We start from the raw sequence: 113068 nt of genomic DNA on the forward strand, positions 1-113068 counted from the left end.
CGATTCGAACAGCACGATGCCTCTGTCGCGGTCTTCGAGGACCGGAATGCGACCGTGCGGATTGAGCCGCAGGAAGTCGGGATGGCGATGTTCACCCTGCTCGATGCGCACATGGTGCAAGCGATAGGGCAGGCCCAGCTCCTCCAGCGCGATGGTGGCCTTGTAGCCATTGGGTGAGCTGTCGGTATGCAGGTGCAGCGAAGGTTCGGTCACGGAGACGTCCTGGAGGCAGAAATCGGGTGCACACGCGCTGCCCCCCACAGCATGGGCAGGGCGAAGCGATGTGGAAAAAGGCGCTGCAGCGACCGTGCAGCCAGTCTAGGAACCGGGCATGCAGGTGGGAAACGATGTCTGCTGCGATTGCAGTTGAGCCCAGCTCAACATCGCGCGTGCCAGCGCGACAGCCATCGACCCGGCCGATATGCTGTGCCCTGCGCTGGCCGGTGAACGTGCCGACGGCTCGCCAGCATCGTCACGGGAGAATGGAAGATGGGTGCAGTACTGCCCTTGCTGGCCCTGCGGGCCTTCGTTGAAACCAGCCGCCACGGCAGCCTGACAGCGGCCGCCGAAGTGATGGGCGTGACACCAGGTGCCGTCAGCCAGCAACTGCGGCAGCTGCAGGAACGGCTCGGCGTCAGCCTGTTCGATCGAACCCGTCATGGCGTGGTGCTCAGTGCTGCCGGCGGCCGCGTCTACCCGGAACTGCGTCAGGCCTTCGATCAGATCGCCAGCAGCCTGCACGCACTGGAAGCGTGGCAAGGCAGGTCATCGTTGCGGATCAGCGCCGCGCCCAGTTTCGCCGCGCACTGGCTGGCGCCGCGACTGGCCGATTTCAGTGCACGGCATCCAGGAATCGACGTGCAGTTGGATGCCAGCCCCGCGCTGGTGGACCTGCGCCGTGATGGCGTGGACATCGCGATCCGGCATGGCCTGGGCCAGTATCCGGGGCTGCATGCAGAGTACCTGTTGGCACCGGCGTTGCTGCCGGTGGCAAGCCCCGCGCTGCTGGCAACCGTGCCAGCGATCACCCGCGTGCAGCACTGCCTGCGGCTGCCGCTGCTGCAGGACAGCGAACGCAGTGACTGGCGTCTGTGGTTCCAGGCCCTGGGCCTGCCACAGGATGCGCGCCTGCAGCGCGGCCCCGCCTTCGACGACGATCTGTTGTTGATACGTGCGGCGGCAGCCGGCCAGGGCATCGCGCTGGTGCGCGACATCCACGTGGCCGACGAAGTGGCCAGCGGTCGCCTGCAGGTGGTCCTGCAGCAGCCGTGGCCGCAGTCCTTCGCCTACTACGCCGTGACCCGGCCTGGCAGCGATGGCAGCGACCGACCGATGGTGGCAGCGTTCCTGGCGTGGCTGCAGGACAACATGCCGGCAGCACGCGCAGCGTAGCGACGGGTAATCCCGCACCGCGCCCGTAGATCCACCCCATGCGTGGATGCAGCCCACAAAAAAACCCCGCCTTGCGGCGGGGTTTTTCATTGCAGCAGGGAAGCGTGCCGACCTGGGTCGGCCGCTACCGGTGCAGCGGGACTTAGAAGTCCATGCCGCCCATGCCACCCATGCCGCCCATGCCACCAGCGCCACCCATGGCCGGCTCGTCCTTCTTCGGAGCGTCGGCAACCATGGCTTCGGTGGTGATCATCAGGCCAGCGATCGAGGCTGCGTTCTGCAGCGCCGAACGGGTCACCTTGGTCGGGTCCAGGATGCCGAACTGCAGCATGTCACCGAACTCGCCGGTGGCGGCGTTGTAGCCGAAGCTGCCGGTGCCTTCCTTGACCTTGTTGACGATGACCGACGGCTCTTCGCCGGCGTTGGCGACGATTTCGCGCAGCGGGGCTTCCATCGCGCGCAGGGCGATCTGGATGCCGTGGTTCTGGTCTTCGTTGGCACCCTTCAGGCCAGCCAGCGCGGACACCGCACGGACCAGGGCAACGCCGCCGCCCGGAACCACGCCTTCTTCAACGGCCGCACGGGTAGCGTGCAGGGCGTCGTCGACGCGATCCTTCTTTTCCTTCATTTCGATTTCGGTCGAAGCGCCGACCTTGATCACTGCAACGCCACCGGCCAGCTTGGCCACGCGCTCCTGCAGCTTCTCGCGGTCGTAGTCCGAGGAGGTGTCTTCGATCTGGGTCTTGATCTGCGCAACGCGCGAATCGACCGCAGCCTTGTCACCCACGCCATCGATGATGGTGGTGTTTTCCTTGGAAACCTGCACCTTCTTGGCGCGGCCCAGGTCCTTGATGGTGGCCTTTTCCAGCGACAGGCCGACTTCCTCGGAGATCACGGTGCCGCCGGTCAGCACGGCCATGTCTTCCAGCATCGCCTTGCGACGGTCGCCAAAGCCCGGCGCCTTGACGGCCACGACCTTGACGATGCCGCGGATGGTGTTGACCACCAGGGTCGCCAGCGCTTCGCCTTCGACTTCCTCGGCAACGATCAGCAGCGGCTTGCCGGCCTTGGCGACGCCTTCCAGCACCGGCAGCAGGTCACGGACGTTGGAGATCTTCTTGTCGTGCAGCAGGATGTACGGGTCATCCAGGTCAGCGGTCTGCGACTGCTGGTTGTTGATGAAGTACGGGGACAGGTAGCCGCGGTCGAACTGCATGCCCTTGACCACGTCCAGCTCGTTGTCCAGGCCCGAGCCTTCTTCAACGGTGATCACGCCTTCCTTGCCGACTTCCTTCATCGCGTTGGCGATGATCTGGCCGATCGACTCGTCCGAGTTGGCCGAGATCGTGCCGACCTGGGCAATGGCCTTGTCGTCAGCGGTCGGCTTGGAGATGTTCTTCAGCTCGGCGACGGCAGCCACGACGGCCTTGTCGATACCGCGCTTGAGGTCCATCGGGTTCATGCCGGCAGCAACGGCCTTGGCGCCTTCGCGGATCAGGGCCTGGGCCAGCACGGTGGCGGTGGTGGTGCCGTCGCCGGCGTCGTCGTTGGTACGCGACGCGACTTCCTTCACCATCTGCGCGCCCATGTTCTCGAACTTGTCAGCCAGTTCGATTTCCTTGGCGACGGACACGCCGTCCTTGGTGATGGTCGGGGCGCCGAAGCTCTTCTCGAGCACGACGTTGCGGCCCTTCGGGCCCAGGGTGGCCTTAACGGCATTGGCGAGAACGTTGACGCCGCGCACCATGCGCGAACGGGCGTCTTCACCGAAACGAATATCCTTGGCAGCCATTGCAGTTACCTCATTGGTAGCGCCGGGCCATGCCCGGCGGCTGGGTGTTTGGAATCAGGGTATGAAGCAGGTCGCGCCGATGCTCAGCCGATGACGGCGAGCACGTCGTCTTCGCGCAGGACCTTGTATTCGACGCCTTCGCTCTTGTACGAGCTGCCGGCGTACTGGCCGTAGATGACCTTGTCACCGACCTTCAGCGACGGGGCGCGCACGGTGCCGTTGTCCAGCGGCTTGCCCGGGCCCACGGCCACGACTTCACCCTTGGTGGACTTTTCCTTGGCGGAGTCCGGGATCAGGATGCCACCGGCGGAAACTTCGTCGGCTTCGATCGGCTTGACCACAACGCGGTCGTGCAGCGGCTTGATGCTCATGTGGGACCTCTTAAGTTATTGATTGGTCTGAAAAAGTCCGGCGATGTTAGCACTCACACCAGGTGACTGCCAGCAACGCGCGTGAAAAAGCCCGACAGGTCGGGAGCAGAACAGAGATGGAGACCCCCGGGGACCTTTCAAGGCCCGGCCGGCAAATTTTTATCGGCGCGCCGCGACAGCTCGATGTCCGCGGATCCGGTATTTTGGTGATGGGCGTCTCACTGTCAGATATCTGGCGTTCATTTACGACAAAGTGTCACCAGATCGGCTTTAGGGTGGCCCGGCATTCCCAATCACAAGGAGTAGTCGATGCGATTGCTGTCCCCGCTCGCCGCCGCCTGCCTGTTGGCACTGGCCGCCGCGCCGGCCCAGGCCGAGGTCTTCATCAACGAACTGCACTACGACGACAGCACCGCTGCCGGTGACGTCGGCGAAGCCATCGAAGTGGTCGCCACCGCCGGCGAGGACCTGTCCGGTTACCGCCTGTACCTCTACAACGGCAGCAATCCGTCGGCCGCCACGGTCTACGCCAACAACGCGGTACCGGCGGGAACCGCCGCCAGCTGCGGCAGCGCCACCCTGGCCGTGGTCACCTACCCCACCAACGGCCTGCAGAACGGCCCCAATGACGGCATCGCCCTGGTCGACGCCAGTGGCAAGGTGGTCCAGTTCCTCAGCTACGAGGGCGCGATCACCGCCTCCGGTGGCCCCGCCGCCGGCATGACCAGCCAGAACATTCCGGTTGCCGAAACCAACAGCACCGCGGCGGGCACCTCGCTGCAGCTGACCGGCAGCGGCAGCCAGTACGCGCACTTCACCTGGGCCGAATCGGCCAAGCAGACCTTCGGCAGCTGCAACAACAACCAGACCTTCAGCGGCGGTGGCACCCCGGGCCCGAACACGCCGCCTTCGGTGTCCACCACCACGCCGGCACAGGGCAGCAGCACCTTCCCTGCCGCCGCCGACCTGGAAGTGGTGTTCAGCGAGACGGTCAACCTCGCCAGCGGCGCCTTCGCACTGACCTGCGGCACCTCCGGCAGCGTCCCGCTGACCTGGCCGGCCAGCGGCAAGAGCGTGAAGCTGTCGACCAATACCGCGCTGGTCGCCGGTGAAGCCTGCCGCTTCGACATCCGTGCCGCACGCATCACCGACGCGCAGGGTGCCCGCCCGGCGACCGACAGCCGTATCGCCTTCACCGTGGCCACCACCACCGGCAACCCGGACCCGGGCAATCCCGGCGGCCCGGCGGGCTATTACTCGAAGGTCAACACCAGCAGCCCCAGCCAGCTGCGCTGCTCGCTGCACGCCACCATCAAGGGCCACACCGCGTATCCGTACAGCGGCTCGGGCACCAGCACCTGGACCATCCTGGAGATCGCCGACGAAGATCCCAACAACAGCGGCAAGATCCTCGATGCCTACCGCAACCGCAGCTACACCAAGGTGAGCGGCCGCGCGGGCACCGGCAGCGGGCTGACCTACAACCGCGAGCACACCTGGCCGAACTCGCTGGGCTTTGCCAGCACCACCGGCGACAAGGGCCTGCCGTACGCGCCCTACACCGACACCCACATGTTGTACCTGACCGACGCACAGTGGAATGCCGACCGCGGCAACAAGCCGTTCGGCAAGTGCGACGCCAACTGCGGCGAGCGTGCCACCGAGGCCAACAACGGCCAGGGCGGCGGCAGCGGCGGCTACCCGGGCAATTCGAACTGGGTACGCACGCCGGATGGCAATGCTGGCACCTTCGAAGTGTGGGGTGCACGCAAGGGCGACATGGCACGCGCGGTGATGTACATGGCCATCCGCTATGAAGGGGGCAAGGATGCGGCCACCGGCCAGTCCGAACCGGACCTGGAACTGACCGACGACCGCAGCAAGATCGTCAAGACCAGCAGCTCGCCGGCCTACATGGGCCTGCTGTCGACCCTGATCGACTGGCATCTTGCTGATCCGCCGAGCGCTGCAGAACGTGCCCGCAATGACGTGATCTACAGCTTCCAGGGCAACCGCAACCCGTTCATCGACCACCCCGAGTGGGCCACCCCGGGCCTGTTCACCTCGGCCAAGCCGGCCACCTGCCAGCTGGCCAACTGACTGCGCAACGCTGCGGTCCATTGCCGTCGCCGGGCCCTGCCCCGGCGACGGCCCTATACTCGACGGTCATGTCGACCGTCGATCCCGTCCTGCTGCTGTTGACCACCTGCCCGGACCGGGCCAGTGCCGAGCGCATCGCGCACGCGCTGGTCGCCGAGCACCTGGCTGCCTGCGTCACCCGCCTGGACGGCGCACAGTCGACGTACCGCTGGCAGGGCGAGGTCACCACCGACGCCGAACTGCAGCTGCTGGTGAAAACCACCGCAAGCCGTGTCGATGAAGCCATCGCCCGGATCGTCGAACTGCATCCGTATGAACTCCCGGAGTGCATCGCGGTCGAAACCCGGGCCGGCCTGCCGGCGTATCTGGACTGGATCCGGGCACAGACCCGGGAGGACACTGATTGAAGACTCTGTTTGCGCGTGGCGCCGCCTTGTGCGCCCTGTTGTGGCTTTCATTGCCGGCCTTCGCGCTGGATGAAAAAGATCTGCTGCCGGTGGACCAGGCGTTCGCGCTGACCGCCAGCGCGCCCGAACGTGGCCAGATCCAACTGCAGTTCAAGATCGCCCCCGGCTATTACCTGTATCGCCACCGCACCACGGTGAAGGCCGATCCGGCCTTCAATGCCGCTGCGCTGCAGATGCCCGCTGGCAAGAAGCACCACGACGATTTCTTCGGCGAGGTGGAGACCTACCGCGAACGCCTGCAGGCCACCCTGCCCGGCGCGCCCACCGATGCCGCCGGCACCATCAGCCTGGAAGTGCGTTACCAGGGCTGCGCCGATGCCGGTGTGTGCTACCCGCCGCAGAAGCGCGTGGTGCAGGTGACCCTGCCCGGCGCGGGCGGTGCGGCTGCCGCGCTGCCGACCGCACGCGCCACTGGCGCCAGTGCGTTCAACAACCCGCTGGCTGGCGCCGGCAGTGGCGGTGGCCTGCGGCTGCCGGGCACCAGCAACAGCCAGGCGCTGCCGCTGCCGTCGGAACAGGCATTCGGCTTCGATGCCATCGCCAGCGATGGCAACACCGTGCTGCTGCGCTTCAGCCCGGCACCGGGCTATTACCTCTATCGCGATCGCACCTCGCTGAAGCTGGAGGGCAGCGCCGGAGTACTGGCCGACAAGCCGCGTTGGCCGACGGCGCAGTCGCACCGCGACGAGCACTTCGGTGATGTGGCGGTCTATTTCAACCAGGTGGAAGTGCCGGTGCCGCTGCGCCGCAGCCGCGCCGAGGCCGTCGACAGCACGCTGGTGGTGACCTTCCAGGGCTGCCAGACCGATGGCATCTGCTACCCGCCGATGACCCGGCGGGTGAAGTTGTCGATCCCCGCCGGCAAGGCCAACGCCACCAGTGACGCACCTGCTGCACGCGACGAAGTGATCCGTTCGCTGCCCGCTTCGGCCGCTGCCAGCACCCGCGAGGCCGCCAACGGCACGCCGCTGCGCCTGCTGCCGACCGTACCCAACGACGCGCCGGCCGCCACGGGTGGTGCCGAGGCCAGCAGCGGTGCGCGCGATGCCTTCGCTGCCGACGCGCAGCAGGACAATGCGTTGCGTACCAAGGCCCCCAGCCGCGTGCCAAAAACCGACAGCTCGCTGCTGTGGGTACTGCTGCTGGCGCTGGGCGGTGGCCTGGTGCTGAATCTGATGCCCTGCGTGCTGCCGATCCTGTCGCTGAAAGTGCTGAGCCTGGCGCAGAGCGGCGAAAGCCCCGAACGCGCCCGCAGCCATGCCATGTGGTACACGCTGGGCGTGCTGGTTGCCTTCGCGGTGATCGGCGCGCTGATGGTCGGCCTGCGCATGCTTGGCAACGCGGTCGGCATCGGTTTCCAGCTGCAGCATCCCGGCGTGGTCGCGGCGTTGGCCTACATCATGTTCGCGGTAGGCCTGAGCCTGTCCGGCGTGTTCACCATGGGCGGCGGCATCGGCAACTTCGGCCAGTCGCTCGCGCGACGCAGTGGCCCGGCCGGCGACTTCTTCACCGGCGTGCTGGCCTGCGTGGTCGGCAGTGCCTGCGTGGGTCCGTTCTTCGGCCCGGCGGTGGCCTATGCCTTCGTTGCACCGCCAGTGGCGGCGATGCTGGTGTTCCTGTTCCTCGGCCTGGGCCTGGCCCTGCCGTTCCTGCTGATCGGCTTCGTGCCGGCGCTGGCCCGTCGCCTGCCCAAGCCGGGCCAGTGGATGGAAACCCTGAAGCACGTGCTGGCCTTCCCGATGTATGCCGCCGCGTTGTGGCTGCTGTGGGTGCTGGGCAAGCAGCGCGGTGTGGATGGCATGGCGCTGGCGCTGGGTGGCCTGCTGCTGCTCACCGGTGGCCTGTGGCTGTTCGAGCGCAGCCGCTGGCGCAGCCAGCGCGCCGCCGGGCTGCTGGGCGTGCTGCTGGTGATCGCGGCGCTGGTGCCGGTGTGGGCCGTGACCCAGCTGGCACCGCCGGCACGTGCCGCGCAGGCGAGCAGCGAGAACGTGGTGGATTACTCGCCGCAGATGCTGGACCGCCTGCGCGCCGACAACCGCGTGGTGTTCGTCAACATGACCGCCGACTGGTGCGTGAGCTGCAAGGCAAACGAGCGGGCGGTACTGTCGCGCCCGGAGTTCAAGGAACTGCTCAAGCGTACCAACGCGGTGTACATGCGCGGCGACTACACCAATGTGGACCCACAGATCACCGCCTTCCTGGATGAGCACAAGGCCGTGGGCGTGCCGCTGTACGTGGTGTACGGCCCGGGCGCGCCGCCGACGGTGCTGCCCACCCTGCTGACCCAGGCGCTGGTGGAAGAAGCGCTGCTGCGCACCGCACGATGAAGTGGCAACGGCCAGCACTGCTGTGGACAGCGGTGCTGGCTGCCGGGCTTGGCCTGTGGGCCGGCAATCGGCTGGCGCCGGCGCCGGCGGCGCAAACCGCAGCGCCTGTTGCCGTATCACCGCCAGCGCTGCCGATGCTGCGCCCTGGTGATCCGCTGCCGGCGCTGGTCCTGCCCGATGCTGAAGGTCACGCGCAGGATATCCGCGAACGCTTCAAGGGCCGGCCATTGCTGGTCAATGTCTGGGCCAGCTGGTGCGGCCCGTGCGTGGAAGAGATGCCCGAGCTGGCCCGCTTTGCCGAGGGCCAGGGCACGCGCGGCGTACAGGTGTTGGGCCTGGCGCTGGATACGCCGGACGGCGTGCGCGATTTCCTGCAGCGGGTGCCGGTGAACTATACGATCGTGCTCGATACCCCGGGCCCACGCGATGCCAGCGTGCAGTTGGGCAATGCGCAGGGCCTGCTGCCGTACAGCGTGCTGTTCGATGCGCAGGGCCGGATGGTGAAGGCCAAGCTCGGCCCGTTCGCGCACGGCGAGATCGAAGGCTGGGCGAAGTAAGGTCGGCAGGGCTGCGCCCTGCACCTGCAGAAGCCGAATCAACGGCAACAGCCGAAGCAACGGCAACAGCGGGCTTCCTGCGGGATGGCGAGGCACTGTGGGTGTGCGGGGCCGCCGTGAACCCGTCCATGGGGGCTTGGTCGCCGCATCCATGCGGCTCACACCCCGCAAACCCACAGTGCCCCGCCTTCGACAGTTTCCCGGTAGCCAGTAGATCCACGCCATGCGTGGATGAATCTCCATCGACATCGAATATTTCGACAATTGAACGAAGAGCATCCACGCATCGCGTGGATCTACGTGTCGACCAAGGTCGACACCCACCAACAGCCGCGGGAACCTGCCGAAGGCGGCGCGTGGTCGCCGCATCCATGCGGCTGACACCCCGCAATCCGACATCGCTCAACCTCTGACAGACTCCCGGTATCTGGTAGATCCACGCCATGCGTGGATGAATCTCCATCGAAATCGAATATTTCGACAATGGATCGAAGAGCATCCACGCATGGCGTGGATCTACGTGTCGACCCAGGTCGACACCCACCAAGACCAGGCCATGCCATTCCGACAGATCGTGGAAATCTGTCGAAGGCGGGGTGGGTCCGGTTGCGGGGGCGTGAGCCGCATGGATGCGGCGACCGAGCTTACATGGACGTACTTGCAGCGGCCCCCGCAACCGGACCCACCCCGCCTCCCCACAGGAAACCAGCTTCTGCTGTTGCTCCGGCCGTTGCCGTTGCCTCTGCAGGTGCAGGGCGCAGCCCTGCCGGCAACCCCTTCTTGACCGCAGCGGCCCGGGACCCGGAGAATTACGAGATTAATTCTCATTTGCTGTTGCGCAGGATGCGGGCGGCAGCCTCGACGGCCCTCGATCCCGATGTTCAAGAACGTCCTGTTCCAACTGCACTGGCTGCTGGGCATCAGCGCGGGTGCCATCCTGGCCGTGATGGGCCTGAGCGGTGCGGTCCTGTCGTTCGAGGATGAGCTGCTGCGCGCGGCCAATCCCGGTTTCGCCGCGATCGCCGAACACCATGCCGACAACCAGCAACCGCTCGCCTTGAATGAACTGGTGCCGTTGCTGCAGGCGGGCAGCGAGCGGCCGCTGCAGCGCCTGCGGGTGGATGCCAGCGGCCAGCGCCCATCGGTCGCACGCTTTGCCGGTGGCAAGGACCACTGGGTGTATTTCGACCCCTACAGCGGCGAGCGCTTCAGCGCGCTGCGCGGACAGGCGTTCTTCGATTTCGTCGAGGACCTGCACCGCCATATGGTTGCCGGCGAGCGCGGCTCGTGGATCACCGGCAGCTGTGCGATCGCCCTGCTGTTCTTCACTTTGTCCGGGTTGTACCTGCGCTGGCCACGTCGCTGGTGGCAGTGGCGCAGCTGGTTGGCCGTGGAGTGGGCACGCACGGGCCGCGGCTTCCTGTGGAGCCTGCATTCGGTGATCGGCACCTGGGTGCTGCTGATCTACCTGATGAGCGCGCTGACCGGGTTGTGGTGGTCGTTCGACTGGTACCGCAACGGGCTGACCCAGCTGCTGGGTGTCACGCCCCCCGCCAAGCACAGACTCGCCACGGATCTTCCCCTGGATCTGCACAATGTCGAGGCCACGCTGTATGCGCTGCCCGGCGTGCGCCAGGGCTTCATCGACCTGCGCCTGCCTGAGAAGCCCGGTCAAGCACTCAATGTGCGGGTGATGTCGGCGGATCCCGCGCAGCGCGGTGGCCATCACGACCGGGCGCATGATCTGCTGCAGCTCGATCCGGCCACCGGCGCGGTTCTCGACGCGCGCCCCTACGCGCGCCAGGGTGCCGGCGGCCAGCTCACCACCAGCATGTTCGCCCTGCACTCGGGCAGCTTCTTCGGCATGCCCGGGCGCATCGTGGTGATGCTCAGCAGCCTGGGCATGTGCCTGTTCTTCATCACCGGCTGGCTGCTGTACCTGGACCGCCGCCGCGGCCAGCGCGCCGCGCGCGCGCTGCGACAGACCGTTCCGGAAGCAACACCCCACGCCGCAGGCACACCTTGGCTGGTGGTGCATGCCAGCCAGAGCGGCCTCGCCGAACAGTTGGCCTGGCGTGCAGCGGCACAGCTGCAGGCGGCCGGCCACGGGGTGCAGGTACTGCCGCTTGCGTGCGTGACGGCCACGCAGCTGCAAGCCACCACACAAGCGTTGTTCGTACTCAGCACCTTCGGTGATGGCGAGCCACCGGACAACGCACGGCGCAGCGCGCGCCAACTGCTGGCACAGGTGCCGGACCTTTCCCGCCTGCGTTACGGCATGCTCGCGCTGGGTGACCACCAGTACGCGCAGTTCTGCGGATTCGGCATGCAGATGGACGACTGGCTGACCCGCGCGGGCGCACAGCCGTTGTTCGCGCGAATCGACGTCGATGCAGCTTCGGTGACGGCGCTACGCCAATGGCAGCTGCAGCTGACCGGACTGACCGGCATCGACACCGATGACAGCGTGCTGCCAGCCGCCACGGTGATGCATGACTGGCGTCTGCTCGGCCGCACCCTGCTCAACGCCGGCAGCGTCGGTGGCCAGATCTGGAAGATCCGCCTGGCACCACCGGCTGATGTCGATTGGCAGGGCGGCGACATCCTGCATATCGCGCCACGCCACGACGCGTTGCATGTGCACACGGTGCTGCAGGCGCATGGCCTGGATCCCCTGCAACCGGTGCTGATCGACGGTGCTGCGAAAACACTGCTGGAACTGGCCAGCGAACGCGTGCTGCCCGAAGCCGGCAGGGCAGTGCGGGTGCAGGACGCAGGCCTGTGGCTGTCAGGCCTGCCATCACTGCCTGGGCGTGAATACTCCATCGCCTCATGCGCCGCCGATGGCGACGTGGAACTGGTGGTCCGGCTGGTCCACGACGCCGCCGGCCGCGCGGGCCTGGGCTCGGGCTGGCTGGCCCTGCATGCGCCTGTGGGCAGTGCCGTTGCGGCCCGCGTGCATCGCAACCCTGGCTTCCATCGGCAGCCAGGCGCGCCGATGGTGCTGATCGGCAACGGCACCGGCATCGCCGGCCTGCGCAGCCTGCTGCGCGAAGCCGCGCATCACGGTGAGCACGGTCATTGGCTGCTGTTCGGCGAGCGCCAGCGCGCGCACGACTTCCTGTTCGCCGAGGAAATCATCCGATGGCAGGCTGACGCGCACCTGCTGCGGTTGGATCAGGCGTACTCGCGTGACATCGACGATGGCAGCTACGTGCAGCATCGCCTGCACGCTGCGGTGGATGACCTGCACGCGTGGCTGGCACGCGGTGCAGTGATCCATGTATGTGGATCGCTGCACGGCATGGCCGAAGGCGTGGACCAGGTGCTGCGCGAGGCACTGGGTGATGAAGCAGTGGAAACGCTGCTTGAGAACGGACGTTACCGGCGCGACGTGTATTGAGTCCGTTCGCCGGGCATGGCCCGGCGCTACCCGTCATGGGTTTCAACGGTAACGCCGGGCCATGCCCGGTGAAGGCGATCAGGCGATCACGCCGCCGCGCGCGGGCGTCGCTCGGGCAGTAGTCGGAACGTGGCCACCGCTTCGGACAGCGCCTGCACCTGGGCCTGCATCTGCGCGGTGGATGCGCCTGCTTCTTCCACCAGGCTCGCATTGCGCTGCGTGCTGGCCTCCATCTGCACGACGGTCTGGTTTACCTGGGCGATGCCTGCATGCTGCTCGTGCGAGGCACTGCGGATACCGGCCAGCAGCCCGGCCAACTGCTGCACGCTGCTGACGATTTCGTCCATCGTGGTGCCCGCCTGCTCGGCCTGCGTACTGCCCTGGCCTACCCGCGCCACCGAATCCTCGATCAGCCCCTTGATCTGCTTGGCCGCATCCGCGCTGCGCTGGGCCAGCAGCCGCACTTCGGCGGCCACCACCGCGAAGCTGCGGCCCTGCTCGCCTGCACGCGCGGCCTCCACTGCCGCGTTGAGGGCCAGGATATTGGTCTGGAAGGCGATGCCATCGATCAGCTGGATGATGTCGCCGATGCGCCGCGACGACGCGCTGATACCCTGCATGGTCGCCACAACCTGGCCGACCGCACTGCCGCCGCGCTCGGCAACCTTGGCGGCGTCGCGCACCAGTCCGTCAGCTCGCCCCGCGGCGTCGGCATTGCGGCCGACGGTGTCGGTCAGCTCATGCATTGATGCCGCGGTTTCTTCCAGGTTGGCCGCCTGCTGCTCGGTGCGCTGGGACAGATCGTGATGACCGGCGACGATCTCGCTGACACCCACATCCAGGCGCACCGTGACCTGCTGGATACGGGTGACGATGTGGCCCAGCTGCGTGACAGTAGCGTTGGCATCGTCACGCATGCGCGCGAACACGCCCTGCAGTTCGCCCTCCATGCGCACGCTCAAGTCACCGCGTGCCAGTGCGGCCAGCAGCGCCTGCAGGTCGCCCAGGTTGGTCTCGAAAGTGGACAGCAGGCGATTGATGCTGGTCGACAGCGTGCGTACGAACCCCTGCTTGCCCTCCAGCGCGATGCGCCCCTGCAGCTCGCCATGCGCTGCCGCATCGACCAGTGCCGCCACTTCGGTTTCCAGCAGCGTTTCCAGCGCGCGGCTGCGCCACTCCACCGCGACACCAAGGAAGTGGTCGTCCTCGACAATGGCATTGGCGATCAACTGATACCGGGTGCCGGCGTGGCCGATCTCACGCTCTTCGCGCTGACGGACACCAATCAGTCCCGCCAGCGCCGGATGCAGGCGGACCGCGTCGCTGCCGAGCAATGTCTCTGCGGGAAGCGCCAGCAGCTGCAGCAGCGCCGGGTTGGCGTAGGCCACCTGCCCTTCCGCATCAACCACCATCAGGCCGGTCTGGGCGCTGTCCAGCGCCTGCCGGACGCGCGTGTTGCCACGTGCCACCGCGCGTTCGGTCTCGGTGCGTGCACGCAGGCGCTGCTGCATATCAACCAGGCGCTGCGCGAGCTGGCCGATCTCATCATTGGCGTTGTGCACGCGCAGCGTGGTGTCGAGCCGGTCATCCGCGATGTCGCCTGCAAAGCGCAGGGTGTCCTGGATCGGTCGACGCACCGCGCGCACCACCAGTACCAGGCTGGTGATCAGCACGCCGGCCACCAGCAGCAGCGTAGCCACGAACAGCACGCTGGCCATCCTTGCACCCGATCGCTGACGCAGTTGTGCCTGTTCCAATGCTGCAACCTGGGCCTGCTGGAACGCGGCCAATGCTGGGCCCACGGCCGCCGCAGTCTCAAGCAGTGATTGCGCCTCCACATCCAGGCCGACGCGCGCGGCGGTATAGCCCAGCAACGCGGCCTGGTAGGCTTCCATGCCGTTGCGCACGCGCTCCTGCACGTCGGCTGGCAGGCCGGCCAGCGCCAGGTCGAAGGGCAGCTTTTCTTCGCTGGCACGATCGGCGTGGGTGGAATCACCATCGAGCAGCAGCAACGCTTCATGACGTCGCATCCGCTGCACATGCAGGGACAGCGCAGGGCGCTCCAGCGCATCCACCTGCGCCTGCAGCGCGTCGGCGGCCTGCTGCAGCTGTGCGGCCAGACCGGCGTCGCCGCGCCCCATCTCATCCACCCGCTCGAACAACGCGGCGATGCCCTGCGAGAATGCGTCGACAGCCTCGGCCATCGCCTGCAGCACCTTGCGCCGGCCCGCGTCCATCGGCATGCCACGCAACGCCTGCAGGTCCTGCTTCAACATCTGCTGCGTGGCCAGCAGCTGGCTGCGGTCCGCATCATCGAAACTGCGCGCATACTGGGTCTGCAGTCGCCGGGCCTCGGCCACCCGGGCGGCCAGCGAAGCAACGCGGTCACTGCCGTGCTGGTAGCTGGCCTGATCGCGGGCCGCCTGCGTGCTCGCATGGCTGGTCCAGGCGTGGACGGCGGCGATGGCCACCAGGCCCAGGCTGCAGACCAGCAGGGTCGCCTTGAGCTTGTCGGCGACGCTGAGCCGATGTGGCTGCAGCCAGCGCAGCAGGCCTGGGAAACGGGAACGCAACCCGACAACGCGGCTACGCAGGGACCGAAGGTGGGGAACGACGGCCGACATGACAGACTCCAGGCGGAAGGACGCACCTGTATCGGCCGGTTGCAGCGGAACTTTAGCGCCGAACTGAATCCTGCCGCGCGCAGTGACCAGTCGTCGCTGTTGTACCGGCCGCAGGCGACGAGGGGATGACACCGGCGAGGCACACTTGACCTCAACCCCGGTTGCGGTAGCACAGTGGAGCCTCCCGCCCGTGGTGCCTGCCATGTCCATCGACGTCCCCCGCTACCTGCAGCGCCTGCAGCTGGATGCCCCGCCACCGCTCACCCTGGCCGGACTGACCCTGCTGCAGCAGCGCCACAACGCCCTGCTGCCGTTCGAGACCCTGACCAGCCTGCTGCGCGATGCGGTCGCCATCGACCTCGACAGCGTCCAGCACAAGCTGCTGCACGCGCAGCGCGGCGGTTACTGCTTTGAACTCAATGGCGCGTTCCTGGCCCTGCTGCAGGCCTTGGGCTTCGATGCGCAGCCACTGAGCGCACGTGTGCTGTTGTCAGCCGCCGGTGGCGAGCTGACCGCGCGTACGCATCTGCTCCTTCGGGTGCGTCTGCAGGAAGCGGACTGGCTGGTCGATACCGGCTTCGGCAGCCTGACCCCGACCGTGCCACTGCGCCTGCATGAGACCGCAGTGCAGGACACACCGCATGAGCGCTACCGCGTGCGGCGGCTGGACGATGGCGACTTCATGCTCGCCGCCGAGGCGGGGGATGACTGGCGGGCGCTGTACCGCTTCGACCTGCAGCCACCGGCGCCGATCGATAACGAAGTGGGCAACTGGTACGTGTGTACGCATCCGCAGTCGAGCTTCCCCGGCCAACTGCGTGCATCACTGACCGGGCCGGATTGGCGACGCACCATCGGCAGCGGCAACTACACCGAGTACCGCCCGGGCCAGGTACCGGCCAAGCGCCCGCTGCGCGATGTGCAGGACGTGCGCAAGGTGCTGCAGCAGGGCTTCGGCATGTGCCTTCCGGACGATCCGCGATTGGATCCAGCCATTGCCGACTGGCTGCAGCGATCACGCGCCGCGTCCGTGTAGAGCCACGCGATGTTCGGCTGCTGACCTCCCCGGCTATGGGGTGACGGGCGCCTGCAGGGCGATCCGGTTGCCCTCGCTGTCGCGGATCTCGGCCACCCGCCAGTCACCGGCCATGTCCGGGCCAAAGCACAGCACCGCGCCCGCCTGAAGGGCACGCTGCAGGCTGTCATCCAGATCGTCCACGCCCAGGTAGATACGCGGACCCTGCTCCCACGGCAGGTAGTCGGCGCCGTGCACCAGCGCCATGCTGGCACCCGCGTCCCTATCGTTGAATGGCAGGTACGCCATCCGGCAGTCATGCACGGTGATCGGCGTATCGATGTCCACCTGCAGCCATTGCCGGTAGAACGCCATGGCACGGTCCAGGTCGGCAACGGGAACTTCAACGTGCAGGATGGGATTCATGGTGATCAGGCTGGGCGCGCAGGCGGATGAAACACAGGATCGCAGCTCCGCACACCACACGATACGGCCACAGCTGGCATGCTGGGCAGCCCGACACCGAGCTGGAACCGCGCATGTCCCTGTCCGATCACCGTCATGCGTTGGCCCCACTGGGCTTCCTGCGCATTGCCATCAACCTCGGTAACCCGGTGCTGGCCCAGGGCGATGCCGATGCACCACGCGGGCCATCGGTGGAACTGGCCACCGCGCTGGCACAGCGGCTGGGTGTGCAGGCACGCTTCAGTTGCCACGATGCGGCCGCATCGGTGGTGGCAGCGGCGAGCGACGATGCGTGGGATCTGGCCTTCCTGGCGGTGGACCCGGCACGCGCCGACCGCATTGCCTTCAGTGCACCGTATGTGGAGATCGAAGGAACCTACCTGGTGCGCAATGACAGCCCAGCACGGCAGGTTGCAGATCTCGATCGCGACGGGCTGCGCATCGCAGTGGGCCGCGGCGCCGCCTACGATCTGTTCCTCAGCCGCGAGCTGCAGCAGGCAACGATTGAACGTGCCGATACCTCGGCCGCCGCCATCACCCTGTTCGACCAACAGCAGCTGGATGCAGCGGCCGGCGTGCGCCAACCCCTGCAGGCCTGGGCACAGGCGCATGCCGGCCATCGCGTGCTGGCAGATCGCTTCACCGTCATCCAGCAGTCGGTCGCAGCGCCTGTTGCTCGACCCGCGGCGGCGTTGCAGGCACTGTTCGCGGAAGTGGAAGCCATCAAGGCCGGGCCGCTGCTGGGCGAGGCCTTCGCACGTGCCGGGCAGGCGGTCACGCTGGTGCGCTGACGCACACTCCCCGTCATTACGCTCGCCTGGCGCTATCCCGCGTCGGCGGCCTGCATGTGCCGCACATGCTCGGCTGCCTGCGCGTGCAGCCATTCGCGGAAGGCCAGGAAACCACGGTGCCGCACCGAGCGCTGCGGGTACACCAGCCAATGCGGCCACGCGGTTTTCAGGCGCAGGTCCGACAACGCAACCAACTGGCCGGAATCCAGCAGCAGCCGCGCCCGCGTGACCCGTCCCAGCGCAACACCCACGCCGTCCAGTGCGGCGCGATGGTGGGCCTCGGAATCATCCAGCACAGCCACGAACCGCGCCGGTGGGCGCTGCCCGGTCAGCGCGAACCATGCGCCCCATGCACCGTCTGGGTCTCCCAGCAGCGGCCACTGCGCCAACGGTACGTGGCCGATGCCGCCCATGCGCTCGATCAGTGCCGGGCTGGCCATCGGCAGCAGCCATTCGTCGAACAACGGTTCGACCACCAGCCCCGGCCATTGTCCGCTGCCCAACCGCAGCGCCGCATCGAACTGCAGTTGCCGGTCGAAGTCGATCAGACGCTCGCTCGATTGCAGATTGATTTCGATCTGTGGATGCGCCGCCACGAAGTTGCCCAGGCGTGGCACCAGCCATGCGCTGGCCATCGACGGCACGGCGCTGAGGGTGAGCACATGCTCGGGTCGCGCAGCGTAGGGCTGGAAGGCTTCGTTGATTGCATCCAGATGGGGCCCGACCTGATCCAGCAGGCGCTGTCCTTCCAGGGTCAAGGCCACACCGCGTGCCTGCCGGATCAGCAGCGGCTGGCCCAGGCGTTCCTCGAGCTGTCGCATCTGATGGCTGAGCGCACTGACCGTCAGGTTCATCGATGCTGCGGCGCGGGACAGGTTGCCCAGGCGCGCGGCAGCGACGAAGCCCTGCAGGGCATGCAGCGGTGGGCGGGACATAAGCCTTGAATTCCTCTCAAGTCGACCTTGCGGAAATGTCGCTTTTTGCGCCCCCATGCTGCCCGTATCGTGCATTCCACTCAAGTGGAGGCACGATCATGAACATCTTCAGCGGTCTGTTGTTCCTGCAGGGTCATGTGACCAACGTTGCCCTGGCCCAGCGCCTGGCCGAACCGGTTCCCGCAGCGCCCGATGCGCGCCAGGCACTGCGGCCGGCCAACGTCCCGGCCACCTCGGGAAGTGTCACCACCCGCGCTGCAGGTACTCCGGCAACCACGGCTCCGGATCGATAGCGAGCGCGCGATACGCATCGATGGCTTCGCGCAGTGCGGCCACTCCGACCGGCGTGCGCAGGCTTTCCTCTTCCGGCACCTGCGCTGCGGCCCAGTCATGCAGCCGGTCCAGACGCTGGACCAGCGCCGCCCGCAGCCATGGCCGCAGCGGATACGTGTGATAGCCCTGCTGTGCCAGCGCACGTACCGCCTCGGCCAATGCGGCGTTGGCCCCGCGCACCCATTCGGTGCGCCCACCGGCCTTGTCCTGCACCGTCATCGGTGCCGGCGCACGATGCAGCTTGAAGGGCCGGCGCAGCTGCAGTTCCAGGTCACGCGCATCCCGCTCGGATTCCGCCTCGACCAGCGCACCCGCTTCCAGATCGAAGAACTCGAACCAGCGCCGATGCAGCGCACTGATCCGGCCCAGCGGATCGCGCGAGAAACCAATCTTCGCGTAGTCCTCCCAGGCACAGGGAAAGACGTAGGCGAACACGCGGCCATCGATGCGGATATCGGAGTCCATCGCTGCACGATGACGATGCCCGCATGTGCGGAACGTGCAGGCGTCGTGCAGGCGGGTGCGCGGCCGGTCAACGTCGCTGCAGCGCTTCCTGGATCGCAGCGGCCACATCGGTGTTGTCGATGTAGCTGCCGTCGTTCAAGCGCACATGCTGGCGATAGCCGTTGTCGACACCGCGCACGCGTTTGCCCAGCAGCTCGGCGCCGTTGCCCTTGGCCCACAGTGGCACCAGGCCGTTTGAATGGTTGCCGGTGGGGCGGAAGCTCATGCCCGGCATGCGCCCCCGGCCATGGTTGCGCACCGGTTCGAAGGCCACCTGCTGTGCATCCGGCCCCATCGGCATGCTGTTGTCGTGGTCGGTGGTGACAATCAGCAGGTTGCGCTCCCAGCCACCGTTCTCCTCGATCCACGCGATGACCGCCGACACGGCATCGTTGAACTCGACGGTCTCTTCGATCAGACGGCCAAACTGCGGCTGCCCGGTGCAGGCGCCGTAGTGCCATTCACTGCCGCAGGTGCTGGTGTGCGCTGCCCAGTCGGTGGCACCGCCTTCAATCATCAGGAACAGGCCCTTGGTTGAGCGCTGCTGCAGGAACTGCAGCGCGCCACGGGTCATCGTCGCCAGGTCCGGCACGCTGTCGATCTTCTTCACTCCCGATGGTGTGCTCGCGTCTTCGCCCAGTACCTGCAGCTGGCGTGCCTGCTGCAGGGTGTTGGCCACGCGCGGTACACCGATCAGCGGCCGGTCGGAGGGCATCAGGCCCTGCGCCAGTGCAACGAACTCGGCCTTGCTGCGGATCAACCGCCACGGCCCCGATGGATTTCCGGCAATGGCCGTGCCCGCCTCAAGCTGCTGCCAATCCTGCTGCGACACCCACTCCCAGGGGTTCCCGCAGCCCTCGGCCACCGGGCTCTGCGGCCCGTCGACGCAGGCTTGCCCATTGACGCTGTAGCCGGGTCCGCCGGTGCCCATCACCAGATCCATGTGGCCCTGGGCCAGCATCTGGTGGGCAATCTGGTGATAGCTGTTGCGTGATTCGGCCTGCGCAGCGAAGGCAGCCGGCGTGGCATGCGCGAACGGCACCGAGGTCACCACGCCGGTGGCCATGCCCAGGCGTTTGGCACGCAGGGTGTTGAACTCCACCGGTACACCGTCGTTGTCGACGTTGATGGCGTTGTTGTAGGTCTTCACTCCCGAGGACAGCGCCGTGCCGGCCGCCGCGCTGTCGGTGGCCACCGCCGCCAGGTACTGATAGCCGGCGAAGGGCAGATCCGCCGCAGGCACGGGCGTGGCATCCCACGCCTTCCGTGCGTCGTAGCCGAGGGTCTGCGCTGCATCGTGCGTAGGCTGGCTGCTGGCATTGAGCGGGAACGTTGTCACCGCCAGCCGCTGCGGGAAGTCGGCATAGGGGGCGCCCTCGCGGCTGCCGTACTGCCAGTAGGCAGCGGCGTCCCAGGTGCCCCAGCCGGCACCATCGTTGATCATCACGATGACGTTGTGCGGCCGTCCCTGCGCCGGTTCCGGCCTGTCGGTGCGTATGTCGTGCTGGCAACCGGCGATGGCAACCAGCGCTGTCAGGATGGCCGGCCGCAACCAACCCCCGAGATTCGTTTTTTTCATCAGCAGTCCCAGCAGAAAGCGAAGTGATCCAGCCCAATTTGCGACGTTATATCATTTCAATATTTCAGCAACAGTCATCCAGCGCGGGCGCACGCCGGTACGCTGTCGCCGTATGCAGTCCATGACTTCTTCCCCTTCCCCTGTGTCATCGATCGCGATCGATGCCCTCTCCCTCGAGATCCTCCAGCAGCAGCACGCGGAGCTGCGACGACCGCCGGCCTCGCTGACCAAGCTGATGACGGCCTACACCGCGTACGACCTGCTCGCGCAGTCGGGCGGTTCGTGGTCGGACACCATCGCCATCGATCCGCGCGACGTACACGACGTGGCCGACGATGAAACGCGGATGGGTCTGGTGCCCGGCGAAAGCATCGCTCTCGGCAGACTGCTGGAGGGCCTGATGGTGGTTTCCGGCAACGACGCAGCGCTCGCCCTGGCCCGTCACCTGGCCGGATCGCAGGCGGCGTTCGCGCAGCACATGAACGGCCACGCGCGGGCGCTGGGCCTGAACGATACGCACTTCATCTCCGCATCCGGCATCACCACCCCGGGCCATCTGTCGACTGCACGCGACATGGCGATGCTGGCCGCCCATCTGCTTGCGCGCTACCCCGACCTGCTGGCAATCACCGCACAGCGCAGCTTCGTGCACCGCACCCTGCAGAAGGGGAACCAGAACGCCCTGCTCGGCGAAAACGGTGTGGATGGCTTGAAGACCGGTTACACCCAGGCTGCGGGTTTCTGCCTGGCGGCCACCGCCCGTCGCAGCTGCGCTGGGCACGCCCTGCCACTGCGCCTGATCAACGTGGTGCTGGGCGCTGATTCCCGTGCGTCGCGCGATGAGCAGGTGCGGGCGCAGCTTGATGCGGGCTTTGCCATTGCCGCGGCGGCCGAGGCCCAGCGTGTGTGACGGGCAGACCGGGCAGACACCACAGGCAATGCGCTCTATAGTCCAGCGCCCGAAGGTGTACCCCATCGATGGATCGACGTCTCTTGTGCTGGATGCTTGCGCTGTTCTGCACGTTCTCTGCGGCACTCACCCATGCCGGTGAACTCACTCCTGCCGAGAGCGACGCGCTGCAGAAGGATGTGCGATCGCTGCTGTCCACGTTCGCGCGCGGCGATACCGATGCCATGATCGCGCGCACGCATCCCAGCGTGAAGCGGTTTGCCGGCGGCGATGCGGCCTATGCGAAGGCCGCACGCGATGCGATGAAGACACTCGACGACATGGGCGTGAAGGTCATCAGCGATGATGTCGGTGAACCGACCCGCACCTATGCTGCCGGCGACGAAGAAGTCTGCTTCGTGCCACGGACCACGGTGTTCACCGTCGATGCGCAGACCGTGAGAAGCCTCGCTTTCATGGTCGCCATCCGGCACGTCGGTGAAACGCAGTGGCGCTACATCGATGGTGCCGCGATGCAGGCGATGCCGGAGCTGCTGCGACAGCTGTTGCCGGACCTGCAGCCTGACGTGTCACTGCCCCCGGTCAGCGTCGAGCAACTCCAGGTCGCTCCGCACACATGATTCAGGTGCTGCGCTTGACGATGGCGACGATCACGCGCTCCAGCTCGGCCTCGGCTGCCGCATGCTCCACCGCATCGGCCGCAACCGCTTCAGACAGGGTTTCGGCGGCACCGAGGATGGCCCAGAGGCCGGTGGCCGGCACGACCTCTCCCGCTGCGAACGGGCCCAGCCACTGCGCGCACTTGTCGATGAAATCCTGCTGATAGCAACGGCGCACCGCCCGCAGTTCCGGTGATCCCGCCAGCGCAGCGAGAATGTCCTGGATCTCGCTGCCCTGTGACAGCACGCAATCGATATAGCCGGAGGCGATGGCATGCGCACGCTCCTTCAGCCGCGCCTTCGCGCTGCCGATACGCTCATCGAAGACCACGGTCTGCCTCTGGTCATAGTCGGCATACAGCGCGGCCAGCAAACCGTTGCGGGTTTCGAAGTGGTCGTAGGCCAGCGGTTTGGCGACCCCGGCGGCCTCCGCCAGACGCCCCAGCGTCAGCGCATCGGTGCCCTCTTCGCCAACCAGCGCCCACGCCACGTCCAGCAGCTGGCGGGCACGCTGTTCGCGGGTCAGGCGACGACGGGGCTCGGGCACGGCAGGACTGGAAGACAAGGGTGATCGTCAGAGTGCAGGGGTTCCGATCTTACGTCCGATGTCCACCGCCGTCTGCAGATGCGTTTCGGCCATGCCGCTGTCGGCATCCAGCAGCAGCGTGGATGACAGCACCGGCGCTCCGCAGTAATCGAAGATGCCCTGGTCGATCTGGATCTTCATCGCCTCGCCATAGCCGCGCCGGTCGATCATCTGCTGGCCGGCGCCGCCCAGGCCCACCAGATGCACCTGCAGCCGCTGCAGCTTCTTTTCCACCTTGCCATCGGCACCTTCGTCATAGGCCCAGCCCTGGGTGAAAACGCGATCGATCCAGCCCTTCAGCAGCGCCGGGAACGACCACCAGTAGAGCGGGTAGACCAGCACGAGCGTGTCGGCCGCATCCAGCCGCGCGTGCTCGGCAGCCACATCGGCCGGCAGCGCTGTGGTTCTGCGGAAGAACGCGTGGTCCTGCGCGTTGAAGCGTGGATCGAATCCTTCCGCCATCAGATCCACGGTGGTGACCGTATTGCCGGCATCGGCGTTGACGATGGCCTCGCCGATCCGCGCCGCTACGGCGCGGGTAAGCGAGCCCGGTTCGGGGTGGGCCACAACGATCTGGGTATGCATGACAGCAGCTCTCGGATTCATTAGTTACCAATAGTAACTATCGGGCGGACGAGCAACAGCATCACCGATAGGACGCTGTCGCTCGGCTCATGTGAGAACCCTGCATGCATGGGAACCCATGCCCTCCATGCAGCGTTCACCGTACCTGCGCCGGACTCCAACGGGCGCCCACGTAAGGTCACCGCTCTCCCCAGCAAAGGTGTCGACGCATGGCCATCAAGACCGCAGAAGACCTGTTCATCCACGAACTGTCCGATATCTACAGCGCGGAGAAGCAGCTGACCAAGGCCCTGCCGCGGCTGGCCCGCGCAGCCGAAAATCCCGAACTGGCCACCGCCTTCGAGACCCACCTGGAAGAAACCCAGGGCCAGATCGAACGCATCGACCGGGTTGTAGAGCTGCTGGGCATCCGCCTCAAGCGGATCAAGTGCGCGGCAATGGAAGGCTTGGTAGAGGAAGGAAAGGAAGTGATCGATACCATCGACGAAGGTCCGGTGCGCGACGCCGCCTTGATCGGTGGTGCACAGAAGGTCGAGCACTACGAGATCGCTTCCTACGGCACCATCGCCGCCCTGGCCAAGCAGCTGGGCTACAAAGAGGCGCTGCCGCTGCTGCTGGAAACGCTGGGAGAAGAAAAGGCCACTGACGAGAAACTGACGTTGCTGGCCAAGAGTGGTGGCAACGCGCGGGCCGCACAGGCCGCCTGATTCCATGGCGAACGCATGGCCGAAGCCGCCAGGGAGGGCGGCCACGGCCAGCAGCAGAACACGCAGATCACAGTTACGCCTTCGCGCCGAAAGCACATCAGGCAGCCATGGCCTTGATGCCGGAAAGCAGAGACTTTACGCACCACCGCAGCATTCGCACGACAACACACCATGCAAAGCAGCAATGAACGACCCACGCCGCTACCGCGCCTGCTCCTTGTGGAAGACCAGCTCGATCTGGCCGATCTGATGGAACAGGCCCTGGCCGACGAAGGCAATGAGATCGCCCACGCCAACAGTGTCTTCGAGGCATTGGGCATGCTCGACAGTGGCCACTTCGATGGCGCCGTTCTGGACGTGGAACTTCGCGACGGCGTGGTGTTTCCCGTTGCCGATCGGCTGCTCGAGCTCGGCATCCCCTACCTTTTCGCTTCGGCGGTATACGACCAGCTGGTGCCGGTCAGGCATCGGCGTGCGCCGTTCCTGGCCAAGCCGTTCCATGTGCAGGGACTGCAGCGCGCGGTACGCGAAGCGCTCGGCAGGATGCCCCCCTTGCCGGCACCGCCCCACTAACCCGCACGCGCTTACGGCTTGAACAACCCGTTGAGCTCGGCACCTGACGGGGTGCCCGGCAGCGCGTCGAATGATCCTCTGCCGAGCATCTGCTCCGATGCCCTGAGAAAGCCTGCCCACGCACTGCGGGCCAGCGCACCGCCGACACTGACCCGGCGCACGCCAAGGCTGGCCGCCTGCTGCAGCGTCATCTGCCCGGGCGAACCGATCAGCAGGTTGACCGGTTTGCCAGCGGCCGCATCCACCACGGCGCGGATCTGCTCTGCGCTGCGGATACCCGGTGCGTACAGGCAATCCGCACCCGCCTGCGCATAGGCGCGGATGCGGGCCAACGTATCGTCCAGATCGGGGCGCCCGACGAAGAAGTTCTCCGCGCGCCCCACCAGCATCACGTCGTGCCCGCTTTCGTCGATTGCACGGCGCGCAGCCTGGAGCCGGGCCACGCTGTCTTCGATGCTGCGCAGCGGATGCTCTGCATCGCCGGTGGAATCCTCGATCGACAGGCCGGCTACACCGGTGTCGATCGCCAACGACACACTTTCGTACACCGCCTCCGGGCCGCTGCCAAAGCCATCTTCGAAGTCGGCGTTCACCGGCAGGTCGGTCGCCGCCACCATCGTCCGCAGATGGGCGAGGATTTCATTGCGACCCATCGCCCCGTCAGGCTGCCCGTGGGCCCAGGCATGGCCGGAGCTGGTGGTGGCCAGTGCCTGCGCACCCAGCCGCGCCAGCGCTACGGCACTGCCAACATCCCATGGGTTGGGCAGCAGGAAGCAACCGGATGCATGAAGTGCCCTGAAGGCAGCGCGGCGGTTCTGGATTGCGTCGGCACTCATCACGGACTCCTGGTTGGTACGCCTTCCCACGCTGCCAACAGGGCAACGGTCACTTGGCAGCGGGCTTCACGGCGCTGCCACGCGGTTCTGCCGTCGTCTGCAACGGCAGCCCCTGCAACACCGCCTTGTCCAGCTTCGCCGCCACGCCAACACTGCGCCCGGCAAGGTTGGCCACCTGGTACTGCACCGCCACGCCCAGCACCTGGGTCGCCTCGGACAACGTCAATCCGTAGGCCTGGCGCAGCCACTGCAGCATGCCCGAGGTGGCGATGCGCAGCGCATCGTCGCTGGAGCCGCCCTGGCCCAGGGTCATGATCTGCGTTGCCGATTCCACCCGTGGCGTTGCGATCGCATGCTGCTTCAGCAGCTCGACCTTCACCTCCACATCGAGCGACGTCTCCAGCGCCCACTGCGTGGTTTCGCCATCGCCCTGGAGCGCGTGGCCATCACCCAGGTACATCAGCGCGCCAGGCTGCTGCACGGGCAGGTAGACCGTATTGCCTTCGACCACGGCGTTGAAATCCATGTTGCCGCCGAAGTCGGCGGTATCGCCGGTGGAAAAAGGCGGGTAACCGAAGCCGGGCGCCAGCGCCAGGCCACCGAGCATCGGCTTCACCGGCACTTCGAAATGCCGCAGGCCGCCACTTGCCCCCTGCGGACGGGCGACGCCCCTGCTGCGGTCCAGCTGCCAGCGCACGGGCTTGCCCAGCCCGCTGGCTTCGGCAGCCACCCGCGGTGTCTTCAGGCGTCCCACCAGGCCATCCAGGCTGTCGGCATGGTCGCGGTTGAGCTTCAGCGAGGTCAGCGTGATCGCCAGCGTATCGCCCGGTTCGGCACCGACCACGAAGAACGGCCCCACCTGCGGATTGCCGAACAGCGCGCGGGTAACACCCTTCTCGTCCACGCCGCCAGAGTCCAGCGTGCGGGTCTGCACCGAGTCCCCCGGCCAGATCACCAGCACCGGCGCGCGGTCGGCGCTGAAGGTATTGGAATAATCGGTCGGCGTGAACACATGGCGTTGCGGTGCGGTCGAGGCCCGCGCCGGTACCTTCCACGCGCTGAAGGCGTGGGCGGCACGCGCATCGCGGTTGTTGGTGTCCGGCTGATCGCTCTGTCCCTGCATCCGCGCGCCGTCAATGCGCCCATCGAACTGGTAGCGCAGGCCCTGGCTGTCCGTTGCGGTGAACACCATCTGTCCGGCGCTCAGGGTGCCGGTGACCGGGTCGGCATCCAGCCGACCGGCGATACGCCCGCCCTGCACGTCCAGATGCAGGGTCTGGTAGTTCCTGTTGCCCCACAGGTCGGTGGCAACGATCCATTGTTCGGCAGCCAGCGCATTCAAAGGCAGCATTGCCAGCAGAAGTGCGGGCAATCGCAGGGAGATAGGCAAGGCGGGCATCCATGAACGCCGACATGGCGGGTAAGCGCAGTGTAGGAATGCCATGGCAACCTCCGCAGTGTCGAACGTAATGCGGCCCGGCGGTGGCGGCCCGGCATGGGGGATGGTCGGCACGCGCAATTTCCACTATCCATAGAAAGCCTTCCCGCGCCGGTCCACCACGCAGCCACGCGGACGAAGGCATTTTTCAAACAATTGTTTTAAACACCACTAATTTCGCCGAACTGGACAGCATCCTCAGCTTCCGCCAGACTGCCGCCCTTTCCCGTCAATCGGATCCCATGGCGAAGCTGCTGGTCCTGCATGGCCCCAACCTCAACCTGCTCGGCACCCGCGAGCCGGAGGTCTACGGCCACACCACGCTGGCGGACATCGACCAGGCGCTGGCCGCCCAGGCCGCTGCCGCGGGTCATTCGCTGGAGAACCTGCAGTCCAACGCCGAGCACGTGCTGGTGGATCGTGTGCAGGCCGCGCGCAACGACGGAACCGCCTTCATCCTGATCAACCCGGCCGCCTTCACGCATACCTCGGTTGCCTTGCGCGATGCGCTGGCGGCGGTGGCCGTGCCGTTCATCGAGATCCACCTGTCCAACCCGCATACCCGCGAGCCCTTCCGTCAGCACAGCTATTTCAGCGACAAGGCGGTTGGCGTGGTGTGTGGCTTCGGTGCCGACAGCTATCGCTATGCGATGGACGCGGCATTGGCACGCGTGCAGGCTGCCGCCGCGTCATGAGCCTGTCGCGCGTCCTCGCCAGCGTTGTGCTGTGGGCCGGCCTGTGCGGCGCTGCCGCCGCGTCCGACCGTGAGGCCGAAGGCATCGACTGCGCGCATCCGACCACCACGATGGAGAGCGACCTGTGCGCCTCGGACGTGGCAGCGGCCGCCGACGTCGAACTCAATGCCGTCTACGCCCAGGCCCGCAGGCAGCTGCGCACGCCGGCCAACGGTGGCAGCTGCAGCTACTGCGGCAACGCCGAACAGGAACTGGTGCTGGCCCAGCGCGCATGGATGCAGCTGCGCGACCACGACTGCCAGGCGGTGTATGCCCTCAATTCCGACGGCACCGCGCGCAACGGCGCGCAGATGCGCTGCCTGATCACCCTCGCGCGCGACCGCACCCGGCAGCTGCGCGACTTCTACGAACTGCTTTGACCCGAGCGCAACGCGCTTCCCACCACACTGACATCAAAGAGCAAAGAGGCCACCATGGATCTCCGCAAAATCAAGAAGCTGATCGACCTGCTGGAAGAGTCGAACCTGGCTGAAATCGAAATCAAGGAAGGCGAAGAGTCGGTGCGCCTGTCGCGCGCTCCGGTGTCCGGCTACGGCATGATGCAGGCCCAGCCGCAGATGATGATGGCCGCCCCGGTCGCCGCCCAGCCGGCCACCCCTGCGATGCCGATGCAGTCGCCGACCGAAGCCTCCACCGGCGGCACCGCCAAGCCGGGCAACGCGCTGCCGGAAGGCCACGTGCTGCGCTCGCCGATGGTCGGCACCTTCTACGCCTCGTCCGCTCCGGACAAGCCGGCGTTCGTCAGCATCGGCCAGCAGGTCAAGGCCGGCGAGACGTTGGCCATCATCGAAGCGATGAAGATGTTCAACCCGATCGAAGCCGATGCGTCGGGCACCATCGTCGCCATCCTCGGCGAGAACGGCCAGCCGGTGGAATTCGACCAGCCGCTGTTCGTGATCGGCTAAGGGGCGGCTGCCATGCTCGACAAAGTCGTCATCGCCAACCGAGGGGAAATCGCGCTGCGCATCCTGCGCGCGTGCAACACCCTGGGCATCCGCACGGTGGCCGTCCACTCCACGGTCGACCGCAACCTCAAGCACGTGGCCATGGCCGATGAATCGGTCTGCATCGGTCCGGCGTCGTCGGCGGAAAGCTACCTCAACATCCCGGCGCTGATCGCTGCGGCCGAGGTCACCGATGCCCAGGCCATCCACCCGGGGTATGGCTTCCTGTCCGAGAACGCCAACTTCGCCGAGCGCGTGGAAGAGTCCGGCTTCATCTTCATCGGCCCGAAGGCAGACACCATCCGCCTGATGGGCGACAAGGTCGAAGCGATCCGCGCCATGAAGTCGGCCGGCGTGCCGTGCGTACCCGGCTCGGGCGGCCCGCTGGGCGAGGACATCGTCGCCAACACCAAGATCGCCCGTGAGATCGGCTACCCGGTCATCATCAAGGCGGCCGGTGGCGGCGGTGGCCGCGGCATGCGCGTGGTGCACGCCGAAGCCTCGCTGAAGACCTCCATCGAGACCACCAAGAGCGAGGCCAAGGCCGCGTTCGGCAATGGCGAGGTCTACATGGAGAAGTTCCTGGAGAATCCGCGCCACGTGGAGATCCAGGTGCTGGCCGACGGCCAGGGCAATGCCATCCACCTCGGCGAGCGCGACTGCTCGATGCAGCGTCGTCACCAGAAGGTGGTCGAGGAAGCGCCGGCACCGGGCATCACCACCGAGCAGCGCGAGCAGATCGGCAAGGTGTGCGTGGAAGCCTGCATCCGTATCGGTTACCGCGGCGCCGGCACCTTCGAGTTCCTGTACGAAGACGGCCGTTTCTACTTCATCGAAATGAACACCCGCATCCAGGTGGAGCATCCGGTCACTGAAATGGTCACCGGCATCGACCTGGTCGCCGAACAGCTGAAGATCGCTGCCGGCCAGAAGCTGTCGATCAAGCAGAGCGACGTGGTGCTGACCGGCCATGCGATCGAGTGCCGCATCAACGCCGAAGACGCCGAAACCTTCGTGCCGAGCCCGGGCACCATCACCGGCTTCCATGCACCGGGCGGCCCCGGCGTGCGCGTCGATACCCACATCTACAGTGGCTACCGCGTGCCGTCGAACTACGACTCGATGATCGGCAAGCTGATCGTGCACGGTCCGGACCGCGAAACCGCCATCGCCCGCATGCGGGTGGCGCTGAGCGAGATGGTGGTCGATGGCATCAAGACCAACATCGCCTTGCAGCAGCGCATCATGCGTGACAAGGGCTTCCAGGCCGGTGGCCAGAACATCCACTATCTGGAAAAGCGCCTTGCCGAGCGCAAGAGCAAGCCGATCGCATTGACCTGATCGGCTGCGGTTGTTGCTGCACATGAAAAGGGCGGGGATTTCCCCGCCCTTTTCTGTTTTCTGTAGAGCCGAGCCATGCTCGGCTGCTTCCCGGCAAGCCAGGCATGGCCCGGCCCTGCAGGATCCGCCTCAGTGCTTGTCGGCGACTTCGGCCGGAATCTGCGAGTTCGCCAACGGGCGCACGCCGTTCGGCGAGGTCGGATCGACGATCACCATGGTCTCGCTGGAACCATCCGGCCACACCACCTGGAAGGTACTGCCGGCCGGCAACGACGAGAACGGCACGCCACTCTGCGCGCGGTAAACGGCGGCAACCTGGCTGGCGCCTGCACGGCGCACGTCTTCCTGTGTCTTCACCGAGGTCAGTTCCACCTTCGACAGACGCCGGTAGCGGTCCTCGTAGGTGTCGATCATCAGCAGGCCCACCGCACCGGCCGAATACGCCACGAACAACACCACCCAGAACCAGAACTTGGCCCCATGCAGGAATCGACGGTAGTTCATCGTCCGTCCCTCGTTCCAATCAATCGCTTGATCCATTCCTTCATTTTCCCCGCACCTTGCCGCGAAACCGCGGCGTCATACACAAAATCACGGAAGTCCTGCGTTCCATCCGGCGAACAGATCCCTCCATTCGCACAAAAACTGTTGACCAGCACGCTGTCGGCTCCACAGGGAAGACCGAGTTCGCAGGCCGCAACCCGCCATGCCAGTTCACTGAGCTGTTCTCCGGCGACCATGCCGACGAGCGCCTTGTCGCCGGCCGCGCGCAACCCCATGCCCGGCGCGATCGCCATATAGGCTTCCGGATCGCGCGAGGTACGCACGCGCTCGACCAGGTCACGACGGTACTGCTCGTTGTCGTGCAGCGGCTCACCTTCGGCAAACAGCGCCGCTTCGGCAGCGAGGTTGCCCTGCTGGGCCGCACGACGCCGCTCGCCGAGCACCAGTGCCGGCCCCAGCTTGTCGCCGGGCACGAAGCCACCGCAGCGCTGCGCCACCCGCTCGCGCGCCTCCACCATCTCCGGTGCAGCACTCAGGCCAAGGCCGGACAGCACGTTGTTGTCCAGGCGGTAGCCACCCGGATCAACGGCGTACTGCGCGCAGTAGTCATAGACCCGGCTGAGCATCCAGCGCGCCTCGTGGTTGCCCTGGTCGGCCTGCACACGCAGGCGCTGCGCGTAGGCGTACAGATCGGTGGCACCTTCGATATCGGCGCGGATGTCCAGCGGCAGGCCCGAAGGCAGCGCGGTACCACGTTCGAACGCAGCGAGTCGGCGTGCCAGCGCTTCCGGCATGACCGGTGCCAGCGCCCCCTGCGCATCGCCGGCCTGGACAGCCATCGGCACATCGACGCGCGCGTCCATGTCCCGGCTGTGGCCATTGGCCCGATAACCGGCCACGCCCAGCACGGCCACGGCCGGCAGGACGAGCAACCAGGTTTTCAGGGTCGGGGCGAAAGCCATCGGCAACGGTCGGTGGTACGGCGCACAGGAAAGCGCCGAGTTTAGCAAGGCCCGTGAGGCCTGTCTGAATCGGCTTCGTTCATCTCAAGGCATACGGAGACGCCCTGATGGTCTAGCATGGCCCCCTTTCCCGCGATTGCCCTCACCGCCATGCCGTTTCTGGAACTGACCCTGCGTTGCACCGAAGCCACCCAGCCCCGCTATGAGAATGCGCTGGAGGACGTCGGCGCGCTGGCGGTGACCCTGCTTGATGCCGAAGCGGACACCAGCAACGAGCAGGCCATCCTGGAACCCGGCGTGGGTGAGACCCCGCTGTGGGACACCCTGGTGCTCAGCGCGCTGTTCCCGGCCGACAGCAACGCCCTGCTGCTGCTGGCCGCGCTGGAAGCGTTCGACCCGGAGCTGGACTGGAGCAACGGCAGCTTCCGGGCCGTGGAAGACCAGGACTGGGAGCGCGCGTGGCTGGACCAGTTCCAGCCGATGGACTTTGGCAGCCGTACCTGGATCGTGCCGTGGAACCATGAGCTGCCGGAGGCCGCGCAGGCTGCCGACGCCGCCATCGTGCGCCTCGACCCGGGCCTGGCCTTCGGCTCGGGCACCCACCCGACCACCGCGCTGTGCCTGCGCTGGCTGGACCAGTTGGCCGTTGATGGCCAGCTGCAGGGCCAGCGCGTGCTCGACTTCGGCTGTGGCTCGGGCATTCTCGCCCTGGCCGCGTTGAAGCTTGGTGCCGCACAGGCCATCGGCGTGGACAACGACCCGCAGGCGCTGATCGCCACCGCCGACAATGCCGAACGCAACGGCGAACAGGCACGCATGCAGGTGTACCTGCCGCAGGACGAGCCGGTCGCCACCTACCCGATCGTGGTCGCCAACATCCTGGCCTCCGCATTGGATGCACTGGCTGAACTGCTGGCCACCCGTGTCGCCACCGGTGGTCGCATCGCCCTGTCAGGCATCCTGCATGGTCAGGAAGACGAACTGCTGCAGCGCTATGCGGCGTGGTTCGACGACCTGCAGGCCGCCCAGGATGGTGACTGGATGCGCATCACCGGCGTGCGCCGCGCCTGATCGTGGTTGAATGACCGCTGGATCCGAGCCCGCGCCCTGAGCATGTCCGAGCCGAACCCACCGCGCCGTCCCCTGGCCACCTTCCTGCGCACCGCGCAGGAACGCGATGCCACGCCTGAAGCCACCGGACCGCGCGAACCGGTGGCGACCGATGCAGCGCCGGTGATCGATGACATCGACCCGGCAGCGGACATCGTGGCTGCAACGGAAACAGAATCGCTGGTTGCCGATGATCCAATCATCGAGCCGGCGTTCACTGCCACACCCGGCATCGTTGCCACCGTCGCCGATGCGCCCAGTTTCCTCGGCGTGCGCCCACGGGCGCAGCCAACCCCTCGCTGGCATTGGCTGCTGGTGGCCGCATTGGCGCTGCTGCTGTTGCTGCAGAGCGTGCTTGCCGATCGTGCTCGGCTGGCCGCCGATGCCGGCACCCGGCCGTGGATCGGCGCGCTGTGCAACGTGCTGCGCTGCGAACTGCCGGCCTGGCGCGAGCCCACTGCATTGACCATGACCAGCCGTGAAATCCGTCCGTTGCCGGCCCAGGCTGGCGTGCTGCAGATCCAGGCGAGCATCCGCAACGACGCACGCTGGCCGCAGGCATGGCCGGATCTGCGCCTCTCGCTGTCCGATGCCGATGGTCGCGTGATCGGCACCGGCGTGTTCACACCGGCGCAGTACCTCGGTGAAAACCCCGGGGCGGCCCCGCTGGAACCGGGTCAAAGCGCGCGCATCGCCTTCCGTGTGCAGGAGCCTGCCGCATCCACGGTCGCATTCACCTTCGAGTTCCTTTGACCTTGGCCGGACCGTCCGGCCGTGGCAGGTCGGGCACGCTCGCGCTAGACTGACCGCCATCACCTCATCCGGTCCGGCGCCCCGCGTGCATGGACCAACCAGATCGGGAACCCCCTTGAACGCTGTCCTTTCTCGTCCTGACAACAGTCGTGGCGCTGCCCGGCCACCGCTGCGCGAACACGTGGCCCAGTCCGTGCGCCGTTACCTGCGCGACCTCGATGGCTGCGATGCGGACGATGTCTACGAGATCGTGCTGCGCGAGATGGAGATTCCACTGTTCGTGGAAGTGCTCAACCATTGCGAAGGCAACCAGAGCCGCGCGGCCGCGATGCTGGGCATCCACCGCGCCACCCTGCGCAAGAAGCTGAAGGAATACGGCATCAGCGCGTAAGCGCAGCACGCCGGGCATGGCCCGGCGCTACCGATTCCGGGTCCACCTGGTTCCAGTAGATCCACGCCATGCGTGGATGGAAGCCCGCCGGATCAACCGCCGCCGCCCGCCTTCCAGTAATACCGCACCACGTGGAAGAACACCGGCGCGGCGAAGCACACTGAATCCAGCCGATCGAGCATGCCGCCATGGCCCTCGATCATGTTGCCCCAGTCCTTGATGCCGCGGTCGCGCTTGATCGCCGACATCACCAGGCCACCCCAGAACCCCATCAGGTTGATCAGCAGCGACAGGCCGAACGCCTGCAGCGGCGTGAACGGGGTGATCCACCAGAGCGCGGCACCCAGCGCGCTGGCACAGAGCACGCCACCCACGAAGCCTTCCACCGTCTTCGACGGCGACAGCTTCGGCGCAATCAGGTGCTTGCCCAGCAGCTTGCCCCAGATGTACTGCAGCACGTCCGACGACTGCACCACGATCACCAGGAAGGCGAACAGCAGCACGTTGCGCGCCGGATCGTAGCCCGGCACGCGCAGGTTCAGCAGCAGCGGCACGTGCGAGATGCAGAACACGCAGATCATCAGGCCCCACTGCACCTTCGACGTGCGCTCCAGGTAGTGGGTGGTATCACCACCGATGGTGGCCAGGATCGGCAGGAACAGGAACGCATATACCGGGATCAACAGCGTGTACATGCCATACCAGTCGATCCACACCAGGTAGTACTGCCACGGCAGCACGATGTAGAACGCGGCCAGCAACGCGTAGTAATCGCCTGATCGTGTCGGCGCCAGAGTGATGAACTCACGCAGTGCGAACAGCGAGATGATCGCGAACAGCACGATCACGCCGGCGCGCCCGAAGAACAGCGCCAGCCCGACCACGATGGCCATCACCCACCATGCGCGGATACGCGAGACCAGATTGGCGATCACGGCGCTGGGCTTGCCGCGCTGGCGCCAGCGCAGCGTCTCGGCCACCAGCGTGGCCAGCACCAGCACCGCACCCACACCGGCGAACAGCAGGCCGGTCTGCTGACCCACACTGCGTGCGGCGAGATCACCGGACACATCGATCATGAAGCTCATGCGCGGCCTCCGTTCGGGGCCAGGGCCAGCAGCGCCTGCCGGCTGCGCGCCAGGAACGCGGCCTTGTCCTCATCGGCCTGCAGCCGCAGCGGCGTACCGAAGGTCGCCGTGCACAGCAGCGGCAGCGGCAGGAAACGCCCCTTCGGCATCACCCGCTTGAGGTTGTCGATCCACACCGGCACGAACTCGAGTTCCGGGCGTTGCCGGGCCAGGTGGTAGATGCCGCTCTTGAACGGCAGCAGCGGTTCATCGCCGATGTTACGCGTGCCTTCCGGAAACAGGATCAACGAACAGCCCTCATCCACCGCATCACGCAGCACCTGCAGAGGATCCTGATGGCGGTTGCCCGCCTCACGTTCCACCAGCACGCCATTGAACACCGCGTCGATCAGATAGCGACGCAGACCATCGCGCTGCCAGTACTCGGCGGCGGCGACCGGCCGCACCTGGCGCCGCAGTGCCGGCGGCATCGACGACCAGATCAGCACGAAATCACCATGGCTGGCATGGTTGCCGTAGTAGACGCGGTGCTCGCTGGACGGCGCGCAGCCGACCCACAGCGCGCGTGCGCCGGTCACTACATGGATGGCCGCACTGCAGGCGCGGGCGATCAGTTCAGCGAACATCGGCACCTCCAGTCAGGTCTGCGGCCACAACACGGCCAGCAGCAGGGCAGCGAACTGCAGCAGCGTGGCCACGTACTGGCGCATCAGCAGGCGACGCATGCCGATCCAGCGCGTATCCCAGCCACACGTCGGCGCCTGTGCGTCCCGCCTGCGCAGGCCGGCCGTATGCAGTGCCTGGTCCACCCGTTGTGCCGCGTCTTCGCCCTGCAGGCCTTCCTGCTGCAGCAGGCGCAGCAGGCTGGCATCCAACTGCACCCGCACCGCGTAGTACGCCTGCACGATCCCTGCAACTAGGCTCAGCAGCAGCAGGCCCGCGGCGAACATCGCGAGGCCCGGCTCGATGCCCAGCAGCAACAGCGCCACCAGCAGCAGTCCCAGCGACAACGCGGCAGGCAAACGTCCCTGTCGCAGCAGCAGATGCATCATCGGCAGATCGGGCACAGTGCTCATGCAACGGTCTCCTGCGCGGCAGCGGCCGCGATCACCTGTAGATGAACGTCATGCAGCACGATGCTCGGCCGCGCGGTGCGTACCATCGCCACCGCTTCGGCCACATCGCGCGCACGGCCGGTGCGCAGCAACCACGTCGCCACGCTGGCCGCGCTGCGCGAATAGCCCAGCGCACAGCAGACCAGAACGGGACCCTGGCCGCGCAGGCGTTCGATGACGTCCGCCGCGGCACGCAGCTGCGCCGCCGATGGCACCACCAGGTCCAGCATCGGCACGCTGGCATACGCTGCCCCTGGCGCACGACAGGAGAGCTCGGCACAGGTGTCGACCACGCCCACCAAGGGCACGGGCAGTGCAGCACTGGGCAGGCGACCCAGCCAGACCGCGTCGATGACCGGCACGGGCTGCGGCGCGCGGCGCGTCCACAACCGCGAGTTGATCCACGCCGCACCCAGGTACGGTGCCAGCAGCCAGCGCGCCGCCATCGTCAACCGGCCATCGGCGCGCTTCTGGAACACCGCCGTGCCCAGCCCGGCATAGGCCAACGACACCAGCAGCAACGACACCATCGGCCACAGCAGCCACAACGCGGTGCCACGCAGCATCACCACCGGCACCAGCAACAGACCGGCACCCAGCGCATACAACGCCGCTAGCCGCCAACGTTTCGGGTCACGCGCGGTCTGCCACGCGCGCAGCGGCGGCGTGCCCTGCTCCGGCCACAGCCACACGCACAGCCAGCCGGCCAACAGCCCGGTGGGAATGTCGATGAAGTGATGCTGGAACGTGGTCAGCACCGAAATGCCGATCAGCAGCGCCCATACATGCAGAACCAGCCGCCAAGCCCCGTGCAGGTACTGCGCGAACTTCACCCACAACACGATCAGCAGCACGATGTGCAGCGACGGCGCCTGGTTGAAGGGCTTGTCGAAGCCCAGCAGCACATCGAACAACCAACCGAACACACCGCCGATTTCCGGTCGCTCGAAACTGAAGCGCAATGGCCACAACAGGAAGCACGTCACTGCGATCACCTGCGCGCTGAGCAGGCGCAGCGCGTGCCGGTCCAGCTCCAGCCGGCGCCGGCACAGGAAGAACGAGATCGCATAGAACAGGTCGATCGACCAGTACGGCACGATCGTCCACGGCACGAACGGAATCCGCGTTTCCCAGGCAAATGCCATCACCGGCAGCTGGGCATGGCGGCCGGCCATCCAGTTGGCGAAGCCATAGCTGGCGAAGAAGAACGGCCCCAGCAGGGCCAGCCACAGCAGGGCGCGCCGCCACGGGCGCGCCTCGCTCGGTGATGCGGTTGCCACCAGCGTCGCCATCACGCGATCCGGCGTGCCAGCGATACGCTGAAGATGCCGAAGTCATCGATACGCTGGGCCACCTTCTGGAAGCCGGCCAGGCGCACCAGTTCGTCCATCTCGTGCTGGGTACGGCGGCGCATCACCCACGCCGCGCCACCGCGGTGGCTGGTCAATGCACGCGCGATGAACTCCAGCTGCGGATGCCACGGCTGCCCGGTATAGGCCAGGTAACCGCCCACCGGCACCGTCGCGGCGATGCCCTGCAGCGAACGCAGCACCGCATCGTTGTCCGGGAACAGTTCGTACAGGCCGGACACCACCGCCAGCGTCGGCGCCGGGTCCACTGCCGCCAGCTGCGCCGGATCGAACGCATCGCCCTGTTCGAAGCGGGCGATGTCGGCCGCGCCAAGGCGCTCGATCAAGGCCTTGCCCTGGGTCACGTTCAGATCGCTGAAATCGCGCAGCACGATGCGGTCGGCACGCTGTTCGCCCTGGCCGAGCGCTTCCAGCACGTAACGGCCATGGCCGGCAGCCACGTCCAGCACGCGCACCGGCGCGCCCTGCCCGCGCAGTCGCTGCGCGGCATCGCGCAGCAGTTCCTGCAGGTGCTTGCCGCGCACACGGATGCCACGCCAACCGATCGCATCCAGATAGTTGCGGTCGACCATCCGGCCCAACGGGCCCTTGCCCCGCGCTTCATCACGGTAGATGTAGTCCAGCGTGCTGCCCGAGTCGAAACCGGTCTGCAGGCCCAGCGCGATGCCTTCGGACAGCCTGCCACCGAAGCGCAGGCCACCACGCACCACACGCCAACGCAGGTCGGCCAGGCTGTTGCGCTCCGGCGGCCACGACAGGATCTCCGATTCTTCGAAGGTCGGGCCCTGCCGATGCGCATCACGCCGCGACAGTTCCTGCAGCGGTTCGGCAAAGCGCGCCTGGATGAAGCTGCGGACGCGAGCCAGCGCCGGTGCACGGTCGCGCTCGCCCAGGGTGTCGTGGAAGAAGCCCGGCAGGTGCACGCGCTCCTTGATCGGGCTGGACAGGCGTTCGTAGAAACGGTCCTGCGGGCCGCGATGCACCACGAAGTCCGAACCGGACACCAGCAATTGCACCGGCACGCTGATCGCCTGTGCGTCGGCCACGATGCGGTCGGCGGCTTCGTACAGGCCGAGCAGCACGCGCACCGAGATCGGCCGGGTAATCAGCGGGTCGGTGCGGTAGCTTTCCACCCGTACCGGGTCGTGGGTCAGCCACTGCGGCTTGACGTAGCTGTTGACGAAGAAGTTGCCGCGCAGCTTCTGCATCAGCGCCAGCCCAGCGCGTGCGAACGGCACGTACAGCTTCACCTTGAAGGCGGGTGAGGCCATCACCAGCGCGCGCAACCGCGGCGCGTAATCGTGCACCCAGGTGGCGGCAACCACTGCGCCCACGCTTTGTGCGATGACCACGACGTCGTCCACCGCGATGCCATGCTCGGCACCGATGTGGGCGATGAAGCTATCCAGGTCGCGTACCAGCGCCGGGAACCCCGGTGCGTCACCGCGCGTGCCGGGCGAGCGGCCGTTGCCGCGCGCATCCCATGCAAAGAAAGCCGTGTCGGGCAGGTCCAGTTCGTCGACCAGATGGGTGACCCGGCCAGAGTGTTCATGGCCGCGATGCAGCAGCACGATGGCCTTGGCCGGCGTGGTTGCCGTGGTGCTCGGCCAGTACCGGTAGAACAGCGGTACCTGGTCGAAGCTGTGGAATTCCCGTTCCTGCGCCTGACGCATGCAATCTCCGTATTGGAATGGCGTGAAGTCTTGTTGTGTTTACCGCTGCGGTGTCGCTGCGGCTTCCTTCAATCCCTGGCGTACGCGGCGAGCCATCGTCAGCACGCACAGCAGTGCAATCAGTGCCGCGACTGCGCTGACCACGGTCGCACCTGCCCAGCCAAACGCCAGCAGCAGGCCCAGCACACCGATCACGAACGCGCGGTCGCTCTTGCCCATCGGGCCGTCATAGCGGCGGCTCGCGCCGACCATCAAACCCAGTACGCCGGCGTACTCGCTCAGCGCGGCGGCCCAGGCCAGCAGCCACAGTGCCTCCGCACGCACGCCCGGTACGCTGAGCAGGCTCAGGTACAGCGCCGCGTCGGCGATCACATCGCACAACTCGTTCAGATAGGCACCCAGCCGCGATTGCTGGCCGAACTCGCGGGCCAGCATGCCGTCGACGGCGTTGAGGGCCATGCGCAGCAGCATCCACAGCGGCAGGGCCAGATACAGCAGCGGCTGGGCGGGGGCGAAGTACCACACTGCGGCAGCCACCAGCAGCGAGACCACGGCCGCAGCCACGGTCACCGCGTTGGCGGTGACGCCCATGCGGTACAGGCCGTGTACGGCCGGACGCAGCAGGTCCTGGAAACGTCCTTTCAATGCATAGATCGACACGATCTGAACCCGCTAATCCTTGGCAGTGCGGGCACAGCCTACCTGATTGCGACAGCGCCACGTATCGAATTGCTCCCAATGCCGGTCCATGCGGGCGCTGCCGAGCGGACCGCGACGGGGGACTGCACCGGCCAATTTCCCCCACCAGCGCCCGCCACCGGCCCCCACCGCCTACAATATCGGCCCCGCTCCGCTGCCGATTGCCCTGTCCCCATGACTGCTGATCTGTTGCCCGTCCGTCGGGCCCTCCTCTCCGTTTCCGACAAGACCGGCCTGATCGAGCTGGCCACCGCGCTGGCTGCACGCGGCGTGGAGCTGCTGTCCACCGGCGGTACCGCCAAGGCGATCCGCGATGCCGGCCTGGCCGTGAAGGACGTTGCCGAGGTCACCGGCTTCCCGGAAATGATGGACGGCCGGGTCAAGACCCTGCATCCGATGGTGCATGGCGGCCTGCTGGGCCGTTCCGGCCTGGACGACGCAGTGATGGCCGAGCACGGCATCAGCGCCATCGATCTGCTGGTGCTGAACCTGTATCCGTTCGAAGCGGTCACCGCCAAGGCCGACTGCACCCTGGCCGATGCGGTGGAGAACATCGACATCGGCGGCCCGGCGATGCTGCGCTCGGCGGCAAAGAACTTCGCCCGCGTGGCGGTGGCCACCGATCCGTCGCAGTACGCTGAACTGCTGGCCTCGCTCGACGCCAACGACGGCCAGCTGCCGGCCGGCACCCGTTTCGCTTTCTCGGTAGCCGCGTTCAATCGTGTCGCCCAGTACGACGCGGCGATCAGCAACTACCTGTCTGCCGTCACCGCCACCGCCACCGACGCTGCCGTGCCGGCGCGTGCCGAGTACCCGGCGCAGATGAATTCCACCTTCGTGAAGGTGATGGACCTGCGCTATGGCGAAAACCCGCACCAGAGCGGCGCGTTCTACCGCGACCTGCATCCGGTGCCGGGCACGCTGGCCACCTTCCAGCAGCTGCAGGGCAAGGAGCTGAGCTACAACAACCTGGCCGATGCCGATGCGGCATGGGAATGCGTGCGTCAGTTCGATGCACCGGCCTGTGTCATCGTCAAGCATGCCAACCCGTGTGGCGTGGCCGTTGGTGCCGGTAATGGCGATGCCTACGAGCTGGCCTACGCGACAGACCCGACCAGCGCCTTCGGCGGCATCATCGCCTTCAACAAGCCGCTCGACGCTGCGACCGCGCAGGTGATCCTCGACCGCCAGTTCGTCGAAGTTCTGATCGCTCCGGATTACGAACCGGCCGCGCTGGAATACGCGCAGAAGAAGGCCAACGTGCGCGTGCTACGCATCCCGCACGGCGATGGTCTGAACAACTTCGACAACAAGCGTGTGGGCTCCGGCCTGCTGCTGCAGTCGTCGGACAACCGCGGCATGACCCGCGACGAACTGAAGGTGGTCAGCAAGCTGGCACCGACCGACAAGCAGTTCACCGACCTGCTGTTCGCCTGGAAGGTCGCCAAGTTCGTGAAGTCCAACGCGATCGTCTATGCCAAGGACAACCGCACCATCGGTGTCGGTGCCGGCCAGATGAGCCGCGTGTACTCCGCGCGCATCGCCGGCATCAAGGCGGCCGATGCGAATCTGGTGGTGGAGGGCTCGGTGATGGCCTCCGATGCATTCTTCCCGTTCCGCGATGGCATCGACGCTGCAGCCGCGGCCGGCATCAAGGCGGTGATCCAGCCGGGCGGCTCGATGCGCGATGCCGAAGTCATCGCCGCTGCTGACGAACATGGCCTGGCCATGGTGTTCACCGGCGTTCGCCACTTCCGCCACTGATTGATGGAGCGACACGGATGTCTGCAGTCTCTTTGAAACCGCTTGCCGTGCTCGCCTTCGCGGGCACGGCCCTGCTGGCCGGCTGCAAGCCGGCCGCCGAACCCACAGCTGCCCCGCAGGCAGACCCTGCAAAGGCGGCCACCGCCGAGCTGGCCACCCATATCAGCCGCACCGCGCGGCTGCAGGCGTTCCTGACCGAGCGCTACGGCAAGGATGCCAAGCTGTCAGGTGAGTGGCGCGGCACCTGGACCCAGGACGGCGATGTGCGCGCGACCGACTGGCAGGTCTGTGCCGAGCAGCCGGTGGTGACCGGCGACAGCTGGCAGCAGCTGCTGGCCGTGTGTGGTTCGCCGCTCGACGGTGCCCACCCGGATCCGGGCGCGATCGACTTCTTCGTGCTGCGGCCCAGCGGCGATCGTTTCAGCATCACCGCCGAACTCACCGGACAGAACTTCGGCAGCCAGGGCCAGCCCGGCACGGTCAGCATCATCCGCGCCGGCAGCGACTTCTACGGTTTCCGCATCGAGCACGGCTGGTTCGGCCAAGGCTATTCGCTGATCTCGCAGAACCTGGTGCTACCGGGCCCGAACGGGCTGGTCGACGCTGGCGGCCTGCGCAGCCATATCGACAATGCTGCGGCCTATGACTGCGACGATGCCGAATTTGCCGAAGAGTGCCGGACCGGCGTGTTCAACCTCGACTTCGCGCTGCGTTTCGACAGCAGCGACCCCAGCGCGCGTATCTGGCCGCTGACGGTCGAAGAGGTCGGCAGCAGCTGCGGTGGCAAAACCGTACGGCAGGAACATCGCTTCACCCTGGACCCGAAGTCCTGGACCTACTCCTTCCCCGAGTCGCTGCAACGCGAAGGCTGCGAGTGAACCACGCGCGCCGCCGGGGATATCGACCTTCCCTTCCCACGCAATCTGGAATCTCGTGATGAACGTACTTGTCATCGGCTCTGGCGGCCGCGAACACGCCCTGGCATGGAAGCTGGCCCAGTCCTCCCGTGTCACTGAAGTGCTCGTAGCGCCCGGCAATGCCGGCACCGCCAACGAAGACAAGTGCCGCAACGTCGCGGTGAAGGTCACCGACATCGATGGCCTGCTCGCCCTGGCCCAGGCCGAAGGCGTGGCGCTGACCGTGGTCGGCCCGGAAGTGCCGCTGGTGGCCGGCGTGGTCGATCGCTTCCGCGCCGCCGGCCTGCGCATCTTCGGGCCGACGGCTGCCGCCGCGCAGCTGGAAGGCAGCAAGGCCTACGCCAAGGACTTCCTGGCACGCCACAACATCCCCACCGCGTTCTATTCCGTGCACACCGAGGTGGACGCAGCACTGGCGTACCTTCGCGAGAAGGGCGCGCCGATCGTGGTCAAGGCCGACGGCCTGGCCGCCGGCAAGGGCGTGATCGTGGCGATGACGCTGGCCGAAGCCGAAGACGCGGTGCGCGACATGCTTTCGGGCAACGCCTTCGGCGATGCCGGCGCGCGCGTGGTCATCGAGGAATTCCTCGACGGCGAGGAAGCCAGCTTCATTTCGATGGTCGATGGCGTGCATGCACTGCCGATGGCCACCTCGCAGGATCACAAGCGCGTCGGCGACGGCGACACCGGCCCGAACACCGGCGGCATGGGTGCGTACTCGCCGGCCCCGGTGGTGACACCTGAAGTGCATGCACGTGTGATGCGCGAGGTGGTGAACCCGACCGTGCAGGGCATGATCGCCGATGGCATTCCGTTCACCGGCTTCCTCTACGCGGGCCTGATGATCGATGCCAGCGGCGCGCCGAAGGTGATCGAGTTCAACGTGCGTTTCGGCGACCCGGAAACCCAGCCGGTGATGCTGCGCCTGCAGTCGGACCTGGTGGAACTGCTGGAAGCGGCGATCGATGGCCGCCTGGACCAGGTCGACGCGCAGTGGGATCCGCGCCCGTCGCTGGGCGTAGTGTTGGCCGCGAAGCCGTACCCGGAATCGCCGATCACCGGTGAGGTGATATCCGGCCTGGATGAGGTGCCGGCAACTGCCAAGGTGTTCCATGCAGGTACGACGCTGGATGCGCAGGGCCAGGTGCTCAGCGCCGGCGGCCGCGTGCTGTGCGTTGCGGCGCTGGGTGACAGCGTGCGCGATGCGCAGGCGAACGCCTATGCCGGCGTGGCCAAGGTGAGCTGGGCCAATGAGTTCCACCGCACCGATATCGGCTGGCGGGCGATCGCGCGGGAAGGTTGAGGCAGGCACGGCATCAGGGTATCCACGCATGGCGTGGATCTACTGGATCTTGCCGCATCCACGCATGGGGTGATCTACGGTGGGATTCGTTCATGCAGGGTGTGGCCCGTAGTAGATCCACGCCATGCGTGGATGAAAGCCCCACAAACAGAAAAGGCCCGGCAATGCCGGGCCTTTTCGTCAATCAAGCGCGTCAACACCTTACGCGGTAAACAGCGCCTTCATCTTCTTCAGCGCGTTCGCTTCAACCTGGCGGATACGCTCGGCGGACACGCCGTACTCATCTGCCAGCTCCTGCAGCGTCACCTTGCTGTCCGCATCCAGCCAACGGCGGCGGATGATGTCGCGCGAACGCGCATCCAGCTCCGCCAGGCCTTCGCGCAGCAGCTGCATCTGGTTGTCTTCGCTGTCCTCGCGCTCGTAGGCCATCGACGGATCTTCGTCATTGGCCACCAGATACGCAGCCGGCGACGGCGGTGCATGATCGTTGTCCTCGTCGGTCGGCGCATCGAAACCGATATCGCGGCCGGACAGGCGCGATTCCATTTCCAGCACCTCGCGCTCGGACACGTTCAGGTCCTTGGCCACCGCCGTGACTTCGGCGGCGTTCATCCAGCCCAGGCGCTTCTTCGACCTGCGCAGGTTGAAGAACAACTTGCGCTGCGCCTTGGTCGTGGCGACCTTGACGATGCGCCAGTTCTTCAGGATGAACTCGTGCATCTCGGCACGGATCCAATGCACGGCGAAGGACACCAGGCGCACGCCCATGTCGGGGTCGAAGCGCTTGACCGCCTTCATCAGGCCGATGTTGCCTTCCTGGATCAGGTCGCCCAGCGCAAGGCCGTAGCCGTTGTAACCGCGGGCCACGTGCACCACGAAGCGCAGGTGCGAATGCACCAGCTCACGGGCAGCGTCCAGATCATTGCCGTCGCGGAAGCGACGGGCCAGGTCCTGTTCGTTATCGACCGACAGCACCGGGATCTGGTGCACGGCACCGATATAGGCGTCCAGCGAACCGAGCGCACTGGGAATCGGCAGATTGTTTGCCACAAGGGCAGTAGAGGTGTTCTGGCTCATAGGCACCCATCTTAGCAGTCGGGGAATTGGACTGCTAAAGGAGGAAAAAGTTCCAGCATTCCACTGATGAAACACTGGTCCCAAACAGAGCCTTACCGTAACGCGATTTGATGACAGTGGCGAGCGCGCTTTTCGGGATACACAATCCCTTGGAATTCAATCCCCTGGCCCGTAAAACACGGCTATTCCGGGTCAAAGGGAGCTGAACAGGCGACGGTTTCGCCCTCTCAACACCCGGCAGCGTTGCCCACCGTTCAGCCCGATGGCGCCAGCGACGCCCGCGGCGGCAGCGACCAGTCGATCGGAGCCTGCCCGCGGCGCTGCAGGTACTCGTTGGCCATCGAAAAATGACGGCAGCCGAGGAAGCCACGGTGGGCCGACAAGGGCGAAGGATGCGGCGATTTCAGCACGCGGTGGCGACCGCCATCGATCACTTTGCCCTTCTGCTGCGCGTAGGCGCCCCAGAGCATGAACACCAGGCCCTCGCGCTCGCGGTTGAGCACATTCACCACGTGATCGGTGAAGCCTTCCCAGCCGCGCCCCTGGTGGGCACCGGCCTTGCCCTCTTCCACCGTCAGCACGGCGTTGAGCAGCAGCACGCCGCGCTGTGCCCAGGGAATCAGGCAGCCGTGGTCGGGGCGCGGGATGGCGAGGTCACCCTCGATCTCCTTGTAGATGTTCAACAGCGACGGCGGCACCGGCACACCCGGCTGCACCGAGAAACTCAGGCCATGGGCCTGTCCTCGACCGTGGTACGGGTCCTGGCCGAGGATGACCACTTTCACCTGATCGAACGGGGTGGCATCGAATGCGGCGAAGATCTGCGGGCCCGGAGGGAACACCGCCGCGCCGCTGGCCTTGCGCTGCCGCAGGAAGCTGGACAGCTCGCGCATCTGCGGCTGCAGCAGGTAATCGCCCACACGCTGTTTCCAGCTCGGTTCCAGCTGGATCGCGGGGGTGTCCACTACTTCATCGATCATCGCAACACGTCATCGCAACAGGGGTCCATCATTCAACCGGGCCAGCCGCAGCTGGAACAGCACCTTGGTGATCAGCAGGCGTTCTTCGATCGGCTTCAGCACCAGGTCGTTGGCGCCAGCCTGCAGCAGGCCGGTCTGGTTGTGCGGATTGCCATCGCCGGTCATCACCAGCAACGGCAGACGGCGCTTGCCGTAGCCGAAGTCCACGCGCACGCGCTGCACCACGTCGCGGCCGCTCAGCTCCCCCTTCAGGGTCACGTCGGTCAGCACCAGGTCGATGCGATGGCGGCTGCGCCCCAGCGATTCGGCGGTCAGCAGGGTGAACGCCTCTTCGGCGCTGACCACATGCATCACGTTGAGCTGCTGGCGCTCGAGCATGCGCTTGGTCGCCTCGGCCACCACCCGGCTGTCCTCGATGTAGAGGATGGTCGCGCCGGGAATGGTCTGCGGCTGCACGTAGCCGCGCACGAACGTCGCCAGGGCCTCGTGGCCCAGCGATTTGTCGAAATAGTCGGTGACGTACTCGGTGAAACGGCGCTGCTCCAGGTGCTGCTGGGCGTCGCCGGAAACCACGATCACCGGCACATAGGCCTGCCCGGCGGCTTCACGCACCATCCGTGCCAGCGCCAGTCCGTCGCCATCGCGCAGGGTCAGCGAGGTGGTCACCAGATCAACCGGGCCCTGCGCCAGCGCATGCTGGGCGTCTTCGATGCTGTCGCAGCCGATCACCTCCACGCCCGGCAGATCGCGCTGCAGGACGTCGGCGATCAGCTTGCGCACCAGCTTGGAACCGTCAACCACCATCACCCGCGTCGCGGGCCCTTCAAGGTGCTTCAGCGCTTGCGGTTGCATGCCGGTCTCAGGTGTCGGTCGGGCGGGTCTGGCGGAGGAAGTGGCCGGTCACCAGCCATGCACCCAGCCAACCCAGCAACAAGGTACCGAGCAGTACCAGGCTGCCATGCAGCAGGTCCAGGCCATGCAGCACGAACGGGCTGCCATAGCTGCGCGACAGCTCGGCCAGCGGCGCGCGCAGGGCGGCACCGGCAATGCCGATCAGGCCCAGCGCAACCGCGCCGGCGCCCAGGCCATACCAGGCGCCCAGGTACAGGAACGGGCGGCGGATGAAGCCATCGCTGGCGCCGAGCAGCTGCAGCACACCGATTTCCTCGCGGCGGGCCTGGATGTCCAGGCGCACGGTGTTGCCGACCACCAGCGCAGCGCCGACGCCGAGCAGCACCGACAGTACCTGCACCAGCCGCGCGCCGAACGCGAGCCATGCATCCAGGCGCTGGCGCCACAACGCGTCATGCTGGACCAGATCTGCCCCGGGCAGGCTTTCCAGCGCGCGCGCCAGCCGCGCATCGTCCTGGCCCTGGCCAGGGGTGATCACCAGCAGCGAGGGCAGCGGGTTGTCGTTGAGTGCGTCGATGGCTTCGCCGAGGCCGGCCTGGCGCAGTTCCTCCAAGCCCTGTTCCGGCGTGCGCACGGTGACGCTGGCCACATCCGGACGATCGCGTAGTTCACCGGCCAGGCGCAGCGCACCGGGGCCGTCGACGTCGGCCTTCAGGAAGACGTTGATGTCGCGCGACTGCTGCACGCTGCCGGCGAACTGCTTGAGGTTGTCCAGTGCGATCGACAGGCCCAGCGGCAGCGCCAGGGCCAACGCCATGACCATCACGGTCAGCAGCGTCGCCCACGGTTTGCGGCAGGCGCGGCCGAGGCTGAACACCACGCTGTGCACGTGATGCTGGAACCACACGCCCAGGCGCGACGGCGCAGCGGCTTCGGTGTTTTCGTTCTTGGCCATGGTTACTCCGCCAGATCCTGCGGCGAGATGTCGTCCACCAGCCGGCCGTGGTCGAGGATCAGCACGCGCTTGCGCATGTGGCGCAGCAGCGGCAGGTCATGGCTGACCACCAGCACGCTGGTGCCACGCGCGGGCAGCTCGGCGAACAGGGACATGATTTCCGCCGCCAGGGTCGGGTCGAGGTTGCCGGTCGGTTCATCGGCTACCAGCAGCTTGGGCTCGCCAACGATCGCACGGGCGATGCCGACGCGTTGCTGCTCACCAGCCGACAGCTGCGAGGGCAGCGCCTTTTCGCGGTGGCCCAGGCCCATGCGCTCGAGCACCGAACGCACGCGCTTGTTGATGTCACCACGGCGGGTGCCGCGCAGGATCAGCGGCAGGGCCACGTTCTCGGCGATGGAACGGTCCATCAGCAGGCGGTGGTCCTGGTAGACCGCGCCCACCGCGCGTCGATGCCGCGGCACATCGCCGCCGCGCACCTTCAGCAGGTTGCGCTCGTCGAACATCACCGCGCCGCGGCTGGGCCGCTCGTCGAGGTGGATCAACTTGAGCAGGGTGCTCTTGCCCGCCCCGGAGTGACCGGTGACGAACAGCATTTCGCCCGGCGCGACCTCGAAGCTGACATCGGTCAGGGCTTCGTGGCCACCGGCGTACTGTTTGCTGACATTGTCGAAGCGCAGGACACTCATGCCCCGATTATGCAGGACCGGCGCGACGGCGTGGAGATGCCGGGGCGCTGGTGGGTGCCGACCGTTGGTCGGCACGCCCCGAAAGCCACCCGACTAACGGTCGGGTGCTACCGCACCGATCAGCTGCCCGACAGCATCCGGCGGATCTTGCGGCCGATACGGGTCAGGAACGAATCGCCGGCATCGGCGCTGGTGCGCACCGGCTTGGCCACCACCTGCACCGGCTTGACCGGAGCGGCACCGTTGCCGTCACTCGCCACGCCCTCGGCACCCTCGACCGGACGGCCGTGGCGGCGACGACGACGCTTGCGCGGCTTGCGCTCGCCGTCCACCGCAGCTTCCGGCGCAGCTTCAGCGCGCGGCGGACGCGGGGCCTGCACGGCAGCGGCTTCGGCCGTCACCGCGCCCTCGACTGCTGCGGCGGCAACCTGCTCGCCTTCCACACGCGGCTTGCGCGGGGGACGCGGACGGCGTTCGCCATCACGGCTACCACGCCCAGCGCCAGCACCGCTGCCGGAACGACCGCCACTACGGCCGCCGCCACGACGCTCTTCCTCGGCGGCACGCGCTTCGCGTGCTTCGCGGAAGATCTGGCCGACGCTTTCGTTCTCGTCACCTTCCTCACCCGGTGCCGGGGCGGCACGCTCCGGGCGCGGCAGCGAGGTCAGGATCTCGCTGGTGACCGCTTCAACCGGGATCTTCTGTTCGATGTAGGCCTCGATGTCCGGCAGGCCCATCGCGTAGCGCTCGCAGGCGAAGCTGATGGCATCGCCTTCCTCGCCCAGGCGGGCGGTACGGCCGATGCGGTGCACGTAGTCTTCGGCGTCGAACGGCAGGTCGTAGTTGTAGACGTACTTGATGCCGTCGATGTGCAGGCCGCGGGCGGCCACGTCGGTGGCCACCAGGATTTCCAGCTGGCCCTTCTGGAAGCGGTTGAGCAGGCTCTCACGCTTCTTCTGCGGCACGTCGCCGGACAGCACGCCGACGCGGTAGCCGGAACGCTCCAGCGAACGGGCCACGCGCTCGACGAACACCTTGGTGTTGACGAAGACCATGGTGCGCGCGCCTTCGCTGCGCGACAGCAGGCCCAGCAGCAGCGGGATCTTCTCTTCGTCGGCCGGGAAGTAGATGCGCTGGCGCACGCGCGCGGCGGTGATGGTCTCGGCTTCGACCACCAGCTTCTGCGGCTCGTTCATGTGCTCATAGGCCAGCTCGAGCACGCGGTGGCTCAAGGTGGCGCTGAACAGCAGGGTCTGGCGGGTGGAGCGCTCCGGCATGCGGCGCAGCAGGAAGCGGATGTCCTTGATGAAGCCCAGGTCGAACATGCGGTCGGCTTCGTCCAGCACGCAGATCTCGCAGGCGTGCAGCGAGACCACCTTGTGCTGCTTGACGTAGTCGATCAGGCGGCCGGGGGTGGCGATGATCACGTCCACGCCCTGCTGCAGGATCTCGCGCTGCTTGTCGTAATCCACGCCGCCGTACACCAGGGCGAAACGCAGGCCGAGGTCGGAACCGAACTTGACCGCATCCTTGTGGATCTGGATGGCCAGTTCGCGGGTCGGGGCCAGGATCAGCGCGCGCGGATCTTCCGGCTTGCGATCGGCCAGCGCCGGACGCGTCAGCAGGCGGTTCACGACAGCGACCAGGAAGGCCAGCGTCTTGCCGGTGCCGGTCTGGGCCTGGCCGGCGACGTCGCCACCGGGCAGCGCGACCGGCAGGGTCAGCGCCTGGATGGGCGTGCAGCGGGTGAATCCGGCTCCTTCAAGACCGGCCTGCAGGGCCGGATGCAGATCGAAGGAGGAAAAAGTCAAATCGGTCAGCGGTTTGTCGCTCATGTGTCCGTCTTGGTATGGCCACGCGCCTGCGGGCGGCGGCACTGAAATCTGTCTGGGGCTCCGTCGCAAACTGCGGCCCCTGCGGCGGGTCGGGCTGGCCGGGACCCCTCGGGTCCGCGCGCCGCACAATGCCCCAGTTTACCGCACTCGGGCCGGCAAACCGGAATCAGGCGTCTCAGAGCCCAGGGAGACGCACCTCTTCACCCCGCAGTACCGCGCTTGAACAGCGGCGCATGCGCCCATGGCCTACCGCGCCAGCACCCCCATTTCAGCCATGGACAGTGAAATCGGACACATACCGTGCTCAGCCCCGATCACGATACGCTGGGTTCCAGCCAGCATCTGTCCGCGCCCTGCGATAGGGGTACACTGCCGGCCGTGAGCGTCCAGGCATCCCGCCGAACGCACCGTGGCAGTCCGCCGCGAGGCAACGACGAGGGTCACGCCACCGGGCATGGCCCAGTTCACCCACCTCCGGCCTGGCCGGGTGCAATCCAAGACGAGAAACCAAGATGAGCGACAAGGTTGTACACGTCGGCGATGCCGACTTTGATAGCGCCGTACTGAATTCCAAGGAACCGGTGCTGGTCGATTTCTGGGCCGAATGGTGTGGCCCCTGCAAGATGATCGCCCCGGCGCTGGACGAACTGGCCGATGCCTACCAGGGCCGCGCCAAGATCGCCAAGGTCAACGTGGACAACAACCGCGCACTGGCCGCCAAGTACCACGTGCGTTCGATTCCCTACCTGGTCGTCTTCAAGGACGGCGAGAAGGTCGGCGAGCAGATTGGTGCCGTTGGCAAGGCCCAGCTGGCCGGCCTGCTGGACAAGGCCCTGGCCTGATCCTGCGGGTAACCGGCAGCCGTTTTCCACGGCTGCCGGGCGGGGGCCCCGGCGCCTGACTGAATACCGTATCCGGCGACCCTTGCGTGGCGCCGCGGGCCGATGATAGTGTCGGCACATCCGGCCGCGTTCGCGTGCCGCATCTTCTGGACGCAGTTTCTTCCAGACCCATTCCCAATGTTCGCCGCCCCAGCCGGGCGCTCGCACCTTCAAGCGAGGAATAACGCTCTTGTCCGATAACACTTCCGAAACCGGTAGCGCTGATGCGCCCGCCGAAAAGCGCGTGCGCAAAGCCCGCGTAACCAAGGCTGCCGCTCCGGCCGCCGCCGAAACCAGCGCTCCGGCGCAGCCTGCCCTGCCGCTGGCAGCCGCGCCCGAAGCGCCGGCACCTGCCGCAGCGCCTTCCGCACCGAGCGCACCCGCCGCCGAGGCCCCTGCCAGCAGTGGCGGTGGCGAAGGTGGTGAGGGCCGCGAATCCGGCCAGGCGCGGCAGAACAACCAGGGCGGTGGCCAGAACCAGAACCCCTACAACCAGGGCGGCCAGCAGGGCCAGCAGGGCCAGGGCAACCGCCGTGATCGTTTCCGCAACCGCCGCGACCGTGATCGCAATGGCGGCGGCGGTGGTGGCAACGGCGGTCGCTTCCGCGACGACGGCATGCCCAACGACAACGGTGAACAGCAGCCGTTCGTACCGCGTCCGCACGCCAACGTGCCCGAAGGCTTCCCGGTCTATTCGCTGAGCGACCTCAAGCGCATGCCGGCCCAGAAGCTGCTGGATATCGCCGAGCAGCTGCAGATTTCCGAGGGCGTGGCCCGTGCCCGCAAGCAGGACGTGATCTTCGCGCTGCTGAAGGTGCTGACCCGCCACGGTGACGGCGTGGCCGCCGACGGCGTGCTGGAAATCCTGCCGGACGGCTTCGGCTTCCTGCGCGCGGCCGAAGCCAGCTACCTGGCCGGTCCGGACGATACCTACATCTCGCCCAGCCAGATCCGCCGCTTCAACCTGCGTACCGGCGACCACCTGTCCGGCCGCATCCGCTTCCCGAAGGACGGCGAGCGCTACTTCGCGCTGTCGATCGTGGACACCATCAACGGTGAGCCGCTGGAAGCATCGAAGAACAAGGTGCTGTTCGAGAACCTGACCCCCCTGTTCCCGCGTCGCCGCTTCACCCTGGAGCGCGGCAACGGTTCCTCGGAAGACATCACCGGTCGCATCCTCGACCTGATGGCACCGCAGGGCAAGGGCCAGCGTTCGCTCATCGTTTCCCAGCCGAAGGCCGGCAAGACGATGATGATGCAGCAGGTCGCCACCGCCATCACCACCAACCATCCGGACGTGCACCTGATCGTGCTGCTGATCGATGAGCGCCCGGAAGAAGTGACCGAAATGCAGCGCACCGTGCGCGGCGAAGTCATCAGTTCGACCTTCGATGAGCCGGCCGCACGCCACGTACAGGTGGCCGAAATGGTGATCGAGCGCGCCAAGCGCCTGGTCGAGCACAAGAAGGACGTGGTGATCCTGCTCGACTCGATCACCCGCCTGGCACGTGCCTACAACAACGTGGTGCCGAGCTCCGGCAAGGTGCTGACCGGTGGTGTGGACGCCAACGCCCTGCACCGCCCGAAGCGCTTCTTCGGCGCCGCACGCAACGTGGAAGAAGGCGGCAGCCTGACCATCATCGCCACCGCGCTGGTCGATACCGGCTCGAAGATGGACGAGGTGATCTACGAAGAGTTCAAGGGCACCGGCAACAGCGAAGTGCACCTGAGCCGCCGCATCTCTGAAAAGCGCGTGTTCCCGGCCATCGACATCAACCGCTCGGGCACCCGTCGCGAAGACCTGCTGATCGAACCGGAACTGCTGCAGAAGATCTGGATCCTGCGCAAGCTGCTGCATCCGATGGATGAAATGACGGCGATGGAATTCCTGCTGGACAAGATGAAGAACACCAAGTCCAACGACGAGTTCTTCGGTTCGATGAAGCGCTGATCGCGCGGCATTGATGCACTACGGAAAGGCCCCGCGATGCGGGGCTTTTTCTTTGGGCGGCGGCAGGACAGACGGCTTCACTTCGCGGTCCAGCGTTTTGGCGATAATCTGCGGGACAAATGCCTGACTCTCCGCCCCGGCCGTGCTGGCCGGGCCGCCGATTCCCGCTGTTGCCCCATCCGGAGGATCCGGCGGGTCCAGCCCTGCCCGATCCTTCAACCGCATGCGCACACTGTCCCCCCGGCTCAACCTGGGCAAGCTGATCCTTGCCCTGGCCCTGCTCAGCGCTGTCATCGCCCTGGCCAATACGCTGCTTGCCAGCTATCGCGTGCAGCGCGACCAGCTGGTGGGAAACACCCTGGAAGCCAACCGCGTGTATGCCACCAAGCTGGCCGAGACCACGCAGAACTTCCTGCTGGCCGCGCAGCAGCAGCTGGCCTATGCCGCCACCCGGCTTGGCAACAGCGACATGGATCCGGCCCAGGCGCAGGATGAGGCCAGCCGTCTGCAGCTGCAGTCCAGCAGCTTCAATTCTTCGCTGGTGGTGGCCAGCGATGGGCGGGTGATCGCGACCTCGCCGCAGAGCCTGCAGTTGCAGGGCGAGATCCTGCGCAGCGCCGGCAGCAAGGCGGCACTCGATCGGCGCGAGCCGATGATCAGCGATCCCTACCAGTCGGCCACCGGCAAACTGCTGATCTCGATCTCGCACCCGGTGTTCGACCGCAGCGGCCAGTACCGCGGCTATGTCAGCGGCACCCTGTACCTGCGCCAGCGCAGTGCGCTCAACACCCTGCTGGGTACGCACTACTACCGCGATGGTTCCTACCTGTACGTGGTGGACCGCCATGGCCGCCTGATCTATCACAACAACGCCAAGGAAGTGGGCACCTACGCGTTGAACAACCCGGCGGTGAAAGAGGTGATGCGCGGCCAGCGCGGTGCGCAGCAGGTGCTCAACAACCACAAGGTGGCGATGCTGGCCGGTTACGCGCCCGTCGCGGCAACCGGCTGGGGCATCGTCGCGCAGCGCCCGACCGAAGCGACGCTGCAGCCGCTGTCACGGCTGATGTCGGCGGTGATCTGGAATGCCATTCCGCTGGGCGTGCTGTCGCTGCTGATCACCTGGTGGTTCGCCCGACGTATTTCGCTGCCGCTGTGGCAGCTGGCGCGCAACGTGCAGGACGGCGAAGACACCGGCAACGCGATCAGTCACGTCAATGGCATTCAAGCCTGGTACTTCGAAGTGGCGCAGCTGAAACAGGCCGTGCTGTACAGCTTCAATGCGCTGCAGGACCGGATCGGCACGCTCAACCGGGCCAGCCGCACCGATCCGCTGACCGGCCTGCTCAACCGTCGCGGGCTGCAGCAGGCGCTCGACGCACTGCAGGTGCAGGGGCTGCCGTTTGCGATCCTGACGCTGGATATCGACCGCTTCAAGTCGATCAACGACAGCCACGGTCACGACGTCGGTGATGCGGCCATCGTGCATATCGCCGAACAGATGCGCCGCCACTCGCGCGAGACCGACGTGCTGTGCCGCGCCGGTGGCGAGGAGTTCCTGGTGCTGCTGCCGGGCGTTGGCGTCGAAGCAGCCCGGCAGACCGGCGAGCGCCTGCGCCAGGCCATCGCCGACGAACCCTTCGCTCCGGTGGGCACGATCACTGTGTCGCTGGGTGTGGCCCATTTCCCCAGTTTCCACACCGATCCGGAACAGGCACTGCGCTTGGCCGACAAGGCCCTGTACCTGGCCAAGGAACAGGGCCGTAACCGGGTCGTGGTGTACCCGCACGCCGATTGAGCACATCGATTGAAGCGGGATGTGCCGGGACAGGCCCGGTGCATCCCGCAATGACGCATCAGCCCAGCGGGGTGAGCAGGCGTGGGCCTTCCTGCGCGCGTCCGACCATGTACACACCGCCTTCGGGCAGCAGGTCGGTCCCGGCAACAAGGCTTTCCTCGCCGGTCTCACGCTCGCCACCCACCTTGCTGAAATTGGCATCGACCAAGCGGACACGCATGCTGCCTTCGACCGGGTTGTCGGCCATCAACCGCAGGCGCACCGTCGTGCGTGCCTGCACGGGCTTGCCATCGACCAGCACCGGCTCGAAACGCCAGTCCTGCACGGCGTTGTCCTCGAAACCGGCAATACCCGCATCGACTTTTTCGCGATGGTCGAGCTGGAACCCTTCAACCTGGCCTTCGCGGCCGATGTCGGTGAAGCCGCTGAGGGTCATGCTGGCCTCGGCCTGCTTGCGTACCTCGCGCGCGGCCTGCGCATCGGCAGTATCGACCAGGGCGGCACCGCCAGACACCGCAAGGGCCAACGCCAGGAAAACAGAAGAACGCATCACAGCCACTCCTTGTGCATGAAGGCCAAAGCCCAGCGCAGACGAGGCGCCGGCAACAATCAAGCCAACCGCTGCGCGGCCGAATAGGGTGGCGTGTCCGGATAATCACCCGCCGCAAAGCGCGCCTGCAGCCCTTGCCACCAGGCGGGGTCGAACAGATGCCGATAGTGCTCGCGTACCGCCGCCAGCTCCTGCGCCGGCAACCCCATGAACGGCCCGAACCGCTCAGGGAAGACATCGCGCGGGCCGACATGAAACCAGGGCTCGTCGGCCATCGCTTCTTCGGCGGAGCTTGGCTCGGGCCAGGCACGGAATACGCAGTCGCTGACCAGGCACAACTCGTCGTAGTCGTAGAACACGGCACGGCCGTGGCGCGACACGCCGAAGTTCTTCGGCAGCATGTCACCGGGGAAGATGTTGTTGCGCGCCATGTCGGTGATCGCCTGCGCGTAGTCGAGCACGGCTGCGCGCACGGGCTCGCCAGCCTGCTCGCGCAGGTAAAGGTTCAATGGCCGGAAGCGACGCTGCACGTAGCACAACGCAATCTCCACCTCGTCGCCATCCACGCGCACGCTCTGCGCGCACTGCTGCAGCAGCTCGTCCAGCAACGCGGGGGCAAAGCGCTCGCGCGGGAAACGCAGATGCCGGTAGGGCTGCGCGTCAAGCAGACGGCCGACGCGATCGAGGTTGAACACCAGGGCGTACTTTTCCTCCACCTGCTGCCGCGACATCGCCTTGGGCCAGGCGAAACGGTCGCGGATCAGCTTGAACACCAGCGGATAGCTGGGCAGGGTGAACACCGCCATGACCATGCCCGGCGTGCCTTCGGCATGCGCCAGGCGCTCGTTCGGGTGTTCATTGAAGTGGCGGAAGAACGTCCGGTAACGCTCGGTCTTGCCCTGCTTGGCGCGTCCGAGCACAGTGTAGATCTCGTCGATCGGCTTGCCCGGCAGCAGGCTGCGCAGGAACACCACCGCATCGCCAACGGTGCCCAGATCGGCCTGGAAGTAACTGCGTGACACGCCGAACAGGTGGGCCACATCACGACGCCGGGTCAGCACGGCGTCGGCACGCAGGCCATGGCCGTCGTTGACCAGCGCGATCACGCACGGCGAGAAACGGTGTTCGCCGAACACGCGCCCGACCAGATAGGCGCGACGCTCGCGGTAGAACACGGTATCGAGCAGTTCGATGCTGCGCACCGGCGTGTCACCCCAGTGCGCCAGATCATCCTGCAGGCGCACGGCGATGGCTGCGGCACAGCGCAGCTGGTGCGCATACGGAACATCAAAGCGGTAGTCGGCCAGCACCCGCTGCAGCGCCTCCACCGGCCGCGTTGGCGAGACGGCATAGGTATGGCGCGCTACCGGATGAGTGATCGCGTCGGAGGGCTCGACATCAAAGGCGATGAACTCCACTTGCGGATCCACGCCGCGGATGGCGAACAGCCGCCGCGACAGGGTGTTGTAGAAGGTCTTGTACAGCTCTGCGTCGATCAGGCCCTGCAGCAGGGCGCTGTAGTGCGCGTGCACCTGCAGCCACAGCGCGCGTTCGCTGATCGCGTCACCGGCCAGCCGTCGCAGCGCATCCATCTGCTCGGCGATGCACTGGTCGTAGAGGGCGATGCGCTCCACCGCATCGTGACGCGCCGCTGCCCAGTCGCGCTGCTGGAAACGCACGCGGGCACGCGCAGAGATCGCGGCGAATCGCGCATGGTAGTCCTCGAAGCCATCACGGATGGCATCAGCGATGCGCGGTGCAAGTTCGGCGGAAATGACAGCGGGCGGCATGTACGGCTCACGACGGAGAACCGATGCCACCATACGCTGGCGTGGGGTGGCTTGTGTAGAGCCGAAGGCCGCTGCTCCTGCGGCAGCCTTCGGCCCTACCGCCATGCGCCCGGCTCAGATCGCCAGTTCGGCCTCCACGTCCTGCACCTTGCGCCGCGCCAGGGCGAGGTTGGACTTGGCCCGATCCAGCACGATGTAGAAGAACAGGCCCTTCTTCTTCGCCACCGGGCGCATGATGTGGTACGCCTTGCCGAGCGAGATCAGGATGTCCTCGATGCCATCGTTGAGGTTGAGCGAGGCGGCGGTTTTCATCTTCGCGCGGATCACTTCGGTATTGCCGGCCGCAGCCACTTCCATGTCCATGCCCGAACCGGCTTCGCCCAGCAGCATGCCGCTCTCGTAGTCGACCAGCGCCACGGCCTGCGCGCCATCGATGCCCATCAGTGCAGTCAACGAATCATTCAATCCAGCCACGTTGCACCCCTCTCAAAGTTGGTTCGAGCCCCTCGTTCCCCTGCGGCCGGGCTCACGATCCGCTGAGTTCGGCCAGGATCGCCTGGCCACATTCCCTGCTCTGCCACAACACCTGGCCGATCACGCTGCGCTGGTCGCAGGCCGCCATCAGCAGCAGCGGCGCTCGTCCCTCGGCCTGGATGGCGAGCATCAGCACCTTGCCGCCGGCAGCCTCCAGCATCAGCGTCTGCAGATCGCCCAGTGCCAGCTCGCGCCCCACCGCCGCAGCCAGGGCCAGCATCGCGCTGGTCATCGCCGCCAGGCGCTCGCCGCGCCCCTCCGCACCGGCGCTGACCAGGGCAAAGCCATCGACGCTGGCCAGCACCACGGTCCGTACCCCTTCCACCCGTTGCTGCAGGTCCTGCAGCAACGGCTGCAGGCGCTCACGCTGCTGCGCGTCCGGCAACGGCGCGCCTTGTCCATCAGCCATGTGCGGCCACCAGTGCATGCGCTTCCATTTCGCTCATCAGTACATCCATCAGCAGCAGTCCTTGTTCGCGATCACGGGCATCCACGGCCAGCAACGGCAGCGGCTGGCCATCGAGCCGGGCGCGATCGGCCCAATCATCCAGTGCCGCTGCCGGCACCTGGTCGAGATGGGTCACCGCCACCACCAGCGCCAATGCCGGACCGAACGGGCGCAGCACCTGCAGGTAGGCGTCCAGTTCGGCGGCCACTCCGGCCCGGCGCGCGTCGAGCAGCAGCACGGCACCGCGTGCGCCCTGCAGCAGGATCGGCCACAGGAAATCAAAGCGCTGCTGGCCGGGCGTGCCGTAGAGACGCAGGCGCTCGCCGTTGGGCAGGTCGATATCGGCGTAGTCCAGCGCCACTGTGGTCGACGCCTTGTCCGCACCCGCGCGGTCGCTGTTGGCTACATCGGTGTCGACCACCGCACCGGCGGCGATGCTGCGTACCAATGTCGATTTGCCGCTGCCCATGCCACCGAGCACCACCACCTTGTGCTCACGCATCGCGGTCACTCCCGCGCAGCGTCCGCCACAGGCGTGCGAGCAGGCCGGTGTCGGCAGTGCTGGCACGTGCGCCCGACAGCGGTGCGGCAGGCGCGACCTGCAGCTGTGCATAACCACACAGGTAGGCGGCGTGGATGAAATCGCGCACGGCGGCGGCGGGAAGATCCAGCAGCATCGCGCATTCGTCCACCGTGCAGGCACGCTTGAGCAGCAGCGAACACAGACGGAATCCATCGTGATCGTGGCCGAGCACGCGGAAATCCGGCCAGCGCAGCAGCTTCACCGACGCCCCGCGCAGGCGCTCGTCCAACGCCTGCCAGTGGCGGCTGCGCTGTGCCCATTGCCACAGCAGCGGACGCAGCGGCAATCGCGTGCGGTCACCCGCCAGTGCCTGCAGCTGCGCCGGCTGCAATGCATCCAGATGCAGATGCTCGAAGCCCTGTGCCAGACGTTCCACCAGCACCGTGGCCGGCTCGTGCAGCAGCACCGCCTGGTCCTGTTCCAGATCCAGCAGCAACAGCGGCTCTGCGCCCTCGCCCAACAGCGCCTGGCCCTGCCGCAATGGCAGGCGCTCGCGCAATAGACGGGTGATCGCGTGCGCACCGTCCGCCAGGCGGATCGGTGTCGCTTCGGTACCGGCCTGCATGCCGCGTAGTGCGCGTCCTATCGCGCCATCATCCAATACGTCCTGGCCACCATCGCCTTCGCGCAACTGGCCACCGAGGTCTTCGATCCAGCAGTGCAGCCGCGGGCGCTGCTGGCGCATGCGCAGTGCCGCGTTGCGCAGCGCTGGCGTATCGCGGATCACCAGCAGGTCGCAGTCGTCCAGGTCCTGGCTGCGGCGGATCTGCCCGTCGGGCAACGCCGAGGCCAACCGCAGCCGTTGCAGCAGGGCCTGTTCGCCCTGGATATCGGTTCCCACTACGAGCACGCGTGCCATCCGTGTTCCCCGTGCGACCACCTCCCCGGCGGTCTCGCATCGCCAAGGCTAGGCCATGGCTTGCCGCCATCGTCGTGATCGACTGCTCATATTGGTGGCAGTAGTGAACACGCACGCATCCGTTCTGCGACGGCCATCGCGGGCAAGTTTCATGCCGTGTTGACGGCATTCCGACAGACGACGGATTTCACGGTTCTGTGCCTGAGTAGACCTACGCCATGGGTGGGGTCAGGTCCCTCTGCGGTGCAGAGGAGTCTGACCCCGGGCCCGCAAAAAAAAACCCGCGCCGAAGCGCGGGTTTCGAGGTCCCAACCGGGCGGCGATGGATCAGCCGCGCAGCTGCTCCAGCGCGGCATTGAAGGTCGCGCTCGGACGCATCGCGGCAGCGGCCTTGGCCACGTCCGGACGGTAGTAGCCACCGATGTCCACGGCCTTGCCCTGCACCGCGATCAGCTCGTCGACGATCTTCTGCTCGTTGTCGGCCAGCGCCTTCGCCAACGGAGCGAAGCGTGCCTGCAGTGCAGCGTCTTCGTTCTGCGCGGCCAGCGCCTGCGCCCAGTACAGGGCGATGTAGAAGTGGCTGCCACGGTTGTCGATGCCACCCAGCTTGCGCGACGGCGACTTGTCGTTGTCCAGGAACTGGCCGTTGGCCTCGTCCAGTGCCTTGGCCAGCACGCGGGCAGCGGCGTTGTCGTAACGATTGCCGAGGTGCTCCAGCGACGCGGCCAGGGCCAGGAATTCACCCAGCGAATCCCAGCGCAGGTAGTCCTCTTCGACGAACTGCTGCACGTGCTTCGGGGCCGAACCACCGGCGCCGGTCTCGAACAGGCCGCCACCGGCCATCAGCGGCACGATCGACAGCATCTTGGCGCTGGTGCCCAGTTCCATGATCGGGAACAGGTCGGTGAGGTAATCACGCAGCACGTTGCCGGTCACCGAAATGGTGTCCTCACCCTTGCGGATGCGGGCCAGCGAGAACGCGGTCGCTTCCACCGGCGGCAGGATGCGGATGTCCAGGCCGTTGGTGTCGTGGTCCTTCAGGTACGTCTCGACCTTGGCGATGACCTGCGCGTCGTGGGCGCGGGCGGCGTCCAGCCAGAACACGGCCGGAGTGCTGCTCAGGCGGGCGCGTTCGACGGCCAGCTTGACCCAGTCCTGGATCGGCGCGTCCTTGGTCTGGCACATGCGCCAGATGTCGCCGGCTTCCACGGCGTGTTCGAACACCACGGTGCCGGCGTCGTCGGTGACCTTGACCACGCCGTCGGCAGCGATCTGGAAGGTCTTGTCGTGCGAGCCGTACTCTTCAGCTTTCTGCGCCATCAGGCCGACGTTAGGCACCGAGCCCATGGTGGCCGGGTTGAAGGCACCGTTGCTGCGGCAGTCGTCGATGACGGCCTGGTACACGCCGGCATAGCAGCGGTCCGGAATGACCGCCTTGGTGTCCTGCAGCTTGCCTTCGGCGTTCCACATCTTGCCGGAATCGCGGATCATCGCCGGCATCGAGGCGTCGACGATCACATCGCTCGGCACGTGCAGGTTGGTGATGCCCTTGTCCGAGTTGACCATGGCCACGCCCGGGCGCTGTGCGTACTCGGCAGCCAGGTCGGCCTCGATGGCGGTGCGGGTGGCTTCGGGCAGCGACGGCAGGCGCGCGGCCAGGTCACCGATGCCGTTGTTGGCATCGAAACCGGCCTGCTTGAGCACGTCTGCGTGCTTGGCCAGCACGTCCTTGTAGAACTCGTTGACCGCCACGCCGAACATGATCGGGTCGGAGACCTTCATCATGGTCGCCTTCAGGTGCAGCGAGAACAGCACGCCCTGGGCCTTGGCATCGGCGATCTGCTCGCCGATGAAAGCGGCCAGGGCCTTGCGGCTCATCACCGCGGCGTCGACGATCTCGCCGGCCTTGACCGCGGTCTTTTCCTTCAGCACGACGGTGCCGCCGTCCTTGCCGTGGAAGGTGATCTTCAGCGAACCGGCGTTGGCCAGCGTGGCCGACTTCTCGCTGCCGTAGAAATCACCGGCGGCCATGTGCGCGACGTGCGACTTCGAATCGGACGCCCAGGCGCCCATGCGGTGCGGATGCTTGCGGGCGTAGTTCTTCACCGACAGCGGCGCGCGCCGATCGGAGTTGCCTTCGCGCAGCACCGGATTCACCGCACTGCCCTTGACCTTGTCGTAGCGCGCCTTGTAGTCGCGCTGCTGGTCGTCGGCCGGGGTTTCCGGGTAATCCGGCAGCGGATAACCCTGGCCCTGCAGTTCCTTGATGGCCGCCTTCAGCTGCGGCACCGAGGCGGAGATGTTCGGCAGCTTGATGATGTTGGCGTCTGGGGTGGTCGCCAGCTGGCCCAGCTCGGCCAGGTCATCGTTGACCTTCTGCGCATCGCTCAGCAGTTCCGGGAACAGCGAGAGGATGCGGCCGGACAGCGAGATGTCACGGGTTTCCACCGCGATGCCGGCAGTGGAGGTGTAGGCGTCGACGATCGGCAGCAGCGACTGGGTGGCCAGGAACGGTGCTTCGTCGGTCAGCGTGTAGAGGATCTTGGACATGGGGGACTTGGACTCTGTAGCAGTGCTCAGGGGAAGGCCGGCGCCAGCGCCGGGCCACGTGCAACCGTGTCGCTTTCCTCCGCCGCCGTCAGGGTGGGCGCGCGCCGGGGAAACCCCTGCATTGTCGCGTTTTCAGCCGCGCGGGGCAAAGCCGCGCCATACGCGGCGGTACTGCACCCCGGCAACGCTGTGATCCATCCACGCATGGCGTGGATCTACGAAAACATCGCCGTGCCCAGCGCAGGTAGATCCACGCCATGCGTGGATGGAAATGCCGCGTGCCGGGCTCCGGTAGATCCACGCCATGCGTGGATGGAGCCCTCCCACAAAATCCACAAACAAAAAAGGACGCAGCCTCGCGGCTGCGTCCATCGTGAGTCCAACCGGGAGAGAGTCGGCGGGACTTACTTGACCTCGAACTCCTGCGGCGTTCCGGCCGCCTTACCATCGACCATGACTTCGGCGCGGTACTTGCCGGCCGGCCAGCCATTGGCATTCTTGAAGGTGATGTTGGTGGTCTCTGCACCGCTGGTGTTCAGGGTCGCGTTCTGCTCACCGGCCACCTGGCCATCCTGGTAGGTCAGCTTGGCGCCGACGGTGACATTGTTGGCCGCGCCATCGGTCTTCACCGAAACGATGACCTCGTCCTTCGGCGCGAACAGGGCGGCAGTGGTCACCGACTTGTCAGCAGCGGCAGACTTGCCGACGGTGACGGCCGAAACAGCAACGGCCGATGCAGCCATCGGCGGCGGCGCGCCGGTCATCGGAGCGGGCGCTTCGGCCGGCGTGGTTGCCGCCGGAGCCGCGTTGTTGTCTGCAGTTTCTTCCTTCTTCTTGCAGCCCACCAGGGCGACACTGCCCAGCAGTGCGGCCAGCAGGGCATTCTGAAGCGGGGTCGTCTTGATCATTCGGGGTTCCTCACAGGGATTGTCGGACGGCGATTGGATCGCCGGCATTACTTCGGCGGCAGTTTCAGGGTCTGGCCCGGGAAGATCTTGTCCGGGTCGTCGAGCACATCGCGGTTGGCTTCGAAGATCTTCTTCCAGGCGTTGGCATCGCCCAGGTGCTGCTTGGCGATCTTCGACAGCGAATCACCCTTCTGCACGGTGTAGGTGCCACCGCTGACCACCTCGGCGGTACTGTCCACCGAGGCACTGACGCCGGAGAAGTCCGCCTTGGGGACCTGCTGGGCGGTACTGTCGACGCTGCCACTAACGCCGGAGAAATCGGCTTTCTTCTCGGTACTCATCCACACACTCCCGTCTGTATGACTACATGGCTGCCACGGTGTCATAGAGGTTGTTAAATGGGGATGGTGCCGATGTGAAGCCGCCCCCCGGGGCGGCTGAACAATCGAGGCGGAACGCCGCCGCTGGGCTCGCCGGGCATGGCCCGGCGCTACCCGTCACAGGGCGGCCCGACGGTAGTGCCGGCCGCTGGCCGGCGGCTCTGGATCAGGCCGCTGCGCTCGCCGGGCATGGCCCGGCGCTACCTGTAACCGCCTGCGGCGGTTACTGCCGCAGCTCGCGGTAGGTCGCGGCCGGGGCGGCGATGCCGGGGCTGGCGCGCCACGGGTTGATGTCCAGGCCACCGCGACGGGTATAGCGGGCTTCCACTTCCAGCCATTGCGGCTGGCAGCGCGCCGACACTTCGCTGAAGATGCGCTCGACGCACTGCTCATGGAACTCGGCGTGCTCGCGGTAGCTGACCAGATAGCGCAGCAGGCCGGCACGATCGATCTGCGGTCCGCGATAGCGCAGGCTGACGGTGGCCCAGTCCGGCTGACCGGTGACCGGGCAGTTGGACTTCAGCAGGGCCGAGACCAGGGTCTCCTCCACCAGCGCGTCGGCGTTGGCCGACAGGTAGTCCGCCTGCGGCGGGCCATAGCAGTCGATGTCCACGTCAAGACCGTCGATCAACTCGCCCAGCGGAGACTCGCGCAGCGCCGGCAGGCCGAACGTGACCTGGACCGGGGCACCGGCGCAGGCCGAAAGGTCGGCGACGAGGCGCTCGCGCAGGGCTTCGGCGCTGTCCAGACGGGTGCTGTTGAGCGAGTTCAGGTACAGCTTGAACGACTTCGACTCGATCAGCCGCGGCGAGGTGCACGGCACCTGCACGGTGGCGACGGCGACCTGCGGTTTGCCACGCGGGTCGAGCCAGCTCAGCTCGAAGGCATGCCAGCGGTCGTGGCCGACGAACGGCAGCGCGGCCTCGTCGAGACCGATCTCGGCGCGGGCGCCGATGCGGGGGATGGGAAACAGCAGGCCGGGATCGTACTGCGACGGGTAACTGACCTCGCGACCGAGGCTGGAATCCTGTGGGGTGTTCATGGTGCTTATTGTATCGCGCGCAGGGCGGGCCTTCGGCCGGGTCGGCCAACGGCGGAGCCCCTCCGTGGTGGACCCCAAAGCACAGTTCTGGGAGTTGGCCAGGTGAGTAGACGGGTCGGGGGACGCCGTGAACCCCTCCATGGGGGCTTGGCCGCGGCATCCATGCCGCGGACACCCCCGCCCCGCCTACCCACCCGGCCTCTGACAGTTTCCTGCGCGCGGCCGGCACCACGGGAAAGATCAGGAAAAATCAAAATCAAAAGCCGATGCTTCAGACATTCATGACGTCCGCCGTGTCGACCAAGGTCGACACCTACCAAAGCAGGATGTCGTTCCGACAGCTGCGGGAAACTGTCGAAGGCTGGGTGGGTCCGGTGGCAGGGGCGTGAGCGCCATGGATGGCGCGACCGAGGCTACAGGGACGTACTTGCGCCGTCCCCTGCCACCGGACCCACCCAGCCATCCCACGGATAGCCAGCTTTTGCCGTTGCTCCGGCCGTTGCCGTTGCTTCGGCGGGTGCAGGGCTGCAAGCCCTGCCGGTAACCCTCAACCAGCCGGGGTGCCGGCGCCGTGCAGGTAATCCAGGCTCACCTGCAGCAGCGCGCGGAATCCGACATCCAGCGCCTTCTCATCCAGCAGGAACTTCGGCGAATGATTGGCCGGCGCCGTCGCCGGGTCGATGCCCACGCTGGTCGAGCCGACGAAGAAGAACATGCCCGGCACTTCCTTGGCGTACAGCGAGAAATCTTCCGCGCCCATCTGCAGCGGCGGCTCGTACACGTTGTCCTTGCCCACCACCGCCTGCAGGCTCGGCAGCATCTTCGCGGTCAACGCCGGGTCGTTCACCGTGGCCGGGTTGCCTTCCGATTCGTAGATGTCGGTCACCGCCTTGGCCCCGTGCGCGGCAGCCGTGTGATCGGCAACGTTGCGCAGGTCGGCGAAGATCTGCTGGCGCATGCCTTCATCGAAGGTGCGGATGGTGCCGACCATCTCCACTTCATCGGGAATGATGTTGTAACGGATGCCGCCGTTGATCGCGCCGAAGGTCAGCACCGCCGGCTGCTTGGAGAGGTTGGCGCGGCGGCTGACGATGGTCTGTGCGGTGCCGATCAGATCGGCAGTGGCAACAATCGGGTCAACGCCATTCCACGGTGCCGAGCCATGCGTCTGCCGGCCAATCACCTTGATACCGAAACGATCGGACGCGGCCATCAGCGGGCCACCGCGCACCGCGATCTGCCCTGCCTGCACGCTGGAGAACACATGCAGGCCGAATACCGCCTCCGGCTTGAAGTCGGCAAACAGGCCTTCCTTCAGCATCAGCGCAGCACCGCCCTCTTCCGGCGGCGGCGCACCTTCCTCGGACGGCTGGAAGATCAGCATCACCTGGCCCGGCAGGTCCTTCTTCATCGCCACCAGCGCTTCAGCCACGCCCAGCAGGGTGGCGGTGTGTGCGTCATGGCCACAGGCGTGCATCACCCCCACCGTCTGCCCGCGGTACTGCGCGGTGGCCTTGGAGGCGAACGGCAGGCCGGTCTGCTCGGTCACCGGCAGTGCGTCCATGTCCGCGCGCAGGGCGATCTTCGGGCCGGGCTTGCCGCCTTCGATGATCGCCACCACGCCGTGGTGGGCGATGCCGGTCTTCGGCTTCAGGCCCATCGCACGCAGGCGCTTGGCGACCTCGGCGGAGGTGCGCTCCTCGCGGTTGGACAGCTCCGGGTGTTGATGGAAATCGCGGCGCCATTCAACCACCTTGGCCTGCAGGCGCTGCGCGGCGGCGGTCACTTCCGGGCGCTGGGCGTCCTCGGCATGGGCAAGGGCCGGCAGGGCCAGCAGCAGGGCGGACAGCAGCAACGAACGGCGCATCTCGATCTCCACGGAAGGGGTCTGCACCTGAATGTAGGGCAACCTCGCCGTTACGGGAACCTCCACCGTCGCCCGCCGGTCTGAGCGCCCGTCCCATCCGTCATGCAGGAAACCCGGTGGGCCACAGGTATGCTTTGCGCATTGCCACCCGGGGTGCCACCCCGTCCAGCCCTCTTGGAGTCTTGAATGTCACGTGTTTGGAAGATCGTGCTGCTGGTCGTGGCGGTACTGGTGCTGGCCGTGGTCGGCCTGCGCGTACTCGGTGGCGGCAAGGACAAGGCCGCAGGGCAGGAAGCAGGCGCCCGTGAGGGTGGTGAAGATCCCGATGCCGGCCCGGTGCCGGTAACCGTGGTCGATGCCGTACGCCAGGACGTGCCGGTGTATGCCAGCGCGCTGGGCACGGTGACCGCGATGAACACCGTGACGGTCAGCCCGCAGGTGGGCGGCCAGCTGATGAGCCTCAATTTCCGCGAAGGCCAGGAAGTGAAGAAGGGCGACGTGCTGGCGGTGATCGACCCGCGCACCGCGCAGGCCAGCTATGACCAGGCCGTCGCCTCCAAGCGCCAGAACGAAGCCCTGCTGGCCACCGCGCGCTCGAACTACCAGCGTTCGAACGCGCCGGAGTACCGCCAGTTCGTGGCCAAGACCGATCTGGATACACAACGAAACCAGGTGGCACAGTACGAAAGCGCGGTGGCCGCCAATGAAGCCAGCATGCGCTCGGCGCAGGTGCAGCTGCAGTACACCCGGGTCACCGCACCGATCACCGGTATCGCCGGCATCCGCGCGGTCGACGCCGGCAATGTGGTCAACGCCGGCACCGCACTGGTCACCCTGACCCAGATCCATCCGATCCACGTGCTGTTCAACCTGCCCGAGCGCCAGCTCGGCGACGTGCGCCAGGCGCAGGCTGCCGGCAGCGTGCCGGTCGCCGCGCTGGACCGCGCCGATTCGCACGTACTCAGCGGCGACGGCAAGCTGGATGTGGTCGACAACCTGATCAGCGCCGACAGCGGCACCTTCAAGGCGCGCGCGGTGTTCGACAACACCGACAACGGCCTGTGGCCGGGCCAGTTCGTCAACGTGCGCATGCAGTTGCGCACCATCGGCGGCGGCGTGGTGATCCCGACCCAGGCGGTACTGCGTGGCCCGGACGGCGAGTACGTCTACGTCGTGCAGGGCGACAACACGGTGAAGATGCAGACCGTGCGCAGTGGCGTGGAAGTGGGCGACAGCCAGGTGCAGGTCGCCGAAGGCCTGAAAGGCGGCGAGCGTGTGGTCAGCGAAGGCCAGTTCCGCCTGAAGCCGGGCAGCAAGGTGACCGCGCTGAAGCCGGGCGAAACGCCGGCCGCACCGACCGAGGCCGAACTGAAGGCCGCCGAACAGAAGAGTGGCGGCGGCCGCCGCGGTGGTGGCCCGCGCTGAGCGCAGGCCCCTGCTCTTCCCCGCGCCGGCGATCCCGCCGGCGCTGCCATTGAAGTGCCAGCAAGGATCAGTCCGTGGGCTTTTCGACGATCTTCATCCGCCGCCCGATTGCCACCTCGCTGTTGATGGCGGGCTTGTTGCTTCTGGGCATCCTCGGTTACCGCAAGCTGCCGGTGTCGGCGCTGCCGGAAATCGATGCGCCCAGCCTGGTGGTGACCACCCAGTACCCCGGTGCCAACGCCACCACCATGGCCTCGCTGGTGACCACGCCGCTGGAGCGCCAGTTCGGGCAGATCTCCGGGCTGGAATTGATGACCTCCGATTCCTCGGCGGGGTTGTCCACGATCATCCTGCAGTTCTCGATGGACCGCGACATCGACATCGCCGCACAGGACGTGCAGGCGGCGATCCGTCAGGCCACCCTGCCCTCGTCGCTGCCGTACCAGCCGGTCTACAACCGGGTGAATCCGGCCGACGCGGCCATCGTCACCCTCAAGCTGACCTCCGATACGCGGCCGCTGCGCGACGTCAACAACTACGCTGACTCGATCCTCGCCCAGCGCCTGTCGCAGGTGCAGGGCGTGGGCCTGGTGTCGATCGCCGGCAACGTGCGTCCGGCCGTGCGCATCCAGGTCAATCCGGCGCAGCTGTCCAACATGGGCCTGACCCTGGAAGAGCTGCGCAGCGCGCTCACCCAGGCCAACGTCAATGCGCCGAAGGGCTCGTTGAACGGCAAAACCCAGTCCTACAGCATCGGCACCAACGACCAGCTGGCCAGCGCCGCCGAGTACCGCGACACCATCATCAGCTACAAGAACGGCCGCCCGGTGCGGCTGTCCGACGTGGCCGAAGTGATCGATGGCGTGGAGAACGACCAGCTGGCCGCGTGGGCTGATGGCAAGCCGGCGGTGCTGCTGGAAGTGCGCCGCCAGCCCGGCGCCAACATCGTGCAGACCGTCGAGCGCATCCGCGCGCTGCTGCCGCAGCTGCAGGGCGTGCTGCCGGCCGACGTGCACCTGGAAGTGTTCTCCGACCGCACCGAAACCATCCGCGCGTCGGTGCATGAAGTGCAGTTCACCCTGATCCTGACCATCGGTCTGGTGGTGGCGGTGATCTTCGTGTTCCTGCGCCGGTTCTGGGCCACGATCATTCCCTCGGTGGCGGTGCCGTTGTCGCTGGCCGGCACCTTCGCGGTGATGGCCTTCACCGGCATGTCGCTGGACAACCTCTCGCTGATGGCGCTGGTGGTGGCCACCGGCTTCGTGGTCGACGATGCGATCGTGATGATCGAGAACATCGTGCGCTACATCGAACAAGGCAAGAGTGGCAAGGAAGCGGCCGAGATCGGTGCGCGCCAGATCGGCTTCACCGTGCTGTCGCTGACTGTTTCACTGGTGGCGGTGTTCCTGCCGCTGCTGCTGATGCCCGGCGTCACCGGCCGCCTGTTCCACGAGTTCGCCTGGGTGCTGAGCATCGCGGTGGTGCTGTCGATGCTGATCTCGCTGACGCTCACCCCGATGATGTGCGCCTACCTGCTCAAGCCCGATGCGCTGCCCGAAGGCGAGGACGCGCACGAGCGTGCCGCCGCGGCCGGCAAGCAGAACCTGTGGACGCGCACCGTCGGCCTGTACGAGCGCAGCCTGGACTGGGTGCTGGAACACCAGCCCCTCACCCTGGCCGTGGCCGCTGCCGCGCTGGTACTGACCGTGCTGCTGTACGTGTTGATTCCCAAGGGCCTGTTGCCCGAACAGGACACCGGCCTGATCACCGCCGTGGTCCAGGCCGACCAGAACATCGCGTTCCCGCAGATGGAGCAGCGCACCAAGCAGGTGGCCGAAGCGCTGCGCAAGGACCCGGACGTGACCGGCGTATCGGCCTTCATCGGCGCCGGCAGCATGAATCCCACGCTCAACCAGGGCCAGCTGTCGATCGTGCTGAAAGAGCGCGGCGATCGGGACGGATTGGATGAAATCCTGCCGCGCCTGCAGAAGTCCGTCGCCGGTATTCCGGGCGTGGCGCTGTACCTGAAGCCGGTGCAGGATGTGACCCTGGACACCCGCGTGGCCGCCACCGAGTACCAGTACTCGCTGTCGGACGTGGACAGTGCCGAAGTGGCACTGCAGGCCAACCGCATGACCGAAGCGCTGCGCCAGCGCCCGGAACTGGCCGACGTCGACAACAACCTGTCCAACCAGGGCCGCGCACTGGAACTGAACATCGACCGCGACAAGGCCAGCGTGCTGGGCGTGCCGATGCAGACCATCGACGACACGCTCTACGATGCGTTCGGCCAGCGCCAGATCTCGACCATCTTCACCGAGCTCAACCAGTACCGGGTGGTGCTGGAAGTGGCGCCGCAGTTCCGCACCAGCACCGCGCTGATGGAACAGCTGGCGGTCGCCTCCAACGGCGCCGGCGCACTCACCGGCACCAATGCGACCAGCTTCGGCCAGGTCACTTCGTCCAACTCGTCCACCGCCACCGGTATCGGTGCGCAGAACACCGGCATCACCGTCGGTGCGGGCAGCATCATCCCGCTGTCGGCGCTGGCCGAGGCCAAGGTGTCCAGCGCGCCGCTGCTGGTCAGCCACCAGCAGCAGCTGCCTGCGGTGACGGTGTCGTTCAACGTCGCCCCGGGCTATTCGCTGTCCGATGCGGTCAAGGCCATCGAAGAAACCAAGGCCAGCCTGGACATGCCGGCGCACGTGCATGCGCAGTTCATCGGCAAGGCCGCCGAGTTCACCGGCAGCCAGACCGACGTGGTGTGGCTGCTGCTGGCGTCGCTGGTGGTGATCTACATCGTGCTCGGCGTGCTCTATGAGAGCTACATCCACCCGATCACGATCATCTCGACCCTGCCGCCGGCCGGCGTCGGCGCGCTGCTGGCACTGATGGTCTGTGGCCTGAGCCTGTCGGTAGATGGCATCGTCGGCATCGTGCTGCTGATCGGCATCGTCAAGAAGAACGGCATCATGATGGTCGACTTCGCCATCGAGGCGCGGCGCACCGGCGCCAACGCGCGCGAGGCCATCCGCCGCGCCTGCCTGCTGCGCTTCCGCCCGATCATGATGACTACCGCAGCGGCCATGCTCGGCGCGTTGCCGCTGGCGCTGGGCACCGGCATCGGCTCGGAACTGCGTCGCCCGCTGGGCATCGCCATCGTCGGCGGCCTGCTGTTGTCGCAGCTGGTGACGCTGTACACCACGCCGGTGATCTACCTGTACATGGAACGCTTCTCGGAATGGCTTGCACGTCGCCGTGAACAGCGCGCGCTGCGCGATGGCACGGTGCAGGAGCCGCAGGCATGACCCTGGCCCCGCACCTCCGGGGGGCTGCACGATGAACCTGTCCGGCCCCTTCATCCGCCGCCCGATCGGCACCGCCCTGCTGGCCATCGGCTTGTTCATGGTCGGCGTGATCTGTTACCTGCGGCTGGGCGTGTCGGCGCTGCCGAACATCGAGATCCCGGTGATCTTCGTGCACGCCAGCCAGTCCGGTGCGGACGCGGCAACCATGGCCTCCACGGTGACCGCGCCGCTGGAGCGCCACCTCGGCCAGCTGCCGGGCATCGACCGCATGCGCTCGTCGAGCTCGGAAGGCAGCTCGCTGGTGTTCATGATCTTCCAGAGCGACCGCGACATCGATTCGGCTGCGCTGGACGTACAGACAGCGATCAATTCGGCGCAGGCCGACCTGCCCTCGGGCATGGGCTCGCCGATGTACCAGAAGGCGAACCCGAACGACGACCCGGTGATCGCCATCGCGCTGACTTCACAGACGCAGTCCGCCGATGAGCTGTACAACGTCGCCGACTCGCTGCTGGCCCAGCGCATCCGTCAGATCGGCGGCGTCGCCTCGGTGGATATCGCCGGTGCCTCGACGCCGGCGGTACGGGTGGACGTCAACCTGCGCCTGATGAACGCGCTTGGACTGACCGCCGACGACCTGCGCAATGCCGTCCGCGCGGCCAACGTGACCTCGCCCACCGGCTTCCTCAGCGATGGCAACACCACCACCGCGATCATCGCCAACGATTCGGTCGCGCGCGCCGCCGACTTCGCCGATCTGGTGGTCAAGACCCAGGGCGATGGCCGGGTGATCCGCCTTAAGGACATCGCCAACGTCTACGACGGCCAGCAGGATGCCTACCAGGCCGCGTGGTTCGACCACAAACCGGCCGTGGTGATGTATGTGTTCACCCGTGCCGGCGCCAACATCGTCGAGACCGTGGACCGGGTGAAAGCGCAGATTCCCGCGTTGCGCGATTACCTGCAGCCGGGCACCACGATGACGCCCTACTTCGACCGCACCCCGACCATCCGTTCGTCGCTGCATGAAGTGCAGATCACCCTGCTGATCAGCCTGGCGATGGTGGTGTTGACGATGGCGCTGTTCCTGCGCCGGTTGGCGCCGACGCTGATCGCTGCGGTCACCGTGCCGCTGTCACTGGCCGGTGCCGCGCTGGTGATGTACGTGATGGGCTTCACCCTGAACAACCTGAGCCTGCTGGCGCTGGTGATCGCGATCGGCTTCGTGGTGGACGATGCGATCGTGGTGATCGAGAACATCATGCGCCACCTCGACGAGGGCATGCCGCGGATGCAGGCGGCCTTCGCCGGTGCGCGCGAAATCGGCTTCACCATCGTATCGATCACCGCCTCGCTGGTGGCGGTGTTCATCCCGCTGCTGTTCGCCAGCGGCATGATGGGCGCGTTCTTCCGCGAGTTCACCGTGACCCTGGTGGCGGCGATCGTGGTGTCGATGATCGTTTCGCTGACGCTGACCCCGGCGCTGTGCAGCCACTTCCTCAGCGCACACGACCACAAAGCTGCGCCGTCGCGCTTCGGCCGCTGGCTCGATGCCGGTCACGAGCGGATGCTGCGCGTCTACACCGTGTTCCTTGATTTCTCACTGCGTCATGCGCTGCTGCTGTCGTTGACGCCGTTGATCCTGATCGGCGTCACCATCTTCCTGTTCGGTGCAGTGAAGAAGGGTGCATTCCCGCCGCAGGACACCGGCCTGATCTGGGGCCGCGCCAACTCCAGCGCGACGGTGTCCTTCGAGGACATGGTCAGCCGCCAGCGCCGCATCACCGACATGCTGATGGCCGACCCGGCGGTGAAGACCGTGGGCGTACGCCTGGGCAGTGGCCGCCAGGGCTCCAGCGCACAGTTCAACGTCGAACTGAAGTCGCGCAAGGAAGGGCGCCGCGAAACCACCGCACACGCACTGGCACGACTGAGTGCGAAGGCCGACCGCTACCCGGACCTGCAGCTTCGCCTGCGCGCGATCCAGGACCTGCCCAGCAATGATGGTGGTGGCAACAGCCAGGGCGCGCAGTACCGCGTCTCGCTGCAGGGCAACGACCTGGCCGCGCTGCAGGAATGGCTGCCCAAGCTGCAGGCGGCGTTGAAGAAGAACCCGAAGCTGCGTGATGTCGGCACCGACGTCGACAACGCCGGTCTGCGCCAGAACATCGAGATCGACCGCGCCAAGGCCGCGCGCCTGGGCATCTCGGTCGGCGCCATCGACGGTGCGCTGTACGGAGCGTTCGGCCAGCGCCAGATTTCCACCATCTACTCGGACATCAACCAGTACAGCGTGGTGGTCAACGCGCTGCCGTCGCAGACCGCCACGCCCTCGGCGCTGGACGAAGTCCATGTGCGCGCACGCAACGGCGAGATGGTGCCGATCACCGCGGTGGCCAGACAGGCGCCGGGCCTGGCGCCCTCGCAGATCACCCATGAAAACCAGTACACGACGATGGACCTGAGTTACAACCTCGCCCCCGGCGTCAGCATGGGCGAGGCCAAGGCCATCATCGACAGCACCGTGGCCGGCATGCGCATGCCCGGCGACATCCGCCTGGCCGATGACGCGGGCTTCGGCTTCAACTCCGACCCCAGCGACATGCTGATCCTGGTGCTGGCGGCGATCCTCACCGTCTATCTGGTGCTGGGCATCCTGTACGAAAGCCTGATCCACCCGGTGACGATCCTGTCCACCCTGCCGGCAGCCGGCGTGGGTGCGTTGCTGGCGCTGTTCGGCACCAACACCGAACTGTCGGTGATCTCGATGATCGCGCTGGTGCTGCTGATCGGCATCGTCAAGAAGAACGCGATCATGATGATCGACTTCGCCCTGGTGGCGCAGCGCGAACATGGGCTGACTCCGCGCGAGGCGGCACGCGAAGCCAGCATCGTGCGTTTCCGCCCGATCATGATGACCACGATGGTGGCGATCCTGGCGGCGGTGCCGCTGGCGATCGGCTTGGGCGAAGGTTCGGAACTGCGTCGCCCGCTGGGCATCGCGATGATCGGCGGCCTGCTGTTCTCGCAGAGCCTGACCCTGCTCAGCACGCCGGCGTTGTACGTGATCTTCTCGTGCCTGGCCGAGCGCTGGAAGGCGCGGCGCGCGCGCAGGCGTGAAGCGAAGCTGCTCAGGCGCGCACAGCGGGCGTAGCAAGGCCCATCCACGCGTGGCGTGGATCTACTGCAACACCTGCCTCTGGTGGGTGCGGACCGTTGGTCCGCACCCCGCTTTGGATTTGACGCGCCGGAACGAAAAGAGAACAATTCTCATCCAGCCATGGTCCTGCGCCCCCTTGCGGCGCCCCGCTGCCGTTGCCGGCACGCCTGTGTGATCCCAGCCACTGACCTTTCCCCCCTGCATGGGCGGATGGCCTGTGGCCGCCCGCCGAGGATCTCCATCGATGTTGCCCATCCGCTCCCCCCGCCTGGCCGTGCTGGCCGTAGCGCTGTCCGCCGCCTGCACTGCACACGCCGAAGCACCCGCCGACGCCCGTCGTGCCACCGATCTGGACGCGGTCAAGGTCATCGCCGAGCGTACCCACACCGAGGCCGGTGCCCTGGGCGACCGCGCCCTGCGTGATACCCCGTTTGCGATCACCGCCGTCGGCCGTGAGCAGATCGAACAGCGCCAGGTCGTGTCGCTGGGCGAAGCCTTCCTGCTGGATCCTTCGGTCACCACGCAGGTAAGCGCCTATGCCAGCGGCTGGAGCTCGCCGATCCGTAACCGCGGCATCGACCTGAATTTCGACAGCTACCGGGTCAACGGCCTGCAGGTCTCGTCCTGGGGCACCGAGTGGCCGCTGGAAGTGATGGAACAGGTCGACCTGCTGAAGGGCCCCGGCGGGTTCCTGTACGGCTTCGGCGCACCAGGCGGCATCGTCAACTACATCACCAAGAAGCCGACCGAGGTACCGACCTTCTCCGCCCAGCTCGGCTGGCGCGAGCAGGGCATCGTCAGCGGCGGCATCGACGTCGGCGGCCGCTTCGGCAACGAGCAGATGTTCGGCTACCGCTTCAACGCCTACCAGGAAAAGGGCGAAACCTTCAACGGCGGCCATGTCGATCGCAAGGTCGGCGCACTGTCGCTGGACGCGCGCCTGAGCGATGCCCTCACCTGGACCTTCGACGGCGTATTCCAGTCGCGCGACCTGCGCGAGGAATCACCGCAGTACTACTTCCGTGGCCTGACGTCGCTGCCGCGGCCGATCGCTGGCGATGTCGACAACAGCGTGCCTGGCACCTACTACGACACCCGCTCCAGCCTGCTGTCCACCGCACTGAACTGGCAGATCAACAGCGACTGGAAGGCAAGCCTGAGCTATGGCGTCACCACCTCGTGGAACGACGTCAACAAGATTTTCGCCTACATCGACGACCTCAACGGCGACTACGCCGTCAACGTCTACGAACTCGGCGGCAAGAGCGAGTGGAAGCTGGCGCAGGCACTGGTGCAGGGCAGCTTCGGCACCGGCCCGCTGCGGCACCAGTTGGTGGCCGGGGTCAGCCACCAGACCGGGCTGGGCTGGGACCGTCCTTACGAGTTCAGCCTGATCGGCCGCGCCAACCTCTACCAGCGCCATGACATCCGCCACGACGCAGTCGGTTCGCGGGTGATGAGCCGTGGCAGCGAAACCGTGCAGAAGGCCGTGTTCGTCAGCGATACCGTCGACCTCGGCCATGGCTGGTCGGTACTGGCCGGTTGGCGCTACAACGATTTCGAGACCAAGGGCGCCTACCACACCTATCCGGTCACCCCGACCTACGCGGTGATGTTCAAGCCCAGTGACGCCGTCACCCTGTATGCCAGCTACATCGAGTCGCTGGAAGCCGGCGGCCGCGTGGGCAACAGCTACGTCAATGCCGGCGATGTGCTCGACCCCACCATCAGCAAGCAGTACGAGATCGGCGCCAAGGTTGAAGCGGATCGCTGGAACGCGAACGTCGCTGCCTTCCGTCTGGAGCGTGGCGCCAACATCGATCAGCTGACCGATGCGGGCAAGCGCCTGGTGCAGGATGGCATCACCCTGTACGAAGGCATCGAGGCCAGCGCCGACCTGCACCTGAGCGATGCGCTGACCGTCGGTGGTGGCGTGACCTGGCTTGACCCGACCTACGACAAGCTGTCACCGGGCAGCGCGGCGCAGGAAGGCAACCGCACCGTCGGTGCAGCGCGCTGGAGCGGCGTGCTGCACGCCACCTACCAGCTGCCGTGGGTGGAAGGGCTGGAGACCTATGCCGCCGTGCGCTACTACGGCGATGTCTGGTATGACGCCGACAACACCCTGAAGCTGCCCGACTACACGCTCGTCAATGCCGGCATCGGCTACCGCCTGCTGGCCTCCGGCCACCCGGTGACCCTGCGTGCCAGCGTGGAGAACCTGACCAACCGCAGGTACTGGTCCAATGCCGGCGTCGGCCTGCCGCGCACCTTCGCGCTGAGCGTGCGGTTCGACATGTAAGCAACCGGCAAACGGTAGTGCCGGCCGCTGGCCGGCTCCTCATGAGCCCGGACGAAGGTGCGAGGAGCCGGCCGGCGGCCGGCACTACCGGGTATCGAGCGGAAAATCATCCACGCATGGCGTGGATCTACCATTTCACGCGCGGCCCGCAATAATGGAGGTCGATCCTTCCGCCGAGCCTGCATGTCCGCACGCGAATCCCGCCTCAGCCGCCTGTGGGCCCACGAGAAGGCCAGCTATGGCCTGCGGGTGTTCATTGCCCTGACAGCGGCCCTGGCCGTGTGCTGGCACCTGGATGCACTGACCGCGCTGCCCGGCGTGTTCCTGGGCATCATCGCCAGCGCCATTGCCGAGACCGATGACAACTGGTGGGGCCGGACCAAGGCCGTACTGCTGTCGCTGCTGTGCTTCTGCCTGGCGGCGGCCTCGGTGATCTGGCTGTTCCCCTGGCCGTGGATCTTCATCACGGCCCTGGCGCTGTCCACGTTCGGCCTGACACTGCTCGGCGCACTCGGCGAGCGCTACGCGTCCATCGCCCAGGCCACCGTCACCCTGGCCATCTACACCATGATCGGCCTGGAACAGCATGGTGCCCATGACCTGCACAGTGCGCTGGTCGCGGTCAGTCACCTGCTGGCGGGCGCGGTCTGGTACGGGCTGCTGTCGATTCTATGGACCACGCTGTTCGCCAACCGGCCGGTGCGCGAGCGCGTGGCGCGCCTGTACGTGGAGCTGGGCCGTTACCTGCAGCTCAAGGCCGCCCTGTTCGAACCCGTGCGCGAGGCGGACCTGCAGCGCCGCCAGCTCGACCTGGCCGAGCAGAACCGCCGCGTGGTCGGTGCGCTGAACGAGGCGAAGACGGCGATCCTGGCACGCTTTGGCCGCTCCGGCCGGCCCGGCGTCAACTCCGGCCTGTACCTGCGCCTGTATTACATGGCACAGGATTTCCATGAGCGTGCCAGCTCTTCCCACTATCCGTACGGCGCGCTGGTCGATGCGTTCTTCCACAGCGACGTGCTGTACCGCTGCCAGCGCCTGCTGGACCTGCAGGGCCAGGCCTGTGCACGGCTGGGCGAAGCGATCCGGCTGCGCCGCCCGTTCGTCTACGGCGAGAGCAACCAGCAGGCTGGGCGCGACCTGGCCGATGCGCTGACCTACCTGCGCGACCAGCAACGCCCGCAGTGGCAGCGTCTGCTCGGCTCGCTGGACCTGCTGGTGCATAACCTGCGCAGCATCGAGCGCCGCCTGCTCGATGCCGAACGTTCCGAAGCCAGCCTGGACAACGTCGACACCCGTCTGCGCGACAGCAACCCGCACACCCTGCGCGAAATGGGCGTGCGCCTGCGCCAGCAGCTCACCCCGGGCTCGGTGCTGTTCCGCCATGGCCTGCGCATGGCGCTGGCACTGATCGCCGGTTTCGTTGCCATCCGTCTGTTCAATGCACAGAACGGCTCGTGGGTGCTGCTGACCATCGTGTTCGTGTGCCGGCCCAGTTTCGGCGCCACCCGCCAGCGCCTGGCCCAGCGCATCGTCGGCACGCTGGCCGGCCTGGTACTGACCTGGGCGCTGCTGCAGCTGTTCCCCCGGCTGGAGATCCAGCTGCTGATCGCGCTGCTGTCGGCGCTGCTGTTCTTCTTCACCCGTACCGACCGCTATCTGGTCGCCTCGGCCGCCATCACGGTGATGGCGCTGACCTGCTTCAACCTGATCGGCGACGGCTTCGTACTGATCGTGCCGCGCATGGTCGATACGATCCTCGGCTGCGCGATCGCAGCCGCCGCCGCGTTCCTGATCCTGCCGGACTGGCAGGGCCGACAGTTGCACCGCGTGCTGGCGCGGGTGCTGGATACCGCCGCCCGTTATCTGGAATCGGTGCTGGGTCAGTACCGCAGCGGCATGCGCGACGATCTGGCCTACCGCATCGCCCGCCGCGACATGCACAACGCCGATGCCGCACTGTCCACCGCGTTGTCGAACATGCTGCGCGAACCCGGCCACGTGCGCCGCAACCTCGATTCGGGTTTCCACTTCCTGGCGTTGTCCAACACCCTGCTCGGGCACCTGTCGGCACTGGGTGCGCACCGCGACCAGGTTGACAGCTACGCGGGTGATCCACTGGCGCTGGCCGCTGGCGAGCGGGTGCGCAAAGCGCTGCAGCAGCTGGCGTCGGCATTGACTGCGCAGCAACCGGTGTCTGAGGAAGACAACGACGCCGATCGTGCGGTGGCCGCGGAACTGGAGCAGCTCGATGAGACGATGCCGCCGAAACTGCAGCTGATCCGCACGCAGATGGCGCTGGTGCTGCGGATGCTGCCGAAGGTGAGAGCGGCGGCGAATGGTGCGGTGCGCGGCCTGGCCTGAGCGGACGGCATCCACGCATGGCGTGGATCTACTGGAGCGGCATCCACGCGTGGCGTGGATCTACTGGAGCGGCTGTCGGCCATGCAACATCGTGTTGCGTCCACGGGGGCATTCCGATCACGCCCGGGCGCCGATACTGCCGTGTCGCCCACGCAGGATCCCCCCATGAAGATCGAACTCAACGACCGCACCGCGCTGGTCACCGCCTCCACCGCCGGCATCGGCTACGCCATCGCACAGGGCCTCGCCGCCGCCGGCGCGCAGGTCATCCTCAATGGCCGCAGTGCCGACAGCGTGGAGCGCGCGCGCCAGCGCCTGCTGGCTGCCCTTCCCGGCGCCAACGTGCTGGGCGTGGCCGCCGACCTGTCCGACGCCAGCGGTGTCGACACCCTGCTGGCCGGCCTGCCGGGGAAGGTCGACATTCTGGTCAACAATGCCGGCATCTTCGGCCCGCAGGATTTCTTCGAAACAGACGATGCCACCTGGGAGCAGTACTGGCAGACCAACGTCATGTCCGGCGTGCGCCTGTCGCGCGCCCTGCTGCCGGCGATGGTCGACACCGGCTGGGGCCGCGTGCTGTTCATCTCCTCCGAATCGGCACGCAACATTCCGGCCGACATGATCCATTACGGCGTCAGCAAGACCGCGCAGCTGTCGCTGTCGCGCGGCCTGGCCAAGCGCGCGGCCGGCAGCGGCGTCACCATCAATGCGGTACTGCCCGGCCCGACGTTGTCCGACGGCTTCGCAACGATGTTCGAAGAAGAGCGCGCACGTACCGGCAAGCCACTGGAACAGATCGGCCGTGAGTTCGTGATGGCACATCGTCCTGCGTCGGTGATCCAGCGCGCGGCCACGGTCGAAGAAGTGGCCAACATGGTGGTCTACCTTGCCTCGCCGCAGGCGTCGGCCACCTCCGGCGCAGCGTTGCGGGTCGACGGCGGCGTGGTCGACGATATCGTCTGAGGTTCTCAGGTGTGCGGACCAACGGTCCGCACCCACCGTCCGTACCCAGGGGGTCTGAGTAGATCCACGCCATGCGTGGATGCATGCCGCCACGGTCCCGACAGATGGGCAGGAATGCTAGGCTGCGCCGGTCCAAGGAGGTTCCATGTCCGGTCACAACCAGTTCGCCCTGCTGCGCCAGCGCCGTTTCCTGCCGTTCTTCATCGTGCAGGGGTTGGGTGCCTTCAACGACAACGTATACCGGCAGGCGATCATCGGCCTGCTGTTCTACCTCGGCGTGGCCGAGAGCGAGCGCACGCTCTACACCAACCTGGCGCCGGCGCTGTTCATCCTGCCCTACTTCCTGTTCTCTGCCCTGGCCGGGCAGATCGCGGAAAAGCTGGAGAAGTCGCGACTGATCGTGATCACCACCACCATGGAGATCGTGATCATGACGCTGGCCGCGGTGGGCTTTCTCACCGAGAGCCTGCCGGTGCTGCTGGTGGCCCTGTTCTGCACAGGCCTGCAATCCACCCTGTTCGGCCCGGTGAAGTACTCGGTGCTGCCCTCGGTACTGCGCCCGGAAGAACTGACCGGTGGCAATGGCCTGGTCGAGATGGGCACGTCGATGTCGATCCTGACTGGCATGATCGTCGGCGGCCTGGTGTTCACTCTGGCCGGCACCCATGGCCCGATCGTGGCTGCCACGGCAGTCATCGCGCTGGCGATCTGCGGCAACCTGGCCGCGCGCATGATCCCCAAGGTCGATGCCGGCGCCCCTGATCTGAAGATCAACTGGAACCCGATCCCCGAATCGCTGGCCGTGCTGCGCATGGCCAGGAAACAGAAATCGGTACGCAACGCCATCCTCGGCGTGTCCTGGTTCTGGTTCGTCGGCACCATCCTCACCGCGCAGCTGCCGTCCTATGCGGTCACCAACCTCGGTGGCGAGCCCACCCTGTACATCTTCGCGCTGGCGCTATTCTCGGTCGGCACCGGCGTCGGTTCGCTGCTGTGCGAAAAGCTGTCGGCACGCACCGTGGAGATCGGCCTGGTGCCACTGGGCGCGTTCGGCATGACCGCGTTCCTGCTGGACCTGTACTTCGCACGCGCCGGTGAAGCCACCGCGCAGGGCCTGTCGGTCACCCAGTTCGTGCACCAGGCCGGCAGCATCCGCATCATCATCGACCTGCTCGGCATCGGCCTGTTCACCGGTTTCTTCGTGGTGCCGCTGTTTGCGTTGATCCAGAGCCGCACGCCGAAGTCGGAGATGTCGCGCGTGTTCGCCGCGCTGAACATCCAGAACTCCGGCTTCATCGTCGCTGCGGCGGTACTTGGCCTGCTCACCCAGCGCCTGCTCGGCTGGACCATCCCGCAGCTGTTCCTGGCACTGGCCATCGCCAACGCCGTGGTGGCGATCTACATCTTCACCATCGTCCCCGAATTCCTGATGCGTTTCCTCAGCTGGGTGATGGTGCGCACGCTGTATCGCCTGCGCCCGCACGGCATCGAAGCGAACGTGCCCGATGAGGACGCCGCGCTGCTGGTCTGCAACCACGTCAGCTACATGGACGCGTTGATCCTGTCGGCGACGATCCCGCGCCCGGTGCGCTTCGTCATGTACTACAAGATCTTCAACATCCCGGTGATGCGCTGGATTTTCCGCACCGCCAAGGCGATTCCGATCGCCGGTGCGCGCGAAGACCCGGCGCTGATGCAGCGTGCGTTCGATGAAGTCGATGCCGCACTCGCCGAGGGCGAACTGGTGTGCATCTTCCCGGAAGGCGCACTGACCCGCGACGGCACGATGGCAGCGTTCAAATCCGGCGTGGAGAAGATCCTCGAACGCCGCCCGGTACCGGTGGTGCCGATGGCCCTGCGCGGCATGTGGTCGAGCATGTGGAGCCGGCGCGATACCCGCCTGGGCCGCATGCGCGTACCGCGCCGGTTCCGGGCGACAGTGGAGGTGGTCGCGGCACCGGCGGTGGATGGCCATTCGACCGATGCTGCCACGCTGGAAGCCCAGGTCCGCACCCTGCGCGGCGACCTCGCCTGACGCAATCGCCCCTTCCGGGGGCGATGACGGTACGCTGCATACGCCCCCGTGCAAGGGCCATACGAGGCCTGACGGGGCTGAAAACGCATACATGCGTCGCCGGTTGCGGTAGATTACGCACCCACAGGGGGGAGGTTCGGCCTGTCTACGACACGCCGACCGCCAAGGAATGGAGTCTTGCTTTGAATCAACCGCCACCGCTCAGCCGTCCGGTCTACATCCCCAACCATCTGGTCTGGGCGATCCTGACGACGCTGTTCTGCTGCCTGCCGTTGGGCGTGGTGTCGATCGTGTATGCCGCCCAGGTCGATGGTCGCCGTGCGGCCGGTGACCTGCCGGGGGCCTATAGCGCGTCGCGCAAGGCGGGCTGGTGGGCGGTGGCTTCGGCCGTTGCCCTGCCGGTCCTGTTGCTGTTGTGGTTCGGGCTGTTCGGCGGCTTGGCCGTGCTGGGCGCTCTATCCGACCTTTGATTCACCACCACCACCCATCGAGGAGCTTGAACCATGAACACCACCACTGCGCAGGTCCCCAACAATCTGGTCTGGGCCATCCTGTCCACCCTGTTCTGCTGCCTGCCGGCCGGCATCGTGTCGATCGTCTACGCCGCCCAGGTCAACGGCAAGCTGGCTGCTGGCGACGTCGCCGGCGCCCGTGATTCGGCCGACAAGGCCAAGAAGTGGGCCATGTGGTCGGCCATCGCCGCCGTCGTCGTCATGGTGCTGTACTTCATCGTGATCATGGCCGTTGGCGGCCTGGGCGCCCTGAGCGGCGGCAACGGCAGCTACTGATGCCCGCGACGGGGTCCGGCCACGCGCCGGATCCCGCTCCTGCATGTCCGCACTTCCCGCACGTTCCCGCCTGGCCCGCTGGGCCCCGCTGCTGGCCGCTTCCGGCCTGGCTGCGGGTGCCGCCGTGGTCCTGCGCCACGTCAATCCGTATGTCTCCGGCAATCCACTGCCGGGCTGCCCGCTGTATGCACTGACCGGCTTCTACTGCCCCGGCTGCGGCAGCACGCGCTGCCTGTATTCACTGGTCCACTTCGACCTGCCCGGCGCGATGGCGATGAACCCGTTGCTGGTCATCAGCCTGCCCTTCCTGTTCCTGATGCTGCTCAACATGGCTGGCGTGCGCCCGCGCGTGCTCGATCCGCTGATGCGGGTACTGGCCAGCCCTACGTTCTGGCTGTGGCTGCTGCCGGGCTATGCCGTGCTGCGCAACCTGCCGTGGGCGCCGTTCACCGCGCTGGCTCCGGTGTAGTTTCCCGCCAACGGCGCAGCCCCTCGTGGTGGTCGTTGAAGGCAGAAGCCGTGGGGGTTGGCCGGGCGGGTGGGCTGCGCAGGGGCCGCTGCAAGTACGTCCATGTAAGCTCGGTCGCCGCATCCATGCGGCTTACGCCCCTGCGCAACCCACCCGCCCGGCCACGGACAATTTCCGTGCGCGTCCACCACGGAAGAAAGAAGAAGATCAAAAGCAAAAGCAAAAGCAAAAGCGGAAGCCGAAGCGGGTCGCTTCGCTCGGCTATGCTGGTGCCATGAGTGAGCGACGTACTGAATTGATTGCAGCCATGAAGGCTGCAGGCTGTAGTGATCCCCGCAGTTGGGTGAACAGTGAGCTGGGTGAGAACCTGCCGCAGTTCGCGCGCTTCCTGATGCTGCGCGATGTGCACGCACTGGCCGACGATGTGGACAGCACCCTGTCCGAGGCGCTCTTCGACCGCCCGGAACTGGAACAGACACTGGCAACACTGCGCGGCGCGGTGGATCCGCAGGCACTGCACGCGCTGCTGCATGCCTATGGCAAGGCACTGGGCAACAGCTTTGTGATGGCCGTGGACGAAGGCCCGGCCATGCGCGAAGACAGCATGCCCGGCTGGCTGCTGATGGAAACCAACGCCAACGACGAAGCCACCGGCCGCCTGGTGCAAGGCCTGCACGAAGACTATCTGGACTTCACCCCGTAGCCTCGCCACCAGGGCCCGCAGTACCGGGGTCAGAGCCCTTCTGCTTCGCAAAAGGGATCCGCCCCCAAGCCGAGGCCACCGGCCAACTGTCAGAGGTGGGGCGGTGTGGGGCTGCAGGACCGCTGGCGCCATGGGCCCGAGGCATGCCTCGGGCGGGTTGGGCAGGACGCCCAACCCCGGTCTTGCCGTGTGCGCAGGACAGCGCACACGAGCAAGGCGCCATCGAGCCCCCATGGATGGGTTTACGGCGTGTCCTGCAGCCCCACACCGCCCCGCCCAACCCTCAGCAACCCAGAGCCGCTGTTGCTGTTGCTTTCAGCGGGTGCAGGGCTGCAAGCCCTGCAAAGCAACTAGGTCACCCAGCCTGCTATCACCAGCACGGCAAGCGCCGCCAACCACAGCAGCAACATCCGCCACACCAGGCTCATCGCATCACGCAGGTCCGGCAGCCGCTGCCACACCGGCAGCAGGCCGGCTTCGGTGTAATCGTGCGCATCTTCGCGCAACTCGGCATTGACGCTGGCACGCGCCACCGCGCCCAGGAAACCAATGTCGCCGGCCAAGCGCTCACCATGCGCCTGGCGCCATGCTTTCCAGGCCGTGTCGAAGTTGCCGACCAGGGCCATCGAAAACGCCATCAACTGGGCAACGGGCCATTCAATCCAGCCCAGCAACCGCTGCGCCAGCGCCAGCGGCTCCACCGGCACGCGCGCACGCATCGGGCTTTCCGCCATCAATGCCAGCAGGCGATAACCGAGGGCACCGACCGGGCCCAGCAGCAGGAACCAGAACAGCACCGCGAACCAGCGCCGCAGCGCGTTGAGCACGGTCGCCTCGACCAGCGAAGGAACATCCTCGCGCAGGCTGCCACCGGCCGACTGCAGGTTGCGTACCGCCGCCTGCCGGGTCGGCGCATCGTCGGCATCGATGATCGCTTCGATGTCGCGGTCCAGATCCCGCGGGCCCCAGCACCAGGCCAGCACGGCCACGCCCAGCAGCAGCGCCGGCAGGCCGAACAGCACCCCGCGCAGCAGCCAGGCCACCAACGCCATCAGCAGCAGTGGCGGTACGATCGCCAGCGCCACGCCGGCGGCACCCTGCCAGGCCCGACCACCGCGCGCGTCCAGCCAGCCCAGCCAGCGCCGGAAGCCGTCGAAACGGCGCAGCGACGCGGCAGCGGCCGGGGCGACATGGCCAAGGGCCAGTGCCACCAACACGGCGACCAGGGTGGTGAACATGGCAGGTCTCCCTACGAGCAAGCGTTCGGCGTCGCTACCTTACCTGTCGCAGCGCCGCCGTCAGCGGTGAACCGTACTGTAACCGGCAGCGTGTTCAGGTGGCGGCAATGCTGGCGCCGCCGGAGGCCGGTTGCTGGCGGTACCAATGCTCGATCAGGCCCCGCGAAATGGAGATCGGCGGTGACAGACGGATGCCTTCACCATCGTCCTCGACGTCACGTGCGAGGGCCGCGCCGACTTCCTCGGCACTGAACCAGCGCGCGTCTTCCAGCTCGCCGTCCACAGTCGGCACATCGTCCTGTGCCTGCGCACGGAAACCGACCATCAATGCACCCGGGAACGGCCAGGGCTGCGAGCCCAGGTACTGGCAGGCGGTCACCCGCACCTTGCTCTCTTCGTGCACTTCGCGCGCTACGGTCTGTTCGAAGGTCTCGCCCGGCTCGACAAAGCCGGCCAGCACCGAATAGCGGCGCGGCGCCCAGTTGGACTGGCGGCCCAGCAACAGCCGTCCCTGGTTTTCCACGGCGACGATCACTGCCGGATCGACGCGCGGGTAGTGCTCGGTCGCGCACTGCGGGCAACGGCCGACGAAGCCACCACGGGCGAACGTCACGGCCGTGCCGCAGACGCCGCAGAAGCGGGTACGCGATTGCCAGTAGGACATGCCGCGGGCGTAGCTGAAGGCGGTCGCATCGGCCACGGTCCACAGCAGGGCGGCCTGGCGCAGATCGAGCCGGCGTGGCGCGGTGACGGTCACGCTGGCAGCTTCCACCGAGAACCACGCCTGCTCGCCACGCAGGCCGAGGAAGATCGCGACACCGGGCCCGCCACCGACATCAGCGCCGGTCAGCGCCAACGGCTGGTCGTCATCACCGGTGAAGGCGGTGCCGTCCTGGTCCAGGACAAGAATGCGCGCATCGGGCCACAGGCGCGCCAGAGCATCGGCATCTTCGCGCATGGCATCGGCGCGCTCCAACGGTTCACCCACGAAGGCAAAACCGGAAAGCGGCGAAGGAGAAGTGAGCATCCAGCTAGCCTGCCGCCAATCACGGCAAGTGGCAAGCCGCAGACTTTGCGGAAACCCGCCTGTGGATGCAGGAAAAGCCATCCACGCATGGCGTGGATCTACCGAAGGCACCGCGCGGGGCGCATGCCCCACGCCCTGCAATTACATGCTGAAACTGCTGCCGCAGCCGCAGGTGGTCTTGGCGTTCGGATTGCGGATCACGAACTGCGCACCGGTCAGGCTCTCGGTGTAATCCACCTCGGCGCCCATCAGGTACTGCAGGCTGAGCGGATCGACCAGCAGGGTAACCCCGCTGGTCTGCACCGCCAGGTCATCGCCGGCACGGTTCTCGTCGAACTCGAACCCGTACTGGAAGCCCGAACAGCCGCCACCCTCGATGTACACGCGCAACGACAGGTCGGGGTTGCCCTCGTCCTGGATCAGTTCCTTGACCTTGGCCGCAGCGGCCTCGGTGAAGTTCAGCGGCCGATCCAGCGACTGGTAGTCGGGCGCGGCGGCCGGCGTGGCGCCGGGGAGGGAGACGAGCGTGTTCATGGGCTCAGCATGGGGGCGCCGGCGGTGGCTTTCAAGCCATCGCCTCGGCCAGCTTGCGGCGTGCGGCGGTGTCGCCCTTGCCGTCACCGGCGTCCTGGCTCTCCGGCGCTGGCAGGGCCTGCATCGGGGCGCTGGCATGGATCAGCCGGCCGTTCAGCTGGGCACCCGCGTTCATTTCCACTACCTGGTAATGAACGTTGCCGTTGACCCGCGCACTCGGGGTCAGTTCGACCTTCTCGGTGGCATGCACGTCGCCATCAAGGCGGCCACTGATGACCACTACCTGGGCGCGGATCTCACCCTCGATCACGCCATGCTCGGCGAGGGTCAGGGTCGCCGCGCTGGCGCCCTCCTGGGCAATCACCTTGCCGTGGATGCGACCTTCCACGTACAGGCCACCACTGAATTCCACATCGCCACGGATCACCACCTGGTTGCCGATCAGGGCATCCACCACCAGTTGGCCATCACGGCTGGATTTGCTGCTTCCGAACATCTGCCTACTCCCCTTTGCTGGCCGGTGCGCCGGCCTGTTTCCAGTCGAATACCTGCGTGGTGCCCCCCGCACCACTCCCCAATGTCACCTTCACCCGTTGCGGGGTGAAGTCAGCCGGCAGCATCACGCTGCCGGTGAGCTGCTGGAAGTACCGGAACGAGTAATCCTGTCCCGGCACTTTGCTGCGCTGGTGCAGCTCGTCCCAGCTGATGGTGGCCAGTTTGCCGTTCTTCACGCCTTCCACCGTGAAACGCATCTGGCCCTGGCTGATCGCGCCCCGGTTGAGGTTCTGGGTCAGCACCACGCTGTACTGCCAGGTGCCGGCCGATTCCGGGCTGAATTCAATCGAATGGGTGTTCAGGCCCTTGCGCTGGCTGGTCGAGCCCACCAGGCGTTCGTAGAAGGCGACGTCAGCACGCAGGCCGGCGATCTCTTCATCGCGCTCGGCCAGTGAAGACTGCACTTCGTTGTTGGCGGCGCGGCTGATGCGGTCCGACGCTTCCAGCGTGGCCTGCTTCTGCTGCAGCTCGGTCAACTGGGTCTGCAGGGTATCGGCACGCTTCTCGGCAACCTGCACGCGCTGGCCCTGTTCACCGCGCGGCGCACCCAGCCAGCAGCCACCCAGCACCGCAAGCACCAGGCTCAGCAGCCAGATGCCCGCGATCACCAGCAGGCGACGGCGGTCGGCGGGTGGTTGCGGGGCACCGGGAAGGCGGACCTGCACACGCATGGGAGGGCGGTTGTTCATGGGTAGTCTCCGTGGCATCGCAGTGGCGACGCCAGTACGGCCCCTGGGGCAAACGACGGGCTAGTGTATGACAGGAACGGCAGGTTTCCCCGGTGCCGGCCGGCACCGGGCGGTGGCATTCAGCCACTCCATCGTCGATAGTGTGGCACCCCGCACAGTTCCGCCGCCGGAGCCCGCCATGACCGAAGCCCACCTGTTCGTGATCGGCATCCTGCTGGCCTGGCTGGCCGGCATCCGCGTCTACCTCACCGTATTCGGCGTCGGCATTGCCGGCCTGCTCGGCTGGGTCGACCTGCCACCGGCGCTGCAGGCCACCGAGTCGTGGTGGGTGCTGGGCACGTCGGCGGCGCTGGCCATCGCCGAGTTCTTCGCGGACAAGATTCCCGGCGTCGATTCAGCCTGGGACCTGGTGCAGACCCTCGCGCGCGTACCCGCCGGTGCCTTCCTGGCAGCAGCGACATTGTCACCCGATGGCGACCTGGGCACCGGTGCACTGGTGGCCGGCGCGGGCGTTGCACTGGCCAGCCACGGCCTGAAGGCCGGCACCCGCGCCCTGCTCAACACATCGCCGGAGCCGGCCAGCAACTGGGTCGCCTCGGCGGCCGAAGATACCGTGGTGATCGGCGGGCTGGCGCTCGCGCTGGCGCATCCATGGATCGCGCTGGTGGTGGTGCTGGCCTGCAGCCTGGCCGGTGCATTGCTGGTCTGGCTGGTCTGGCGCACCCTGTGGAAAAGCGTGCGCTGGTTGGCACGTGGCGGCAGCGACGACGGACAACGGCAACCCGGTACCGGCTGATCGGCGGGCTTGTCGCATAATGGCGGCGAACACCAGGAGCATCGATGGCCGCAAACGAATCCGCCGCGGGCCCCCGCCCGGGACGCGCTGAAACCCCTCCGGCCGATCATTGGCAACGTTGGGCCGCTCCCTTGGCTGCGGCCACGCCTGCCGAGGCACCGTCGTCAAAGACCGCGCAGGTGCCGGCCTCGTCAGCACCCAGCGACGGTACCCGACTGACTGCGCCGCCGCCGCTGCCCTCCGCCGCAGCACTGCCAGAGGCGGGCAACAATGACATGGCGCCTGTCGACGCCGACTCGCCCTACCGCGTGCTGATCGTCGAAGACGACCGTGCCCAGGCGCTGTTCGCGCAGAGCGTGCTGCATGGCGCCGGCATGCAGGCGATCGTGCTCGGCGACGCCGATGGCGTGCAGCAGTCCATCCGCGAGCAGCGCCCGGACCTGATCCTGATGGATCTGCACCTGCCCGGGCTGGATGGCATGCGGCTGACCGCGATGATCCGCCAGCAGCCTGGCATGCAGCTGCTGCCGATCGTATTCCTCAGCGGCGACCCGGACCCGGAGCGCCAGTTCGAAGTGCTCGACTGCGGCGCCGACGACTACCTGAGCAAGCCGATCCGGCCACGCCACCTGATCGCCGCGGTGGCCAACCGTATCCGCCGCGCACGCGCGCAGGCCGCGACCCTGCCGGGTGCCAACGGCGCACCGGCCACCAGCAACCCGGAAACCGGGCTGCCCACGCGCCACCATGTGCTGCAGCAGCTCAACGCAACGCTTGCCCAGCACGAACGCGGTGGCGTGTTCTTCGTGGAAATCTCCAGCGCGCTGGGCCTGCGCGAGCGCTACGGCTACGCGGCCTTCGAGCGCCTGATGGTGCAGGCCGGGCAACGCCTTGCCGAAGCTGGCCATCCGCACCTGTTGGCGCGCCTGAACGACAACAGCTTCCTGTTGCTGGCACGCAACACCGATGAGGAGAGCCTGGAAGCGATTGCCGGCACCCTGCGCGAGCAGTTGTCCGCGCGCGCCTTCGTGATCCGCGACGACGAATCGGTGCACCTGCGTGGTGTGGTCGGCTACGCGCCGCTGTCGCCGGGTTTCGACGATGCCAGCAGCGCCCTGGAAGCGGTCGAACGCACCACCCTGCAGGCGCGCCTGCTCAGCGCCGGCGTGGCGGGTCATGTGCATCGCCAGGTGACCACCGAGCAGGAACACCTGGCGCTGCTGGAAGGCCAGCTGGAGCTCGCTTACCAGCCGATCGTCGCCGTCGCCGGCGGCAGCAGTGCGCAGTACCAGCTGCTGCTGCGCCTGCGCCGGGCCGATGGCAGCGTGCTGACCGCCGGCCAGGTGATTCCGGCGGCAGAAGCTGCCGGCCGCATCGCCGACCTCGACCAGCAGGTGCTGGAGCATGCGATGGGCCTGCTCGACCTCTATCGCCATGCCACCCAGCCGCTGAACCTGTTCGTCTCGCAGTCGCTGCGTACCCTGCAGCGCGATGCGTTCGCCGACTGGCTGCTGGAATCGCTGCAGCAACGCCGCCTGCCCGGCAGCGCGCTGGTGATCGACGTGCGCCTGCCCGATGCGCTGATCCACACCGTGCCGTTGCAGCAGTTCTGCCAGCGCATGGCCAGCGTCGGCGTGCGCTTCTGCCTGAGCCAGTTCGAACCGGGCAGCGAAGCCCTGGCCCTGCTCACCCAGCTGCCGCTGTCGTTCGTGCGCATGGCCGCACGCTTTTCCAGCAGCCACTCCAACCCGGATACGCGCGAAGAACTGCGCCGATCGATCGAGCAGGCGCACGCAGCCGGCCTGCAGATCATCGGCCAGCAGATCGAGGATCCGCAGGCAGCGGCCGCGATGTGGGTCGGTGGTGTCGATTACATCCAGGGCAACATGGTGCAGTCGGCCGGCAGCGACCTGAACTTCGACTTCCACAACGCGGTGCTCTGAGTGTCATCGACGGTCGCGCTGCTGGCGGTGCTGGCCTTGGCCATCATCGCCCTGCTGGTACTGGGCCTGCGATTGCGTTCGCGCAGTCACGCGCTGGCGGCACTGCAGCGCGACCGCATCACCCTGATCAGCGAGCGCGATCAGCTGCGGCGCACCACCGAGCGCCAGGGCCAGCTGGAACATCAGCTGCTGCAGGCCAAGCAGGCGGCCGAAGCGGCGGTGCTGGCCAAGGGCGAGTTCCTGGCCACCATGAGCCATGAGATCCGCACGCCGCTCAACGGCATCCTGCCGATGCTGGAACTGATCGCCCGTGGTCCGCTCGGCGAGGACCAGCGGCAGATGCTGGCCACTGCCTCGGCCAGCTCGCAGCAGCTGCTGCGCATCGTCGATGACATCCTCGATTACTCGCGACTGGAAGCGCAGGCACTGGAACTGGAGATCACCAGCTTCAACCTGCGCGAACTGCTCGACGGCGTGGTGCAGCTGCTGCAGCGCGCCGCCGAAGCCAAGGGCCTGACGCTGAGCCTGCAACTGGATCCGGCCGTGCGCCTGCCGGTACGTGGTGACCCGGTGCGCCTGCGCCAGGTACTGGGCAATCTGCTGGCCAATGCCATCAAGTTCACCGCACGTGGCCAGGTGCAGCTGCGCGTGCAGCGGCTGGGCGAAGGCCCCGCCCAGCACCAGCTGCGTTTCGAAGTGGTCGACACCGGCATCGGCATCGATGAGGCCCAGCAGGCGCGGCTGTTCCAGTCCTTCAGCCAGGCCGACGCGTCCACCACCCGCATCTACGGTGGCACCGGCCTGGGCCTGGCCATCTGCAAGCGCATCACCGACCTGATGCATGGCGACATCGGCGTGCGGTCGACCCCGGGACAGGGTGCAACCTTCTGGTTCGAAATACCGCTGCTGAAGGTCCCCGGCGATCTGCCGGCGCTGGCACGCTCGCCGGCAGCGCTGCTGCTGTACACCGCCGATACGCAGCTGCAGCTACGCGTCGAACGCATCGCCGCGCACCACGGCCTGCAGGTACAGCTGCTGGCCAGCATCGATGAGGCAATGGAACGCCTGCGCGCAGCGCCACGTCCGGGCCAGAGCACGCCGGCATGGCTGCTGATCGACGCGCGCCAACGCCGCAATGGCGAGGCGGCCCTGCAGCGGGCCCTGGCCGAGCGCGGTGCCGACGACACGCTGCAGGTACTGTGGCTGCAGGACGATCCGATCACGCTGCGACCGCGCCAGCAGCAGCTGCACAGCACATTCAACGATGCCGCCCTGCACGCGCTGCTGGCGCAGCCAACCGCCACCGCGCGTCCGGCAGCACTGCTGGCCAACGCCGAAGACGCACAGCCGGCCGCCACGCTGCCGTCATTGGATCTGCGTGTCCTGCTGGTCGAGGACAATACGGTCAACCGGATGGTGGCCGAGCACCTGCTGCGGGTCTTCCAGTGCCAGGTGCGCAACGCCGCCGACGGCGAGCAGGCCCTCGCACTGCTGCGCGAAGGTGGAATCGACGTCGTGCTGATGGATTGCCAGATGCCAGTGCTCGACGGCTACGGCGCAACACAGCGCTGGCGCGAGGAAGAAGCCGATGCGGGGCGCACGCGGCTGCCGATCATCGCGATGACTGCGAATGCCATGGCGGGTGATCGCGAACGTTGCCTGCAGGCAGGCATGGACGACTATCTGTCCAAGCCGATCGCGCGGGAGGCGCTGCATGCGTTGCTGCAACGTTGGGGCCGGGTATCCGCGGATCGCGGACATTCACCGCTGCCGGAACCTGTGCCATTGCCCGCAGCGCCGAGCGCGCCCGACGGCGAAGGCCCGCGCGATGAACGAGCACGCTCGATCCCGATTCCACAGCCGGTGCTTGATCGCAGCGTGCTGGATGAGCTGCACGCGGTGATCGGCGATGCCGCTGCACAGATCGTGACGGTATTCCTGGAAGACGCACCGCAGCTGGTGCAGCAGTTGCAGCAGGCAGCGCAGGGCAACGACATCGAACGCCTGCAGGCGCTGTCGCACAGCCTGAAATCCTCCAGTGCCAACGTCGGCGCGCTGTCGCTGTCAGCAGTGGCGCGGCGGATCGAACACGAAGCCCGCAGTGGCAGCCTGCAGCGCCCTGCCGTGGCAGTGGCGCTACTGGTGGCGGAGTTCGCCCGCGCACGCGTGGCGCTGACCGGCTATCTCGCCGGCCAGGCCCGCTGAATCACTCTTCGAGCTTGCTCAGCAGGTACTTCGGCTCACCGATGCGCTCGATCAGCTCCAGCTGGGTTTCCAGCCAGTCGATGTGCTCTTCCTCGGAGTCGAGGATCTTCACGAACAGCTGGCGGCTGACGTAGTCGCCGACCGAATCGGCGTAGGCCACGGCCTCGCGCAGCGTGACCACGCCATCGCGTTCCAGCGACAGATCGCACTGCAGGATCTCGGTCGGGTTCTCACCGATGCGCAGCTTGCCCAGCGCCTGGAAGTTCGGCAGGCCTTCGAGGAACAGGATGCGATCGGCGAGCATGTCGGCATGCTTCATCTCCTCGATCGATTCCTTGTACTCGTGTTCGGCCAGTTCCTTGATGCCCCAGTTCTTCAGCATCTTGGCGTGCAGGAAGTACTGGTTGATCGCGGTCAGCTCGTTGTAGAGGACCTTGTTGAGGAATTCGATGACCTTGGTGTCGCCCTTCATGGGGATGCTCCTGCACGCTGAAATCGCGGGCACTGTAACGCCTTGCGCGCGCGCGTGAAGGAACGCGAATCGTGCGCATTGGCCAGTGCGGCCCGCGCGGCCCGCAATGAAGATCAGGAGAATGCAGCGTCAACGCGCTGCGAGACGACTCAGGCGACCTGCGCCAGCCCCAGTACCGGCAACGGCAGATCGTGGGTGGCACGTGCCTTGGCCAGCAGATCGCCGGCCATGTCCAGGCAGGAACCGCAGGTAGCGCCGCATCCGGTGCGCATGGTCAGCTCGGCCACCGACGTGACGCCATGGCTGGCGGCTTCGCGGATCTGGTGGTCGGTAACACCGTTGCAGATGCAGACGTACACGGGCGGGAACCAGGGCAGCAGGCCAGTAGCGGCCTGGTCGCTATTCCAATGGAAACGAGAATGGTTGTCAATCAGAGACCTGAACCATTCTCGATACGGTTCAGCGTCCCGCCGAACCCGCCCGCGATGAGGGGGCTACAGACGCAGCAGCCCTAGCGCCAGCACCGGTGCACTGAAGAAGACGATCAGCCACTGCACGCCCCCGCCTGCCGCTCTCAGCCGCAGCAGGTGGTCCGCCAGCAACAGCGCACCTGCACAGGTCGCGAAGGCGAGGCACGCCCCCAGCGCAAGCGGCATCCATGCGAGGTCGCCGAGAACCACCACGCTCAACAACAGCCAGGGGAGGCTTGCCAGGCGGACAACCAGTCCTTGCCGGAAATAGCCGGCAGCGCTGCGTTGCGACCGATCGACCCGCTCGTTGCGCAGCCTGCGCGTCAAACCGCTCCCGGTTCACCCTTGGCTTTCCGCGGCCAGTACCCGCCGCGCATGGGTGTGCGCTTCCTGGGCCTGTCATGGCCGGCGGCGTGGCCTGGCATCCAGGCCTCGGCAGCGCTCTTGGGCATGGCACTGATGCCCTGCCCCGCCACCCCCTGGGCCAACGGCGCCAGATGTCGCAGGGCGCGCGCATAGACGCCACGCTTGAACACCACCACATGCTCCACCGGGTACCAGAAGTCGACCCAGCGCCAATGATCGAACTCGGGCGAGTCGGTATGGTCCAGGCTGACGTGCGCCTCGTCACCGGTCAGGCGCAGCAGGAACCAGACCTGCTTCTGGCCGATGCAGACCTGGCGTTCATTGCGGCGGATGGCACGCGCCGGCAGCTTGTAACGCAGCCAGCCCGGTGTCGCCCCGAGCACTTCAACGTGCTCCGGCAACAGCCCGGTCTCTTCCTGCAGTTCACGATACATGGCCTCGACAGGCGTCTCGTCGGTGTTCATGCCACCCTGCGGGAACTGCCAGCCATCCCGGCGCACACGTCGTGCCCAGAACACCTGCCCGTCCTGCCGCATCAGCACGATGCCGACGTTCGGTCGATAGCCGTCCGGATCGATCACGATGCGGACTCCTAAGAAAATCTACTGGTTGGGACTATCCCATGCCGTCTGTCGGGCCACAAGCTCGATACAAAGGTGTTGACAGTCCTTGTACACATCAGCAGAATAGCGGGCTCACCAAGGCTATGTAGCTCAGCCGGTTAGAGCACAGCACTCATAATGCTGGGGTCGGTGGTTCGAGTCCACCCATAGCCACCACACTGAAAATCAAGTTGTTTTTCAGCGTGAAGAGTGAGAAAATAGTTACACGTTACATTGCCCCTTAGCCAAGCGGTAAGGCACCTGACTCTGACTCAGGCATCGGTGGTTCGAATCCATCAGGGGCAGCCAAATTAAACGCAAAAGGCCAGATCGAAAGATCTGGCCTTTTGCGTTTAATTTGGTCACGCATTCCACCTTATCCCCGCGCCTGTCGGCGCACCCCCTTGAACATCAAGGGGGCTCTGCTCCAGACAGAACTCCGGGGTCGGGTATGCGGAACCACGGGGAGTGCCGGCCGCTGGCCGGCAACCTCGAAATGCACACCCCCAGAACGACAAAAGCCCGGCCGAAGCCGGGCTTTTGCGTTTCCAACCAGCGGGCTCCCGAGGGAGCCCCACCAGGCGCAGCAGATCAGCGCTTGGAGAACTGGGTGGCGCGGCGGGCCTTGTGCAGACCGACCTTCTTACGTTCGACTTCGCGGGCGTCGCGGGTCATGAAGCCGGCCTTGCGCAGCTCGGACTTCAGGGTCTCGTCGTACTCGACCAGAGCACGGGCGATGCCCAGACGGATCGCACCGGCCTGGCCGGTGGTGCCGCCGCCAGCGGCGGTGACCAGGATGTCGAAGCTCTCGGTGTTCTTGGTCAGCTCGAGCGGCTGGCGCACGATCATGCGAGCGGTCTCACGGCCGAAGAACTCGTCCAGCGGACGGCCATTGACGGTGATGTTGCCCGAACCCTTGCGCAGGAACACGCGAGCGGTGGAGGACTTGCGGCGGCCAGTGCCGTAGTTTTGAGTGATAGCCATGATTAGATATCCAGAACCTGCGGCTGCTGTGCGGCGTGCGGATGCTCAGTGCCGGCGTAGACCTTGAGCTTGCGGTACATCTGGCGACCCAGCGTGCCCTTCGGCAGCATGCCCTTGACGGCGGTCTCGATCACGCGCTCCGGGTGGCGCTCAAGCGCCTGGGCGAGGGATTCGGTCTTCAGGTTGCCGATGTAACCGGTGAAACGGTGATACATCTTGTCCTGCAGCTTCTTGCCGGTGACGACAATCTTTTCTGCATTGATGACGACCAGGTAGTCGCCGGTATCAACGTGCGGGGTGTAGACCGGCTTGTGCTTGCCACGCAGACGGCGGGCCAGCTCGGTGCAGAGACGGCCCAGGGTCTTGCCCTCGGCGTCGACGAGGTACCAGTCGCGCTGGACGGTCTCGTTCTTGGCAGTGAAAGTGCTCATGAAGAACTCTTGGTTAGGTCGGGCTCATTGCGGCGAAGAACTCGCCGGAACTCTGCCACGCGTTGTGAAAGGTGGAGCGTAAGGGGCGGCATTGTACGCAGCTTGGCTGGCGGGTGCAACCCACCTTCTGCCCCGGGTTGGCAGGGGACCGGGGCCGGGCGAGAATCGGGCCTCCCCCGCTCCACGCCGTGCCGCCATGACCGTGCTTCGCCAGACCACCCCGCTGGACCACCTGCTGACCGAGGCGCAGCGCGCCTTGGACACGGTGTTCGGCAACCCGCCGGCCAGCCGCCCCTATCCGGCCACGGACACCGGCGAGCCCGGCATGGACAGCACGCAGCGTCGCCACGCGGCCGGGCTGATGCGGATCAACCATGTCGGTGAGGTCTGCGCCCAGGGCTTGTATTTCGGCCAGGCCGCGGTGGCGCGCGACCCGGCAACCCGCGAGCACCTGCTGGAAGCGGCCCAGGAAGAGACCGATCACCTGGCGTGGTGCGCCACCCGGCTGGGCGAGCTGGACAGCCGCCCGAGCCTGTTCAATCCGCTCTGGTACGCCGGCAGCTACACCATCGGTACCCTGGCCGGGCTGCGCGGCGATGGCTGGAACCTTGGCTTCGTGGTCGAGACCGAGCGCCAGGTGGAAGCCCATCTGGACAAACACCTGGTCGACCTGCCTGCCGGCGACCTGCGCAGCCGCGCGGTCATCCGGGTGATGAAGGAAGACGAGGCCCGGCATGCCGAGCATGCCGAGCAGGCCGGCGCACGCCGCCTGCCGTTCCCGATTCCCGGCGCGATGGCGCTGGCCTCAAAGGTGATGAAGACCATTGCCTACCGCATTTGAGGGGAAGCCCCCACCAACGGTGGGGGCCTACCAAACCACACGGCGGGGCCCGACCGTTGGTCGGGCCACCTTTCAGTTGGGCGACACCAGCTTCAGGCCGATCACACCGGCCACGATCAGGCCCACGCAGGCCAGGCGGGCCGGCGAGGCGCTGTCGTTGAACAGATAGATGCCCAGCACCGTCACGCCCATGGCGCCGATGCCGGTCCAGATCGCATAGGCCGTGCCGACCGGAATGTTCTTCATCGCCTGGCTCATCAGGTACAGGCTGATCAGGGCCGACACCACCGTCAGGGCGGTCGGCACGGGTTTGCTGAAACCTTCGGAGTACTTCATTCCAAGGGCGAATCCGATCTCGAACAGACCGGCCAGCAGCAGATAGATCCAGGGCATGGGTGGGGGCTCCTTACCTTTTTTGAGAAAAACGAAACGGCCCGGTGTTTTCACACCGGGCCGTAGGTCGGTACATCGCCGTGGAACTGAAGATTGCGCCAAGCGCAGGCTCCACGGGGCGGGGCGTCCCGCCTGGGTGGCGATGCCTGACGGCATCGCGCATGGGTCACTCAGCCAGGTTGCGGCCGTGGAACAGCTCTTCGATCTCACGACGCAGCAGCGCTTCGATCTTCATGCGTTCCTTGAACGAGATGTTCTTGGCCTTCTCCTCGAACAGGTACTGGTCCAGGTCGAAGTCCTTCAGGTGCATCTTCGTGTGGAAGATGTTTTCCTGGTAGACGTTGACGTCGAACATCTCGTAACGCGACTTGATGTTCTTGGCCAGGAAGTTCTGGATCGAGTTGATCTTGTGATCGATGTAGTGCTTCTTGCCCTTCACATCACGCGTGAAGCCACGGACACGGTAGTCCATGATCACGATGTCCGATTCCAGGCTCTCGATCAGGTAGTTCAGTGCCTTCAACGGCGAAATGACGCCGCAGGTAGCCACGTCGATATCGGCGCGGAAGGTGGCAATGCCTTCCTGCGGGTGCGTTTCCGGATAGGTGTGCACGGTGATGTGCGACTTGTCCATGTGCGCGACCACGGCATCGGAAATCAACTCCTTGCCGGCCTGCTTCTTGTCGATCACCGGCTCTTCGGAGATCAGGATCGTCACCGAGGCACCCTGCGGATCGTAATCCTGGCGCGCCACGTTGAGGATGTTGGCGCCGATGATCTCAGCGACATCGGTCAAGATTTGAGTAAGCCTGTCGGCGTTGTACTCTTCATCGATGTATTCAATGTAACGCTGACGCTCCTCTTCGGTGCGCGCGTAACACACGTCATAGATGTTGAAGCTCAGCGCCTTGGTGAGGTTGTTGAAACCCTGCAACCTCAGGCGAGGCAACGGCTTGACCACGGCGGTCGATTCCTGTGTAAGAAGGGAAAGGGTGAATTATGCGGCATAAGTGTCTCCAGGGGGAACGTGAAGACGCTCAGCTTCTGGCACACTGTTTGCCCTTAACAATTGCGCTGGTTAAGCTCCGCTATCGACCCCGTGAATCCGTTCATGCGCAGAGGGAGCGCCCCTATCGTGTCAACCGTGCGCCTAGCTAGCAGCCCATTGGCCTTGGACATCGCAACAATCGACCGCTTTCTGGCCCACAGCCACAGGCGGCGCTATCCCACCCGTACCGACGTCTTCCGACCCGGTGACCCGGCTGGCACTCTGTATTACGTCATCAGCGGCTCGGTTTCGATCATGGCCGAGGAGGAGGAGGACCGTGAGCTGGTACTGGGCTATTTCGGCGCCGGCGAGTTCGTCGGCGAGATGGGCCTGTTCGTGGAGTCGGACCGCCGCGAGGTGATCCTGCGCACCCGGACTGCCTGTGAGCTGGCCGAAATCAGCTACGAGCGGCTGCATCAACTGTTCCTCGGCCCGCTGTCGGCTGATGCCCCGCGCCTGCTGTACGCGCTGGGCCAGCAGATCTCCAAGCGCCTGCTGGACACCAGCCGCAAGGCCAGCCGTCTGGCCTTCCTGGATGTCACCGACCGTATCGTGCGCACCCTGCACGATCTGGCGCAGGAGCCGGAGTCGATGACTCACCCGCAGGGCAGCCAGCTGCGCGTCTCACGCCAGGAACTGGCCCGTCTGGTCGGCTGCTCGCGCGAAATGGCCGGCCGGGTGTTGAAGAAGCTGCAGACCGACGGCCTGCTGCACGCCCGCGGCAAGACCGTGGTGCTGTACGGCACCCGTTGATCGACAGATGTCCGCCGGGCATGGCCCGGCGCTACCCCAAGGTCTCCACCGCGGTAGCGCCGGGTCATGCCCGGCGGATTGTCGTACGTGCGACACGCCATCGCATGTCGCGCACACCCGCATCCGCTAGGCTCGATCCATGGAGCTGAGCAGCGAATTCTGGTGGTTCATCCTCATCGGCCTCGGCGCACAGCTGGTTGATGGCGCGCTGGGCATGGCATTCGGACTGGTTTCTTCATCAGTGCTGCTCAGCATGGGGCTGCCTCCCGCACAGGTCAGCGCCAGCGTGCATACCGCTGAAGTGTTCACCACCGGGGCCTCCGGTGTGTCGCATCTGGTCGCCGGCAATGTCGACAAACGCCTGTTCTTCCGCCTCGCCCTGCCCGGCGCACTGGGCGGTGCACTCGGCGCGTACGTGCTGACACAGGTCCCTGGCGACCTGATCCGCCCGCTGATCTACCTGTACCTGCTGGTGCTGGCCATCATCATCCTGGCCCGCGCGGCCGGCCGCTGGATGCCCAGGGGCGAGATCCGCCGGGTGCCGGTGCTGGGATTCTTCGCCGGCCTGCTCGATGCCAGCGGCGGCGGCGGCTGGGGCCCGGTGGCCACCTCCACCCTGCTCGCCCGCGGCGGTCAGGCCAGGACCACGATCGGCACCGTCAACGCAGCCGAGTTCGTGGTCACCTTGACCATTTCGGCCACGTTCCTGCTGTCGATGGGCGTGCAGCACCTGCAGATCGTCGCCGGCCTGCTGATCGGCGGCATGATGGCCGCGCCGGTGGCGGCGGTGCTGGTGAAGCGGGTGAAGGAACGCTGGGTACTGGTCGCAGTGGGCGTGCTGGTGCTGGGCATCAGCCTGTTCCAGGTGGGCCATGCGCTGTTCGGGTACCTGTACCGCTGACCGCTCGCCGGGCATGGCCCGGCGCTACCCACGTGGGCTGCGGTAGTGCCGGCCGCTGGCCGGCAACCTCATGGCCTGCGGAAGCGCGTGCAGGGTTGCCGGCCAGCGGCCGGCACTATTGGGTCCTTGCCTGGCAGACCCGTCATCGTGCGATGGGGTCAGAGCGCCTGCGGGGATCTGACCCCGGACTATGCCTTGTCGCCACCGCGGTCCACGCAGCCCCAGTTGAGGATGCGGGTGCCGGCCGGCAGCACGCGGCGGAAGAATTCCACCTTGGCAGGCTTCGGGTTGACCACCACCGGCGCTTTCGCCGCAAGCAGCAGCGGCAGGTCGGCGGTGCTGTCGGAATAGGCGATATCGATATCGCCGTAGCCGCGCTCGCGCAGCATGCGCATCTTCTCTTCGTTGTGGCAGTGACGGGTCGGCCCTACCCCGCCCAGACGCGGCCCCACTTCGGTGCCGATCACCGGCACGTCCTGGTGGGCGACGAAGGCCAGGATCGCGCGGGCAAGCTCCGGCGGTGCGCCGGTGGCCACCACCACGCGATCGCCCTTGGCACGGTGCGCGGCGAACACCTCCAGCGCCTGCGGCAACAGCTTGGCGCGCATCTGCACCTCGTTGCGCAGCACGTAGGCATCGATCACCTTGTTGAACTCGCGTGCGCGGTGCAGGCCGAAGCTGCCGATCCAGACGTAGACCGAAATGCCGGCACGGCGGGTTGGCAGCATCGCCACCATCGGCCCGGCAATCGGGGTGACCAGCAGCGCCGCCAGCATCCGCAGCGGGTTGCGCTTGATCAGCGAGGCGAACAGGTGGGTACCCGAATCGCCGTCATACAGGGTGTGGTCGAAGTCGAAGACCACCAGCGGCGCATCCTCGCGCGGCGTTGGATAGTACGTTTTCATGCTGCGAAGAATAGCTGACGCAGACCCTCGCCCGGCTCTTCCACGCGCATGAAGGCCTCGCCGACCAGGAACGAGTGGATGCCGGCATCGCGCATCAGCGCCACATCCTGCGGGCCGAGAATGCCGCTCTCGGTGACCAGCAGGCGGTCGCGCGGCACGGCCAGGCGCATGTCCAGGGTGGTCTGCAGCGACACCTCGAAGGTGCGCAGGTTGCGGTTGTTGATGCCGATCATCGGCGCCGGCACCTGCAGTGCACGCTCCAGCTCATCGATGTCGTGCACTTCCACCAGCACGTCCATGCCCAGCGACATCGCCAGTTCGGACAGCGTGGCCAGCTGCGTATCGTCCAGCGCGGCAACGATCAGCAGGATGCAGTCGGCGCCGAGCACGCGCGCCTCGACCACCTGGTAGGCGTCGATCACGAAGTCCTTGCGCAGCACCGGCAGCGTGCAGGCTTCGCGCGCCTGCTGCAGGTAGGCATCGGCCCCCTGGAAGAAGTCGACGTCGGTCAGCACCGACAGGCAGCTGGCGCCGCCGAACTCATAGCTGACCGCGATGTCGGCCGGGCGGAAGTCGGGGCGGATCACGCCCTTGGACGGGCTGGCCTTCTTTACTTCGGCAATCACCGCTGGATCGCCATTGGCGACGGCAGCCTGCAGCGCGCGCACGAAGCCGCGCACCGGGGGCGCATCGGCCAGCGCCGCCTGCAGCTCCTCAAGCGGTCGCTGTGCGCGGCGCTGGGCTACTTCTTCGGCCTTGCGGGCCAGGATCGTCTGCAGGATATCGCTCATCGTCGTCGGGTCGGTGCTGGGGCGGTGAGGACGACCATTATCGGCCATCGGGTGGGTCAGGCTGAACCGCGCGCTCAGGCAACCAGTGCGCGGGTGGTATCGACATACTGCTGCAGGCGGGCACGGGCGCTGCCATCGGCGATGACCGCGCGGGCGCGGGCCAGGCCGTCGCCGATATCGCTGGCCACGCCGGCCACGTACAACGCCGCGCCCGCATTCAGGGCGACGATGTCCAGTGCCGGGCCCGGCTCGTTGTCGAGCACCGCACGCAGCATGGCGATGGACTGTTCCGGGCCGTCCACGCGCAGGTTGCGGCTGGCCGACATGGCGATGCCGAAGTCTTCCGGGTGGATCTCGTACTCGCGCACCTTGCCGTCGCGCAGCTCACCGACCAGGGTGCCGGCGCCCAGCGAGATCTCATCCATGTTGTCGCGGCCCCACACCACCATCGCGCGCTCGGCGCCCAGTTCGCGCAGCACGCGCGCCTGGATGCCCACCAGATCGGGATGGAACACGCCCATCAGCACCGACGGCGCATTGGCCGGGTTGGTCAGCGGACCGAGGATGTTGAAGATGGTGCGCACCCCCATCTCGCGACGCACCGGCGCCACCACCTTCATCGACGGGTGGTGGATCGGCGCGAACATGAAGCCGATGCCGGTCTGTTCGATGGCCGCGGCCACCTGCGCAGGCTGCAGCTCGATCGCCGCGCCCAGCGCTTCGACCGCATCGGCACTGCCGGACTTGGACGACACGCTGCGGTTGCCATGCTTGGCCACGCGCGCGCCGGCGGCAGCGGCAACGAACATCGCGCAGGTGGAGATGTTGAAGGTATGCGAGCCATCGCCACCGGTGCCGACGATGTCGACCAGGTGGGTGGTATCGGCGACCGGCACGGCCAGCGCGAACTCGCGCATCACCGTTGCGGCGGCAGCGATCTCGTCGATGGTTTCCTTCTTCACCCGCAGGCCGGTGAGGATGGCGGCGGTCATCATCGGCGAGACGTCGCCGCGCATGATCTGCCGCATCAGGTCGACCATTTCGTCGAAGAAGATCTCGCGATGCTCGATGGTGCGTTGCAGGGCTTCCTGGGGGGAGAAGCTCATCGGAATACTCCTTGGATCAGGCAGCCGGGCGCTGCAGGAAATTGCGCAGCAGCGCGTGGCCATGCTCGGTGAGGATCGATTCGGGGTGGAACTGCACGCCTTCGACCGGGAACTGGCGGTGGCGCAGGCCCATGATTTCTTCGATCGAGCCATCCTCGTTCTCGGTCCACGCGGTCACTTCCAGCGCATCGGGCAGGCTGTTCTTGTCCACCACCAGCGAGTGGTAGCGGGTGGCCTGGTAGCCGTCCGGCAGACCGGCGAACACGCCCTTGCCTTGATGCCGGATCGGCGAGGTCTTGCCGTGCATGATGTTGCCGGCACGGATGACCGTACCACCGTAGACCTGGCCGATGCCCTGGTGGCCCAGGCACACGCCGAGGATCGGCGTGGTCGGCCCAAGGCGCTGGATCAGCTCCAGCGACACGCCCGCTTCGTTGGGCGTGCACGGGCCGGGCGAAATGACGATGCGCTCGGGTTTCTGCGCGGCGATCTCGTCCACGCTCATCGCATCGTTGCGCACCACCTTCACCTCGGCGCCCAGCGTCTGCAGGTACTGCACGAGGTTGTAGGTGAAGCTGTCGTAGTTGTCGATCATCCACAACATGGTCAGGTTCCGTCGCTTATCAGGAAAATGGCGTACACGTTTTCGGTGTAGGTGATGGGGCCGGCTTCGATCGATTCGCGCGCGCGCGAGCCGGTTGTCTCGATGCTGGTCGGTGCCGGAGCCGGCGGGCTGGGCGGTGTAACCATCTCACCGCTGCGAGGCCAGTTGCCTGCCTGCACGCCGTAGGCGAAGTTCGGGGCCACGTCGGAGATGCTGTAGAGGCCGGTGATGCGCGCGCCATAGGCCGTGGCAAGGTGCTTGGCGGAGGCGCGTGTCTGCGTTGCCGCTTCGGCCTTGAGTTCGCCACGCAGTGCGGCTTCCTTCGAGTAGCCAGGCCGCATGCTGCTGATCTGCAGGTCATCGCTGGCATCGACCGCGCGCAGGAAGGCCTGCAGGTCACCGGTGGTGCCGAAGCTGCCTTTCAGGCGCCGGCTCACCCGCGTCCCCAGGTATTCCTGCTTGCCCTGCATGCTGTAGCGGTAGTCCGGCTGGATGGTCAGGTTGTCTGCCACCACGCTTGCCGGCAGTGCATGGTTGCGCTTGAACGCACCCAGCACCGCATCGACATTGCCCTGCACGCGCGAGCGCGCTGCATCCGGCTGAAGGTCGGTGGACTTGACCAGCAGTTCGACGGTGAACCGGTCCGGCATCACCGTTCGCGCGCCCTCGCCTTTCACCAGCAGGTGCGGCTGCGAGGGAATGGTGTTGGCCTGTGCCCACGCAGAGGGGGCCATCGTGGCCAGCAGCGACGACCACAGCAGAACGCCCAGCAGCTTCATGCGGTACTCCTTGTCTTGAATGGAAACAGCGAAGGGGGCTGCGGCGCAGGCCACAGCACAGAGAAACTCACAGGCCCTTGGCGGCCTGGGCGACGGCGCGGAACAGCGCGCGGCCCTTGTTCATCGTCTCGTCCCATTCCTTGTCCGGGTCGGAGTCGTAGACGATGCCGGCGCCGGCCTGCACGTACAGGCGGCCATCCTTGATCACCGCAGTGCGGATCGCGATCGCGGTATCGGCATCGCCGTGCCAGCCGATGTAGCCGATGCTGCCGGCGTAGACATTGCGCTTGATCGGTTCCAGCTCGCGGATCACTTCCAGCGCGCGGATCTTCGGCGCGCCGCTGACCGTACCGGCCGGGAAGGTGGCGCGCAGCACGTCGGCATAGCTCAGGCCCGGCTGCAGCTGCCCGGTCACTTCGCTGACGATGTGCATGACATGGCTGTAGCGTTCGATCACGAACTGCTCGCCCACTTCGACGGTGCCGGCCTTGGACACGCGGCCGGCGTCGTTGCGGCCCAGGTCGATCAGCATCAGGTGCTCGGCGCGCTCCTTCGGATCGGCCAGCAGCTCGACCTCCAGCGCCTGGTCCAGCTCCGGCGTGGCGCCGCGCGGACGGGTACCGGCGATCGGGCGCACGGTCACTTCACCGTCCTGCAGGCGCACCAGGATTTCCGGCGAGGAGCCGACCACCTGCAGATCGCCGACATCGAGGAAATACATATATGGCGACGGGTTCAGTGCACGCAGCGCGCGATACACATCCACCGGGCGCGCCTTGAACGGCACGCTCAGGCGCTGGCTGAGCACCACCTGGAAGATGTCACCGGCACGGATGTATTCCTTGCTGCGCTGGACCGCGTCGACGAAGCCTTCGCGGGTGAAACCAGAAACGAAATCGGACTCGTCCAGCACGTCGCTGGTCAGCGGTGCCGGATAGCCGGCACCCGGCGCGCGCAGCTTGGCGCTCAGTGCATCCAGGCGGGCCTGGGCCTGCTCGAAGGCGCCTTCGACACGCGGGTCGGCATGCACGATCAGGTACAGCCGGCCCTTCAGGTTGTCGAACACCGCCAGCTCATCGGAGTGCAGCAGCAGGATGTCCGGCGTACCCAGTTCGTCACGGCCAGCCGGCGAGGCCAGGCGCGGCTCGATGTAGCCGATGCATTCGAAGCCGAACCAGCCGACCAGGCCACCGGTGAAGCCCGGCAGACCTTCCAGCTTCGGCACCGAGTGGGCGCTGCGCAACGCCTCGACCTCGGCGAACGGGTCGGCCACCTCACGGGTTTCCACCACATCGCCGTGCTCGCGTACGGTCAGGGTGTGGCCGTGGAAGGCGTACACGCGGCGTGCCGGCAGGCCGATGATCGAGTAACGACCAAAGCGCTCGCCGCCTTCGACGGATTCAAACAGGTAGGTATTGGGGCCGTCGGCGAGCTTCAGATAGACCGAAAGCGGCGTGTCCAGGTCGGACAGCACTTCGCGGACAACGGGAATATGGGTGTGGCCTTCAGCGGCCTGCTGCTGAAACTGAGCGTGCGAGATCAAGACGACTTTCCTTCCGGGACACAGCGTTATGGGGACGGACGACGGCAACAGGCCACCATCGCCACCAACGGCGTGCGGAAGAAAGGGTATGCGGGGTCGTCAGGCTGGACACCCAATGACTGTATCGCAGCTTTGGCCGCAGGGAAACCCTTTGGCGACGGGCGGTTTGTCTTCGCCCTAGCCCATCCGCCGTGCCTGTTCCTGGGTCTCCTGCACCTGCTGCTGGGCCAGCGACACCCCCTGCGCCTGTTCGCGACTGGCATTGAGCGCGTCAATCTGGGCCGTGCTCGCGCTCAGCGGCTGGGCCATCCCCGCCGCCACATCGACGTGCGCATGGCGCCGGTGCGCGGCGTTCAGGTCGGGCGTATCCACCGCGAAAGCACGGCTGTGATCGTCGCTGAGCACCACGTGGGAAATGGACTCCAGCCCCTCGCGCTTGGCCTGCACAGCCAGTGCACCGGCGAGCTGGTCGCTCTGCAGGTTCGGCACACGGTTGTGAGCGGCATCCAGGGCGTGCACGCCGGTCTGTGCGCCATTGAACAACCGGTAATCGGTGTGGCCAGGGTCGTTGATGCCGGGCCCGCGCGCAGCCGGCTCTGCTGCCACGCCGGCGCGGCGGCCATCTTCCGGATGCTGTATGCGCTGGTGCTGCTCGACCAGCTTGCGGGCGGCGGCTTCCTGCTTGATCAGTTCCGAATCCAGGCTGGGGATGACGGTCGGATCCATGCCATGGCGGGCAGTCGCCTCGCTGAAGGCCGGCATCATGCCGCGGATGACACGTTCGGACTTGTCGAGGTTGTGCAGCTTCATTGCGTCCAACGGCAGGTTGCCGGTCGGCAGGTGGGTGGCAGCGGCAGCCCCGATGCCCACCGCGGCACCACCCAGCGTGGACAGGGTGATCGGCGCCTTGGCGGTGATGCCCTTCACTTGCGACGCCACCAGGTCATAGCCACGATCGACATGGGCGCCGGCGGTGGCGAATCCGTTCTGCAGCTTGCCGGCCACCCATTGGCCGTCGTGGCTGATGGCAGCGGCCACGCGTTCACCCGCTGCGCGTGTGCCTGCGGCGTCGGCGACGGCCTGTTTCGTCGCGTGCTGCGCATGTTGCTCGCCGTGGTCACGGACAGCTTCGGCCTGCTTGGCAAGTCGGCCGGCAACGTTGTCCGCGCCCACCCGGTCAGCCACCCACGACAGTGCGGACAGGCCATGGGAGCGGGTCTGCGATTCGACGCGGTGCAGCGTGGCTTCGATGCTGCCGGTCAGTTCACGCCCCGAAGCAATCACCGTACTGGTCGCCCGGGTGCTCACCTGCAGGCTGGTGGACCCCATGTTCACCACCTGGCCGATGGCCATGCCTTCGGTCTTCAGTACGCGCTCGACACCATCGCCCACCTTGTCCAGCGCATGGGCAGTGACGGCGCCGGCCCGTTCAACCTGCTCGCCGGCCAGGCGACCGCCGCGCATGCCGTACGCCGTGGCGTGCAGCACGGTGGACAGCGGGCCCGCCAGCTCCGCCACCTGGCTGGGCGGCGCCACATGCGGGCGATCGACGAGTGCCCCGTGCGCGTCGCGGGTCTTGGGCTCAAGCAACAGTTCGAGGCGCCCTGCCGCGAGCGGAATATCACGCAGCGCCTGCTGACCCGGCTGGCTCGCCAGTTGTTCGATGAACTGTGCAGCGGAGGTCTGCGCGCCCGGAGGCAGCATCTCGCGCAGCTTTTCGCCGACGACCTTCTGCATGGCCGGATCCTTCAGCACCATGCCCAGTTCGTTGGCAAGCACACCGTAGCCACGACGCTGATGCTCGCTCAGGCGGTGCATGCCGTTCTGCACATCGTTCAGCACCTCACCGGTGGTCTGGTAGGTGTGCACGGACTGCTGCGTGTCGAAGGTCGGCAGGCCGTTGTCCTTGGCATAACGCGCTGGAGTTGCCGGATGCAGGCCGGCGGCGTTGAACGTGGTAGCACGTGCGCCGGTGACTGCGGACGCAGCGGAAGCCATGCCCCCGCCGAGGGAGTGGCCGGCGATTTCGAAGCCGCCGGGCAGGCGCCTGTTCATGGCTACGGCAAGTTCCATCGCGCGATCGTAATAGTCGCTGCGCATGCCGATGCCCTGCTGGCCGTTGTTGAGGAAATCCTCGCCGCCGGATTCACGTTTTCCATTGGGCGCCAGAGGGTCAAGAATCTCACCCGTGGACCCCTTGTAGACCACTACAGGTTTCGCATCCTCACCGAAGACGCGCTTGTCGGGGATGTAGATCTCGGCGCGGAATCCGGACTCAGGCGGCTGCAGGAGGTTCCGGATCGCATCGTCGGTCAGGTTGACCCCAGCCGCGCGCAATGCGACGGGATCCGAGCTTGCACGCGTCCACCCCATAGGCGGCTCGCCAGCATGCTTCGCTGACTGATACACATCGGAGGCGAGTCCAGACATCTCACGTGCGTGGTATGTCTCCTGCAAGCGCTCTGCATCTTCGGTGTGGCCGCTTGCGCGCAACTGCTCCACAAGCCCGCGCTGCTCCTGGACTGCGCGTGCCCGCGCGTCGATGTCGTGATCCTTCATGGCAAGCTCCATCCACCTTGAGGGGACATGCCCCCGCGACACATATCGATTATCAGATCCGTTTGCTAATGTCACGTCTCGAGCACCGTTGCGGAATCAACATGCCCATTCATGTTTTTGAAAGTGTGAAACGGATGTTACCGATAGTGGTCTGCGCCATCTTTCTGATGGTGAGCGGATGCGCCGTTTCATCGAGCCACGGCGCCGAACAGTATTTCGACGGAAAAAACCTTGAGCTTGCGATAGCAACCGAGCATGGCGATTCGGACACCGTTCGGCGCCTGATAAAGGACGAAGTAGTCGATCCCGACAAGGTGTTCGCTCGTGACGCTGGAATCCCCCTGGTGGCGTGGCCACTTCGGGCGAAAAATCTTGATGGGCTACGCGCTCTCCTGGACAACGGCGCAGATCCGAATGCACGCGCATACAAGACGGTGGAGGGACGCAGGCTTGGTTACAACAATGCGATGGTCTACGCGGCAAAGATGGACGACCCTCGCTTCCTTGAGCTGCTGCTGAAGCATGGCGGAGACCCCAACACGCGCAATTCGGCGAATGAAACCTTGCTGTTTCAGGCTTTCGTCAGTGGAAACCAGTGGAAGAACATCCAGGTACTCATTGAGAACGGAGCCAACATCAACGAATCGAACCGGGGCCTGGAGGATGACACCGTTCTGAGCTGGTACACGGGAAGAGGCGGATTTGACTACGCCTACTGGTTGCTGGAGCACGGCGCAGACCCCACGATCCCCGAGCATGTAGCGGAAAGTTCGGGAAAGTCTGCTCGGCTATTGATGGTCGAAGAGATCTACTGGGAAATCACCACACCCGACAACCTGCCGTGGCAGAAGAAATGCCAGCAGTGGCTGATCGAACGCAACATTCCCCGCCCGCCGATGCCCGAACACATCCGCAGGAAGCGTGAGGCCTTCAAATTCCCGAGCAAGGAAGAAGACATTCCGCTGCTGTAATTCCTGTATCAGCGACCGGAAAGCAACACGCAATCCTCCGGAAGGTGCATCCGCACCCTGCCCGCCACGCATTCGATGCGGAAGCTGAGTGCCTGCACCGGTTCGCCGTCCAGGTTCAAGGTCAGCGGCTGCGGTGCGTCGATCTGCAGCCAAGCCAGCTGCGCGCGCGTGGCGACACGCTCCAGCGCCGCCTCCTTGCCACCGGTCAGCATCTGTCCAAGGGTGGCGGCGACTTCACCGTCCAGTTCCGGCACCACGGTGACGTCCAGCAGGCCGTCATCGATCAGTGCCTGCGGGCACAGCTGCTGACCACCACCCGCTTGGCGGCCGTTGCCGATACCCAGCGCGATGAACCCACCTTCCCACTGGAACTCCGGCCCGCTCAGGCGCGCGGTGATCGGTTCGATGCGACCGAGCTTGGCGATGCCGGTGATGACATAGGCTAGGCCGCCAAGCATCTTCTTCAAGCCCGCATCGGTTTCCACCGTAACCTGGGTACCGAAGCCGCCGCTGGCGAGGTTGGCGCACCACCATGGCTTGCCGTCGGCATCAACACGCAGCAGATCCATCGGACGCGGCGTACCGCCGGCAATCAGTGCAAAGGCCTCCTGCGGCTCCACCGGAATGCCCGCAGCGGTTGCGAAATCGTTGGCGGTGCCCATCGGCACCAGCGCCAGCGACGGCAGCGCCTCAGCCGGCTCGTCACGATGCGCCAGCGTCTCGGCCACCGCGCTGAGCGTGCCGTCGCCACCGGCCGCCACGATCACGTCCACGCCGTGGTCGATGGCCTCGGCCACGTAGCGCTCGGCGTCACCGTCTTCCCAGGTCACCCGCACTTCCAGCTGCACGCCACGGTCACGCCAGTGGCCCACGGCATCGCGCAGGTCATCGTTGCCTGCGGACTTGCCGTTGAGGATCAGGCGCCAGCGCGGTGTGCTCATGCGGTACATCCAGGGAAAGGCGGCACAGGCTAGCAATCGCGCGTTCGGGGCCAGTGAAAGACGCTGGCAACCGTTCAGGTCAGATGGTTGGGCTCGCCAATGCGGGATGTCATGCAGGTGTCATCGGCGGCCCGGAGAATGGAAGGCCATAGCAGGGACGACGGATGGAGGCAGGATCAGCCTCCCACGCATGCAGCAAGGCCACGCCAGTGTTTGGCGTGGCTTTTTTTTTGCCCGCCATGCGCATCCACGCATGGCGTGGATCTACTGTGCCCACGCACCGTCTTCAGTAGATCCACGCCATGCGTGGATGCATTCCGCCTCAACCGTTGGCGAAATCGTGCAGCGCCTCACCTTCCAGCCGGTACACCGTCCACTCGTCCTGCGGCTTGGCGCCGGCTGCGGTGTAGAAGTCGATGGCCGGCGTGTTCCAGTCCAGCACCGACCACTCGAAGCGGCCGCAACCTTCAGCCACCGCCTGGCGGGCGATGTACTTCAGCAGCGCCTTGCCCGCGCCGGAACCACGCTTTTCCGGGCTCACGTACAGGTCTTCGAGGTAGATGCCCTTGCGGCCCAGCCAGGTGGAATAGTTGTAGAAGTACACCGCGTAGCCGATGGCTTCGCCGTTCGCCTCGCAGATCAGCGCGCGGGCGGTGGCGTCGGCGCCGAACAGGCTTTCAGCGATGCCGATTTCATCGGTCTGCACCGAATGCTCGGCCTTCTCGTAGATCGCCAGTTCACGGATGAAGCGCAGGATCAGGCCAGCGTCGGCGACGGTGGCCGGGCGGATGTTCAACACGGCCACCGTGCTCATGGCTCAGCCCCGTGCCGCGGCGACGTTGGCGCGCATCTGCGCGATCACGTCCTGGTAGCTGGTCTTGGCGTTGAAGATGGCCGAGCCGGCGACGAAGGTATCGGCACCTGCGGCAGCGATCTCACCGATGTTGTCGGCCTTCACGCCACCGTCGATCTCCAGGCGGATGTCACGGCCGCTGGCATCGATCTTCTGGCGCACCACGCGCAGCTTGTCCAACGCCGACGGGATGAAGGCCTGGCCGCCGAAGCCCGGGTTGACCGACATCAGCAGCACCAGGTCGAGGTCGTCCAGCACCCAGTCGAGGATGTCCACCGGGGTAGCCGGGTTCAGCACGATGCCCGGCTTGCAGCCCAGCGAGCGGATCAGCTGGATGGTGCGGTGCACGTGGCGGCTGGCCTCCGGGTGGAAGCTGATGTAGGTGGCGCCGGCCTCGGCGAAGTCCGGGATGATGCGGTCCACCGGCTCGACCATCAGGTGCACGTCGATCGGCGCGGTGACGCCGTGCTTGCGCAGCGCCTGGCAGACCATCGGGCCGATGGTCAGGTTGGGCACGTAGTGGTTGTCCATCACGTCGAAATGGACCCAATCGGCGCCAGCGGCCAGGACGTTGTCGACCTCTTCGCCCAGGCGGGCGAAGTTGGCCGAGAGGATGGAAGGAGCGATGAGGCAGTTGGACATGGCCGGGGCCTTCGGAACGGGGAAAGGGATCTCCCGCCCGCAGGCGGGACTGTGGGGTCAGCGTTTGCGCAGGGTCTTGATGCGGTCGTAGGCGGCGTTGATGCGCCGCGACTTCTGCTCGGCCTGCTGCTGCAGCTCGGGGGCGGCGCCGCCCAGCTTGTCGGGGTGGTACTGGGAGATCAGCTTGCGGTAGGCGCGCTCGACCTCGGCATCGGTGGCCTCGGAGGTCAGCCCCAGCTCGCGGTACGGGTTCTCCTTGTTCAGGCGGAACCAGTCGCTGTCGAAGGCATGTCCCAGCAACAGGCCGACCACCGCGCCGAACAGCGGATTGGGCCGGAACAACAGGGCCCCGGCGATGAATCCGAGCAGTTTTCCGTACCAGCGCATGGCGCTCCGGGGTCGGCCGACGAAATGGACGCTCATTTTACGTCACAGCGGGCCCGGACCGCTTTACACTAGGCCGCCCGCTGGTCAGCGGGCCCGCCGGGTCCGTTGGGCAGCCGTATCGACGAAGCCCCAGGAGTGCCCGTGCCAACCACGCTGTTGCAATCCGATCTCCCCGGCCTGCCCTTGCGCCACCGCGGCAAGGTGCGTGATGTGTTCGATATCCCGCGCGAGCGGCTGCCGGCCGGTACCCCGCCGGGGGACTACCTTTTGATGGTCGCCACCGATCGCCTGTCGGCGTTCGACGTGGTCCTGCCCGATCCGATCCCGGGCAAGGGCGAGATGCTCTGCCAGGTGTCCAACTTCTGGTTCGCCAAGACCGCGCACCTGATGCCCAACCACCTGACCGGCATCGACGTGGCCAGCGTGCTGCCCGAGGGCGTGGACGCGGCCCTGTACGCCAAGCGTGCGGTGGTCACCCGCAAGCTGAAGCCGGTACCGGTGGAAGCGATCGCCCGTGGCTACCTGATCGGCAGCGGCTGGAAGGACTACCAGCGCACCGGCAAAGTCAGCGGTATCGACCTGCCCGACGGCCTGCGCCAGGCCGAGCAGCTGCCCGAGCCGATCTTCACGCCCTCGACCAAGGCCGCCGTGGGTGACCATGACGAGAACATCGACTTCGACGCGATGGTGAAGACGGTCGGTGCGGAGATGGCCGAGCGCGTGCGCGACGCCACGCTGCGCATCTACAAGTTCGCGGCCGATTACGCGCGCGAGCGCGGCATCATCCTGGCCGACACCAAGTTCGAGTTCGGTACCGACGCCGACGGTCGCCTGTACATCATGGACGAGATGCTGACGCCGGATTCCTCGCGCTACTGGCCGGCCGACGAGTACGAAGTGGGCACCAGCCCGCCGAGCTACGACAAGCAGTTCGTGCGCGACTACCTGGAGACGCTGGACTGGGGCAAGACCGCTCCGGGCCCGACCATCCCGGCGGAGATCATCGAGCGCACCCGCGCCAAGTACGCCGAGGCGCTGCAGCGCCTGGCCGGAATCAG

Annotated in this window: 106 protein-coding genes and 2 tRNA genes (2 of these 108 only partly in view); 47 read left to right on the forward strand and 61 right to left on the reverse strand. The window is 66.4% G+C overall.

What is annotated here, in order from left to right; all coding sequences use genetic code 11:
• A protein-coding gene (locus QOL57_RS10575) for a glutathione S-transferase family protein (RefSeq protein WP_089237227.1) crosses the window boundary here: on the reverse strand, positions 1-213 show its beginning. It extends 423 nt beyond the left edge of the window; only the first 213 of its 636 coding nucleotides appear in the window; its start codon is at positions 211-213; the stop codon falls past the left edge of the window.
• Positions 214-489: 276 nt separating this feature from the next.
• Between QOL57_RS10575 and QOL57_RS10580 the strand changes: the two genes are divergently transcribed.
• Positions 490-1392: a LysR substrate-binding domain-containing protein gene (locus QOL57_RS10580; RefSeq protein ID WP_089237229.1), complete on the forward strand. Its 903-nt coding sequence runs from the start codon at positions 490-492 to the stop codon at positions 1390-1392.
• A 142-nt stretch (positions 1393-1534) separates the two neighbouring features.
• Here the strand turns inward: QOL57_RS10580 and groL are convergent, their stop codons facing one another.
• Complete coding sequence (gene groL / locus QOL57_RS10585) at positions 1535-3184, reverse strand: chaperonin GroEL (protein ID WP_025878650.1); 1650 nt, start codon at positions 3182-3184, stop codon at positions 1535-1537.
• Between the two features lie 83 nt (positions 3185-3267).
• Positions 3268-3555 carry a co-chaperone GroES gene (locus tag QOL57_RS10590; protein ID WP_089237231.1) on the reverse strand — a complete coding sequence of 96 codons (288 nt, stop codon included), beginning with the start codon at positions 3553-3555 and terminating at the stop codon, positions 3268-3270.
• 309 nt (positions 3556-3864) lie between these two features.
• Between QOL57_RS10590 and QOL57_RS10595 the strand changes: the two genes are divergently transcribed.
• From QOL57_RS10595 to QOL57_RS10615, 5 genes are all read left to right on the forward strand, one after another.
• Positions 3865-5655 carry an endonuclease gene (locus QOL57_RS10595; protein ID WP_089237233.1) on the forward strand — a complete coding sequence of 597 codons (1791 nt, stop codon included), beginning with the start codon at positions 3865-3867 and terminating at the stop codon, positions 5653-5655.
• A 68-nt stretch (positions 5656-5723) separates the two neighbouring features.
• Positions 5724-6062: a divalent-cation tolerance protein CutA gene (cutA, locus tag QOL57_RS10600; RefSeq protein ID WP_025878647.1), complete on the forward strand. Its 339-nt coding sequence runs from the start codon at positions 5724-5726 to the stop codon at positions 6060-6062.
• Positions 6059-8449: a protein-disulfide reductase DsbD gene (locus tag QOL57_RS10605; protein ID WP_089237235.1), complete on the forward strand. Its 2391-nt coding sequence runs from the start codon at positions 6059-6061 to the stop codon at positions 8447-8449. The genes cutA and QOL57_RS10605 overlap by 4 nt, the downstream gene beginning before the upstream one ends.
• The gene (locus QOL57_RS10610; RefSeq protein ID WP_089237237.1) at positions 8446-9006 is read left to right on the forward strand and encodes a TlpA disulfide reductase family protein; all 561 of its coding nucleotides are present in this window, start codon (positions 8446-8448) and stop codon (positions 9004-9006) included. Before QOL57_RS10605 ends, QOL57_RS10610 begins: the two co-directional genes overlap by 4 nt.
• A gap of 877 nt (positions 9007-9883) precedes the next feature.
• Positions 9884-12409, forward strand: a complete 2526-nt coding sequence (locus tag QOL57_RS10615) for a sulfite reductase flavoprotein subunit alpha (protein ID WP_089237241.1) — start codon at positions 9884-9886, stop codon at positions 12407-12409.
• Between the two features lie 86 nt (positions 12410-12495).
• Here QOL57_RS10615 and QOL57_RS10620 read toward each other — a convergent pair whose 3' ends face one another.
• Positions 12496-15033 carry a methyl-accepting chemotaxis protein gene (locus tag QOL57_RS10620; RefSeq protein ID WP_089237243.1) on the reverse strand — a complete coding sequence of 846 codons (2538 nt, stop codon included), beginning with the start codon at positions 15031-15033 and terminating at the stop codon, positions 12496-12498.
• Between the two features lie 202 nt (positions 15034-15235).
• Here QOL57_RS10620 and QOL57_RS10625 point away from each other — a divergent pair, with 202 nt between their 5' ends.
• The gene (locus QOL57_RS10625) at positions 15236-16069 is read left to right on the forward strand and encodes an arylamine N-acetyltransferase (RefSeq protein WP_089237245.1); all 834 of its coding nucleotides are present in this window, start codon (positions 15236-15238) and stop codon (positions 16067-16069) included.
• Positions 16070-16102: 33 nt separating this feature from the next.
• Here the strand turns inward: QOL57_RS10625 and QOL57_RS10630 are convergent, their stop codons facing one another.
• Positions 16103-16474: a VOC family protein gene (locus tag QOL57_RS10630; RefSeq protein ID WP_089237247.1), complete on the reverse strand. Its 372-nt coding sequence runs from the start codon at positions 16472-16474 to the stop codon at positions 16103-16105.
• Positions 16475-16587: 113 nt separating this feature from the next.
• On the opposite strand from QOL57_RS10630, the gene QOL57_RS10635 reads away from it, so the two are divergent.
• Positions 16588-17304: a transporter substrate-binding domain-containing protein gene (locus QOL57_RS10635; protein ID WP_089237249.1), complete on the forward strand. Its 717-nt coding sequence runs from the start codon at positions 16588-16590 to the stop codon at positions 17302-17304.
• A 32-nt stretch (positions 17305-17336) separates the two neighbouring features.
• Here the strand turns inward: QOL57_RS10635 and QOL57_RS10640 are convergent, their stop codons facing one another.
• A complete protein-coding gene (locus QOL57_RS10640) occupies positions 17337-18239 on the reverse strand; it encodes a LysR substrate-binding domain-containing protein (protein ID WP_089237251.1) in 903 nt (300 codons plus the stop codon).
• 98 nt (positions 18240-18337) lie between these two features.
• Between QOL57_RS10640 and QOL57_RS10645 the strand changes: the two genes are divergently transcribed.
• Positions 18338-18532 (forward strand): hypothetical protein, encoded by a 195-nt coding sequence (locus tag QOL57_RS10645; RefSeq protein ID WP_100309794.1) that lies wholly within the window; start codon positions 18338-18340, stop codon positions 18530-18532.
• Here the strand turns inward: QOL57_RS10645 and QOL57_RS10650 are convergent.
• Entirely contained in the window at positions 18483-19037 is a 555-nt protein-coding gene (locus QOL57_RS10650) for a GIY-YIG nuclease family protein (RefSeq protein WP_089237253.1), read from the reverse strand. The genes QOL57_RS10645 and QOL57_RS10650 overlap by 50 nt on opposite strands.
• Positions 19038-19104: 67 nt before the next feature.
• Positions 19105-20520: an alkaline phosphatase gene (locus tag QOL57_RS10655; RefSeq protein WP_283401532.1), complete on the reverse strand. Its 1416-nt coding sequence runs from the start codon at positions 20518-20520 to the stop codon at positions 19105-19107.
• Here QOL57_RS10655 and QOL57_RS10660 point away from each other — a divergent pair.
• Both QOL57_RS10660 and QOL57_RS10665 read left to right on the forward strand, forming a co-directional pair.
• Positions 20513-21565: a D-alanyl-D-alanine carboxypeptidase family protein gene (locus tag QOL57_RS10660; RefSeq protein WP_343238790.1), complete on the forward strand. Its 1053-nt coding sequence runs from the start codon at positions 20513-20515 to the stop codon at positions 21563-21565. The two genes, QOL57_RS10655 and QOL57_RS10660, sit on opposite strands and share 8 nt — an antisense overlap.
• Before the next feature lie 68 nt (positions 21566-21633).
• A complete protein-coding gene (locus QOL57_RS10665; RefSeq protein ID WP_089237258.1) occupies positions 21634-22185 on the forward strand; it encodes a hypothetical protein in 552 nt (183 codons plus the stop codon).
• A gap of 1 nt (position 22186) precedes the next feature.
• Here QOL57_RS10665 and QOL57_RS10670 read toward each other — a convergent pair whose 3' ends face one another.
• Together QOL57_RS10670 and QOL57_RS10675 are read right to left on the reverse strand one after the other, a co-directional pair.
• Positions 22187-22750, reverse strand: a complete 564-nt coding sequence (locus QOL57_RS10670; RefSeq protein WP_089238142.1) for a TetR/AcrR family transcriptional regulator — start codon at positions 22748-22750, stop codon at positions 22187-22189.
• Between the two features lie 48 nt (positions 22751-22798).
• Positions 22799-23395 (reverse strand): NAD(P)H-dependent oxidoreductase, encoded by a 597-nt coding sequence (locus QOL57_RS10675; protein WP_089237259.1) that lies wholly within the window; start codon positions 23393-23395, stop codon positions 22799-22801.
• A 209-nt stretch (positions 23396-23604) separates the two neighbouring features.
• Here QOL57_RS10675 and QOL57_RS10680 point away from each other — a divergent pair, with 209 nt between their 5' ends.
• Both QOL57_RS10680 and QOL57_RS10685 read left to right on the forward strand, forming a co-directional pair.
• Complete coding sequence (locus QOL57_RS10680) at positions 23605-24102, forward strand: ferritin-like domain-containing protein (RefSeq protein ID WP_089237261.1); 498 nt, start codon at positions 23605-23607, stop codon at positions 24100-24102.
• A 171-nt stretch (positions 24103-24273) separates the two neighbouring features.
• A complete protein-coding gene (locus QOL57_RS10685) occupies positions 24274-24675 on the forward strand; it encodes a response regulator (protein ID WP_089237263.1) in 402 nt (133 codons plus the stop codon).
• An 11-nt stretch (positions 24676-24686) separates the two neighbouring features.
• On the opposite strand, the gene QOL57_RS10690 is transcribed toward QOL57_RS10685, so the two are convergent.
• Positions 24687-25514 carry an isocitrate lyase/phosphoenolpyruvate mutase family protein gene (locus tag QOL57_RS10690; RefSeq protein ID WP_198512165.1) on the reverse strand — a complete coding sequence of 276 codons (828 nt, stop codon included), beginning with the start codon at positions 25512-25514 and terminating at the stop codon, positions 24687-24689.
• Positions 25515-25560: 46 nt separating this feature from the next.
• Positions 25561-26901 (reverse strand): acetamidase/formamidase family protein, encoded by a 1341-nt coding sequence (locus QOL57_RS10695; RefSeq protein ID WP_198512164.1) that lies wholly within the window; start codon positions 26899-26901, stop codon positions 25561-25563.
• A gap of 290 nt (positions 26902-27191) precedes the next feature.
• Between QOL57_RS10695 and aroQ the strand changes: the two genes are divergently transcribed.
• Genes aroQ through accC form a run of 4 tightly spaced genes read left to right on the forward strand, consistent with a single transcriptional unit; the run spans position 27192 to position 29989 of the window.
• Positions 27192-27644, forward strand: coding sequence for a type II 3-dehydroquinate dehydratase (gene aroQ, locus QOL57_RS10700; protein WP_089237269.1), 453 nt, complete (start codon positions 27192-27194; stop codon positions 27642-27644).
• On the forward strand, positions 27641-28063 hold the full coding sequence (locus QOL57_RS10705; protein ID WP_089237270.1) for a lysozyme inhibitor LprI family protein: 423 nt from the start codon (positions 27641-27643) through the stop codon (positions 28061-28063). The genes aroQ and QOL57_RS10705 overlap by 4 nt, the downstream gene beginning before the upstream one ends.
• 54 nt (positions 28064-28117) lie before the next feature.
• Positions 28118-28609, forward strand: a complete 492-nt coding sequence (gene accB, locus QOL57_RS10710) for an acetyl-CoA carboxylase biotin carboxyl carrier protein (protein WP_089237272.1) — start codon at positions 28118-28120, stop codon at positions 28607-28609.
• Positions 28610-28621: 12 nt separating this feature from the next.
• The gene (gene accC / locus QOL57_RS10715; protein WP_089237274.1) at positions 28622-29989 is read left to right on the forward strand and encodes an acetyl-CoA carboxylase biotin carboxylase subunit; all 1368 of its coding nucleotides are present in this window, start codon (positions 28622-28624) and stop codon (positions 29987-29989) included.
• 129 nt (positions 29990-30118) lie between these two features.
• Here the strand turns inward: accC and QOL57_RS10720 are convergent, their stop codons facing one another.
• Together QOL57_RS10720 and QOL57_RS10725 are read right to left on the reverse strand one after the other, a co-directional pair.
• Positions 30119-30493 carry a hypothetical protein gene (locus tag QOL57_RS10720; RefSeq protein WP_089237276.1) on the reverse strand — a complete coding sequence of 125 codons (375 nt, stop codon included), beginning with the start codon at positions 30491-30493 and terminating at the stop codon, positions 30119-30121.
• Entirely contained in the window at positions 30490-31455 is a 966-nt protein-coding gene (locus QOL57_RS10725) for a hypothetical protein (RefSeq protein WP_089237278.1), read from the reverse strand. Before QOL57_RS10725 ends, QOL57_RS10720 begins: the two co-directional genes overlap by 4 nt.
• Positions 31456-31605: 150 nt before the next feature.
• Here QOL57_RS10725 and prmA point away from each other — a divergent pair, with 150 nt between their 5' ends.
• The 3 genes from prmA to fis all read left to right on the forward strand — a co-directional run bounded on the left by prmA (position 31606) and on the right by fis (position 33709).
• Complete coding sequence (prmA, locus tag QOL57_RS10730) at positions 31606-32526, forward strand: 50S ribosomal protein L11 methyltransferase (protein ID WP_089238144.1); 921 nt, start codon at positions 31606-31608, stop codon at positions 32524-32526.
• 42 nt (positions 32527-32568) lie between these two features.
• Positions 32569-33318, forward strand: coding sequence for a DUF3426 domain-containing protein (locus tag QOL57_RS10735; RefSeq protein WP_089237280.1), 750 nt, complete (start codon positions 32569-32571; stop codon positions 33316-33318).
• Positions 33319-33433: 115 nt separating this feature from the next.
• On the forward strand, positions 33434-33709 hold the full coding sequence (fis, locus tag QOL57_RS10740; protein WP_006397198.1) for a DNA-binding transcriptional regulator Fis: 276 nt from the start codon (positions 33434-33436) through the stop codon (positions 33707-33709).
• Positions 33710-33801: 92 nt separating this feature from the next.
• Here fis and QOL57_RS10745 read toward each other — a convergent pair whose 3' ends face one another.
• From QOL57_RS10745 to QOL57_RS10770, 6 genes are read right to left on the reverse strand one after another with little or no spacing between them, the layout of a single operon-like run.
• Positions 33802-34797 (reverse strand): phosphatidate cytidylyltransferase, encoded by a 996-nt coding sequence (locus QOL57_RS10745; RefSeq protein WP_089237282.1) that lies wholly within the window; start codon positions 34795-34797, stop codon positions 33802-33804.
• On the reverse strand, positions 34794-35423 hold the full coding sequence (locus tag QOL57_RS10750; RefSeq protein WP_025878621.1) for a lysophospholipid acyltransferase family protein: 630 nt from the start codon (positions 35421-35423) through the stop codon (positions 34794-34796). The genes QOL57_RS10745 and QOL57_RS10750 overlap by 4 nt, the downstream gene beginning before the upstream one ends.
• Positions 35424-35435: 12 nt before the next feature.
• Entirely contained in the window at positions 35436-35873 is a 438-nt protein-coding gene (locus QOL57_RS10755; protein ID WP_089237284.1) for a hypothetical protein, read from the reverse strand.
• Positions 35870-37204 carry a phosphatase PAP2/dual specificity phosphatase family protein gene (locus tag QOL57_RS10760; RefSeq protein ID WP_089237286.1) on the reverse strand — a complete coding sequence of 445 codons (1335 nt, stop codon included), beginning with the start codon at positions 37202-37204 and terminating at the stop codon, positions 35870-35872. The genes QOL57_RS10755 and QOL57_RS10760 overlap by 4 nt, the downstream gene beginning before the upstream one ends.
• Entirely contained in the window at positions 37204-38955 is a 1752-nt protein-coding gene (locus QOL57_RS10765) for a bifunctional alpha/beta hydrolase/class I SAM-dependent methyltransferase (protein ID WP_089237288.1), read from the reverse strand. Before QOL57_RS10765 ends, QOL57_RS10760 begins: the two co-directional genes overlap by 1 nt.
• A gap of 39 nt (positions 38956-38994) precedes the next feature.
• Entirely contained in the window at positions 38995-39615 is a 621-nt protein-coding gene (locus tag QOL57_RS10770; protein WP_089237290.1) for a CDP-alcohol phosphatidyltransferase family protein, read from the reverse strand.
• A gap of 213 nt (positions 39616-39828) precedes the next feature.
• Between QOL57_RS10770 and purH the strand changes: the two genes are divergently transcribed.
• From purH to purD, 3 genes are read left to right on the forward strand one after another with little or no spacing between them, the layout of a single operon-like run.
• Positions 39829-41418: a bifunctional phosphoribosylaminoimidazolecarboxamide formyltransferase/IMP cyclohydrolase gene (gene purH / locus QOL57_RS10775; RefSeq protein WP_089237291.1), complete on the forward strand. Its 1590-nt coding sequence runs from the start codon at positions 39829-39831 to the stop codon at positions 41416-41418.
• A 17-nt stretch (positions 41419-41435) separates the two neighbouring features.
• On the forward strand, positions 41436-42296 hold the full coding sequence (locus tag QOL57_RS10780) for a hypothetical protein (RefSeq protein WP_089237293.1): 861 nt from the start codon (positions 41436-41438) through the stop codon (positions 42294-42296).
• Between the two features lie 58 nt (positions 42297-42354).
• Positions 42355-43638, forward strand: a complete 1284-nt coding sequence (purD, locus tag QOL57_RS10785; protein WP_089237294.1) for a phosphoribosylamine--glycine ligase — start codon at positions 42355-42357, stop codon at positions 43636-43638.
• 201 nt (positions 43639-43839) lie between these two features.
• On the opposite strand, the gene rpoH is transcribed toward purD, so the two are convergent.
• The 6 genes from rpoH to rhlB form a co-directional block, all read right to left on the reverse strand.
• Positions 43840-44715: an RNA polymerase sigma factor RpoH gene (gene rpoH / locus QOL57_RS10790; RefSeq protein WP_089237296.1), complete on the reverse strand. Its 876-nt coding sequence runs from the start codon at positions 44713-44715 to the stop codon at positions 43840-43842.
• A gap of 254 nt (positions 44716-44969) precedes the next feature.
• Positions 44970-45695, reverse strand: coding sequence for a uracil-DNA glycosylase (gene ung / locus QOL57_RS10795; protein WP_089237298.1), 726 nt, complete (start codon positions 45693-45695; stop codon positions 44970-44972).
• 9 nt (positions 45696-45704) lie between these two features.
• Positions 45705-46547, reverse strand: a complete 843-nt coding sequence (locus tag QOL57_RS10800) for a response regulator (protein WP_089237300.1) — start codon at positions 46545-46547, stop codon at positions 45705-45707.
• A 7-nt stretch (positions 46548-46554) separates the two neighbouring features.
• Positions 46555-47502: a permease-like cell division protein FtsX gene (gene ftsX, locus QOL57_RS10805; RefSeq protein ID WP_089237302.1), complete on the reverse strand. Its 948-nt coding sequence runs from the start codon at positions 47500-47502 to the stop codon at positions 46555-46557.
• Between the two features lie 2 nt (positions 47503-47504).
• A complete protein-coding gene (ftsE, locus tag QOL57_RS10810; protein ID WP_025878609.1) occupies positions 47505-48191 on the reverse strand; it encodes a cell division ATP-binding protein FtsE in 687 nt (228 codons plus the stop codon).
• Between the two features lie 119 nt (positions 48192-48310).
• Positions 48311-50026, reverse strand: a complete 1716-nt coding sequence (gene rhlB, locus QOL57_RS10815) for an ATP-dependent RNA helicase RhlB (RefSeq protein WP_089237304.1) — start codon at positions 50024-50026, stop codon at positions 48311-48313.
• 512 nt (positions 50027-50538) lie between these two features.
• Here rhlB and trxA point away from each other — a divergent pair.
• The 3 genes from trxA (at position 50539) to QOL57_RS10830 (ending at position 54656) form a co-directional block, all read left to right on the forward strand.
• A complete protein-coding gene (trxA, locus tag QOL57_RS10820; protein ID WP_025878607.1) occupies positions 50539-50868 on the forward strand; it encodes a thioredoxin in 330 nt (109 codons plus the stop codon).
• A gap of 229 nt (positions 50869-51097) precedes the next feature.
• Positions 51098-52858: a transcription termination factor Rho gene (rho, locus tag QOL57_RS10825; RefSeq protein WP_089237306.1), complete on the forward strand. Its 1761-nt coding sequence runs from the start codon at positions 51098-51100 to the stop codon at positions 52856-52858.
• Positions 52859-53081: 223 nt separating this feature from the next.
• The gene (locus QOL57_RS10830; protein ID WP_089237308.1) at positions 53082-54656 is read left to right on the forward strand and encodes a sensor domain-containing diguanylate cyclase; all 1575 of its coding nucleotides are present in this window, start codon (positions 53082-53084) and stop codon (positions 54654-54656) included.
• 58 nt (positions 54657-54714) lie between these two features.
• On the opposite strand, the gene QOL57_RS10835 is transcribed toward QOL57_RS10830, so the two are convergent.
• From QOL57_RS10835 to QOL57_RS10885, 11 genes are all read right to left on the reverse strand, one after another.
• Positions 54715-55206, reverse strand: coding sequence for a hypothetical protein (locus QOL57_RS10835; protein ID WP_089237310.1), 492 nt, complete (start codon positions 55204-55206; stop codon positions 54715-54717).
• 59 nt (positions 55207-55265) lie between these two features.
• Positions 55266-56996 (reverse strand): bifunctional isocitrate dehydrogenase kinase/phosphatase, encoded by a 1731-nt coding sequence (gene aceK / locus QOL57_RS10840; protein WP_089237312.1) that lies wholly within the window; start codon positions 56994-56996, stop codon positions 55266-55268.
• Between the two features lie 114 nt (positions 56997-57110).
• Positions 57111-57470: a hypothetical protein gene (locus tag QOL57_RS10845; RefSeq protein WP_089237314.1), complete on the reverse strand. Its 360-nt coding sequence runs from the start codon at positions 57468-57470 to the stop codon at positions 57111-57113.
• A gap of 52 nt (positions 57471-57522) precedes the next feature.
• Positions 57523-57939, reverse strand: coding sequence for a roadblock/LC7 domain-containing protein (locus tag QOL57_RS10850; RefSeq protein WP_032976421.1), 417 nt, complete (start codon positions 57937-57939; stop codon positions 57523-57525).
• A complete protein-coding gene (locus QOL57_RS10855) occupies positions 57932-58480 on the reverse strand; it encodes an ATP/GTP-binding protein (protein WP_089237316.1) in 549 nt (182 codons plus the stop codon). Before QOL57_RS10855 ends, QOL57_RS10850 begins: the two co-directional genes overlap by 8 nt.
• The gene (locus QOL57_RS10860) at positions 58473-59420 is read right to left on the reverse strand and encodes a hypothetical protein (RefSeq protein WP_089237318.1); all 948 of its coding nucleotides are present in this window, start codon (positions 59418-59420) and stop codon (positions 58473-58475) included. Before QOL57_RS10860 ends, QOL57_RS10855 begins: the two co-directional genes overlap by 8 nt.
• Positions 59421-59747: 327 nt before the next feature.
• Positions 59748-61970, reverse strand: a complete 2223-nt coding sequence (locus QOL57_RS10865) for an NADP-dependent isocitrate dehydrogenase (RefSeq protein ID WP_089237320.1) — start codon at positions 61968-61970, stop codon at positions 59748-59750.
• A 404-nt stretch (positions 61971-62374) separates the two neighbouring features.
• Complete coding sequence (locus QOL57_RS10870) at positions 62375-62878, reverse strand: hypothetical protein (protein ID WP_089237322.1); 504 nt, start codon at positions 62876-62878, stop codon at positions 62375-62377.
• A 47-nt stretch (positions 62879-62925) separates the two neighbouring features.
• Positions 62926-63219, reverse strand: a complete 294-nt coding sequence (locus QOL57_RS10875; RefSeq protein WP_025878595.1) for a LysM peptidoglycan-binding domain-containing protein — start codon at positions 63217-63219, stop codon at positions 62926-62928.
• A gap of 262 nt (positions 63220-63481) precedes the next feature.
• Complete coding sequence (gene queF / locus QOL57_RS10880) at positions 63482-64300, reverse strand: NADPH-dependent 7-cyano-7-deazaguanine reductase QueF (RefSeq protein ID WP_089237324.1); 819 nt, start codon at positions 64298-64300, stop codon at positions 63482-63484.
• A 547-nt stretch (positions 64301-64847) separates the two neighbouring features.
• Positions 64848-66167, reverse strand: a complete 1320-nt coding sequence (locus tag QOL57_RS10885; protein WP_025874644.1) for a M20 family metallopeptidase — start codon at positions 66165-66167, stop codon at positions 64848-64850.
• A gap of 186 nt (positions 66168-66353) precedes the next feature.
• Between QOL57_RS10885 and QOL57_RS10890 the strand changes: the two genes are divergently transcribed.
• The 11 genes from QOL57_RS10890 (at position 66354) to QOL57_RS10940 (ending at position 83681) form a co-directional block, all read left to right on the forward strand.
• A complete protein-coding gene (locus QOL57_RS10890; RefSeq protein WP_089237326.1) occupies positions 66354-67592 on the forward strand; it encodes an efflux RND transporter periplasmic adaptor subunit in 1239 nt (412 codons plus the stop codon).
• 74 nt (positions 67593-67666) lie between these two features.
• The gene (locus QOL57_RS10895) at positions 67667-70900 is read left to right on the forward strand and encodes an efflux RND transporter permease subunit (RefSeq protein ID WP_089237327.1); all 3234 of its coding nucleotides are present in this window, start codon (positions 67667-67669) and stop codon (positions 70898-70900) included.
• 31 nt (positions 70901-70931) lie between these two features.
• Positions 70932-74054 (forward strand): efflux RND transporter permease subunit, encoded by a 3123-nt coding sequence (locus tag QOL57_RS10900; protein WP_089237329.1) that lies wholly within the window; start codon positions 70932-70934, stop codon positions 74052-74054.
• Positions 74055-74304: 250 nt separating this feature from the next.
• Positions 74305-76362, forward strand: coding sequence for a TonB-dependent receptor (locus QOL57_RS10905; RefSeq protein ID WP_089237331.1), 2058 nt, complete (start codon positions 74305-74307; stop codon positions 76360-76362).
• 183 nt (positions 76363-76545) lie between these two features.
• On the forward strand, positions 76546-78723 hold the full coding sequence (gene yccS / locus QOL57_RS10910) for a YccS family putative transporter (protein ID WP_089237333.1): 2178 nt from the start codon (positions 76546-76548) through the stop codon (positions 78721-78723).
• A 165-nt stretch (positions 78724-78888) separates the two neighbouring features.
• Positions 78889-79686, forward strand: coding sequence for an SDR family oxidoreductase (locus QOL57_RS10915; protein ID WP_089237335.1), 798 nt, complete (start codon positions 78889-78891; stop codon positions 79684-79686).
• Positions 79687-79831: 145 nt separating this feature from the next.
• Complete coding sequence (locus tag QOL57_RS10920) at positions 79832-81721, forward strand: MFS transporter (RefSeq protein WP_089237337.1); 1890 nt, start codon at positions 79832-79834, stop codon at positions 81719-81721.
• A 182-nt stretch (positions 81722-81903) separates the two neighbouring features.
• Complete coding sequence (locus tag QOL57_RS10925; RefSeq protein ID WP_089237339.1) at positions 81904-82191, forward strand: CD225/dispanin family protein; 288 nt, start codon at positions 81904-81906, stop codon at positions 82189-82191.
• A 33-nt stretch (positions 82192-82224) separates the two neighbouring features.
• Entirely contained in the window at positions 82225-82509 is a 285-nt protein-coding gene (locus QOL57_RS10930) for a CD225/dispanin family protein (RefSeq protein ID WP_089237341.1), read from the forward strand.
• A 43-nt stretch (positions 82510-82552) separates the two neighbouring features.
• Entirely contained in the window at positions 82553-82978 is a 426-nt protein-coding gene (locus tag QOL57_RS10935) for a DUF2752 domain-containing protein (protein ID WP_089237343.1), read from the forward strand.
• A gap of 307 nt (positions 82979-83285) precedes the next feature.
• Positions 83286-83681, forward strand: a complete 396-nt coding sequence (locus QOL57_RS10940) for a hypothetical protein (protein ID WP_141134225.1) — start codon at positions 83286-83288, stop codon at positions 83679-83681.
• A gap of 350 nt (positions 83682-84031) precedes the next feature.
• On the opposite strand, the gene ampE is transcribed toward QOL57_RS10940, so the two are convergent.
• From ampE to QOL57_RS10965, 5 genes are all read right to left on the reverse strand, one after another.
• Positions 84032-84919, reverse strand: coding sequence for a regulatory signaling modulator protein AmpE (gene ampE / locus QOL57_RS10945; protein WP_089237346.1), 888 nt, complete (start codon positions 84917-84919; stop codon positions 84032-84034).
• Positions 84920-85013: 94 nt separating this feature from the next.
• Positions 85014-85946 (reverse strand): NAD(+) diphosphatase, encoded by a 933-nt coding sequence (nudC, locus tag QOL57_RS10950; protein ID WP_089237348.1) that lies wholly within the window; start codon positions 85944-85946, stop codon positions 85014-85016.
• Between the two features lie 141 nt (positions 85947-86087).
• Entirely contained in the window at positions 86088-86480 is a 393-nt protein-coding gene (erpA, locus tag QOL57_RS10955) for an iron-sulfur cluster insertion protein ErpA (protein WP_025874631.1), read from the reverse strand.
• 31 nt (positions 86481-86511) lie between these two features.
• Positions 86512-86976: a polymer-forming cytoskeletal protein gene (locus QOL57_RS10960; RefSeq protein ID WP_089237350.1), complete on the reverse strand. Its 465-nt coding sequence runs from the start codon at positions 86974-86976 to the stop codon at positions 86512-86514.
• A 4-nt stretch (positions 86977-86980) separates the two neighbouring features.
• Entirely contained in the window at positions 86981-87724 is a 744-nt protein-coding gene (locus tag QOL57_RS10965) for a DUF6776 family protein (RefSeq protein WP_089237352.1), read from the reverse strand.
• Positions 87725-87902: 178 nt separating this feature from the next.
• On the opposite strand from QOL57_RS10965, the gene QOL57_RS10970 reads away from it, so the two are divergent.
• The 3 genes from QOL57_RS10970 to QOL57_RS10980 are packed head-to-tail and all read left to right on the forward strand — an operon-like array spanning position 87903 to position 92668.
• Entirely contained in the window at positions 87903-88520 is a 618-nt protein-coding gene (locus QOL57_RS10970) for a DUF4126 domain-containing protein (protein ID WP_089237354.1), read from the forward strand.
• Between the two features lie 44 nt (positions 88521-88564).
• Complete coding sequence (locus tag QOL57_RS10975; RefSeq protein ID WP_089237356.1) at positions 88565-90463, forward strand: EAL domain-containing protein; 1899 nt, start codon at positions 88565-88567, stop codon at positions 90461-90463.
• Positions 90464-92668 carry an ATP-binding protein gene (locus QOL57_RS10980; protein WP_089237358.1) on the forward strand — a complete coding sequence of 735 codons (2205 nt, stop codon included), beginning with the start codon at positions 90464-90466 and terminating at the stop codon, positions 92666-92668.
• A gap of 1 nt (position 92669) precedes the next feature.
• Here the strand turns inward: QOL57_RS10980 and bfr are convergent, their stop codons facing one another.
• The 4 genes from bfr to QOL57_RS11000 form a co-directional block, all read right to left on the reverse strand.
• A complete protein-coding gene (bfr, locus tag QOL57_RS10985) occupies positions 92670-93140 on the reverse strand; it encodes a bacterioferritin (protein WP_025874625.1) in 471 nt (156 codons plus the stop codon).
• Positions 93141-93289: 149 nt separating this feature from the next.
• Positions 93290-93499: a bacterioferritin-associated ferredoxin gene (locus tag QOL57_RS10990; protein WP_089237360.1), complete on the reverse strand. Its 210-nt coding sequence runs from the start codon at positions 93497-93499 to the stop codon at positions 93290-93292.
• A 135-nt stretch (positions 93500-93634) separates the two neighbouring features.
• Entirely contained in the window at positions 93635-93937 is a 303-nt protein-coding gene (locus QOL57_RS10995; protein WP_240196533.1) for a hypothetical protein, read from the reverse strand.
• On the reverse strand, positions 93934-94557 hold the full coding sequence (locus QOL57_RS11000) for an RNA pyrophosphohydrolase (RefSeq protein ID WP_025874624.1): 624 nt from the start codon (positions 94555-94557) through the stop codon (positions 93934-93936). The genes QOL57_RS10995 and QOL57_RS11000 overlap by 4 nt, the downstream gene beginning before the upstream one ends.
• A 121-nt stretch (positions 94558-94678) precedes the next feature.
• Between QOL57_RS11000 and QOL57_RS11005 the strand changes: the two genes are divergently transcribed.
• Positions 94679-94755, forward strand: a tRNA-Met gene (locus QOL57_RS11005).
• Positions 94756-94813: 58 nt separating this feature from the next.
• A tRNA-Gln gene (locus QOL57_RS11010) sits at positions 94814-94887 on the forward strand.
• A gap of 282 nt (positions 94888-95169) precedes the next feature.
• Here the strand turns inward: QOL57_RS11010 and rpsI are convergent.
• Both rpsI and rplM read right to left on the reverse strand, forming a co-directional pair.
• Complete coding sequence (gene rpsI / locus QOL57_RS11015) at positions 95170-95562, reverse strand: 30S ribosomal protein S9 (RefSeq protein WP_005411311.1); 393 nt, start codon at positions 95560-95562, stop codon at positions 95170-95172.
• 2 nt (positions 95563-95564) lie between these two features.
• Complete coding sequence (gene rplM, locus QOL57_RS11020; protein ID WP_025874623.1) at positions 95565-95993, reverse strand: 50S ribosomal protein L13; 429 nt, start codon at positions 95991-95993, stop codon at positions 95565-95567.
• A 196-nt stretch (positions 95994-96189) separates the two neighbouring features.
• Between rplM and coq7 the strand changes: the two genes are divergently transcribed.
• Positions 96190-96834 (forward strand): 2-polyprenyl-3-methyl-6-methoxy-1,4-benzoquinone monooxygenase, encoded by a 645-nt coding sequence (gene coq7 / locus QOL57_RS11025; protein ID WP_089237362.1) that lies wholly within the window; start codon positions 96190-96192, stop codon positions 96832-96834.
• Between the two features lie 72 nt (positions 96835-96906).
• Here the strand turns inward: coq7 and sugE are convergent, their stop codons facing one another.
• Positions 96907-97227 carry a quaternary ammonium compound efflux SMR transporter SugE gene (sugE, locus tag QOL57_RS11030; RefSeq protein ID WP_025874621.1) on the reverse strand — a complete coding sequence of 107 codons (321 nt, stop codon included), beginning with the start codon at positions 97225-97227 and terminating at the stop codon, positions 96907-96909.
• Positions 97228-97393: 166 nt separating this feature from the next.
• Positions 97394-98188, reverse strand: a complete 795-nt coding sequence (gene speD / locus QOL57_RS11035) for an adenosylmethionine decarboxylase (RefSeq protein ID WP_025874620.1) — start codon at positions 98186-98188, stop codon at positions 97394-97396.
• A gap of 150 nt (positions 98189-98338) precedes the next feature.
• Here speD and crp point away from each other — a divergent pair, with 150 nt between their 5' ends.
• Together crp and QOL57_RS11045 are read left to right on the forward strand one after the other, a co-directional pair.
• The gene (gene crp / locus QOL57_RS11040; RefSeq protein WP_089238148.1) at positions 98339-99028 is read left to right on the forward strand and encodes a cAMP-activated global transcriptional regulator CRP; all 690 of its coding nucleotides are present in this window, start codon (positions 98339-98341) and stop codon (positions 99026-99028) included.
• Positions 99029-99167: 139 nt separating this feature from the next.
• Positions 99168-99929 (forward strand): sulfite exporter TauE/SafE family protein, encoded by a 762-nt coding sequence (locus tag QOL57_RS11045; protein WP_089237364.1) that lies wholly within the window; start codon positions 99168-99170, stop codon positions 99927-99929.
• A 188-nt stretch (positions 99930-100117) separates the two neighbouring features.
• Here QOL57_RS11045 and QOL57_RS11050 read toward each other — a convergent pair whose 3' ends face one another.
• The 7 genes from QOL57_RS11050 to QOL57_RS11080 form a co-directional block, all read right to left on the reverse strand.
• Positions 100118-100834 carry a haloacid dehalogenase-like hydrolase gene (locus QOL57_RS11050; protein ID WP_089237366.1) on the reverse strand — a complete coding sequence of 239 codons (717 nt, stop codon included), beginning with the start codon at positions 100832-100834 and terminating at the stop codon, positions 100118-100120.
• Positions 100831-101625, reverse strand: a complete 795-nt coding sequence (gene trpC, locus QOL57_RS11055; protein WP_033832398.1) for an indole-3-glycerol phosphate synthase TrpC — start codon at positions 101623-101625, stop codon at positions 100831-100833. The genes QOL57_RS11050 and trpC overlap by 4 nt, the downstream gene beginning before the upstream one ends.
• Positions 101626-101699: 74 nt before the next feature.
• On the reverse strand, positions 101700-102731 hold the full coding sequence (trpD, locus tag QOL57_RS11060; protein WP_089237368.1) for an anthranilate phosphoribosyltransferase: 1032 nt from the start codon (positions 102729-102731) through the stop codon (positions 101700-101702).
• Positions 102732-102747: 16 nt separating this feature from the next.
• Complete coding sequence (locus QOL57_RS11065) at positions 102748-103335, reverse strand: aminodeoxychorismate/anthranilate synthase component II (RefSeq protein ID WP_089237370.1); 588 nt, start codon at positions 103333-103335, stop codon at positions 102748-102750.
• A gap of 2 nt (positions 103336-103337) precedes the next feature.
• Positions 103338-104069 carry an SIMPL domain-containing protein gene (locus QOL57_RS11070; protein WP_244900716.1) on the reverse strand — a complete coding sequence of 244 codons (732 nt, stop codon included), beginning with the start codon at positions 104067-104069 and terminating at the stop codon, positions 103338-103340.
• Positions 104070-104181: 112 nt separating this feature from the next.
• Positions 104182-105657, reverse strand: a complete 1476-nt coding sequence (trpE, locus tag QOL57_RS11075; protein WP_089237374.1) for an anthranilate synthase component I — start codon at positions 105655-105657, stop codon at positions 104182-104184.
• A 177-nt stretch (positions 105658-105834) separates the two neighbouring features.
• Complete coding sequence (locus QOL57_RS11080) at positions 105835-107994, reverse strand: XVIPCD domain-containing protein (RefSeq protein WP_244900681.1); 2160 nt, start codon at positions 107992-107994, stop codon at positions 105835-105837.
• A gap of 323 nt (positions 107995-108317) precedes the next feature.
• Between QOL57_RS11080 and QOL57_RS11085 the strand changes: the two genes are divergently transcribed.
• Complete coding sequence (locus tag QOL57_RS11085) at positions 108318-109187, forward strand: ankyrin repeat domain-containing protein (RefSeq protein WP_244900683.1); 870 nt, start codon at positions 108318-108320, stop codon at positions 109185-109187.
• A gap of 8 nt (positions 109188-109195) precedes the next feature.
• Here QOL57_RS11085 and yegS read toward each other — a convergent pair whose 3' ends face one another.
• The 4 genes from yegS to QOL57_RS11105 all read right to left on the reverse strand — a co-directional run bounded on the left by yegS (position 109196) and on the right by QOL57_RS11105 (position 112010).
• Positions 109196-110128, reverse strand: coding sequence for a lipid kinase YegS (gene yegS, locus QOL57_RS11090; RefSeq protein WP_089237380.1), 933 nt, complete (start codon positions 110126-110128; stop codon positions 109196-109198).
• A 322-nt stretch (positions 110129-110450) separates the two neighbouring features.
• A complete protein-coding gene (locus tag QOL57_RS11095) occupies positions 110451-110933 on the reverse strand; it encodes a GNAT family N-acetyltransferase (RefSeq protein WP_089238150.1) in 483 nt (160 codons plus the stop codon).
• A gap of 12 nt (positions 110934-110945) precedes the next feature.
• Positions 110946-111623, reverse strand: a complete 678-nt coding sequence (gene rpe, locus QOL57_RS11100; RefSeq protein WP_046983681.1) for a ribulose-phosphate 3-epimerase — start codon at positions 111621-111623, stop codon at positions 110946-110948.
• Between the two features lie 57 nt (positions 111624-111680).
• Positions 111681-112010, reverse strand: a complete 330-nt coding sequence (locus QOL57_RS11105; protein WP_025874605.1) for a DnaJ domain-containing protein — start codon at positions 112008-112010, stop codon at positions 111681-111683.
• Between the two features lie 141 nt (positions 112011-112151).
• Here QOL57_RS11105 and QOL57_RS11110 point away from each other — a divergent pair, with 141 nt between their 5' ends.
• On the forward strand, positions 112152-113068 hold the 5' portion of the coding sequence (locus QOL57_RS11110; protein ID WP_165781007.1) for a phosphoribosylaminoimidazolesuccinocarboxamide synthase. 10 nt of this gene lie beyond the right edge of the window; only the first 917 of its 927 coding nucleotides appear in the window; the start codon lies at positions 112152-112154; its stop codon lies beyond the right edge, outside the window.

Origin of the sequence: Stenotrophomonas sp. yr243 (assembly GCF_900184195.1) — a bacterium.
Lineage (GTDB): Bacteria > Pseudomonadota > Gammaproteobacteria > Xanthomonadales > Xanthomonadaceae > Stenotrophomonas > Stenotrophomonas lactitubi.

What these genes read in the sequence shown, in the direction of transcription:
- QOL57_RS10580 (WP_089237229.1), top strand. Translation starts at nt 490, where the DNA reads ATGGGTGCAGTACTGCCCTTGCTGGCCCTGCGGGCCTTCGTTGAAACC.
- groL (WP_025878650.1), bottom strand. Translation starts at nt 3,184, where the DNA reads ATGGCTGCCAAGGATATTCGTTTCGGTGAAGACGCCCGTTCGCGCATG.
- QOL57_RS10590 (WP_089237231.1), bottom strand. Translation starts at nt 3,555, where the DNA reads ATGAGCATCAAGCCGCTGCACGACCGCGTTGTGGTCAAGCCGATCGAA.
- QOL57_RS10595 (WP_089237233.1), top strand. Translation starts at nt 3,865, where the DNA reads ATGCGATTGCTGTCCCCGCTCGCCGCCGCCTGCCTGTTGGCACTGGCC.
- cutA (WP_025878647.1), top strand. Translation starts at nt 5,724, where the DNA reads ATGTCGACCGTCGATCCCGTCCTGCTGCTGTTGACCACCTGCCCGGAC.
- QOL57_RS10610 (WP_089237237.1), top strand. Translation starts at nt 8,446, where the DNA reads ATGAAGTGGCAACGGCCAGCACTGCTGTGGACAGCGGTGCTGGCTGCC.
- QOL57_RS10615 (WP_089237241.1), top strand. Translation starts at nt 9,884, where the DNA reads ATGTTCAAGAACGTCCTGTTCCAACTGCACTGGCTGCTGGGCATCAGC.
- QOL57_RS10620 (WP_089237243.1), bottom strand. Translation starts at nt 15,033, where the DNA reads ATGTCGGCCGTCGTTCCCCACCTTCGGTCCCTGCGTAGCCGCGTTGTC.
- QOL57_RS10625 (WP_089237245.1), top strand. Translation starts at nt 15,236, where the DNA reads ATGTCCATCGACGTCCCCCGCTACCTGCAGCGCCTGCAGCTGGATGCC.
- QOL57_RS10630 (WP_089237247.1), bottom strand. Translation starts at nt 16,474, where the DNA reads ATGAATCCCATCCTGCACGTTGAAGTTCCCGTTGCCGACCTGGACCGT.
- QOL57_RS10635 (WP_089237249.1), top strand. Translation starts at nt 16,588, where the DNA reads ATGTCCCTGTCCGATCACCGTCATGCGTTGGCCCCACTGGGCTTCCTG.
- QOL57_RS10640 (WP_089237251.1), bottom strand. Translation starts at nt 18,239, where the DNA reads ATGTCCCGCCCACCGCTGCATGCCCTGCAGGGCTTCGTCGCTGCCGCG.
- QOL57_RS10645 (WP_100309794.1), top strand. Translation starts at nt 18,338, where the DNA reads ATGAACATCTTCAGCGGTCTGTTGTTCCTGCAGGGTCATGTGACCAAC.
- QOL57_RS10650 (WP_089237253.1), bottom strand. Translation starts at nt 19,037, where the DNA reads ATGGACTCCGATATCCGCATCGATGGCCGCGTGTTCGCCTACGTCTTT.
- QOL57_RS10655 (WP_283401532.1), bottom strand. Translation starts at nt 20,520, where the DNA reads ATGATCAACGATGGTGCCGGCTGGGGCACCTGGGACGCCGCTGCCTAC.
- QOL57_RS10665 (WP_089237258.1), top strand. Translation starts at nt 21,634, where the DNA reads ATGGATCGACGTCTCTTGTGCTGGATGCTTGCGCTGTTCTGCACGTTC.
- QOL57_RS10675 (WP_089237259.1), bottom strand. Translation starts at nt 23,395, where the DNA reads ATGCATACCCAGATCGTTGTGGCCCACCCCGAACCGGGCTCGCTTACC.
- QOL57_RS10680 (WP_089237261.1), top strand. Translation starts at nt 23,605, where the DNA reads ATGGCCATCAAGACCGCAGAAGACCTGTTCATCCACGAACTGTCCGAT.
- QOL57_RS10685 (WP_089237263.1), top strand. Translation starts at nt 24,274, where the DNA reads ATGCAAAGCAGCAATGAACGACCCACGCCGCTACCGCGCCTGCTCCTT.
- aroQ (WP_089237269.1), top strand. Translation starts at nt 27,192, where the DNA reads ATGGCGAAGCTGCTGGTCCTGCATGGCCCCAACCTCAACCTGCTCGGC.
- QOL57_RS10705 (WP_089237270.1), top strand. Translation starts at nt 27,641, where the DNA reads ATGAGCCTGTCGCGCGTCCTCGCCAGCGTTGTGCTGTGGGCCGGCCTG.
- accB (WP_089237272.1), top strand. Translation starts at nt 28,118, where the DNA reads ATGGATCTCCGCAAAATCAAGAAGCTGATCGACCTGCTGGAAGAGTCG.
- accC (WP_089237274.1), top strand. Translation starts at nt 28,622, where the DNA reads ATGCTCGACAAAGTCGTCATCGCCAACCGAGGGGAAATCGCGCTGCGC.
- QOL57_RS10720 (WP_089237276.1), bottom strand. Translation starts at nt 30,493, where the DNA reads ATGAACTACCGTCGATTCCTGCATGGGGCCAAGTTCTGGTTCTGGGTG.
- QOL57_RS10725 (WP_089237278.1), bottom strand. Translation starts at nt 31,455, where the DNA reads ATGGCTTTCGCCCCGACCCTGAAAACCTGGTTGCTCGTCCTGCCGGCC.
- prmA (WP_089238144.1), top strand. Translation starts at nt 31,606, where the DNA reads ATGCCGTTTCTGGAACTGACCCTGCGTTGCACCGAAGCCACCCAGCCC.
- QOL57_RS10735 (WP_089237280.1), top strand. Translation starts at nt 32,569, where the DNA reads ATGTCCGAGCCGAACCCACCGCGCCGTCCCCTGGCCACCTTCCTGCGC.
- QOL57_RS10745 (WP_089237282.1), bottom strand. Translation starts at nt 34,797, where the DNA reads ATGAGCTTCATGATCGATGTGTCCGGTGATCTCGCCGCACGCAGTGTG.
- QOL57_RS10750 (WP_025878621.1), bottom strand. Translation starts at nt 35,423, where the DNA reads ATGTTCGCTGAACTGATCGCCCGCGCCTGCAGTGCGGCCATCCATGTA.
- QOL57_RS10755 (WP_089237284.1), bottom strand. Translation starts at nt 35,873, where the DNA reads ATGAGCACTGTGCCCGATCTGCCGATGATGCATCTGCTGCTGCGACAG.
- QOL57_RS10760 (WP_089237286.1), bottom strand. Translation starts at nt 37,204, where the DNA reads ATGGCGACGCTGGTGGCAACCGCATCACCGAGCGAGGCGCGCCCGTGG.
- QOL57_RS10765 (WP_089237288.1), bottom strand. Translation starts at nt 38,955, where the DNA reads ATGCGTCAGGCGCAGGAACGGGAATTCCACAGCTTCGACCAGGTACCG.
- purH (WP_089237291.1), top strand. Translation starts at nt 39,829, where the DNA reads ATGACTGCTGATCTGTTGCCCGTCCGTCGGGCCCTCCTCTCCGTTTCC.
- QOL57_RS10780 (WP_089237293.1), top strand. Translation starts at nt 41,436, where the DNA reads ATGTCTGCAGTCTCTTTGAAACCGCTTGCCGTGCTCGCCTTCGCGGGC.
- purD (WP_089237294.1), top strand. Translation starts at nt 42,355, where the DNA reads ATGAACGTACTTGTCATCGGCTCTGGCGGCCGCGAACACGCCCTGGCA.
- rpoH (WP_089237296.1), bottom strand. Translation starts at nt 44,715, where the DNA reads ATGAGCCAGAACACCTCTACTGCCCTTGTGGCAAACAATCTGCCGATT.
- ung (WP_089237298.1), bottom strand. Translation starts at nt 45,695, where the DNA reads ATGATCGATGAAGTAGTGGACACCCCCGCGATCCAGCTGGAACCGAGC.
- QOL57_RS10800 (WP_089237300.1), bottom strand. Translation starts at nt 46,547, where the DNA reads ATGCAACCGCAAGCGCTGAAGCACCTTGAAGGGCCCGCGACGCGGGTG.
- ftsX (WP_089237302.1), bottom strand. Translation starts at nt 47,502, where the DNA reads ATGGCCAAGAACGAAAACACCGAAGCCGCTGCGCCGTCGCGCCTGGGC.
- ftsE (WP_025878609.1), bottom strand. Translation starts at nt 48,191, where the DNA reads ATGAGTGTCCTGCGCTTCGACAATGTCAGCAAACAGTACGCCGGTGGC.
- rhlB (WP_089237304.1), bottom strand. Translation starts at nt 50,026, where the DNA reads ATGAGCGACAAACCGCTGACCGATTTGACTTTTTCCTCCTTCGATCTG.
- trxA (WP_025878607.1), top strand. Translation starts at nt 50,539, where the DNA reads ATGAGCGACAAGGTTGTACACGTCGGCGATGCCGACTTTGATAGCGCC.
- QOL57_RS10830 (WP_089237308.1), top strand. Translation starts at nt 53,082, where the DNA reads ATGCGCACACTGTCCCCCCGGCTCAACCTGGGCAAGCTGATCCTTGCC.
- QOL57_RS10835 (WP_089237310.1), bottom strand. Translation starts at nt 55,206, where the DNA reads ATGCGTTCTTCTGTTTTCCTGGCGTTGGCCCTTGCGGTGTCTGGCGGT.
- aceK (WP_089237312.1), bottom strand. Translation starts at nt 56,996, where the DNA reads ATGCCGCCCGCTGTCATTTCCGCCGAACTTGCACCGCGCATCGCTGAT.
- QOL57_RS10850 (WP_032976421.1), bottom strand. Translation starts at nt 57,939, where the DNA reads ATGGCTGATGGACAAGGCGCGCCGTTGCCGGACGCGCAGCAGCGTGAG.
- QOL57_RS10855 (WP_089237316.1), bottom strand. Translation starts at nt 58,480, where the DNA reads ATGCGTGAGCACAAGGTGGTGGTGCTCGGTGGCATGGGCAGCGGCAAA.
- QOL57_RS10860 (WP_089237318.1), bottom strand. Translation starts at nt 59,420, where the DNA reads ATGGCACGCGTGCTCGTAGTGGGAACCGATATCCAGGGCGAACAGGCC.
- QOL57_RS10865 (WP_089237320.1), bottom strand. Translation starts at nt 61,970, where the DNA reads ATGTCCAAGATCCTCTACACGCTGACCGACGAAGCACCGTTCCTGGCC.
- QOL57_RS10870 (WP_089237322.1), bottom strand. Translation starts at nt 62,878, where the DNA reads ATGATCAAGACGACCCCGCTTCAGAATGCCCTGCTGGCCGCACTGCTG.
- QOL57_RS10875 (WP_025878595.1), bottom strand. Translation starts at nt 63,219, where the DNA reads ATGAGTACCGAGAAGAAAGCCGATTTCTCCGGCGTTAGTGGCAGCGTC.
- queF (WP_089237324.1), bottom strand. Translation starts at nt 64,300, where the DNA reads ATGAACACCCCACAGGATTCCAGCCTCGGTCGCGAGGTCAGTTACCCG.
- QOL57_RS10885 (WP_025874644.1), bottom strand. Translation starts at nt 66,167, where the DNA reads ATGCGCCGTTCGTTGCTGCTGTCCGCCCTGCTGCTGGCCCTGCCGGCC.
- QOL57_RS10890 (WP_089237326.1), top strand. Translation starts at nt 66,354, where the DNA reads ATGTCACGTGTTTGGAAGATCGTGCTGCTGGTCGTGGCGGTACTGGTG.
- QOL57_RS10900 (WP_089237329.1), top strand. Translation starts at nt 70,932, where the DNA reads ATGAACCTGTCCGGCCCCTTCATCCGCCGCCCGATCGGCACCGCCCTG.
- QOL57_RS10905 (WP_089237331.1), top strand. Translation starts at nt 74,305, where the DNA reads ATGTTGCCCATCCGCTCCCCCCGCCTGGCCGTGCTGGCCGTAGCGCTG.
- yccS (WP_089237333.1), top strand. Translation starts at nt 76,546, where the DNA reads ATGTCCGCACGCGAATCCCGCCTCAGCCGCCTGTGGGCCCACGAGAAG.
- QOL57_RS10915 (WP_089237335.1), top strand. Translation starts at nt 78,889, where the DNA reads ATGAAGATCGAACTCAACGACCGCACCGCGCTGGTCACCGCCTCCACC.
- QOL57_RS10920 (WP_089237337.1), top strand. Translation starts at nt 79,832, where the DNA reads ATGTCCGGTCACAACCAGTTCGCCCTGCTGCGCCAGCGCCGTTTCCTG.
- QOL57_RS10930 (WP_089237341.1), top strand. Translation starts at nt 82,225, where the DNA reads ATGAACACCACCACTGCGCAGGTCCCCAACAATCTGGTCTGGGCCATC.
- QOL57_RS10935 (WP_089237343.1), top strand. Translation starts at nt 82,553, where the DNA reads ATGTCCGCACTTCCCGCACGTTCCCGCCTGGCCCGCTGGGCCCCGCTG.
- QOL57_RS10940 (WP_141134225.1), top strand. Translation starts at nt 83,286, where the DNA reads ATGAAGGCTGCAGGCTGTAGTGATCCCCGCAGTTGGGTGAACAGTGAG.
- ampE (WP_089237346.1), bottom strand. Translation starts at nt 84,919, where the DNA reads ATGTTCACCACCCTGGTCGCCGTGTTGGTGGCACTGGCCCTTGGCCAT.
- nudC (WP_089237348.1), bottom strand. Translation starts at nt 85,946, where the DNA reads ATGCTCACTTCTCCTTCGCCGCTTTCCGGTTTTGCCTTCGTGGGTGAA.
- erpA (WP_025874631.1), bottom strand. Translation starts at nt 86,480, where the DNA reads ATGAACACGCTCGTCTCCCTCCCCGGCGCCACGCCGGCCGCCGCGCCC.
- QOL57_RS10960 (WP_089237350.1), bottom strand. Translation starts at nt 86,976, where the DNA reads ATGTTCGGAAGCAGCAAATCCAGCCGTGATGGCCAACTGGTGGTGGAT.
- QOL57_RS10965 (WP_089237352.1), bottom strand. Translation starts at nt 87,724, where the DNA reads ATGAACAACCGCCCTCCCATGCGTGTGCAGGTCCGCCTTCCCGGTGCC.
- QOL57_RS10970 (WP_089237354.1), top strand. Translation starts at nt 87,903, where the DNA reads ATGACCGAAGCCCACCTGTTCGTGATCGGCATCCTGCTGGCCTGGCTG.
- QOL57_RS10975 (WP_089237356.1), top strand. Translation starts at nt 88,565, where the DNA reads ATGGCCGCAAACGAATCCGCCGCGGGCCCCCGCCCGGGACGCGCTGAA.
- bfr (WP_025874625.1), bottom strand. Translation starts at nt 93,140, where the DNA reads ATGAAGGGCGACACCAAGGTCATCGAATTCCTCAACAAGGTCCTCTAC.
- rpsI (WP_005411311.1), bottom strand. Translation starts at nt 95,562, where the DNA reads ATGGCTATCACTCAAAACTACGGCACTGGCCGCCGCAAGTCCTCCACC.
- rplM (WP_025874623.1), bottom strand. Translation starts at nt 95,993, where the DNA reads ATGAGCACTTTCACTGCCAAGAACGAGACCGTCCAGCGCGACTGGTAC.
- coq7 (WP_089237362.1), top strand. Translation starts at nt 96,190, where the DNA reads ATGACCGTGCTTCGCCAGACCACCCCGCTGGACCACCTGCTGACCGAG.
- sugE (WP_025874621.1), bottom strand. Translation starts at nt 97,227, where the DNA reads ATGCCCTGGATCTATCTGCTGCTGGCCGGTCTGTTCGAGATCGGATTC.
- crp (WP_089238148.1), top strand. Translation starts at nt 98,339, where the DNA reads ATGCGCAGAGGGAGCGCCCCTATCGTGTCAACCGTGCGCCTAGCTAGC.
- QOL57_RS11045 (WP_089237364.1), top strand. Translation starts at nt 99,168, where the DNA reads ATGGAGCTGAGCAGCGAATTCTGGTGGTTCATCCTCATCGGCCTCGGC.
- QOL57_RS11050 (WP_089237366.1), bottom strand. Translation starts at nt 100,834, where the DNA reads ATGAAAACGTACTATCCAACGCCGCGCGAGGATGCGCCGCTGGTGGTC.
- trpC (WP_033832398.1), bottom strand. Translation starts at nt 101,625, where the DNA reads ATGAGCGATATCCTGCAGACGATCCTGGCCCGCAAGGCCGAAGAAGTA.
- trpD (WP_089237368.1), bottom strand. Translation starts at nt 102,731, where the DNA reads ATGAGCTTCTCCCCCCAGGAAGCCCTGCAACGCACCATCGAGCATCGC.
- QOL57_RS11065 (WP_089237370.1), bottom strand. Translation starts at nt 103,335, where the DNA reads ATGTTGTGGATGATCGACAACTACGACAGCTTCACCTACAACCTCGTG.
- QOL57_RS11070 (WP_244900716.1), bottom strand. Translation starts at nt 104,069, where the DNA reads ATGGCCCCCTCTGCGTGGGCACAGGCCAACACCATTCCCTCGCAGCCG.
- QOL57_RS11085 (WP_244900683.1), top strand. Translation starts at nt 108,318, where the DNA reads ATGCCCATTCATGTTTTTGAAAGTGTGAAACGGATGTTACCGATAGTG.
- yegS (WP_089237380.1), bottom strand. Translation starts at nt 110,128, where the DNA reads ATGAGCACACCGCGCTGGCGCCTGATCCTCAACGGCAAGTCCGCAGGC.
- rpe (WP_046983681.1), bottom strand. Translation starts at nt 111,623, where the DNA reads ATGTCCAACTGCCTCATCGCTCCTTCCATCCTCTCGGCCAACTTCGCC.
- QOL57_RS11105 (WP_025874605.1), bottom strand. Translation starts at nt 112,010, where the DNA reads ATGCGCTGGTACGGAAAACTGCTCGGATTCATCGCCGGGGCCCTGTTG.